Raw genomic sequence first — 114266 nt, forward strand, 5'->3', positions numbered from 1 at the left:
TCCGGTGCCGGTCGCGCCGAGGAGGACGACATCCTTCTCACCTGCGCGGATGCGCCGCTCCAGCTCCTCGATGGCGGCCGGCTGGTCACCATTGGGCTGGAAGGGGCTGACGACCTCGAAGGGCGCCACAGTACGTTCGATGTCTGATACGGGCCGCATGGAACCACCGTACGGCCCAGCACTGACAAACAGCCGGGATCAGTGCGGACGACGGCCGTGGGCGGGCTCGCGGGCCGGTTCGTAGCGGGACGGCTGGGGGGCGCCGGGCGGATCCAGTGCCACGACGACCCCGGCCAGGAACAGGAACACCACCGGGCCGATCAGGACGGGCGCCAGGATCGCGGCCGGCGAGGCGCCGCCCAGGCCGCCGGCGATCCCCGAGTCGTGCAGATGCACCCGGAGCGCGGCCATCCCCGTGTAATGCATGCCGGTGACGGCGACACCCATGATGAGACTCGCCCCCAGGCTCGCGGCGAAGCCCTTGACCGAGACCGCGGCCCACAGCGCCGCGGTGGCTGCCACCACCGCGATGCCGATCGACAGGTAGACCGTCGTGGTGTTGTAGGCGAGCTCCGCGTCCAGCTTCATACCGGCCATGCCGAGGTAGTGCATGGCGGCCACCCCGACGCCGGTGATCGCGCCGGCGGCGAACAGGACAGGTAAGCCGCGGCCGAAGAATCCGACCAGGAAGACGCCGGCGCCGACCACGGCGACGGCCACCGCGAGACTCGCGAAGGTGATCGACTTGTCGTAGTTGATCTCCACCTGGTCGACGGTGAAGCCCATCATGGCGATGAAGTGCATCGTCCAGATGCCCGAGCCGATCGAGATGGCGCCCAGGGCGAGCCAGCCGGCCCGGCGGGAGCGCTCCATCACGAGCGCCCGGACCGTGCAGCGCAGCCCGAGAGCGGCGCCCAGGCAGGCCATGATGTAGGCCACCACGGGGGTGATCCAGCCGTACGTGAATCCGTTGACCGTTCCGTACATGCCGTCCACGGCGGGCCTTTCCGGCGCATCGAGTTGGCACACGATAGGACGACCGGGGGAACATCTGACCGACTTTCAGATTCCCTTTACCGACCCGTGATCCGGGTGCACGGTGACACGGCCCAGCGGTCCGTGCGGCCCCGAGGACAGCGCCGAACGCAGCGCGGCCACGACCTGCACCGGACCCATCGTCAGCGCCTCCCAAGGCACCCGGACGACCCGCAGGCCGCACGCGTCCAGCGGGCCGCGGCCGGCCGCCGGGCCGATCTCCAGCGCCACCCCTTCGCGCGCCCAGTAGGCGGCCGGTGACGCCAGGAACACACCGTCCAGGCGGAGTTCGGGCCGCCACAGCGGCGGCCGGAGCCCCGAGAGCGCGACGAGCGAGCGCAACTGCCCGGCGTCCGGGCGGCGTACCCGCCCGGGGAGCGAAAGCTCCCGCAGCGCCTCGGCGATCCCGGGCTTGCGGGACAGCGACGCGGCGCGCAGCTCACGCGCCAGCGCGGCCGGGTCGATCCCGCGGTCCCACACCAGCTCGCGGAGCACGGCCCGCATCCAGTCCGGGTCGCACGACGCCCGGACACCGTCCCCCGCTGCGCGCACCAGGGACGCGACGGGCAGCTCGTCGATCACCACGGCGCCGGGGAGGGTGCGCGCGTGGTGGACCCGGACCCAGGTGTGCGTCCTGAGCGCGCGCCCGGCCGGCACCAGCACGTCCACCACCCGCACCTCGGGGCGTACCGGGACCTCGCGCATCCCGTGCAGCGTCAGCGCCGCGACACCCGTCAGCTGCGCCTCGGCCTGCGGGTACCCGGCGTAGGCCAGGGCCGCCCGGCAGCGCTGCCACGCGGTCAGCGCACCCCGCCGCAGCACCACCACCCGCGGCAGCACCCGCTGCCAGGGACCGCCCGGACCGCAGCGCTTGCGCAGCGCCACCTCCGACACCCCGATGGCGGCCAGCTGGCCGACGGTCGCCACCCGCCGCTGGTCACGGGCGAGAATGCGCAGGGCCTGGGCAAAGTCGTTTCGCGTCATGCCGGCCCCCTCCCCCACCGGAGCCGGTCAACTACCCGCTGTGACAAGGCTGTCGAAGAGCGGCACCCGCGCGAGTGATCAGTGCGTGCCCCCGCTGACGGCCCGTTGTCAGTGGCCGGGCATACGCTGGCGGCATGACGAACACCGAGGGGCCTGACGTGGCGGACCGGCCCGCCACGGTGGCCTGGACGCGGCTGGACACCCCGATCGGCCCGCTGCTGCTCGCCGCGACCGGCCAGGGACTGGTCAGTGTCGTCTTCCGGGCCGACGAGGAGGTCACGGAGACCTTCCTGGACCGGCTGGGGCGCCGGCTGGGCGCGGACCCGGTCGAGGACTCCGGGGAGTCGGGGCGGCTCGCCCCCGCCGTCGACCAGCTGCGCGCGTACTTCGCCGGGGAGCTGCGCGAGTTCACTCTCGACCTGGACTGGTCGCTCACCGCCGGCTTCAACCGCCGCGTCCAGCGCGAGCTCGCCACCGGCGTGCCGTACGGCACGGTCGTCGGCTACCAGGACCTCGCCGACCGCGTCGGCGAGCCGGGCGCCGCCCGCGCCGTCGGCACCGCCATGGGCGCCAATCCGCTGCCGCTCGTCGTCCCTTGCCACCGCGTCGTGGAGAGCAACGGGGGCATAGGCGGCTTCGGCGGCGGCCTGGAGATCAAGCGGTACCTCCTGGCGCTGGAGGGCGTGCTCCCGGCGCCCCTGTTCTGACGCCCCTGTTCTGACAGGCCGGAACAGGTCGGAACAGGAGCGGGACGGGGTCGGGCTCGGTCAGGCGGTCAGTAGTGGCAGCCTGGGTCGGGCGCGTCGACCGAGAGCGCGTCACCCTCCGGCACCAGATACGTGACGTACAGGACGACCGGCACCGTGCCGAGATTGCGCCCGTTGTGCACCTTGCGGGCGCCGTCCGGCTCGACGAACGAGTCACCGGCGGTGCTGCGCACCACGGAGCAGTCGGCCAGCGTCCTGGTCAGCGTGCCCGACTGGACGACGGCGATCAGCGGCCCCTGGTGGTAGTGCCAGCCGGTCTCACCGCCGGGCGCGATGGTGATCGTGCGCACCACGACGTCCGTCCGCCCCTGGGTCCTGACCTTCAGACCCTCGGCGGAGGTGCCCTTGGCCAGGACCGTCGCCGTCACCCCGCTGCTCGGTGTCGCCAGGGCGCCGGACGGCACCAGCCCCAGCGCCACCACACATCCCGCCACGGCGGCCGCTCTGCGGATCCGGCTCCAGCGCCTGCTGCTGTCCATGTGCGGGGTCCCTCCGGAACGGTTCAGGAAGCGTCGAAACGAGCCGCCTCAACATAGTCCGGCCGCGGGTCCAGAGCGGCGGCCAACCGGAAGTGTCGCAGCGCTTCATCCGGACGGTTGGCACGCTGCAGCGTCCGGGCGAGCGCGAAGTGCGCGAAGGCGTTGTCGGGTTCCCGTTCCAGCACTATCTGGAACTCCAGCTCGGCCGGGCGCAGTTGGGCGGCGGCGAAGAAGGCGCGGGCCCGCAGCAGGCGCGCGGCGGTGTTCTCCGGGTGGGCGGCGATGACCGAGTCCAACAGCTTCACCGCTCCGCGCGGGTCGCGGGCTTCCAGCAACTGCTCCGCGGCGCGGAAATCGATGACGTGGGTCTCGGGGGTCTGCTCGGGCACGGCCGCCTCCCTTCCATGGCTCGGGTGACGACTGATCGTCGGCACAGACATACCCAACGCCGCCCCCCGCAATCACATTCCGGGCGGGCCCGGCCCCCCGGCACCTACCGCGCGACGCGGTCGCGCAGCTCCTGCCAGACCCGTTTGACCTGCGGTTCGAGCGCGTCCAGCGGGCCGTCGTTGTCGATGACGATGTCGGCGACAGCGAGCCGCTGCTCGCGGGTGGCCTGGGCCGACATCCGGGACCGGGCCTCGCTCTCGGCCATGCCGCGCAGCCGTACCAGGCGGTCGAGTTGGGTGTCGGGGGACGCGTCCACCACCACGACCAGGTCGTAGAGATCGGCGAGCGCGTTCTCGGTGAGCAGCGGGACGTCATGGATCACGATGTCGTCCTGGCCCGCGGCGGCCTCCAACTCGGCCGACCGGCGGCCCACGAGCGGATGCACGATCGTGTTCAGGGCCTGCAGCCTGGCGGGGTCGGCGAAGACGATCGAGCCCAGCTTGGGGCGGTCGAGCGCGCCGTCCGGAGTCAGCACCTCCGTGCCGAACTCGGCCACCACGGCGGCCAGTCCCGGCGATCCGGGCTCCACGACCTCCCGGGCGATCTTGTCGGCGTCCACGACGACGGCCCCGTACGACGCGAGCAGCCGCGACACTTCGCTCTTACCGGCGCCGATTCCGCCGGTCAGGCCCACCTTCACCATGCCCACCTTCACCATGGCGTCAGCCTAACCGGCGGCTCGTCAGCGCGACCCGCGATCCCCTGGCGGCTTCCGCCGTCAGCTTCCGTCGTCCTCCCGGTCCGCGAGGAACCGTTCGAACTCGGCGCCGAGGTCGTCGGCCGACGGCAGGTCGACCGGCTCGGCGATGAGGTTCTCCCGCGTCATCGAACCGGCCACCGCGTCGTACTGGCTCTCCAGCCCGCGGACGACCGAGACCAGCTCGCCGTCTCCCTCGGCGACCTGGCGGTCGATCTCGCCGCGGACGGTGTGCGCCTCGGCGCGCAGCGCGTGCGCCACCTCGGGCAGCACCAGGCCGGTGGCCGCGGTGATCGCTTCGAGTACGGCGAGGGCCGCGTCCGGGTACGGGGAACGCGACAGGTAGTGCGGCACGTGGGCGGCGACGCCCAGGACGTCACGGCCGGCCTCCGCGAGCCGCAGCTCGATGAGGGATTCGGCGCTGCCGGGCACCGTCGCTTCGTCGAACCAGCTGCGGTGGCCGGGCATCAGGTCCACCCGGTTGCCGTGCGGGGTCAGACCGACCGGGCGGGTGTGCGGAACACCCATCGGAATGCCGTGGAAGTTGATGGCCAGCCGCACGCCGAGCCGTTCGACGATCTGCAGCACGGCCGCGGCGAAGCGCTCCCACTCCACGTCCGGCTCGGAGCCGGTCAGCAGCAGGAAGGGCGTCTCCGTGGTGTCACGGACCAGATAGAGGGCGATCTCGGGCGCCTCGTACCCCGACCAGTGGTCACGCTCGAAGAGCATCAGGGGCCGGCGCGCGCGGTAGTCGACCAGCCGGTCCGCGTCGAAGCGGGCCACCAGCTGGTTGTCGAGGCGGTCCAGCAGCTGCTCCGAGATCTGCTCGCCGGTGTCCCCCGCGTCGATGTACCCCTCCAGGTGGTACAGCAGCACAGGGCCGGTCTCGCCGACCGCCTCGTCCACGGCCTCGGCACCGCCCGGCACAAATTCGTACAGTCCCTGCGGATCCAGCACTGTGATCGTTCCTCCTCGTTCTTCCTCCTCGGAAACGTGCGAGGAGCTGGGAGCATTCCCGCATCCGGGCCCGCTTCACCCCCCGACAACGCGGAAGGCCCGCTCCCCTCTCGGGGAACGGGCCTTCCGACCGTACGGCTACCTGCAGGTCAGAGCGTCAGCTCTGGCCGCCGGCCAGCTTCTCGCGGAGCGCGGCCAGTGCCTCGTCCGACGCCAGGGCGCCGGAGTTGTCGTCCGACTCCGAGGAGTAGGAACCGCCGCCACCGACACCGGCGGAGCTGGCGGCGCCGGCGGGAGCCGCAGCACCCTCGGCCTCCGCCTTCTCGTCGGCCTCGCGGGACTTGATGACCTGGGCCTGGTGCTGCTCGAAGCGGGTCTGGGCCGTGGCGTACTGGCCTTCCCACTCCTCGCGCTGCTTCTCGAAGCCCTCGAGCCAGTCGTTGGTCTCGGGGTCGAAGCCCTCGGGGTAGATGTAGTTGCCCGCGTCGTCGTACGAGGCAGCCATACCGTAGAGGGTCGGGTCGAACTCGACCGAGGCCGGGTCGGCACCGAAGGACTCGTTGGCCTGCTTCAGCGAGAGGCTGATGCGGCGGCGCTCGAGGTCGATGTCGATGACCTTGACGAAGATCTCGTCGTTGACCTGGACGACCTGCTCCGGGATCTCCACGTGGCGCTCGGCCAGCTCGGAGATGTGGACCAGGCCCTCGATGCCCTCGTCGACGCGCACGAACGCACCGAACGGAACGAGCTTGGTGACCTTACCGGGAACGACCTGGCCGATCTGGTGCGTCCGGGCGAACTGCTGCCACGGGTCTTCCTGGGTCGCCTTCAGCGACAGGGAGACACGCTCGCGGTCCATGTCCACGTCGAGAACCTCGACGGTGACTTCCTGGCCGACCTCGACAACCTCGGACGGGTGGTCGATGTGCTTCCAGGACAGCTCGGAGACGTGCACGAGACCGTCGACGCCGCCGAGGTCCACGAACGCACCGAAGTTGACGATCGAGGAAACGACGCCGGAGCGGACCTGGCCCTTCTGCAGGGTCGTGAGGAAGGTCTGACGGACCTCGCTCTGGGTCTGCTCGAGCCAGGCACGGCGGGACAGGACCACGTTGTTGCGGTTCTTGTCCAGCTCGATGATCTTGGCCTCGAGCTCCTTGCCCACGTACGGCTGGAGGTCGCGGACGCGACGCATCTCGACGAGCGAGGCGGGCAGGAAGCCGCGGAGGCCGATGTCGAGGATGAGACCACCCTTGACGACCTCGATGACGGTACCGGTGACGATCCCGTCTTCTTCCTTGATCTTCTCGATGGTGCCCCAGGCACGCTCGTACTGAGCGCGCTTCTTCGAGAGGATCAGGCGGCCTTCCTTGTCCTCCTTCTGGAGAACCAGGGCTTCGATCTCGTCGCCGACCTTGACGACCTCATTGGGGTCGACGTCGTGCTTGATCGAAAGCTCGCGGGACGGGATGACGCCCTCGGTCTTGTAACCGATGTCGAGCAGGACCTCGTCCCGGTCGACCTTTACGATCACGCCTTCGACGATGTCGCCGTCGTTGAAGTACTTGATCGTCGCATCGATAGCTGCGAGGAAGTCTTCCTCGGAACCGATGTCGTTGACCGCCACCTGCGGGGTGGTGCGCGTTGCCTCGGTGCTGCTCGTCATATGGGGAAGGGCTCCGGTACGGACAGAAGTTGTAGGTACTGCTACGCCAGGACCCGTGATCGCACCGCCGAAGCCGGACAGCCTCAAGACAGACCTTCCAAATGATTCGGAGAGTCGCCTCGAGGACCGAGGGGAAACAACCAGTGCGAGCGCAACCTGCTACGTCTGAGGTGCGCAGGCCCGCAGCGCAACTTGTAGCATACGGGGGCAGCCGGACACGGTCAATGCGCGAAGGGCCCACCTGGGGCAGAACAACCCATACCCGGTGCAAGTGCCCCCATCAGCAGGTCCAACCAGAGAGTACGACGACAACCGCGATGAGCCAAGGACCCGAACCAGAAGCCACCCGGCGTACCGCGGGCGTCACGGAAAGCAGCCGGGCCAACCGGGGCTGGTGGGACCGGAACGCCGACGAGTACCAGGTCGAGCACGGAGCCTTCCTCGGCGACGGGAACTTCGTCTGGGGGCCGGAGGGGCTGGACGAGGCCGACGCCGGACTGCTCGGCCCGGCCGCGGAGCTCGCCGGCCTGGCGGTGCTGGAGATCGGCGCCGGCGCGGCGCAGTGCTCGCGCTGGCTGGCGGCGCGCGGGGCGCGGCCGGTCGCCCTCGACCTCTCCCACCGGCAGCTGCAGCACGCGCGCCGGATCGACGAGGAGTCGGCGGACGGCGGCTTCCCGCTCGTCCAGGCCGACGCCGGGACGCTGCCGTTCACGGACGGCTCCTTCGACCTGGCGTGCTCGGCGTACGGCGCACTCCCCTTCGTCGCCGACCCCGAACGCGTGCAGCGCGAGGTGCACCGGGTGCTGCGGCCGGGCGGGCGCTGGGTCTTCTCCGTCACCCACCCGATCCGCTGGGCCTTCCCCGACGAGCCGGGCGTCGAGGGGCTGACCGCGGTCTCCTCCTACTTCGACCGCACCCCGTACGTCGAGCAGGACGAGCGCGGGCTCGCCGAGTACGTCGAGCACCACCGAACCCTCGGCGACCGGGTGCGGGAGATCGCCGCTGCCGGCTTCCAGCTGGTCGACCTCGTCGAGCCGCAGTGGCCGGAGTGGAACACCCAGGAGTGGGGCGGCTGGTCGCCGCTGCGCGGCGCCGTCCTGCCGGGGACCGCGATCTTCGTGTGTGTAAAGGCGTAAAGACGTAAAGAGGTGACAGGCACACTGGGCGGGTGATCCGCGCCAGTTCCCTCGACCTGCCCGTACAGACCGTCGTGCCCGCACTGCTGCGGGCGCTCGACGAGCGGGGGTGCGCCGTGCTCGCCGCGCCGCCCGGAACGGGGAAGACCACCCTCGTACCGCTCGCGCTGGCCGGGCTGCTCCCGGCGTACGAGCGGCCGCCGCACCGGGTGCTGGTGGCCGAGCCCCGCCGGATGGCGGCGCGGGCCGCCGCCCGCCGGATGGCGTGGCTGCTCGGCGAGAGCGTCGGCGCGCGGATCGGCTTCACGGTGCGCGGCGAGCGGAAGGTCTCGGCGGAGACGGTCGTCGAGGTGGTGACCACCGGAGTGCTGCTGCAGCGCCTGCAGCGCGATCCGGAGCTGGCCGGCGTCGACACCGTCGTCCTGGACGAATGCCATGAGCGGCATCTGGACGCGGACACCTCGATGGCCTTCCTGCTGGACGTACGGGCCGCTCTGCGCCCGGAGCTGCGGGTCGTCGCGGCCTCCGCCACCACGGACACCGCGGCCTGGGCCGCGCTGGTCGGAGGCGAGGACGGCGCCGCGCCGGTGGTCGAGGCGCAGGGGATCCTGCATCCGGTCGCGGTGGAGTGGGCACCGCCGGCCCGACCGGTGCGCCCGCCGCACGGGATGCGGGTCGATCCGGCGCTGCTGGAGCATGTGGCGGCGGTGGTACGGCGGGCCCTGCGGGAGAAGGACGGGGACGTGCTGTGCTTCCTGCCGGGCGTCGGGGAGATCGCGCGGGTCGCCGGAATGCTGAACGGGGCGGGCGACGGGTCCGACGTCGAGGTGCTGCAGCTGCACGGGCGGGCGCCGGCCGCCGTGCAGGACGCGGCGCTCGCGCCGGGCACCCGCCGCCGGGTGCTGCTGGCCACGTCGGTGGCCGAGTCGAGCCTGACCGTCCCCGGGGTGCGGATCGTGGTGGACGGCGGGCTGGCGCGCGAGCCGCGGGTGGACCACGCGCGCGGTCTCGACGCTTTGACGACGGTGCGGGTCTCGCACGCGGCGGCCCGCCAGCGCGCCGGGCGCGCCGGGCGCGAGGGGCCGGGCACCGTGTACCGCTGCTGGTCGGAGGCGGACAACGCCGGGCACCCGCGCTGGCCCGCACCCGAGATCTCCGTCGCCGACCTCACCGCCTTCGCCCTGCAGGCGGCCTGCTGGGGCGACCCGGACGCCACCGGCCTCGCACTGCTCGACGCCCCTCCGGCGGGCGCGATGGGTGCGGCCCGCGACGTGCTTCTCGCGGTCGGCGCGGTGTCCGCCGAGGGCCGCGCCACCGACCGGGGCAAGCGGCTCAGCAGGCTGGGCGTGCACCCGCGGCTCGCACGGGCGCTCCTCGACGGGTCGCGCGCGGTGGGGGCGCGCCGCGCGGCCGAGGTCGTGGCGCTGCTCAGCGAGGAGCCGCCGCGCGACTACGGCGACGACCTGGCCGCCGCCTGGCGGCAGGCCCGTCGCGGCGGCGACGGCTACGCGGCGCGCTGGCGGGCGGAGGCCGGCCGGCTGGAGTCGTCGCTGCGCCAGGCCGGGACGAGCGGCGGGACGGACGGGCCGCGCGGTTCCGGTGCCGCCGCCCCCGATGGTGACGACGCGGCCGCCGGGCTGGTGGCCGCGCTCGCCTTTCCCGAGCGGGTGGCGCGGGCGCGCGGCGCCGGTACGTATCTGATGGCGTCCGGAACCGCGGCGGAGCTGGGCAACGGCTCCCGGCTCGGGACGCCCGGCTGGCTGGCCGTCGCCGTCGCGGACCGGCCGGTGGCGGCGGTCTCGGCGCGGGTGCGGCTGGCCGCGGTAATCGACGAGGCCACGGCCCGCACCGCGGCGGCTCCGCTGCTGGCGTCGGGCGAGGAGGTGCGCTGGTCGGACGGCGACGTGGTGGCGCGCAGCGTGGAGCGGCTGGGCGCGGTGGAGCTCACGGCGCGACCGCTGCGGTCACCCGACCGGGCGCTGCTGCGGGCCGCCGTCGCCGAGGGGCTGCGGCGGGAGGGCACCGGGCTGCTGCGCTGGTCGCGCGACGCGCAGGACGCCCGCCGGCGGCTGGCGTTCCTGCACCGGGAGTTGGGCGAGCCGTGGCCGGATGTCTCGGAGTCGGCGCTGCTGGACAGGATGGACGACTGGCTCGGCCCCGAGCTGTCCGCGGCCCGTCGGCGCGCGGATCTGGAACGTACCGACGCCGGCGGCCCGCTCAACCGGCTGCTGCCCTGGTCCACCGGTGACGCCGCCCGGTTCGGCGAACTCGCCCCGGAGCGGATCGAGGTGCCCAGCGGTTCACGGATCCGGGTGGAGTACGAGGGCGACCAGCCGGTGCTCGCGGCCAAGCTGCAGGAGCTGTTCGGCTGGCAGGAAACACCGCGCATCGCGGGCGGTCGGGTGCCGGTCCTCGTCCATCTGCTCTCCCCCGCGGGCCGGCCCGCGGCCGTCACCGCTGACCTCGCCTCGTTCTGGCGGGGCGGCTACCGCTCGGTCCGCGCCGAGCTGCGCGGCCGGTACCCCAAGCACCCGTGGCCGGAGGATCCGGCGGCCGCCGCGCCCACCCGCCGGACGAACCAGCGGCGCTGACACCTCCAGGGGAGCGCGACGGCGTCAGGTTCAGGCGACGGCCGGGTGCGGGTCGGGATCCGGTTCGCGCAGCGCGTCGTGCGGGGCCGGATCGGCCGGGCGGCGACCGCGCGCCTCCAGGTACAGGGCCAGCGCGAGCAGGGCCACGCCCAGGATCAGGAAGCCCCAGGGGAGGTAGCTGGTCAGCAGCAGGATGAGCTGGCGCTGGGACTTCACCAGTTTGACGGTCGAGTCGATGTAGTCCTCGCGCATCTTCACATCACCGGCGAAAACGGTCACCGGCTTCGTGTCGGGCGCCTGCGGGAACCGCAGCTCCTCGCGGTGGACCTCCTCGCCGTTGACCGGGGCGCCGGTGGTGGGGTCGACCCAGAACTTCCGCACGGTGGTGTACCAGCGCTCCACCGAGCCGCCGAGGGAGGCCTCGGTGACGCCGCCGGGCATCTTCTTCGGCAGCGGGACCTTCGTCCAGGGCACCGTCTGCTCGAAGTAGTAGACGGTCAGGCCGCGGAAGTTCTGCGTCGCCTTGTAGTGGATGGGCGCGGACGTCCGGGACTGCGCGTCGAAGTAGAAGTAGTCGCGCTTCTCGGTGAGGAACGGGAACTTGAACTCCACGCCCTCCCGGTGCACGGAGTCGCCGTCGACGCTCTCGCTCGCGGTGCGGACCGGGTCCTGGGTGTGGGCGTCGAAGATGTAGCGCTCGGGGATCTCCGAGACCATCTTGCCGTCCGGGCCGGCCACGAAGGACAGCGCGTCCCAGACCACGACGTCGCGGCCGGTGTCCGCCTTGACCTTCTTGGACTCCTCGACGTTGCCCTTGAGCGTCTGGACGATGCTGAGCTTGGGGACGATCTGCGGCTTGAGCGAGAGGTAGTCGACGAGGAGGGTGGCGTTCTTCGCCTCCAGGACCACGGACTGGTACTCGTTGGCCGGGACCTTGGCCAGCCGCGGGAAGGCGTACCAGCGCATCAGGGGCGACAGGGTCGCGAAGAAGACGGCGAAGGCGAGCAGCACCAGGCTGGACTTGCGGCGCATCGGGACGCTTCCCCTCCTTTGTGGCTACGGGTGGCTGGGGATCGTGGTCAGCAGCGGCTTGGGCGAGGTCTTGCCGGTGGGCGATCCGACGAGGGTCAGCCCGAACACGCACACGAGAGCAACGGCGAGTCCGATGGCTGCGGCGATCAGAGCGCGCATGGCCGGACCTCCCTTGTGGACGACGACGTCGGCTGGGCCGGGGCACCGTAGCAATCGGGGGATCAGATGAGAACAGGTTCTACCGATCGAATGCGGCCACCGCGCGAACGAGCCCGGCCCCGCCGTGAAGGGCGGGGCCGGGCTCGGGTCGTACGGGGCCGACAGGCCTCGGGTCAGTTGGCGGCAGGTGCCGCCGCGCCGGTCGACGGGGCCGCGCTCGGGCCGGCGGCCGCGGTCGTGGCGTCCGTCGCGGTCGGCGTCGGCGTCGGGGACGTGGTCGGCGTGGGTGTGGGGCACGAGCCATCGGTCGGCGTCGGCGTGGGCGTCGGCGTCGGGGTGTCGGTCGGGGTGGGCGACGGCGAGGCGGAACCGGTCGGCGTGGGCGTCGGCGTCGGCGTCGGGCAACCTGGGGTGGGGCTCCCGCTGTCCGTCGGGGTGGGCGACGGCGAGGCGGTGCCGGTGGGGGTTCCGGTGGGCGTCCCGGGACCGGTGGTCGGCGGGGTCGGCCGGCCGGTGGCGGTCGGCGCCGGCGAGACGGAGCCGGTGGCCGTCGCGGACGGGCTGGTGCTCGGCTTCGGCACGGTGGTGGCCGGCGTCGAACTCCTCGGGGCGGTGCCCGCGCCCGGCGTGCGGCCGCTGTCCGGGACAGCGACGGCACCCTGGTCCTTGAAGTGCTGGTACCAGGCCCGGACCGTGTGCAGATAGTCCTGCGAGTGGTTGTAGCCGAGGATCGCGCGGTCGATGTCCGTGGAGACCGACAGGTCACGGTCGTCCGCGCACAGGTAATGGCCGGCGGCGAGGGCCGCGTCGTAGATGTTGTTCGGGTCCTTCACGCCGTCCGCGTTGCCGTCGGCTCCCCAACTGGCCCAGGTGGACGGGATGAACTGCATCGGGCCGACCGCACGGTCGTGGACGGTGTCCCCGTCGTAGGCGCCGCTGTCGGTGTCCGATATGTTCGCGAAACCGGTGCCGTCCAGCACCGGGCCCAGGATCGGCTTGTACGTGGTGCCCTTCGCGTCGACGGCGCCGCCGTCGGCCTGACCGGATTCGACCTGTCCGATCGCGGCGAGCAGCTCCCAGGGCAGCTTGCAGCCCGGGTCGGAGGTCGCGACGGACAGCTGCGCCTTGCGGTAGGCGTCGAGCACCGTGCCGGGCAGACCTGTGCCGCCGGTGTCGATGCCCGTGCCGCCGCCCGGGGGTGTGGTGGCCGAAGTCCCGCCCACGGCCAGACCGCTGGAGGTTCCCTCGGGCGGCAGGGCGCTGTAGAACGGCGACCCGCCGTCGATCTGCGGGCCGGGTGGCGGCTTGGGGACGGCGTTGCGGGCGCGCTCCGCCTGGACGAAGCCGGGTGCCTGCGAGGCGCTGAGCGCCGCGACCGCCAGTGCCGCGACCGCCGTGCCCGCCGCGCCCCTGCGGATCGCGCGTATCCGTCGTCCGTATCGCGACGCCATGTCCGCAGTCCCTCCCACGTGCGAGATGGGCGCGTTACCGCGCCGCAACCCCACGGACCCTACGGGAACTTCCGGCGCGCATCCACCGTGCGGTACTCCGCATACTGGTCGGAAGGGATCACTTCACGAGGGGGTTTGATGCCGTTCACCCTGAGCCACGCGGCAGCGGTACTGCCGGGGCTGAGCCGGAACGGGACCGCCCGCGGGCCGCTGGTCGCGGCGGCGCTCGTCGCGGGTTCCTTCGCCCCCGACATGCCGTACTTCGCCGCATCGGTGGTGCCCGGTGTCTTCCGGTTCGGGGTGGTGACGCACTCGCCGGCGGCGGTCCCGACCCTCGATCCGCTGATCGCCGCGGGGCTGGTGGGCGGCTGGCTGTTGCTGCGCGATCCGCTGCTGGCGCTGCTGCCGGAGCGGTCGCAGGGGCGGGCCGGGGCGCTGTTCGGCGGCAGCGGCCGGCGGGCGTGGTCGCCGCGCGCGGCGGGCTGGTTCTGGGTCTCGGCGACGATCGGCGCGGCCACCCATGTCGGGTGGGACACCTTCACGCACTACGGGCGGTGGGGGGTGCGGATGCTGCCGGTGCTGAACACCGTGGTGCACGGGCAGCAGCTCTACCAGTGGCTGCAGTACGGCAGTTCCGCGGTGGCGCTGGTGGTGCTGGCGGCGTTCACCGCCCGCGCGCTGCGCGCCGTCCCGAACGGGCCGCCGCCGGCCCGGCTGCCGCGGCTGACGGTCCGCGGGCGGACGGTCGGTGTCGTGCTGCTGGGCGGTTGCGCGGTGGCGGGCTCGGTCGTCCGCTGCCTGCGGGAGTACGACGTCAGGGCCCCGACGTCGATCGGCGACGTGGTGCCCACGGCGGCCTTCGGCGCGGGGGCCGGGCTGGCGGGCGGCGCGCTGCTGTACGCGGCCGCCGCCCGCCTTCGCCGTGGGCGGCGCCGTCAGTGGGCCGCGGACTCCCAGTCCTTGCCGACGCCCACCGAGACATCGAGCGGGGCCCGCAGCGGGTAGGCGCCGGCCATCTCGCGGCGCACCAGCTTCTCGACGCGCTCGCGCTCGCCCGGCGCTACCTCCACCACGATTTCGTCGTGCACCTGCAGGAGCATCCGCGAGGCCAGCTTCTCCTCGGTGAGCGCCTCGCCGACCCGGAGCATCGCGAGCTTGACGATGTCGGCGGCCGAGCCCTGGATCGGCGCGTTCAGCGCCATTCGCTCGGCCATCTCGCGGCGCTGCCGGTTGTCGCTGTTGAGGTCGGGCAGGTAGCGGCGGCGGCCCAGCAGCGTCTCGGTGTAGCCGGTGCCGCGGGCCTCCTCCACCACGCGCTGCAGATAGTCCCGCACTCCGCCGAACCGCTCGAAGTAGGTGTCCATCAGCGCGCCCGCCTCACCCGGGGAGATCCCCAGCTGCTGCGACAGGCCGAACGCGGACAGCCCGTAGGCCAGGCCGTACGACATGGCCTTGATCTTGCGGCGCATCTCGGCGTCCACCGCGTCCTTGGGGACGCTGAAGACGTGCGAGCCGACGGTGGTGTGCAGGTCCTCGCCGGTGTTGAACGCGTCGATCAGGCCCGCGTCCTCCGACAGGTGGGCCATCACCCGCAGTTCGATCTGGCTGTAGTCCGCCGTCAGCAGCGACTCGAAGCCCTCGCCGACGACGAAGCCCCGCCGGATCTCGCGGCCCTCGTCGGTACGGACCGGCACATTCTGCAGATTGGGGTCGGTGGACGACAGCCGGCCGGTGGCGGCCACGGTCTGGCTGAACGTGGTGTGGATCCGTCCGTCGGGCGCGATCGTCTTGATCAAACCCTCGACCGTCACCCGCAGCTTGGCCTGCTCGCGGTGGCGCAGCATGATCACCGGCAGCTCGTGGTCCGTCTGCGCGGCCAGCCACGCCAAAGCGTCGGCGTCCGTGGTGAAACCGGTCTTGGTCTTCTTGGTCTTCGGCAGGCCCAGCTCCCCGAAGAGCACCTCCTGGAGCTGCTTGGGCGAGCCGAGGTTGAACTCGTGGCCCACCGCGGCGTGCGCCTCGGCCACCGCGTGCTGCACGGCGTCGGCGAAGCGCTGTTCCAGGGCCTCCAGGTGCGCGCGGTCGGCCGCGATCCCCGACCGCTCCATCTGGGCGAGCAGCGCCGACGTCGGCAGCTCCACGTCCCGCAGCAGTCCCGTCGCGCCGTCCTGCTCCAGCCGGCCGGTGAACGCGGTGCCGAGGTCCAGGACCGTACGCGCCTGCGCCATCAGCGCGTCCAGCGCCGCGGAGTCCTCCTGCTCCTCGCCGAAGGCCAGCTGCCCGCTCTCGGCGCCGGCCGGTGCCAGCTCGCGGCCCAGGTACTCCACCGACAGTGCGTCCAGGGCGAAGGAACGGCGGCCCGGCTTGATCAGATAGGCGGCCAGCGCGGTGTCCGTGGTGACACCGGCGACGGTCCAGCCGTGCTCGGCGAAGACCCGCATCACGTTCTTCGCGTTGTGCAGCACCTTGGGACGGGCGGCGTCCGCGATCCAGGCCGCGAACACCTTCTCGTCCGCCTCGGCCAGTTGCGCGGGGTCGAACCACAGAGCGGGGCCCTCGGCCCCGGCCAGCGCGACCTGGGTGACGGTGCCGCTGCCCAGCGCCCACGTGTCGACGGTGGCCATGCCGAGCGGCTCGCCGCCGTGCCCGTCCAGCCACGCGCGCAGGCCGCCCTCTTCGAGCTGCGCGCCCTCCACGGCGACGCCCTCGGCGACCTGGGCCTCTTCCTCGCGCGCCCCCGGATCCACGCCGAACAGCCGGTCCCGGAAGTTCTGGTTACGGAACTCCAGGGTGTCCAGCACGATGTGCAGCGCATCGCGGTCGTACGCCGCGCGCTCCAGCTCCGCCGGGCCGCACGGCAGCTCGACGTCGCGCACCATCTCGGTCAGCCGGCGGTTGAGCTTGACCGCGTCCAGGTGCGCGCGCAGGTTCTCCCCCGCCTTGCCCTTGACCTCGTCCGCCCGCTCCATCAGCGCCGCGAACGACCCGAACTGGGTGATCCACTTGGTGGCGGTCTTCTCCCCCACCCCGGGGATCCCGGGCAGGTTGTCCGACGGGTCGCCGCGCAGCGCCGCGAAGTCCGGGTACTGCGACGGCGACAGGCCGTACTTCTCCTCGACCTTCGCGGGGGTGAACCGGGTCAGCTCCGAGACGCCCTTGGTCGGGTACAGCACCGTCGTGTGCTCGCTGACGAGCTGGAACGCGTCCCGGTCACCGGTCACGATGAGGACGTCGAACCCCGCGGCCTCCGCCTGCGTGGCCAGCGTGGCGATGATGTCGTCCGCCTCGTACTTATCCACCGCGAACCGCTTGACGCCCATCGCGTCCAGCAGCTCGCCGATCAGCTCCACCTGGCTGCGGAACTCGTCGGGGGTCTTCGAACGGGTCGCCTTGTACTCGGGGAACTCGTCGAACCGCCACGTCTTGCGCGACACGTCGAAGGCGACGCCCAGATGCGTCGGCTTCTCGTCACGCAACGTGTTCGCCAGCATCGACGTGAAGCCGTACACGGCGTTCGTCGGCTGGCCGGTGGCGGTGTTGAAGTTCTCCACCGGCAGGGCGTAGAACGCCCGGTACGCCAGGGAATGCCCGTCGAGCAGGAGCAGCCGCGGCCGTTCTCCCGCCGCGGATGCCGTGCCGGTCGCTTCGCTCGTCTTCGATGCCTTTGCTGCCACGTCCTCGATACTCCCACGACCCACTGACAACCCCCGCCAACCCCCGCCAACGCCCGCCGGTGGGGCAGGACGCGCCGGAGCGGCCGTCCCTCGCGCGTGGCAGGATCGGACACATGGCAGCGAAACCCCCCGCGGGCGACCCCGTACAGGACGCACCCGACGTCACAGCACCGCAGCACGCCGCCGCGGGGCTGCCCGCGGTCGGGCACAGCCTGCGCATGGCCCAGCAGCAGATGGGCGTGCGCCGCACCGCGCTCACCCTGCTCAAGGTCAACCAGAAGGACGGCTTCGACTGCCCCGGCTGCGCCTGGCCCGAGCCCGAGCACCGCCACAAGGCCGAGTTCTGCGAGAACGGTGCCAAGGCTGTCGCCGAGGAGGCGACGCTGCGCCGGGTCACGCCCGACTTCTTCGCCGCGCACCCGGTCTCCGACCTGGCCCGGCGCAGCGGCTACTGGCTGGGCCAGCAGGGCCGGCTCACCCAGCCGATGTACCTGGCGGAAGGCGCCGACCACTACGTGCCGGTGCCCTGGGAGCGGGCCTTCGACATCGTCGCCCAGGAGCTGCGCTCGCTCGCGTCGCCCGACGAGGCCGTCTTCTACACCTCCGGGCGCACCAGCAACGAAGCCGCGTTCCTGTACCAGCTCTTCGCGCGCCGGCTGGGCACCAACAACCTGCCGGACTGCTCGAACATGTGCCACGAGTCCTCGGGCTCCGCGCTCACCGAGACCATCGGTGTCGGCAAGGGCAGCGTGCTCCTGGAGGACCTCTACCGCGCCGACCTCATCATCGTCGCCGGGCAGAACCCGGGCACCAACCATCCCCGGATGCTGTCGGCCCTGGAGAAGGCCAAGCAGCAGGGCGCGAAGATCGTCACCGTCAACCCGCTGCCCGAAGCGGGCCTGGAGCGGTTCAAGAACCCGCAGAACGCCCGCGGCCTCGCCGGCTCCGGCACCGCGCTGACCGATCTGTTCCTGCAGATCCGGCTCGGCGGGGACCAGGCGCTCTTCCGCGCCCTGAACCGGCTGCTGGTCGAAGCCGGCGCCGTCGACCGCCCCTTCATCGACGAGCACACGCACGGCTACGAGGAGTTCGCCGCGGCCGCGCGCACCACCGACTGGGACGAGGTGCTGCGCGCCACCGGCCTGGAGCGCACGGAGATCGACCGGCTGCTCGCCATGGTCCTGGACGCCAAGAGCGTCGTCGTGTGCTGGGCGATGGGCCTGACCCAGCACAAGCACGCCGTCCCCACCATCAAGGAAGTCGTCAACTTCCTGCTGCTGCGTGGCAACATCGGCCGCCCCGGCGCCGGCGTGTGCCCGGTGCGGGGCCACAGCAACGTGCAGGGCGACCGCACGATGGGCATCTTCGAACGCCCCGCCCCCGCCTTCCTCGACGCGCTGGAGAAGGAGTTCGGCTTCGCGCCGCCGCGCGACCACGGCCTCGACGTCGTACGCGCCATCCGCGCGCTGCGCGACGGCACGGCGAAGGTCTTCTTCGCCATGGGCGGCAACTTCGTGGCCGCCTCCCCCGACACCGAGGTCACCGAGGCCGCGATGCGCAACGCGGCGCTGACCGTGCACGTGTCGACGAAACTCAACCGCTCGCACGTCATCACCGGATCGCGCGCCCTGATCCTGCCCACCCTGGGACGCACCGAGAAGGACACCCAGGGAAGCGGCGACCAGTTCGTCACCGTCGAGGACTCCATGGGCATGGTGCACGCCTCGCACGGCGCCCTGCGGCCCGCCTCCCCACACCTGCTGTCGGAGACCGCGATCGTCTGCCGGCTCGCCCTCGCCACCTTCGGCGACGACACCGCCGTCCCGTGGGCCGCGCTCGAAGCCGACTACGACCTGGTGCGCGACCGGATCTCCCGCGTCGTGCCCGGCTTCGACGACTTCAACACCAAGGTCCGCCACCCCGGCGGCTTCACCCTGCCGCACGCCCCGCGCGACAGCCGCACCTTCCCCACCGCCAACGGCAAGGCCAACTTCACCACGTCGCCCGTCGAGTACCCGGCCGTCCCCGAGGGCCGACTGCTGCTGCAGACCCTGCGGTCGCACGACCAGTACAACACCACCATCTACGGCCTCGACGACCGCTACCGGGGCATCAAGGGCGGCCGCCGCGTCGTCATGGTCAACCCCGCGGACGCCGCGGCCCTCGGCCTGCCCGACGGCTCCTACGCCGACCTCGTCAGCGAGTGGACCGACGGCAGCGAACGCCGCGCCGACGGCTTCCGGGTGGTGCACTACCCGACCCCGCGCGGCTGCGCGGCCGCCTACTACCCGGAGACGAACGTCCTGGTGCCCCTCGACCACACCGCGGACACCAGCAACACCCCGGCGTCGAAGTCGGTGGTCGTCCGCCTGGAGCGGACAGCCCCGGTGCACGGTTCGTGACTACCGTCAGGTAGAAAGCTGACCAGTACACCGATTCACTGATCCACCGACACCACCGACACCACCGAACGATGACGATCGGAGCCGGCCGCATGGGCGAGCAGACGAGCACGCAGTTCCCGCAGGAGATCCTGGCGCAGTGGTCCGGCCTCGGCCTCGACCTGCCCGCCCTGTTCTCGGCCGGCCACCTCGGTGAGCGCATGAGCATCCAGATCACCGAGGCGTCCCCCGACCGGGTCGTCGGCACCATGCCCGTCGAGGGCAACACCCAGCCCTACGGCCTGCTGCACGGCGGCGCCTCCGCCGTGCTGGCCGAGACGCTGGCCTCCGTCGGCGCGATGCTGCACGGCGGCCCCGGCAAGCTCGCCGTCGGCGTGGACCTGAACGCCACCCACCACCGCGGCATCCGCTCCGGCCTCGTCACCGGCGTCGCCACCCCCGTCCACCGCGGCCGGTCCTCGGCCACCTACGAGGTCGTCATCACCGAGGAGAACGGCAAGCGGGTCTGTACCGCCCGCCTCACCTGCATGCTGCGCCCCGCCAGCCCCAGCACCACCACGGCCTGACCCACCGGCCGGGCCCGCACCGTTGTCGCGCCGGCCCGGAGGCCCTAGCTTTTTGACAGGGGGGCGGCCATGGCGGCAGCAGGGATCCGGCACGCGCGGCGCCCCTCCGCGCCCGGCCGCGACCGGGCCGGGGCGCGATGAGCGGCATCGGCCCGGTGGAGGGCCCCACCACCGGTACACCCACAGTCAACTCGCCGCGCCCGCACGGCCATTGGCTGAACCGCTGGGAAATACGCCGGGCCGCGCTGTCCGACCGGGGACGCCGTACGGTCCTGGCCGCCACCGCGGCCCTCGCCGCCGTCACGGTCATCGGCCTCGGCCACGCGATGCGCACCCCCGAGCCGGTGCCGGACCCGGGCCCGTGGCCCTCGCAAGTCACCTACATCGCCTACGAGGCCGGACGTCCGCCGCCCATGTCCCTGGTCGTCTCCGGGGTGTTCGGTTTCGTGGTGACCGTGCGGGACGGAACTCCGGTGACGATTCTCGCCGTTACTCCCTCATTCGAGGGAGTCGGTACCGAAATCGACCCCGCGCCGCCCTTCACGGTGAAGCAGGGAACAACCCGGCACATCACGATAAAGATGGTGGTTCGCAAATGCGCAGGGCTACCGCTCGACGCCGATCTGCCGGTCCTGGACGTAACACTGCGTAACACGCGCGCAAAACAGAATCAGAGCTTCATCTTCGGCGGCGGCTATCCCCGCGACCTCTCCGTCTTTCTGCACCGAATCTGCCGCCCGACCCCCACCAGCGGCTCTTCCATCCCGTAGCGGAAGTGCGGGTTCTCGCTATCCGGACATCGCCATAAAACATGCGGACAGGGGGACAAAACTACGCAAACGCCTCACTGAACCTCAACAAAAGCTCAAGAGTTTCCATCCGGCATAACAAGACAGTCACACTCTTCCCGCACCGCTGCCCGAGTTCCCCACACAGGCCTAGAGTCACGGCCAGTCACCGCGCCACCGGATTTGTCAGTTCGGGTTCCAGCGCACGACTCGGCCTCTCACCAGAGCAGGCCGCGCCAGGGGAAAGGACTGATCGTGCGACACCGTTCCTTGCTGATACTGACCTCCGTGCTCACCACTGGGGCCCTCACACTTACCGCCTGCGGGTCCCGCAGCGACGACGGCAAGAAGGACGACGGCGCGACCACCACCGTCGTCATCGGAGTCGACGCCCCGCTCACCGGCGCGAACTCGGCGACCGGCCTCGGCATCCAGTACGGCGTGCAGATCGCGGTCGACGACGCGAACGCCAAGAAGCTCGTACCCGGCGTGACCTTCAAGATCAAGGCCCTCGACGACAAGGCACTGCCCGCCTCCGGCCAGCAGAACGCCACCGCGCTCGTCTCCGACAAGGACGTCATCGGCGTCGTCGGCCCCCTGAACTCCGGCGTCGCCCAGTCGATGCAGCAGGTGTTCAACACGGAGAACATGGTCGAGATCTCGCCGTCCAACACCAACCCCACCCTGACCCAGGGCAAGGAGTGGGCGACCGGCAACAAGGTCCGCCCCTTCAAGACCTACTTCCGTACCGCCACCACGGACGCCCTGCAGGGCGGCTTCGCCGCCGACTACGCCTTCAACACGCTGCACAAGCAGAAGGCGTACATCGTCGACGACAAGCAGACCTACGGCGCCGGCCTCGCCGGCATCTTCAAGGGCAAGTTCGGCACCCTCGGCGGCAAGATCGCGGGCGCGGACCACGTCAACACCGGTGACACCGACTACTCCACCCTCGTCACCAAGATCAAGAACTCCGGCGCCGACATGGTCTACTACGGCGGCCAGTACGACGAGTCCGAGCTGGTCACCAAGCAGCTCAAGGCCGCCGGCGTCAACATCCCCCTGATGGGCGGTGACGGAATGTTCTCCGACACCTACATCAAGACCGCCGGCGCAGCCGCCGAAGGCGACCTCTCCACCTCCGTCGGTGTCCCGGTCACCACCCTCCAGGGCGCCAAGGACTTCATCGCCACGTACAAGTCCAAGGGCTACCCGGGCGACTACGGCACCTACGGCGGCTACTCCTACGACGCCGCGACCGCCATCATCAAGGGCGTCAAGGCCGTCATGGACGCCAACGGCGGCAAGCTCGGAAGCATCAAGGACGCCCGCGGCAAGGTCGTCGAAGCCGTTCAGAAGACCGACTTCGAAGGCATCGCCGGACACGTCTCCTTCGACCAGTACGGCGACACCACCAACAAGCAGCTCACCGTGTACCAGGTCAAGAGCGGCAAGTGGGAGGCCGTGAAGAGCGGCACCTACACCGGCTGACCTCTCTCCCGCAGCACCCCGGGCCGCGCGGCTGGTCACCACCGACCGCGCGGCCCGCGCATACCCCGGTATACCCCTGACCGTCCCCCTGCTCCCCTCAGCGACATGGAGGCCATGCGGTGAACACCCTGCCGCAACAGCTGGCCAACGGGCTGTTCCTCGGCTCGATGTACGGGCTCATCGCCATCGGCTACACGATGGTGTACGGCATCGTCCAGCTCATCAACTTCGCCCACGGCGAGATCTTCATGACCGGCGGGTTCGGCGCCCTCACGGTCTACACAAGTCTCCCCGACGGCACGTCCATCTGGGTCGCGCTGCCGCTGATGCTGATCGGCGGCTCCCTCGTCGCCGTCCTCATCGCCATCGGCGCGGAACGCTTCGCCTACCGACCGCTGCGAGGAGCCCCACGGCTCGCACCACTGATCACCGCCATCGGGCTCTCCCTCGCCCTCCAGCAGGCGGTCTTCAACTGGTACCCCAAGGCCGACAACGCCCTCACCTTCCCCCAACTGCCCGGCGGCCCCTTCCACGTCGGCTCCGTCAGCATCCAGAGCGGTGACATCTTCCTCGTCGTCGTCGCCGTGATCTGCATGGCCGGCCTCGCCGCCTTCGTCCGCACCAGCCGCACCGGCCGCGCCATGCAGGCCACCGCGCAGGACCCGGACACCGCACAGCTCATGGGCATCGACACCAACCGCATCATCGTCATAGCCTTCGCGATCGGCGCCTTCTTCGCCGCCGTCGCCGCCGTCGCCTCCGGCCTCAAGTACGGCCAGGTCAAGTACGACATGGGCTTCCAAGCCGGCCTCAAGGCCTTCACCGCGGCCGTCCTCGGCGGCATCGGCAACATCTACGGAGCCATGCTCGGCGGACTCGTACTCGGCATCGCCGAATCCTGCGCCTCCGCCTACATCTCCAACATCCCCGGAATGGAACAGCTCGGCGGCGGCAGCTGGGCCAACGTCTGGGCCTTCGTCCTCCTCATCGTCGTGCTGCTCGTCCGTCCCCAGGGCCTGCTCGGCGAACGCGTCGCGGACAGGGCGTGATCGCATGACCGACCTCTCCCTCGCCTCCGTGGACACCCTCCCGGCCGCGAAATACCGGACCGCACCGCTCATCCCGCTGCCCCTCGGCGCGGCACGGGCCGTCACCCTGGCCGGCGCCGCCATCAGCGCCGTCTCCACCTTCCTGTCCTGGACCTACACCACCGCCTTCCCCGGCGACCTCACCGTCACCGGCTACCCCGGCGGACTCCAGGTACTGACGCTGGCCGGCGCCCTGCTCACCATCCTCTTCGCGCTCGCCGCGTTCGGGACCAAAGGCCTGGGCTGGCTGAACCCCAGCCGCTCGCAGAACTCCGTTCTGCTCCTCGCCCTCGGCACCTTCGGCACCACCTGGTACACGGTGATCGCCATCACCTACGAGCTCGGCGGCCTCGCCAACCTCGACCCCGGCGCCGTCATCGCCGCCGTCGGCACCCTCGTGCTCGTCATCGGCGCCCTCGCCCTGCCCCTCGACCGGCAGCCCGCACTGCCCGCCGACGGCGAGTTCTACGAACTGGGCCGATTCGCCAACAACGAAACCGCCCGCCGCGGCTACCGGGCCCTGCGCGACCTGCGCCTCGCCCACAGCGACCGCCCCGTCAACGACCCGCGCACACTCCCCGGCTGGGTCCAACGCCTCATCATCACCATCGCCGCGGCCCTCGGCCTCGGACTGCTCACCTTCGCCATCGGCACCCAGTACTCCGAGATCTTCATCGGCCTCCTCATCCTCATCGCCTTCGGCGTATGGGGCCTGGGCGCCTCCGGACTCGTCCGGCAGTTCTCGCAGCTCACCGCCGAACACCGCAGCTTCGCCTCCGCGATGGGCTTCACCGCCGCCCTGGCCTACCCGTTCGTCCAGAACGACGAGCACTACGCCAACCTCGGCGTCAACATCCTCATCTTCGGCACCGTCGCCCTCGGCCTGAACATCGTCGTCGGCCTCACCGGGCTCCTCGACCTCGGCTACGTCGCCTTCCTCGGCGTCGGCGCCTACGCCGCGGCACTCGTCTCCGGCTCCCAGTTCTCCATCTGGTCCGGCGTCCAGTTCCCGTTCTGGGCCGCAGCCCTCACCGGCATGGCCGCCTCACTCATCTTCGGCGTCCTCATCGGCGCACCGACCCTGCGACTGCGCGGCGACTACCTGGCCATCGTCACCCTCGGCTTCGGTGAAATCTTCCGCCTCGCCGTCAACAGCCTCGACGGCGTCTCAGGACCGAAGATCACCAACGGCCCCAACGGCATCGCCCAGATCCCCGACCTGGAGCTGTTCGGCTACAACCTCGGCGACGCACACGACATCGGCGGCTTCACCCTCGGCAGGTACGCCAACTACTACCTGCTGATGCTCCTGATCACCGTCATCGTCGTCCTGGTCTTCACCCGCTCCGCCAACTCCCGCATCGGCCGCGCCTGGGTCGCCATCCGCGAGGACGAGACCGCCGCCACCGCCATGGGCATCAACGGCTTCCGCGTCAAGCTCATCGCCTTCGCACTCGGCGCCTCACTCGCCGGACTCGCCGGAACGGTCAGCGCACACGTCACCTACAACGTCGTGCCCAGCCCCTACCAGTTCGCCGGCGCCGCACCCCCCAACTCCGCCTTCCTCCTCGCCGCCGTCGTCCTCGGCGGCATGGGTACCGTCAGCGGCCCGATCCTCGGTGCCTCGCTGCTCTACCTGATCCCCGAGAAGCTCGGATTCCTGCAGAACTACGAACTGTTCGCGTTCGGCATCGCTCTCATCCTCCTCATGCGATTCCGCCCCGAAGGCCTCATCCCCAACCGGCGCCGCCAGCTCGAATTCCACGCGGACGACGAACTGGTCCTCCCCGGCAAGGCAGGGGCGTGAAAGACACCATGACCACGACCACCAAAGCCCCCGCCGGGACCCCGCTCCTCGAAGCCAGCGGCGTCATCATGCGCTTCGGCGGCCTCACCGCCGTCCGAGACGTCGACCTCACCGTCAACACCGGCGAGATCGTCGGCCTCATCGGCCCCAACGGCGCCGGCAAGACCACCTTCTTCAACTGCCTCACCGGTCTCTACGTGCCCACCGAAGGTACCGTGAAGTACCAGGGCAACGTCCTGCCGCCCAAGCCCCACCTCGTCACCAAAGCCGGCATCGCCCGCACCTTCCAGAACATCCGGCTCTTCGCCAACATGACCGTCCTGGAGAACGTGCTCGTCGGCCGCCACACCCGCACCAGGGAAGGCCTGCTCTCCGCCCTCATCCGCGGACCCGGCTACCACCGCGCCGAAGCGAAATCCCGCGCACGCGCCATGGAACTCCTCGAGTTCACCGGGCTCGCCCACAAAGCGGAACACCTCGCCCGCAACCTGCCCTACGGCGAACAGCGCAAGCTCGAAATCGCCCGCGCCCTCGCCAGCGAACCCGGCCTGCTGCTCCTCGACGAACCCACCGCGGGCATGAACCCCCAGGAGACCCGGGCCACCGAAGAACTCGTCTTCGCCGTCCGTGACCAGGGCATCTCCGTACTCGTCATCGAGCACGACATGCGCTTCATCTTCAACCTCTGCGACCGCGTCTCCGTCCTCGTCCAGGGCGAGAAACTCGTCGAAGGCACCAGCGAGGTCGTCCAGCGCGACGACCGCGTCATCGCCGCCTACCTCGGCGAACCCTTCGAAGGCGCACCCGAGGACGAAGCCGGCGCCGCGATCGAAGCCGCCGAAGCGCGCAACATCAGCAAGACGGAGGACGACCAATGACCGCACTTCTCGAAGTCGAGGACCTGCGCGTCGCCTACGGCAAGATCGAGGCCGTCAAGGGCATCTCGTTCAGCGTCGAGGCCGGCCAGATCGTCACCCTGATCGGCACCAACGGCGCGGGCAAGACCACCACCCTCCGGACCCTGTCCGGACTCATCAAGCCCGCCGCCGGCCGCATCATCTTCGACGGCCAACCGCTGGCCCGCGTCCCCGCGCACAAGATCGTCTCCCTCGGGCTCGCACACTCCCCCGAAGGCCGGCACATCTTCCCGCGCCTCACCATCGAGCAGAACCTGCAACTCGGCGCGTTCCTCCGCAAGGACACCGCCGGCATCACCAAGGACATCCAGCGCGCCTACGAACTCTTCCCCATCCTCGGGGAACGACAGAAACAGGCCGCCGGCACCCTCTCCGGTGGTGAACAGCAGATGCTCGCCATGGGCCGGGCCCTGATGTGCCAGCCCAAACTGCTCATGCTCGACGAGCCCTCCATGGGCCTCTCCCCGATCATGATGCAGAAGATCATGCACACCATCGTCGAGCTCAAGTCCCAGGGCACGACGATCCTGCTCGTCGAACAGAACGCCCAGGCCGCGCTCTCGCTCGCCGACCAGGGCCACGTCATGGAGATCGGCAAGATCGTCCTGTCGGGCACCGGCTCCAACCTCCTGCACGACGAATCCGTGCGGAAGGCGTACCTCGGCGAGGACTGACACCCTCATGACGAAGGGCCCGCACCGTATCGACGGTGCGGGCCCTTCGTTCATGTACGACGACTACTTCTCCGGAACCTCGTCGATCACGGCCTGCGCCACCTGCTGCATCGACATCCGCCGATCCATCGACGTCTTCTGGATCCAGCGGAACGCCGCCGGCTCCGACAAGCCGTACTTCGTCTGCAGCACGCTCTTCGCCCGGTCCACCAGCTTCCGGGTCTCCAACCGCAACGACAGATCCGCGACCTCGAGCTCCAGCGCCCGCAACTCCTGGAACCGGCTCACCGCCATCTCTATGGCCGGCACCAGATCGCTCTTGCTGAACGGCTTCACGAGATACGCCATCGCCCCGGCATCCCGGGCCCGCTCCACGAGCTCCCGCTGGGAGAACGCGGTCAGCATCAGTACCGGCGCGATCTTCTCCTTCGCGATCAGCTCGGCGGCGGAGATCCCGTCCAGGATGGGCATCTTCACATCCAGGATCACCAGATCCGGCCGGTGCTCCTCCGCGAGCTTGACGGCGGTCTCGCCGTCACCGCAGTCGCCGACGACGGAGTAGCCCTCTTCCTCCAGCATCTCCTTGAGATCGAGCCGGATCAGTGCCTCGTCCTCGGCGATGACGACTCGCGTCGTCATCGGCGGTACGTGCGACTGCTCGTCTATGGGCTCGGCGGCGCTCAACGGGACTCCTCGATCACGGCGGGGTAATGCCCCATGAGCCTACCTAGCTCCGGTATGTTTGAGCCACGGAGGGTTTCCGCTATCCTCTGTTTCGAAGGGGCCCCGGTAGCCCAATTGGCATGAGGCAATGGATTCAAAACCCATACAGTGTCGGTTCGAGTCCGACCCGGGGCACTACACCTTGGATTCCAAGGTTGACCGATGGTTGGCGATCTTCACTTAGTCGGGTGAACAGGGCTTCGATCGGCGAAGTTTTGCGGCGTACGGACCAGCATCGGGTGTATGTACGATCTGGAAGTACGAGGTCGCGCGCTCGGACTCGTGGCGACAGGCCAGAGCCTGAACAGTGTCAGCAAGATCACAGGGGTTTCCCGGTCCGCCCTTCGCGACTGGCGGATCAACATCGAGCCGGTCAGAACCCGCGCGTGTGTTCGCTGCGAGTCCCCGGTGCGTTCCCCCAAGCCGGCTTCTGCGTACGCGTACTTACTGGGCCTTTACCTCGGCGACGGATGCCTCAGCGCCCAGCCGCGCGGCGTCTACGCCCTCCGAATCGCCTGCGCGGACGCATGGCCCGGTCTCATCGAATCCTGCGAAGCGGCGATCCGCGCGATTCACCCCGCCAACGCCGTCTGCCGCGTGCGCAAGCAGGGTTGCACGATGGCGACGTCCACCAGCAAGCACTGGCCGTGCCTCTTCCCGCAGCATGCCCCGGGCAAGAAGCATGAGAGGGCCATCGCCTTGGACACCTGGCAGCAGGAGATCGTCGACGCAAACCCCTGGGAGTTCATCCGGGGGCTCATCCACTCCGACGGGTGTCGGATCACCAACTGGACCACCCGGATCGTCGGCGGTGAGCCGAAGCGCTACGAGTACCCGCGGTAGTTCTTCACCAACAAGTCGGACGACATTCGCGCCCTGTTCAGCGACACCCTCGACGCCGTCGGCGTCGAGTGGAAGATCACCCGCCGGGGCAAGGACCCCTACAACGTCTCCGTCGCACGCCGCGACTCCGTGGCGTTGATGGACCTGCATGTGGGGCCCACGTACTGAGCCCCACGGAGTGGTCCGGCTACTTCGGGGAGTCGTCCTCGCCGATGTGGTGTACGCGCACGAGGTTCGTGGTGCCGGGGACGCCGGGCGGGGAGCCGGCGGTGATGACGACGACGTCGCCCTTGCGGCACTTGCCGATGCGGAGCAGCTGTTCGTCGACCTGGTCGACCATTTCGTCGGTGGTCTGGACCATGGGGCCGAGGAGGGTTTCGACGCCCCAGGTGAGGTTGAGCTGGGAGCGGGTGGCGGGTTCGGGGGTGAAGGCGAGGAGGGGGATCGGGGAGCGGTAGCGGGAGAGGCGGCGGACGGTGTCGCCCGATTGAGTGAAGGCGACGAGGTATTTGGCGCCGAGGAAGTCACCCATTTCGGCGGCGGCCCGGGCGACGGCGCCGCCCTGGGTGCGGGGCTTGTTGCGTTCGGTGAGCGGGGGGAGGCCGGAGGAGAGGATCTCTTCTTCGGAGGCGCAGATGATGCGGCCCATGACCTTGACGGTCTCGACGGGGTGTTTACCGACGCTGGTTTCGCCGGAGAGCATGACGGCGTCGGTGCCGTCCATGATGGCGTTGGCGACGTCGGAGGCTTCGGCGCGGGTGGGGCGGGAGGCGTCGATCATGGAGTCGAGCATCTGGGTGGCGACGATGACCGGCTTGGCGTTGCGCTTGGCGAGTTTGATGGCGCGCTTTTGGACCATGGGGACGGCTTCGAGGGGCATTTCGACGCCGAGGTCGCCGCGGGCGACCATGATGCCGTCGAAGGCGTCGACGATCTCTTCGAGGTTGTCGACGGCCTGCGGCTTTTCGATCTTGGCGATGACGGGGACGCGGCGTCCCTCTTCCTTCATGATGCGGTGGACGTCGATGACGTCCTGGGCGCTGCGGACGAAGGAGAGGGCGATGATGTCGGCGCCGATGCGCAGGGCCCAGCGGAGGTCTTCGATGTCTTTTTCGGAGAGGGCGGGGACGGAGACCGCGACGCCGGGGAGGTTGAGTCCCTTGTTGTCGGAGACCATGCCGCCTTCGATGACGATGGTGTGGACGCGGGAGCCCTGGACTTCGGTGACTTCGAGGGTGACGCGGCCGTCGTCGACGAGGATGCGTTCGCCTTTGGTGACGTCGGCGGCGAGTCCTTTGTAGGTGGTGCCGCAGGTTTGCCGGTCGCCTTCGATGTCTTCGACGGTGATGGTGAATTCGTCGCCGCGTTCAAGGAGTACGGGGCCTTCGGTGAAGCGGCCGAGGCGGATCTTCGGGCCCTGAAGGTCGGCGAGGATGCCGATGCTGCGTCCGGTCTCTTCCGAGGCTTTGCGTACGTGGTGGTAGCGGTCCTCGTGGTCGGGGTAGGAGCCGTGGCTCAGGTTGAGGCGGGCGACGTCCATTCCGGCTTCGACGAGTGCCTTGATCTGGTCGTAGCTGTCGGTGGCGGGGCCCAGGGTGCAGACAATTTTTGCTCGGCGCATGTTTCGAGCCTATGACTTACTGATGGGTAGGCAGATGGGTGGAGGCGACTGTCCAACGTCGGCTGGATTAACGGTTGTTGACAAGTGTCGAACGTGCATGGGAGTGCTCATGTGAGCAGCGTGCTGGGTGCCGGTGGGGGCCGGGTGGAGGGCGGCCGGGTCGGCCGGGCGGGGCCGGGTCACCGAGCGGGGGTGGGGTCAGCCGAGCGACGGCGGGGTCATGGTGAATTGTGCGGTGACTTGTGCGTGGACGTTCTGCCGTTCGGGTTCGAGGTCGAGAGACTGAACGGCCGTGTCGGCCATGCCCTGGCCGCCGGCGGCGCGGGTGCTCATGCCGACGAGGGCCTGGCGGGGGTAGGGGGTCGCCTGGTGGACGCCTTCGTCGGCGAGTTGGATGAGGGCGGTGAGGGTGGCGCCGAGGGCTTCGGCGTATTCGCGGGCGCGCTGGACGGCGTCGCGGACGGCTTCCTGGCGGGCTTCGCGGTAGACGGGTGACTGGGGGCGCAGTGTCCACCAGGGGCCGTCGACGGAGGTGAGTTCGAGGTCGGCGAGGCGGGTGGTGAGTTCGCCGAGGGCGGTGAAGTCGGTGAGGGTGGCGCCGATGCGGACGCTGCCGTGGTAGGCGCGGATCTTCTCGCCGCGGTCGCGGCCTTTTTCGCGTAGTTCCGGGGTGAGGCCGAAGGTGCCGGTTTCCAGGCTTTCGACGGCTTCGCCGTAGCTTTTGATGAGGTCGAGGGCCTGGTTGTTGCGGCGGGTGAGGTCGTCGAGGGTGTGTCGGCGGTCGGCGCCGCGGGCTCTGACGGTGATGGCGATGCGGGCGAGTTCGGGTTCGACCTCGAGGGTGGCTTCGCCGCGGACGGCGACGTGCGGGGCGTTGGGGGTTGGGTAGGTCCTGTCCGTTTCTGGGGTCATGTGCCCCACTGTCGCAGGCGGTGGATTTTCCGGCGGGACATCTGATGGAAACGTGTGGGGGGTGTTGCGGGGTGGGGTTCCTGCGCCAGAATCTACGCGCGTTACACCACGAGAACAGACCGGGAGCCGACATGCCGCTCAACCGAAGGACCTTCCTCAACCGTTCCGCCGCCACGGGTGCGGGGGTGGCGCTCGCGGGCGCCGCTGGGGCCGTTGCCGGCGCCGGGCCGGCGCAGGCGCACGACGAGGGGCGGGGGCACGGGCACGGCCCGAAGACGTACTCGCTGCGGGTGCTGGGCACGACGGATCTGCACGGCCATGTCTTCAACTGGGACTACTTCACGGACAAGGAGTACGACGACAGCACGCACAACGACGTGGGTCTGGCGAAGATCTCCACGCTGGTGGAGCAGGCGCGTGCCGAGAAGGGGTGCGATCGCACGCTGCTGATCGACGCGGGCGACATCATCCAGGGCACGCAGCTGTCGTACTACTACGCGCGGGTGGATCCGATCACCGGTACCGCGGGCAAGCGCGCGCCGGTGCATCCGATGGCGCTGGCGATGAACCACATGCGGTACGACGCGGCGGCGCTGGGCAACCATGAGTTCAACTACGGGATTCCGGTGTTGCGGAAGTTCCAGGAGCAGTGTGATTTCCCGCTGCTGGCGGCGAACGCGGTGGACGCGAAGACGTTGAAGCCGGCGTTCCCGCCGTACACGATCAAGCGGATAAGGGTGCAGGGCGGGCCGGACATCAAGGTCGGGATCCTGGGGCTGACGAATCCGGGGATCGCGATCTGGGACAAGGCCAATGTGCAGGGGAAGATGGCGTTCCCGGGTCTGGTGGAGCAGGCGAAGATCTATGTGCCGAAGCTGCGGGCGCTCGGTTGTGACGTGGTGATCTGTACGGATCACTCGGGTCTTGACGGCAGTACGTCGTACGGGGACGCACTGCCGTATCCGGAGAACGCGTCGTCGCTGGTGGCGGAGCAGGTGCCGGGGATCGACGCGATTCTGGTGGGGCACACGCACAAGGAGGTCGCGTCGCGCACGGTCGTCAACACGGTGTCGGGTAAGAACGTGGTGTTGTCGGAGCCGTTGATGTGGGGAATGCGGTTGAGTGTCTTCGACATCGGGTTGGAGTTCTCGCGGGGTCGCTGGTCGGTGACGTCGGTGGTGGCGGAGGTCCGCAACGCGAACGCGGTGGCGGAGGACCCGCATGTGGTGAAGCTGGTGAAGGCGGAGCACGACAAGGTCGTGGCGTATGTGAACCAGGTGGTCGGCACGTGCACGGTCGCGATGGCGGCGACGGAGGCTCCGTACAAGGACACGCCGATCATCGACTTCATCAACGCGGTGCAGAGCCAGACGGTGAAGGCGGCGTTGGCGGGTACGCAGTACGCGGCGTTGCCGGTGCTGTCGCAGGCGGCGTGTTTCTCCCGGACGGCGGCGATTCCGGCGGGCCAGGTGTCGTTGCGGGACGTGGCGGGGTTGTACGTGTACGAGAACACGTTGGACGCGCGGGTGCTCACGGGCGCGCAGGTGAAGGATTATCTGGAGTTCTCGGCGAAGTATTTCGTGCAGACCGCGGCGGGTTCTGTGGTGGACGTGTCGAAGCTGACGAACGCGGACAGCACTCCGGATTACAACTACGACGTGGTGGGCGGGGTGTCGTACGAGATCGACATCGCGAAGCCGGTGGGTTCGCGGATCGTGAATCTGACGTTCCAGGGCGCGCCGCTGGATCCGGCGGCGAGGTTCGTGCTGGCGGTGAACAACTACCGGGCGAATGGTGGCGGCAATTTCCCGCATGTGGCGGCGACGCCGTCGGTGTGGGCGAATTCGGACGAGATCCGGAACACGATCATCGCGTGGGTGAAGACGAACGGTTCGATCGATCCGTCCGCCTTCGGGGGTGACAGCTGGAAGCTCACCCGCGACGGAGTGCCGCTGTTCTAGTCGGCACGTTGGATGCGGCCGTCCCGTCGAGGCCGAAGGTGGTGAACGCGGTTCTGGCCGGCAGGGGGTAGGGCTCCTTGCCGGTCAGTGCGTTGAGGATGACGGCGGAGCGCCAGGCGACGAGTCCGAGGTCGGGGGCGCCGACGCCGTGGGTGTGGCGGTTGGCGTTCTGGATGTGGATGGCGCCGCTGATGGAGGGGTCGAGGGCGAGCCGGTGGTGGGCGTCGATGCGGGGCCGGCCGGCGGTGTCGCGGCGCAGGTAGGGGTGGAGTGGGGCGAGCAGTTGGTCGATGGAGCGTTCGCGGTAGCCGGTGGCGAGGACGACGGCGCTGGTGTGGAGGCGGCTGCGGGTGCCTTGTTGTTCGTGTTCGAGGTGGAGTTCGATGCCGGTGCTGCCGAGGCGGCCGGCGGTGCGAACGGTGACGCCGGGGGTGAGGGTGGCGTCGGGCCAGCCGCCGTCGAGGGTGCGGCGGTAGAGCTCGTCGTGGATGGCGTTGATGGTGTCGTGGTCGATGCCTTTGTGGAGTTGCCACTGCTGGGGGACGAGCTGGTCGCGGACGGGTTCGGCGAGGCCGTGGAAGTAGTGGGTGTAGTCGGGGGTGAATTGCTCGAGGCCGAGTTTGCTGTATTCCATGGGTGCGAAGGCGGGGGTGCGGGCGATCCAGGTGAGGTGTTCGCGGCCGGTGGGGCGGGCGCGGAGCAGGTCGAGGAAGACTTCGGCGCCGGATTGTCCTGAGCCGACGACGGTGATGTGTTCGGCTGCCAGTAGTCGGGTGCGTTGGTTGACGTAGTCGCTGGAGTGGATGACGGGGACGGTGGGGGCTTCGGCGAGGGGTCGCAGGGGTTCGGGGATGTGGGGGCTGGTGCCGATGCCGATGACGAGGTTGCGGGCGTGGGTGCGGCCGAGGGCTTCGGCTTCGCCGTTGCGGTCGAGGTGGGTGTGGTCGATTTCGAACAGGGCGCGGCCGGGGTTCCAGCGGACGGTGTCGACCTGTTGGCCGAAGTGGGTGGTGGTGAGGGTGTCGGCGACCCAGCGGCAGTAGGCGTCGTATTCGGCGCGGTGGATGTGGAAGCGCTCGGCGAAGTAGAAGGGGAAGAGGCGGGCGCGGGTTTTGAGGTAGGCGAGGAATGACCAGCGGCTGGTGGGGTCGGCGAGGGTGACGAGGTCGGCGAGGAAGGGGACTTGGAGGGTGGCGCCGTCGATGAGCAGGCCGGGGTGCCATTGGAAGGAGGGCCGCTGGTCGTAGAAGGCGGCGGTGAGGTGGGGGATGCCGTCGGCGAGGGCGGCGAGGGAGAGGTTGAAGGGTCCGATGCCGATGCCGAGGAGGTCGAGGGGCTCTTCGGGGGTGGCGGGTTCGCTGGGGTCGGGGGTGGTGGGCGTTGTCGTCATCGGGCCGTGGTGCCTTCCGTGGTGAGGTGCAGGAGCGCTTGGAGGTCGGCGGGCCGGGTGTGCGGGTTGAGCAGGGTGGCTTTGAGCCACAGGTGTCCGTCGGCGTGGGCGCGGCCGAGTACGGCGTGGCCGTCGTGCAGGAGGCGGCGGCGGATGGCGGCGACGTGGGTGTCGTCGGCGTGGGTGGGGCGGAACAGGACGGTGCTGATCTCGGGGCGGCCGCGCAGGGTGAGGGCGGGGTGGGCGTCGATGAGGTCGGCGAGGTGGTGGGCGTGGTCGATGACGGTGTCGATGAGGGCGCCGAGTCCTTCGCGGCCCAGTGCGCGCAGGGTGACGGCGATTTTGAACACGTCGGGGCGGCGGGTGGTGCGCAGGGAGCGGCCGAGGAGGTCGGGGAGGCCTGCTTCGGTGTCGTCGTGGGCGTTGAGGTAGTCGGTCTGGTGGTTGAGGGGTCGCAGTGCGGTGGTGTCGCGTACGGCGAGCAGTCCGGCGGCGACGGGTTGCCAGCCGAGTTTGTGCAGGTCGAGGGTGACGGAGTCGGCGAAGGTGAGGCCGTCGAGGCGGTGTGCTTCGCGGTCGCTGAAGAGGAGTGGTCCGCCGTAGGCGGCGTCGATGTGGAGTTCGGCGCCGTGGGCGGCGGTGTGGTGGGCGATCTCGGGGAGGGGGTCGATGGCGCCGGTGTCGGTGGTTCCGGCGGTTGCCACGACGAGTACGGGGCCGGGGTCGCAGAGTTCGCCGAGGGCGGTGTGGAGGCCGGCGGGGTCGAGGGTGCCGGTGGGGGTGGGCAGGACGTGGGCCGGTGGCAGTCCGAGGAGCCAGATGGCGCGTTGGATGCTGTGGTGGGCGTTGGCTCCGCAGACCACTCTCAGGGCCGGGGCGCCGGGGTGGCGTTCGCGGGCCAGGAGCAGGGCGAGGTGGTTGGACTCGGTGCCGCCGGTGGTGATGAGGGCGTCGGGGGCGCGGTGGCCGGGGTAGACGAGGGCGGCGAGGGCGGCGGTGGTTTCGGCTTCGAGGGCGCCGGCGGCGGGGGCCTGGTCCCAGGAGTCGAGGGATGGGTTGAGGGCGCCGGCGGCGAGGTCCGCGGCGACGGCGACGGCCAGTGGCGGGCAGTGCAGATGGCCGGCGCAGCGGGGGTGGGCGGGGTCGGCGGAGCCTGCTGCGAGGGCGTGGACGAGGGTGCGCAGGGCGTGTTCGGCGCCGGTTCCGGTGTGGGGGATGACGGGTTCGGTTGCGTCGCGTACGTGTCGGGCGACGGTGTCGGGGCCGCCGGCGGGGAGGGGTCCGCCGCGGGCGGTGGCGCCGGTGGTGAGTGCGTCGAGGACGGTGTCCAGCAGGGGGCGCAGGTGGCCGGGTCCTGTGATCCCTCCGGCGAGCTGGGGTGGCATGGGGTGGCCCCTTCGCGGTCGCTGCCTGTCGGGCGGGCGGTTCCGCCCGGTGTGCTCAACGAGAGCTACCGGTCAGGGGTATTGCGGGGCGGGTGCGGAGGATGGGATTCCGGCTGTTCGGGGGTGGTAGGGGCAGTCCGGATCATGGCCCGGCGCAGGGTGCCCGCGCGGCCGGCGGGCACCCTGGCGGACAGGTGTTAGTGGCCGGCCGGTGCGGGGTAGGTGGCCCGGATCTTCAACGCCCTTTGGAGGTCGTGGAGTTGGTCGGCGAGCTGGCGGCGCAGGGCGGGGACGGGGTTGGCGTCGCGCAGGCATTCCCCGCCGAGCCGCAGGGTGGCGGTATCGGTGGCCGTGGTGGGGAACGCGTACCGGCCGGCGGCCGTGGCGAGCGCGGGGCCGCGGCGGGCGGCGAGGGCGGTGGCGGCGGGGAAGTAGTGGGGAACGTACCCGTGCAGCAGGTGGTGCTGTTCCGGCTGCCAGAAGCCCTGGGCGGTGGCGGTGAACAGATAGGCCGAGAGGGCGTCGTTGTCGAACATCAGGGTCCAGGCGGCGTGTTTGGCCTGGGGGTCGGGCAGGGCGGCGCGGCAGCGGGCGGCGCCCTCCTCGCCGGAGGCGCTGGGGTCGTGGGCGAGTTCCGCGGCGATGTCGTCGGGGGTGGCGGCGCCGAGGACGGTGAGGCGCAGCAGTAGTTGCCAGCGCAGTTCGGGGTCGAGGGCTGGTCCGCCGGCGATCCGGCCGTCGGTGAGCCAGGAGCGCAGGGCGGCGGTGTTGGATTGGGTGGCGGCGCAGTCGATGAGGGTGCGGGCGGCGCTGAGGTGCAGGGCGGTGTCGTGGCCGTGGAGGAAGGTCCGGCAGACACCGGCGAGGAGGTTGAGGTCGGTGGTGCGCTGTGCGGGGTCGCGGTAGCGGTCGATGAGCTGGCCGCGGGTGAAGGTCAGGACGCCCTGGACGATGGCGGGGTCGGTTTCGGCGGGCAGGTGCCGCAGGACGAGGCCGAGGTAGTCGGCGGGCGGCAGTTCGCCGTCGCGCACCAGGTCGCGGGCGGCGTTCCAGACGACGGCGCGGGAGAGCGGGTCGGGCAGGCCGCCGAGGCATTCGGTGATGGTGCTCCACGACTGGTCGTCGAAGCGGATCTTGGTGTAGCTGAGGTCGCCGTCGTTGAGCAGGACCAGGTCGGGGCGGACGGGCCGGCCTTCGGGCAGCAGCGGGACGCGGGTGGTGGCGAGGTCGGCTTCGAGGCGTTCGCGCAGTACGAGGCGGCCGGGATCGGTCACGGCGCGGTCGTACAGGCCGACGGTGATGCGGTGCGGGCGGCTGCCGGTGCGGGCGATGTACGGCGCGGTGGTGTCGTCGAAGTTCGGCTGCAGGGTGTCGACGCCGGTGGTGCGCAGCCACTGTGCGGCCCATTTGCGGACGTCGCGGTCGGTGGCGCCGGCGAGGGAGTCGATGAAGTCGTCGAGGGTGGCGTTGCCGTAGCGGTGCCGGGCGATGTGGTCGTTGACGCCCGCGAGGAAGTCCTTGGTGCCGAGCCAGGCGACGAGTTGCCGCAGCGCGGAGGCGCCTTTCGCGTAGGAGATGCCGTCGAAGTTCAGCAGCGCGGAGGCGGTGTCGGGGACGGCTTCGGGGGCGACGGGGTGGGTGGAGGGGCGCTGGTCGGCGTCGTAGCCGAAGGCCTTGCGGGCGATGGCGAAGTCGGTCCAGGTGGTGGTGAAGCCGGTGGCTTCGGCGAGTACCTGGTAGCCGAGGTACTCGGCGAAGGACTCGTTGAGCCAGATGTCGTCCCACCAGCGCAGGGTGACGAGGTCGCCGAACCACATGTGGGCCATTTCGTGGGCGATGACGACGGCCCGGAACTGGCGTTCGGTGTGGGTGACGGCGGAGCGGTAGACGAACTCGTCGCGGAAGGTGACCAGGCCGGGATTCTCCATGGCGCCGAAGTTGAGTTCGGGGACGAACGCCTGGTCGTAGGAGTCGAAGACGTACGGCTCGTCGAAGATCTCGTGGTAGCGGTCGAAGCAGCGGCGGGTGGTGTCGAGGATCTCGGCCGCGTTGCTCTCCAGGTGCGGTCCCAGGCTCTTGCGGGTGTGCAGGCCGAAGGGCAGTCCGGCGTGTTCGGTGCGGATGCTGTGCCAGGGTCCGGCGGCCACCGCGAGGAGGTAGGTGCTGATGGGCGGGGTGGCGGCGATCTGCCAGCGGCCCTCTCCCGTGCGCTGGGCTATGCCGTTGCCGAGGACGGTCCAGGCGGTCGGGGCGGTGACCGTGACCTCGAAGACGGCCTTGAGGTCGGGCTGGTCGAAGGTGGCGGTGAGCGCGGGGCTGTGGTCGAGGCCGAGCTGGGTGTACGTGTAGACCTCGCCGTCGGCGGGGTCGGTGAAGCGGTGCATGCCTTCGCCGGTGCGGGAGTAGAGCATGTCCGCGTCGATCCGCAGTTCGTTGTCGGTGAGCAGATCGGTGAGCGGGAGCCGACCGTCGTCCAGGGTGCCGGGGTCGAGCGGGCGGCCGTTGAGTTCGACGCTGTGCAGCGCGGCGGGCCTGATGTCGACGAACGTGGTGGCGCCGGCTTCGCGCGCGGTGAAGCGGATCACGACGGTGGAGCGGAAGGTCGCGTCGCCGCGGGTCAGGTCCAGGTGGATCGCGTAATGGTGAACGTCGAGCAGGCGGGCGCGGGTCTCGGCCTCGGCGCGAGTCAGGGCTGGCATGCCGGACATGCTGCCGTACGGGGTGCCCGCAGGTCACGGCCCGGGGTGATCTGCGGCTTGCCGGGTGATGCGGCGGGGGTCGAGGTGGTCGGTGGACCAGCCGCCGGGGACGGTGCGGTACTGCTGTTCGCGGAAGCGTACGGGGGCGGCGCCGACCCGGCGGGTGAAGAGCCGGCTGAAGTAGGCGGGGTCCTCGTAGCCGACGCGGCGGGCGACGGCGGCGACCGGCAGGTCGGTGGCGGCGAGGAGTTCCTTGGCGCGGCCGAGCCGGATGCCGAGCAGGTAGTCCTTGGGGCTGCAGTCGGCGCTGCGGCGCACCGCGGCGCGCAGTTCGGCCAGGGTCATGCCGTGCCGGGTGGCGTGTTCCGCGATGGTCAGCGGCAGGAACGCGTCGCGGGCGAGGGCGTCGAGCACCCGGTCGCCGTCGCCGGTGGTGTCGGCGCGGGCGCGGCGCAGGGCGACGAGGAGTTCGTGGACGGCGGCGGAGCTCTCGACTTCGAGGAGCGGGTTTCCGGGGCGGGCCGCGCGGGCGATGCGGGCGATGACGGCGCGTGGTCCTGTGGTGTCGCTGAGCGGGACGATGGGCCGGTCGGGCTCGATGTAGCCGAGTTCGGTGTAGGTGGCGGCGGCCGGGCCGGTGAAGTCGACGAAGCTCTCGTCCCAGCCGCTGCCGGGGTGCGGCGCGTAGTGGTGTTCGGCGTCGGGGGTCAGCCACAGCAGGGTGGGCGCGGTGATCTCCACGGCTTCGCCGCCGCGGTGCCGGAACCAGCCGGTGCCGGCGCTGATGACGACGGCGACGTGGTGGTCGATGGTGCGTGGCCCGACGGTGGGCAGCGCTCCGTGCTGCATGCCGACGCCGAGGCACACCAGGCCGAGCCGGTGGTGGACCGGGTTCGGTGAGAAGTAGCGCATCCATGTATGGAACATCGAGGACTGATCTTGGCTCATGGAGTGCGGTGGTGGCCAGGGGGCCGGGGCCACGCCCCCGGCCCCCTGGCGGTTCGGGGAGCCGGAGGGGCTAGGGGGTCGCAGGGCCGAGGTCCGTGACGGTGAAGGTGTCGAGGGAGAATTCGGCGGTGTCGCTGTCGCCGGCCTTGCGCAGCCCCACCCAGGCGTCGCCGTCGGCGGGGGCGGTGAACTCGTAGCTGTGGGTGGCGGGTACGGCGGCGGCGGGCAGTACGGTTCGGGACAGTTCGGTGGTTTCCGGGCGGTCGGTGGCGGTGATCCAGGCGTACTGGCCGGCTTCCTCGTTCTCGTAGCGGAACGTGACGCGGTAGCGGTGGCCGGGGGTGAAGCGGGCGGTGTGCGGGACGGTCCGGTAGATCAGGCCGTCGTTCTCGCCGCGGGACTTGAGGGACTGGGTGCCGTCGATGATGTCGTCGATGACCTTGCCGTTCCAGCCGGCCTGGGTGAACGGGGAGTGCCGCTGCGCGATGTGGGTGCGCGGGTCGGTGACGTCGCCGGAGTCGCCCTTGACGAAGGCTCCCCAGCCCTGCGGGACGTTCTCGAAGTCCTCGTGGACGAGGGCGCCGGGGCTGCGGGTGGGGAGGGCTGGGACGACGCGGACGTTGTCGAAGGTGATACGGGCCGTTCCGGCGTCGGCGCACAGGGCGAGGGTGACCGGGCCGCCGCCCTCGGGGACGGTGAACCAGGTGAACATCCGCTGCATGCGGGAGCCGTGCTTGCGGTCGGCGGCGACGTAGTTGCCCGCGGTGGAGGTGTCGGTCCAGTTGACGGCGGTGACGCCGTCGGCGGTACGGACCTCCAGGGCGGCCCGGCGCCGCTCCCCCGCGCTGGCGCCGACCTCGACCTGGACGGAGGCGGCGTAGCTGCCGGGCCGCAGCCGCGACAGGCGCTGGCCGACGAAGGCGGCGGAGCCGGCGCCGATGACGAGTTCGTAGTCGCCGATCGGGTTGCGGACGACGCTCGCCGGTCCGTTGACGTGCCAGTCGTCGAGCCGGCCGGAGTTGAAGCCGGGGTCGTGGATCGGGGTGCCCTCGCCCCAGCCGGGGGCGGCCTGGCGGGGCGCCCCCGGTCGCGGTAGACGACGTAGGGCTGTCCGGGCTCGGCGGTCACGGTGACGGTGCCGGACCGGACCGGCAGGTCGCGTTCGAAGCGGCGGCCCTGGTCGGTGAGGCGGTAGAGGCTGACGGTGCGGGCCGCCGCCCAGCCGGCCGGGAGCCGCCAGGTCGAGGCGCCGGCCGCGGGGTTGTAGTGGTAGAGCTTCGGCGGGTTCTTGGCCTGCTTCGGCTCCCAGGGCAGCAGGTAGCTGCCGCCGCGGTAGACGGTCCGGCCGTCGGTGGTGATGGTCTTCGTGCCGTCGGTGTCGGCCACGGTGGTGCGGGTGGGTCCCGAGAAGGTGATCTCGTGGTCGGTCCAGGTGCTGATCGGGTACGCCTGCAGGTACTTGGCGGGCAGGTTCTCCGTCCAGATGGTGCGGTAGAAGGCGTTCCAGTCGGTCTTGCCGACCCAGCCCTCGAACGTGCCGAGCTTGGCGGTGCCCAGCAGCGGCCACTTGTCGGCGAAGACGTCCTTCTGGTGGTGCCGCACCATGCGGATGAGCTGGGAGTTGACACCGCGCGAGGTGTCGCCGCCGTAGTCGGTCTCGTTCGCCCAGTGGGACCACAGCGAGGAGCGTTCCAGGCCGTGGCCCCATTCGCTGGTGACGGTCCAGCCCTGGGCGCGCAGATGGCGCTGGAGCCGGTCGGAGGTCCATCCCGATTCGCGGAACACGTCGAGGTAGATGGTGTTCAGTGCCGGGTCGGTCTCGTCGCGCAGCTGCTGGAAGCGGGCGGCGATGTCGCCGCTGATCAGGTCGCGGCGGGCGTCGATGCGGTAGGACTGGTCGAGCCAGTCCCACTGCTTGTTGGTCTTGTCGACGAGCTTGTCGGAGAAGGCGTGGGCGACCGGGTAGGACTCGGTGGCGTTGACGTGGACGGCGAAGTCGCTGTTCCAGCGGGCGCCGCGGGAGACGAGGGTGTTGAGGTCGGCGAGGCCGCCCGCGCGCTGGTTGTAGTTGCCGCCGTAGTCGGGGTGCGCGGAGTCGTGGCCCTCGGACTGGTACCCCTTGAGGAGGGTGAACTGCCGCAGCCCGTCGGTGGCCAGCGAGATCCGCTTGACGTTGTCGAGGGTGGCCAGGAACGGGTTGGTGGCCTGGCTGGCGAAGTTGAACGGGATGTGCGGGACGACCCGCAGGTGCTGGGTGTCGGCGCCGAGCGGGGTGACGGCGATGTCCCGCAGTGCGATCGCCGCGTCCTGCCAGTCGGTCTTCCCGTCGCCGTTGCGGTCGCGGGTGACGATGACCTTGGCGTACGGCAGCGGCTCGGTGTCGGCGGTGGCGGCGCCGGCGGCCCGGTACGTCCACTGGCCGGGCGCCAGGCCGGATTCGATCCAGCCGTCGCCGGCCAGGGTCTGCCGCCAGAAGCGGCCGTTCTCCCAGGTGGTGCCCTGCGCGCCGACCGGCTTGTCGTAGACGGTGTTGCTCTCGATCGCGGCGCCGAGCGCGTCGGTGGCGACGACCGCGTAGGCGCAGCCGGTCGGCGCCGCCTCGGCGGGTGTGCCGGCGGTGACGCGGACGAGGGTGTCGCCGCTGGTGGCTTTGTCGAGCTGCAGCTTCGCGGCGAGCAGGGTGGCACCCGGCTGGTCGCTGCGGACGCTCAGCAGCCGCAGTCCGGGGATCTGCAGGGTGCCCACGCGCAGGCTTTCGGTGTCGGCGACGGCGGTGACCCGGAATTCGGTGGTCCACCCGTCGACGGTGATCTGCGCCTCGATGCGGGTCCCGCCGTCGAAGGCGAGGGTGTAGGCGATGCGGTCGGCACGGACCGTGCTGGTGACCTGCGGGGTGTGGGCGGCGCCGTCGATGAGGAGGGTGCTCGCGGGAGTGGGCGCGCCGTGGATGACGGCGCCGGTGCCGCGGTCGGTGTAGGAGACGACGCCGGGGAAGGCGGTGTGCACGCGGACGTCCAGGTACGCCGAGCGGAGCACCGCTTCGCCCGCGGCGGCCGTCGCGGCGGCGGCACTGCCCTGTCCGGGGACGAGCGCCGCGGCGAGTCCCGCGGCGGCGGTGGAGAGCACCACCGCGCGGCGGCTGGGACCGGCTTCCATGCTGGTGTCGGGGGCGGACATCGCACTCCTCACTACGGCATCGCCACGGCATGGCCGTGCCGCTGGGCGCACTGCCGGTTGCCGTGGGCCGCACTGCCGGCGACTGCCGGCTGTACAGCTGCTTTACGGGTCGATCGCCCTACACCTTGCGCCGGGAGTGCCCGGCGCGCCCATGGACAAAGGTGCGCCGCTGTTGGACTCCTGCGCCGGGCGGGTTCACGCGCTGATCGCCGTGCGTTCTCCTCGACAGGTGCCGCCGCGTCCCTCGAAAGGAGGGTCCAGCCGATCTTTGTGCCCGCTCGCGGAGGTACCACCAGTGGTTTTCGCGTCTACCCGGGTGCGGACGCGTAATCTCGGAACGTCACGAGTCCGCACCATGACCGGCGGGGGGAGGTGGCTGTGGCCGAGATCGAGCACGGGTTCCCGCACCTCGCCACGATCCAGACCTCGCTCACCGCGCTGTACAAGCGGCTCTCCGCCGACACGGTGGAGCAGTTCCCGGCGAGCGTGCGCCCGGAGTCGGTGGAGTTCCCGCCGGACGAGGACCCGTATCTGGGGGCGCAGCGGGTGGCGCGCGTCATGCTGCACCACTTCCGGCTGCCGGATGCCCGGATGGTGGTGGGGTTCCGCGACATGGTGCACGCGGGCAGCGTCGAGCTGGCGGCGGGCCCGGAGTACTTCGTCGAGCTGCACTCGCGGTTCAAGACGGACCGCCGTGATGTGGGCGCGGCGCTGGCGCACGAGGTGATGCACGTCTATCTGCACCGTCTCGGTCTGGAGCTGCCCGGCACCCGTGACAACGAGATCCTCACCGACACCGCGACCGCGTTCCTCGGGGCGGGGTGGCTGCTGCTGGACTCGTACCGGGAGGAGCCGGCGATCCGGGAGGACCGGCTGATGATGTCCGCGTACAAGCTGGGCTATCTCACGCCGGAAGAGTACGGCTATGTGCTTGCGAAGCGGGCGCTGGTCTTCGGCGACGACATCGAGCCGTGGTTCACCAGCCCGCTGGCGCGTGACGCCTACCGGACCGGACTGGAGCTCGCCGAACGGGAGCGGCGGCAGCCGCCGTTGCTCGCCGCCGGCTGGGCGGCCCGGCGGCGGTACGCCAAGGACCGTCGCTCGGGCACCGCGCACGCCGCGTCGCCGCTGGGCGGGTACTCCTTCGAGACGGCGAAGCCGCCGCGGGTCTCCTTCCCGTGCCCCACCTGCCATCAGCGCATCCGGGTCCCGGTGCGCGGCCGCCTCACCGCCCGTTGCACGCTCTGCCGGACGGTCCTGGAGTGCGACACCTAGGCCGGGCAGCCAGGCCGTGGGGCCGGGCCCTGCCGGGTGGGGGAAAACGGCTGCGGCGCCTGCCCCCCGTGGTCGGGGTGGGGCAGGCGCCGCATTGTTCCGTACGCCGTCGGACGGGACAGCAGGGGCCGGTCAGACGGTGACCGGGCGGTCCGTGGGTCGGATCGGGGCCGGCAGGGTGCTGGCGCCGGTCAGGAAGCGGTCCACCGCGCTGGCGGCCGAGCGGCCCTCGGCGATGGCCCACACGATGAGCGACTGGCCGCGGCCCGCGTCACCGGCGACGAAGACGCCATTGACGTTGGTCGCGTACGCCTGGTCGCGGGCGATGTTGCCGCGCGCGTCCAGTTCCAGGCCGAGCTGGTCGATCAGACCGTTCTTCTGGTCGGTGCCGGTGAAGCCCATGGCGAGCGTGACGAGCTGGGCCGGGATGGCACGCTCGGTGCCCGGCTGCGGCACGAACTTCCCGTCCTGGAACTCCACCTCGACCAGGTGCAGCGACTGGACGTTGCCGTCCTCGTCGCCCTCGAACTTCGCGGTGTTGACGGCGTAGACCCGCTCGCCGCCCTCCTCGTGCGCCGAGGTGACCTTGTACGTCATCGGCATCGTCGGCCAGGGCTGGTTGTTCGGGCGGTCCTCGGACGGCCGCGGCATGATCTCCAGCTGGGTGACCGAGGCCGCGCCCTGGCGGTGGGCAGTGCCGACGCAGTCGGCGCCGGTGTCGCCGCCGCCGATGACGACCACGTGCTTGCCCTCGGCGGTGATCGGCGGAGCGACGAAGTCGCCCTCCTGCACCTTGTTGGCGAGCGGCAGGTACTCCATCGCCTGGTGGATGCCACCGAGCTCGCGGCCGGGCACCGGCAGGTCGCGGGCCTGGGTGGCGCCGGCGGCGATGACGACCGCGTCATAGCGCTTCTTGAGCTTGTCGCCCGGCAGGTCGGTGCCGATCTGGACACCGGTGCGGAACTTGGTGCCCTCGGCGCGCATCTGCTCGATACGGCGGTTGATGTGCCGCTTTTCCATCTTGAACTCGGGGATGCCGTAGCGCAGCAGGCCGCCGATGCGGTCGGCGCGCTCGTACACCGCGACCGTGTGGCCGGCGCGGGTCAGCTGCTGGGCGGCGGCGAGACCGGCCGGGCCCGAGCCGATGACGGCGACGGTCTTGCCGGACAGCCGCTCCGGCGGCTGCGGGGTCACGTCACCGCTGTCCCACGCCTTGTCGATGATGGTGACTTCGACGTTCTTGATGGTGACCGCGTCCTGGTTGATGCCCAGCACGCAGGCGGACTCGCAGGGCGCGGGGCACAGCCGGCCGGTGAACTCCGGGAAGTTGTTGGTCGCGTGCAGCCGCTCGCTGGCCGCGGTCCAGTCCTCGCGGTAGGCGTAGTCGTTCCACTCGGGGATGAGGTTTCCCAGCGGACAGCCGTTGTGGCAGAACGGGATACCGCAGTCCATGCAGCGGCCGGCCTGCTTGCTGATGATCGGCAACAGCCCGCCGGGGATGTAGACCTCGTTCCAGTCCTGCTTGCGCTCCTCGACGGGACGCCGGTCGCACAGCTGGCGGGGCGTGGTGAGGAAGCCCTTGGGGTCAGCCATTAGCCGCCTCCATCATCTTCGCGGTGGTCTCGGACTCGGAGAGCCCGGCCTGCTCGGCGGCGTTCTTGGCGGCGAGCACTGCCTTGTAGTCCCTCGGCATGACCTTGCCGAAGCGGGTGAGGGTGGTTCCCCAGTCGCCGAGCAGCTTCTCGGCGACGGTGGAGCCGGTCTCCTCCTGGTGGCGGCGCACGACGTCGTGCAGCCACGTGATGTCCTCGGCGTCGAGCGCCTCGACGTTGACCATGCCGGTGTTGACGTTGTCCGGGTCGAGGTCCAGGACGTACGCGATGCCACCGGACATGCCGGCCGCGAAGTTGCGGCCCGTCTCGCCCAGGACGACGGCCCGGCCGCCGGTCATGTACTCGCAGCCGTGGTCGCCCACGCCCTCCGAAACGACGGTGGCGCCGGAGTTGCGGACGCAGAACCGTTCGCCGGTCCGGCCGCGCAGGAACAGCTCGCCGCCGGTCGCACCGTAGGCGATGGTGTTGCCCGCGATGGTGGAGAACTCGGCGAGGTGGTCGGCGCCGCGGTCCGGGCGGACGATGACGCGGCCGCCGGACAGGCCCTTGCCGACGTAGTCGTTGGCGTCGCCCTCCAGGCGGAGCGTGATGCCCCTGGGGAGGAAGGCGCCGAACGACTGGCCGGCGGAGCCGGTCAGGGTGATGTCGATGGTGTCCTCGGGCAGGCCCGCGCCGCCGTACTTCTTCGTCACCTCGTGGCCGAGCATGGTGCCGACCGTGCGGTTGACGTTGCGGATCGGGAGCTGGACGCGGACCGGGGCGCCGGTGGCCAGCGCCTCCTCCGCGAGCTGGATCAGCGTGTTGTCGAGCGCCTTCTCCAGACCGTGGTCCTGGACCGCGACCTGGTGGCGGACGGCGCCTTCGGGCAGCACCGGCACGTGGAGCAGCGGGGCCAGGTCCAGGCCCTGTGCCTTCCAGTGGTTGACGGCGCGGCCGGCGTCGATGAGCTCGGCGTGGCCGACGGCCTCCTCGATGGTGCGGAAGCCCAGCTCGGCGAGGATCTCGCGGACCTCTTCGGCGATGAACTCGAAGAAGTTGACGATGTACTCGGCCTTGCCGCTGAAGCGCTCGCGCAGCACCGGGTTCTGGGTGGCGACGCCGACCGGGCAGGTGTCCAGGTGGCAGACGCGCATCATGATGCAGCCCGAGACGACCAGTGGGGCGGTCGCGAAGCCGAACTCCTCGGCGCCCAGCAGGGCGGCGATGACGACGTCACGGCCGGTTTTGAGCTGGCCGTCGGTCTGCACGACGATGCGGTCGCGCAGGCCGTTGAGCAGCAGCGTCTGCTGGGTCTCGGCCAGGCCGAGCTCCCAGGGGCCGCCCGCGTGCTTGAGCGAGGTGAGCGGCGAGGCGCCCGTTCCGCCGTCGTGGCCGGAGATCAGGACGACGTCGGCGTGTGCCTTGGAGACACCGGCGGCGACGGTGCCGACGCCGACCTCGGAGACCAGCTTGACGTGAATGCGCGCCTTCGGGTTGGCGTTCTTCAGGTCGTGGATGAGCTGGGCGAGGTCCTCGATCGAGTAGATGTCGTGGTGCGGCGGCGGCGAGATCAGGCCGACGCCGGGCGTGCTGTGCCGGGTCTTGGCGACCCAGGGGTAGACCTTGTGGCCGGGCAGCTGGCCGCCCTCGCCGGGCTTGGCGCCCTGCGCCATCTTGATCTGGATGTCATCGGAGTTGACCAGGTATTCGCTGGTCACACCGAAGCGGCCGGAGGCGACCTGCTTGATGGCGCTGCGCCGGGCCGGGTCGTAGAGCCGTTCGGCGTCCTCGCCGCCCTCACCGGTGTTGGACTTGCCGCCCAGCTGGTTCATGGCGATGGCGAGGGTCTCGTGCGCCTCCATGGAGATGGAGCCGTACGACATGGCGCCGGTGGAGAAGCGCTTGACGATCGCGGAGACCGGCTCGACCTCGTCGATGGAGATCGGGGTGCGCTCGCCCTCCTTGAACGCGAACAGTCCGCGCAGCGTCATCAGGCGCTCCGACTGCTCGTCGACGCGGCTGGTGTACTGCTTGAAGATGTCGTAGCGGCGGGTGCGCGTGGAGTGCTGCAGCCGGAAGACCGTGTCGGGGTCGAACAGGTGCGGCTCGCCCTCGCGGCGCCACTGGTACTCGCCGCCGATGTCCAGGCGGCGGTGCGCGGCGGCGATGCCGGAGGCCGGGTAGGCCTTGGCGTGCCGGGCCGCGACCTCCTGGGCGACCACGTCGAGGCCGGAGCCGCCGAGCTTGGTGTCGGTGCCGTGGAAGTAGGTGTCCACGAACTCCGCGTCCAGGCCGATGGCCTCGAAGACCTGCGCGCCGCGGTAGGAGGCGACGGTGGAGATGCCCATCTTGGACATGACCTTCAGGACGCCCTTGCCGAGCGCCTTGATGAGGTTGCGGATCGCGTCCTCGGCCTCGATGCCCTGCAGGAAGGTGTCCGCCCGTGCCAGGTCCTCGACGGACTCCATGGCGAGGTACGGGTTGACGGCCGCGGCGCCGTAGCCGATGAGGAGCGCGACGTGGTGCACCTCGCGCACATCGCCGGCCTCGACGATCAGGCCGACCTGGGTGCGCTGCTTGGTGCGGATCAGGTGGTGGTGGACGGCCGAGGTGAGCAGCAGCGACGGGATCGGCGCGTGCTCGGCGTCGGAGTGCCGGTCGGACAGCACGATGAGGCGTGCGCCGTCCTCCATGGCGGTGTCGACCTCGGCGCAGATCTCGGACAGGCGCGCCGCGAGGGCGTCGCCGCCGCCCGTGACCCGGTACAGGCCGGACAGGGTCGCGGCGCTGAGGCCGGGCAGGTCGCCGTCGGCGTTGATGTGGATGAGCTTGGCCAGCTCGTCGTTGTCTATCACCGGGAAGGGCAGCACGACGTTGCGACAGGAGGCCGGCGACGGCTCCAGCAGGTTGCCGCCGGGGCCGACGGTGGAGATCAGCGAGGTGACGAGCTCCTCGCGGATGGCGTCCAGCGGCGGGTTGGTGACCTGCGCGAACAGCTGCGTGAAGTAGTCGAAGAGCAGCCGGGGGCGCTCGGACAGCGCCGCGATCGGCGAGTCGGTGCCCATGGAGCCGAGCGGCTCGCCGCCGCTCTTGGCCATCGGGGCGAGGATGACGCGCAGTTCTTCCTCGGTGTAGCCGAAGGTCTGCTGGCGGCGGGTGACCGAGGCGTGGGTGTGCACGATGTGCTCACGCTCGGGCAGGTCCTCCAGGGCGATCAGCCCGGCGTCGAGCCACTCCGCGTACGGGTGCTCGGCGGCCAGCGCCGTCTTGATCTCGTCGTCCTCGATGATGCGGTGCTCGGCGGTGTCGACGAGGAACATCTTGCCGGGCTGCAGCCGTCCCTTGCGGACGATCTTGCTCGGGGCGATGTCCAGCACGCCGGACTCCGAGGCGAGCACGACGAGGCCGTCGTCGGTGACCCAGTAGCGGCCGGGGCGCAGACCGTTGCGGTCCAGGACCGCGCCGACCTGGGTGCCGTCGGTGAAGGTGACACAGGCCGGGCCGTCCCAGGGCTCCATGATCGTGGAGTGGTACTGGTAGAACGCCCGGCGGGCCGGCTCCATCGAGGTGTGGTTCTCCCACGCCTCGGGGATCATCATCAGCACGCTGTGCGGCAGCGACCGGCCGCCGAGGTGCAGCAGCTCCAGCACCTCGTCGAAGGACGCGGTGTCCGAGGCGCCGGGGGTGCAGACCGGGAAGACCCGTTCCAGGCTGCCGTCGAACAGGTCGCTGTCGAGCTGGGACTCGCGGGCCCGCATCCAGTTGCGGTTGCCCTTGACGGTGTTGATCTCACCGTTGTGCGCCACGAACCGGTACGGGTGGGCCAGCGGCCAGCTCGGGAAGGTGTTGGTGGAGAAGCGGGAGTGCACCAGGGCGATCGCGGTGGCGGTCCGCCGGTCCGAGAGGTCCGGGAAGAACGGCTCCAGCTGCCCGGTGGTGAGCATGCCCTTGTAGATGATCGTGCGCGCGGACAGCGACGGGAAGTAGACGTCGGCCTCGCGCTCGGCGCGCTTGCGCAGCACGAAGGCGGGCCGGTCAAGCGCCAGGCCGGACCTGGTGCCGGTGGCGTCCGCCACGAACAGCTGGGCGAAGTGCGGCATCGTCGAGCGGGCGGTGGCACCGAGCAGCTCCGGCGCGACGGGGACCTCGCGCCAGCCGAGGACGCTGAGGCCCTCTTCCGCAGCGATCCGCTCGATCGCGTCGACGGCCTTGGTGCGGTCCTCGGTCTCGACGGGCAGGAATCCGATGCCTACGGCGTAGTGGCCGGCCTCGGGGAGAGCGAACCCGGCGGCTTCGCGCAGAAACGCGTCCGGGACCTGGAGGAGGATGCCCGCGCCGTCACCCGAGTCGGGTTCGGAACCGGTGGCACCTCGGTGCTCCAGATTGCGCAGAACGGTCAGTGCCTGCTCGACCAGCGCGTGGCTGGCCTCGCCCGTCAGGGTGGCCACGAAACCGACGCCACAGGCGTCGTGCTCGTTGCGGGGGTCGTACATTCCCTGCGGGGCGGGTCGCCCGTCCATGAACGCGGAACGCATCGGCTCTCCCGTCGTCGTCATTGGCATATATGCAGTGCCTGTCATAGGCATGCGCAATAGGGACGACGTTGGCCCTCTGCGATTTCGTGCAGGTTACATGATGGCTGAGTGTTCGAGAAGCGGATACTCAGTTCCATCATGTGGACAAGGTGCGGTGTATGCAGGGAGTACGCAGTACCCACGGACCATGTCGTTACAGAGCTGCCCGGGGCGGATCCCGCCCGGCGCCACGGTCTGATGCCCGGTGGTGCGGGACCTGAAACGAGGGGGAAACAACAGGAGGCTTGTGGCCTCGATCACTCGGCTCAGCCGACGGCGGTACCGATGAATGAACCCAGTACGAAGGTAACCCCCGCGGCCGCTCCACCCAACAGCAGCTGCCGGATCCCGCTGAACCACCACGAGCGGGCCGTCACCCGCGCCACCGCCGCGCCGCAGGCGAACAGACCCATCAGCGCCAGGACCAGCGCGGGCCACAGCGCCGTGGCGCCCAGCAGGTAGGGCAGCACCGGCAGCAGCGCGCCGAGCGCGAACGACACGAACGAGGAGCCGGCCGCCACCACCGGCGACGGCAGGTCGGACGGGTCGATGCCCAGCTCCTCGCGGGCGTGTATCTCCAGCGCCTGCTCGGGATCGGCCGACATCTGCCGGGCGACCTCCATGGCCAGCTCGGGCTCCACACCGCGCGAGACGTACAGCGCGGCCAGTTCCCGCAGCTCGTCCTTGGGGTGCCGGCTCAGCTCCAGCCGTTCGATGTCCAGCTCCGCCTCGACCAGCTCGCGCTGCGAGGCCACCGAGGTGTACTCCCCCGCCGCCATCGAGAACGCGCCGGCCGCCAGCCCCGCCAGCCCGGTGACCACAATCACCTTCGTGTCGACGTCGCCGCCGGCCACACCGGTCATCAGCGCGAGGTTCGAGACCAGTCCGTCCATCGCGCCGAACACCGCGGGCCGCAGCCAGCCACCGCTGACGTCGCGGTGTGTGTGATGCGCGACGTGGTACGGCGCGGGCTTCTCGTCGGTCTCGACGGCCGTCGACATGATGGCGGAACTCCCCTCCGACCGGAGCACTCGCCCCGGTTCCCTCCCTGCGAACAACCCGAAGGTACGCGCGAATTCCTCCGCATTCCAGCTAGGAAAGCCTGTCCTACCTGCGAAAACACCGCGGCCGCCGAGCTCGGGAGAGCCGGCGGCCGCGGGAGGAGAGGGAAGGTTCAGGACGATTTGGACGCCTCGGCGTCGTTGCTCTCGGAGTCCTTGAGCCCGGAGTCGTCGGCGTCGGAAGCCGCGCCCTCCGAGGCCTCGGTCCCGGTGTCCTTGGCGTCCCCGTCCGCGGGGTCCTTGGCCAGGCTCACCTCGGCGCCCGCGGCCGCCGGCTCCACGACCGTCTCGACGCCCGGGTGCCGGCGCGCCGACAGCACCATGTAGACCACCGCACCGATGAAGACGATGATCGAGGTCCAGTCGTTCAGGCGCAGGCCCAGGATGTGGTGCGCGTCGTCGACGCGCATGTACTCGATCCAGAAGCGGCCCACACAGTACGACGCGACGTACAGCGCGAAGGCCCGGCCGTGCCCGAGGCCGTACTTGCGGTCGGCCCAGATCACCAGCAGCGCGACACCGACGCACCACAGCGACTCGTACAGGAACGTCGGGTGGTAGGTGCCGCCCGGGTGGCTGTCGGTGGCGCTGATCTTCAGCGCCCACGGCAGGTCGGTGGCGCGCCCGTACAGCTCCTGGTTGAACCAGTTGCCCCAGCGGCCGCAGGCCTGCGCCAGCGCGATGCCCGGTGCGAGGGCGTCCGCCCAGGCGGGCAGCGGGATGCCCCGGCGGCGGCAGCCGATCCAGGCGCCGACCGCGCCGAGCGCGATCGCGCCCCAGATACCGAGGCCGCCCTCCCAGATCTTGAACGCGTTGACCCAGTCCTTGCCGTCACCGAAGTACAGCTCGTAGTCGGTGATGACGTGGTAGAGCCGGCCGCCGACGAGTCCGAAGGGCACCGCCCACACGGCGATGTCCGCGACGGTCCCCTTCTGGCCGCCGCGGGCCACCCACCGCTTGTTTCCGAGCCAGACGGCTACGAAGACGCCGATGATGATGCAGAACGCATAGCCGCGGAGCGGGATGGGTCCGAGGTACACCACACCGCTGGACGGACTGGGAATGTAAGCGAGGATCTCCATAGCAGGGCCGACGCTACCGTGCCGGGCGGGTGGAGTGGCAACCAGCCCGGCTACGGACGCGTAACGGCCCTGCCGTCATGATGCGGTCGGGGCGGGGAGTCAGGGCGTGGCGGTCGGTGTGACGGTGCCCGCCTTCTTGCCCTTGTTGGCCGCCGCGACCTGCTGCTTGAGCTTGTCCGGGGTCAGCGGGTCGGTCTGGTTGCCGTAGACGCTCTTGCCGTTGAGCAGGACGGTCGGGGTGGAGCTGAAACCGGAGCCGCCGAAGGCTGCGGCCGACTTCTTGATCCAGCTGTCGTACGTGCCGTTGTTCACACACGCGGTGAAGGCGTCGGTCTTCAGCCCCGGCACCTTGTCGGCGAGCTGCAGCAGATACGCCTTGTCCCCGAACTTGTCCTCCCGTTCGTCCGGCTGGTTCTCGTAGAGGACGTCATGGAACGCCCGGAACTTGCCCGCATCCTGCGCGCAGACGGCGGCGTTCCCCGCGTTCAGCGAGCCGGTGCCGCCCATGTTGCCGTCGATGATCGTCACCAGGTGGTAGTCGACCTTCAGCGCTCCGCTGTCCTCCAGGGAGTGCACGGAGTCGCGGAAGGTCTTCTCGAACATGCCGCAGCCGGGGCAGCGGAAGTCCTCGTAGACCGTCAGCGTGGACGGCGCGTCGGTCGCGCCGGTGGGGATCACGAGCTTGTCGTTGCCGGTCGCGCCCTGCGGGGACGCCACCGGTTTCGCCGGTTCGCTCTTGTGGTTGGCCACCACCCCGGCAATCACCCCGGCGATCGCCAGGACCACGACGACGGCGCCGCCGACGATCAGTGTCCTCTTGCGTTTGTCGCGCGCCTTGTCCTTCTCGCGCTGTTCGTACATCGCCTCACGGGCGGTGCGCTTTCCCTCACGGTTCTTCTGGCTCACACCCCTGGACAACGAACCGGGGAGGCGTCGCTGCGCCTCCCCGGTCCCGATTCGCCCTAATGAGGTACTAGAACGATCAGTCGTACCGGCGCCACCGGAGCTACCGGACCGCCCCGGTGCGGGTGCGGACGCCTGCCGCCAGCTCGCCGGCCAGCTCCCGCACCCCGGCCAGGCCCGTTTCCAGGTCCGGCGCGTCGAGCAGTCGCTTGACGAACGCGGAGCCGACGATGACGCCGTCCGCGAAGGCGGCGACCTCGGCGGCCTGCTCGGGGTTGGAGACGCCCAGGCCGACGCAGACCGGCAGGTCCGTGGTGGCGCGGGTGCGCTGTACGAGGTCGGCCGCCTGCTCGCCGACGCTCACCCGGGTGCCGGTGACGCCCATCAGCGACGCCGCGTAGACGAAGCCGGTGCCCACCGCGGTGATCTTGGCGAGCCGCTCGTCGCGGCTGCTCGGCGCGACCACGAAGACGGTGGCCAGACCGTGCAGCGTCGCGGCCTTGCGCCACACCTCGGACTCCTCGACCGGCAGGTCGGGCAGGATGCAGCCGGCACCGCCCGCCTCGGCGAGATCGGCGGCGAACCGCTCGGCGCCGTACCGGTCGACCGGGTTCCAGTACGTCATGACCAGCACCGGCGCACCGGTGGCGGCGTGCGCCTCGCGGACGGTGCGCAGCACGTCCTTGATCCGGACGCCGCCGCGCAGCGCGATGTCGTCGGCGGTCTGGATGACCGGCCCGTCGAGTACCGGGTCGCTGTGCGGCAGGCCGATCTCGACGACGTCGCAGCCTCCTTCCAGCATCGCCTTGACGGCTTCGATGCCGCCGTCGATCGAGGGGAATCCGGCCGGGAGGTAGCCGACCAGCGCGGCCCGGTTCTCGGCCTTGGCCGCGGCCAGGGCCGCGTTCAACAGCGCGATGTTGCCGCTCACTTGGCTTCCCCCTGCTCGTTCTCGTTCTCGTTCTCGTACAGACCGAAGTAGCGGGCGGCGGTGTCCATGTCCTTGTCGCCGCGTCCGGAGAGGTTCACCAGGAGCAGGGCGTCCGGGCCCAGTTCGCGGCCGATCTCCAGCGCCCCGGCGAGCGCGTGCGCGCTCTCGATCGCGGGGATGATGCCCTCGGTCCGCGAGAGCAGGCGCAGCGCCTGCATCGCGTCGTCGTCGGTGACGGCGCGGTACTCGGCGCGGCCGGTGTCCTTGAGATAGGAGTGCTCCGGGCCGACGCCCGGGTAGTCCAGTCCCGCCGAGATCGAGTACGGCTCGGTGATCTGCCCCTCGTCGTCCTGCAGGACGTAGGAGCGTGAGCCGTGCAGGATGCCGGGCTCGCCCTGGCTGAGGGTGGCGGCGTGCTCGCCGGTCTCCACCCCGTGCCCTGCGGGCTCGCAGCCGACGAGGCGGACGCCCGCGTCGGGGAGGAAGGCGTGGAAGAGCCCGATGGCGTTGGATCCGCCGCCGACGCAGGCGACGGCGACGTCCGGGAGCCGTCCGGTGCGCTCCAGGATCTGCCGACGGGCCTCGACGCCGATGACCCGGTGGAAGTCGCGGACCAGCGCCGGGAAGGGGTGCGGTCCCGCCACCGTGCCGAAGAGGTAGTGGGTGCGGTCGACGTTGGCGACCCAGTCGCGGAACGCCTCGTTGATGGCGTCCTTGAGCGTGCGGCTGCCGGACTTCACGGAGACGACGTCGGCGCCGAGCATCCGCATCCGCGCGACGTTCAGCGCCTGGCGCTTGGTGTCGACCTCGCCCATGTAGATGGTGCATTCGAGGCCGAAGAGCGCGCAGGCGGTCGCGGTGGCGACGCCGTGCTGGCCGGCGCCGGTCTCGGCGATGACGCGGGTCTTGCCCATCCGCTTGGTGAGCAGCGCCTGGCCCAGCACGTTGTTGATCTTGTGCGAGCCGGTGTGGTTGAGGTCCTCGCGCTTGAGGAACACCCGGGCGCCGCCCGCGTGCTCGGCGAACCGCACGACCTCGGTGAGCGCACTCGGCCGGCCGGTGTAGTTGACCATCAGGTCGTTCAGCTCGGCGGCGAAGGCCGGATCGGCCTTGGCCTTCTCGTACTCCGCGGCTACCTCGTCCACGGCGGCGACCAGCGCCTCCGGGATGAACTTGCCGCCGAACGCGCCGAAGTAGCCTTCGGCGCTCGGGACCAGACCCTCGGGGTCGGGAATGAAGAATTCTGACATGGCAGACACAGGAGTCCCCTGACAGTGAAATGCGGTGGCTGATGGAAGTGTCGCGGCTCAGCCGCGACGCCATCGCATTCCGTTGACCTGTCCGGGCTCGCCGCCGATCACATAACGCACCCGACGGCCCAATACGCGACGCGCCGGCGCCCGGCAGCCGCGGGGGCGGCAGCCGGGGGCGAGGCGGGTCGCGATCGACATGGGGGTTACTTCCGTCCGAACCGCAGGGCGGGGTGGGCGCCGGCGGCCACGAGGTCGGCTACGGCCGCCCGCGGGTCCTTGCCGGTCACCAGGGACTCGCCGACCAGCACCGCGTCGGCGCCGTCGTTGGCGTAGGCGATGAGGTCGTGCGGGCCGCGGACGCCGGACTCGGCGATCTTCACGATCTCGTCCGGGATCTCGGGCGCGATGCGCGCGAAGTTGCCCCGGTCGACCTCGAGGGTCTTGAGGTTGCGGGCGTTGACGCCGATGATCCGGGCGCCGGCGTCCACCGCCCGGGCGACCTCCTCCTCGTCGTGCACCTCGACGATCGGGGTGAGCCCGATCGAGGTGGCACGCTCGATGAGCGAGACCAGCGCGTCCTGCTCCAGCGCGGCGACGATCAGCAGGGCGAGGTCGGCGCCGTAGGCGCGGGCTTCCCACAGCTGGTACGCGGTGACGATGAAGTCCTTGCGGAGCACCGGGATGTCGACCTTGGCGCGGACCGCTTCCAGGTCGGCGAGCGAGCCGCCGAACTTGCGCTGTTCGGTGAGGACGCTGATGACCGCGGCGCCGCCCGCCTCGTAGTCGGCGGCGAGCCCGGCCGGGTCGGCGATGGCGGCCAGCGCGCCCTTGGAGGGGCTGGAGCGCTTGACCTCGCAGATGACCTTGACGCTGTCGCCGCGCAGCGCGGCGACTCCGTCCATCGCTTCGCGTGCCTTGGCGGCCCGCTCCTTGAGCTCGTCGATGGAGACCTGAGCCTGCCGGTCGGCGAGGTCGGCGCGGACTCCGTCGATGATCTCGTCGAGCACACTCACGCGAGCGGTCCCCTTCCGGGCTGGGTGGTGGAGCACGGTCCGTACACCGAAACGATCAAGCCAGTAAATGCTCTCTTCGGCTCACTGATGGTATCCGGCCGAGGGCGGAGGGCGCGCATCCGGTCGATCGCGGTCCCACTACCTGGACAAATGCGGCGACCGGGGGTAGCCGCCCGCTCCCGTGGCACGGTTTCACGAGCTGCCCGGGAGACCGCCCGAACGGGCGTGGCCGGATCCGGCCACAGCCCGGCGTGTCGGCGCCACCGCGCACTGCTCCGTCCGGAGGCCGCGGGGGTCGGGAGCGTCCCCGGGAGGTGGAGACAACCGCCGGGAGCGTCCCCGGGGAGGCCCAGACGTCCACCGGGAGGTCCAGACATCCGCCGGGAGGTCCTACGGGGCGAGCGCCGATCCGAACGGCAGGTTCCGGGCGACGCTGAAGAACAGCACCACCGCGCCGATCGCCCACCAGTACGCGGGCCGCAGCCGGATCTCGAAGGCGCGGCCGCGCAGCGTCCGCGACAGCCACACCACCCAGACCACGGCGAAGAGCACGTAGCCGGCCACCGCCAGCGCGTTCAGGCCGAGGGCCGCGCCGAGGTCGCCGTGCGCGATCGCGTGGGCGCTGCGCAGCCCGCCGCAGCCGGGGCAGTAGATGCCGGTGTACTTCAGCAGCGGGCAGACCGGGTAGTGGCCGGGGGTGTTCGGGTCGACCGATCCGACGTACGCGAAGGCGGAGACGACACCCGCCAGCACGCCCAGCGGCACGGCGGCGCGGCGCAGCCGGCCGGCGGGCGGCGCGGGCTCCGGAGCGGACCACGGCCCGGGGTGCGGCGCGGGGTGCGGCACCGCGTTCGGCGCGGCGATTGCGGTCTGCGGCGGCGCGGCGGTCGGCTTGTCGGTCACGTGCCTGATTGTGCCCCGGGACGTACGAAGGCGCAGCCCCGGATCAGCGGGGCCGCGCCTGCGTCGTGCCGTGGTGCGGGAGGTCAGCCGTGGACGGGCTTGCGGGGCTGGCCCAGGCCCATCGCGCGCATCACGAGGCCGACGACGCCACCGAGCAGAACCACGACCAGGCCCGCCCAGAAACCGAGCGGCTTGGCCATCACCATGAAGGCACCCGAGACGCAGAATCCGATGAACGCGATTATGACGCCGGTCCAGGCGGCAGGGGTGTGGCCGTGGTTGGTGCCCGCCATGAGTGCTCCCATGTGTTCTCGGTCGGGGAAGTTGTCCGCGTCCATTCTTGCGCGCTCCCGGAGTGCCTCGTGCACGGGGGTACGGCGCGCCAGGCCCGGATCCCGCGCAGCCGCCCCACCCGGGGCGGGTCACGGGCGGGCCCGGGGTGGGCCCGTATCCGCTCCGGTCAGCTCCCGGTCGGGTCCTCGCCGCGGTCGAGGGCCTTCCACAGCTCCTCGGGGCGCTCGGGGTCCGGGGCGGCGCTCCGGCCCTTCCTGGCGGGCAGACCGGTGGCCCCGTCGCGGTCGTAGCGGTTGGACATCCCCGGCCAGTGGCGGCCGCGCAGCACGGCGAGTACTCCGGCCCCGAGCAGCAACGCTCCGCCGGCGGCGGCGACCCATGGCCATGTGGTGGAACTCTCATCGACGACGGTCGTACTGGCCAGCGTCGTGGCGGCCGTGGCGGCCGCGCGCAGGGCGGAGCCGCCGCCGTCGGTGAGGGAGGCGGTCACGATGCCCGCGCCGCACAGCACGAGCAGCCCGGAGACCACGGCGCGGGCGATCCCGCGGACGGCGAACACGGCGACGAGCGCGGCGAGGCCGACGAGCGCGAGCGCGCCGGGCACGCCGGTGATCTCGCTGCCGGAGACCTTGAGCGGCACCGAGCCCTCGGCGTACCTGGCGGTCCCGTGGGCCCAGGTCTTGCCCGCCGCCAGCAGGACGACGGCGGCGCCGGCGACGCCGAGCAGCAGCGCGAGGGCCAGGCTGCGGCGGCCCGTGGCGCGGGTGCGCGCGGGCGGTCCGGTCACCAGGGGGTCGGCGGGCGCAGCGGTGGTCATGTCGGTGGTCGCGGATTCTTCGGCGGGGCGGGGCTGGGGCACGGCAGTCACGTAGACCACTATCGCGCGTCGGCTCGCGAGCGCCACAAGCGGGGGGACCGATCAGGGACAGACCACCACGAGTCGTTTTCATGCATCGACCAGGCCATGAATGAGCAACTTTTGGCCCATGCGATCACTGCCGAAAGCAAAGCGGAGGTAGAGACTCCGTCAGTCATCTTGTTGACGTGCGCTCGTCACAATACGTTCGCGGCCGATCCCCTCTGCGATCACCTCGCTCCAGTGGATCAACTCCCCCCGCACAGCCCCCGGTTTACAGCCACAGGAGGCAGTACGTTGCGCACAACCCTCTCTCCGGCAGCGCTTCGGCGCGCCGGACTCTCCCTCACCGCCGTCGCGGGACTGGCGCTGGCGGGCTTCGCCATCGCCCCGTCCGCCGACGCGCAGCCGGTCGCGCGGACCGCCGCGGCCAAGAACGTCGCGCTCAACGCGGATCAGGCCGTCCACACCGCGCGGGCCTGCGCGCTGCCCAAGGCGGGCGAAATGGCGTGCAAGGCGCTCCGCGTCACCAGCGGCACGGTGCACACCACCAACGTCCGTGGCACGACGATCACTCCCAACGCGGCCGCCGCCACCCCCACAGGTTACGGCCCGAGTGATCTCCAGAAGGCGTACGGGCTGACCACCGCGTCCGCGAACAACGGCGCCGGCCGGACGATCGCAATCGTCGACGCCTACGACGACCCGAACGCCGAGGCGGACCTCGCGGTCTACCGCGCGCACTACGGACTGCCGGCCTGCACCACCGCCAACGGCTGCTTCAAGAAGGTCAGCCAGGCCGGCAGCACCACCGCACTGCCCCGCGCCGACTCCGGCTGGGGTGAGGAGATATCGCTCGACGTCGACATGGCCAGCGCGATCTGCCCCAAGTGCAACATCCTGCTCGTCGAGGCCAAGAGCGCCTCGATGACGAACCTCGGCACCGCGGTGAACCGTGCGGTCACCATGGGCGCGAAGTACGTCTCGAACAGCTACGGCGGCGGTGAGTCCTCCTCGGACTCCAGCTACGACAGCAGCTACTTCAACCACCCGGGTGTGGCGATCACGGTCAGCGCCGGTGACTCCGCCTACGGCGCCGAGTACCCCGCCGCCTCCAAGTACGTGACCTCGGTCGGCGGCACGGCCCTCAAGGCCGACTCCAGCACCCGCGGCTGGACCGAGACCGTCTGGTCCACCAACAGCACCGAGGGCACCGGCTCCGGCTGCTCCGCCTATGACGCCAAGCAGTCCTGGCAGAAGGACACCGGCTGCGCCAAGCGCACCATCTCCGACGTCTCCGCGGTCGCCGACCCGGCCACCGGTGTCGCGATCTACGACTCCTACGGGATCACCGCCGGGTACTACACCTTCGGTGGCACCAGCGCCTCGTCGCCGATCATCGCGGGCGTGTACGCCATCGCCGGCACCCCGTCGTCCGGTTCGTACCCGACCTCGTTCCCGTACGCCCACACCTCGGCGCTCAACGACGTGACCAGCGGCTCCAACGGCAGCTGCTCGGTCTCGTACCTGTGCACCGCGGGCGCCGGCTACGACGGCCCGACGGGCCTCGGTACCCCGAACGGCACCTCGGCCTTCACGGGCTGACGGCCCCGTGAAGCAGGGCGGGGCGGCCCACCGGGCCGCCCCGCCTTTTCACGTGCTCACGTGTCGGGACCGGGACTTCACGCGTCCGCCGTCGGTCACGCCCGCGCGTTCGCGTCCGCGTGCATCCGGCTCGCGGTCGCCACCGCGCGCAGCACCGCCGCCGCCTTGTTGCGGCACTCGGTGTCCTCGGCGACCGGGTCGGAGTCGGCGACGACGCCGGCGCCCGCCTGGACGTACGCCGTGCCGTCGCGCAGCAGCGCGGTACGGATGGCGATCGCGGTGTCGGAGTCCCCGGCGAAGTCCAGATAGCCGACGCAGCCGCCGTACAGGCCGCGCCGGACCGGCTCCAGCTCGTCGATGATCTGCATCGCGCGCGGCTTGGGGGCGCCCGAGAGCGTGCCGGCCGGGAAGCAGGCCGTCAGGACGTCGAAGGCGGTGCGGCCCTGGGCCACCCGGCCGGTGACGGTCGAGACGATGTGCATGACGTGGCTGTAGCGCTCGACGGACATGAAGTCCACGACCTCGACGCTGCCCGGCTCGCAGACCCGCCCCAGGTCGTTGCGGCCCAGGTCCACCAGCATCAGGTGCTCGGCGCGCTCCTTGGGGTCCGCCATCAGCTCCTCGCCGAGCGCCGCGTCCTCCTGCGGGGTCGCGCCGCGCGGCCGGGTGCCCGCGATCGGGTGCACCAACGCCCGGCCGTCCTCGACCTTGACCAGCGCCTCGGGGCTGGAGCCCACGACGTCGAAGCCGTCGAAGCGGAACAGGTACATGTACGGACTGGGGTTGGTCGCTCGCAGCACCCGGTACACATCCAGCGCGCTCGCCGGGCACGGGGTCTCGAACCGCTGCGAGGGCACCACCTGGAACGCCTCGCCCGCCCGGATCCGCTCCTTGATGTCCTCGACGGCCGCCTGGTAGGCCGCCCCGCCCCAGCGCCCGGTGAACTCCGGCAACTCGGAGGCGGGCAGCTCGACGGCCGCCGAAGCGGCCGGCCGGGCCAGGTCGGCGGCCATCGCGTCCAGCCGGGCGACGGCGTCGGCGTACGCCTCGTCGATGCCGGTGTCCAGATCGTTGTGGTTGATCGCGTTCGCGATCAGCAGCACGCTGCCGTCCCAGTGGTCCAGCACCGCCAGGTCCGAGGTGAGCAGCATCGTCAGCTCGGGCAGCCGCAGTTCGTCCTCGCCGTGCTCGCCGATCTTCTCCAGGCGGCGCACGATGTCGTAGCCGAGGTAGCCGACCATCCCGCCGGTGAACGGCGGCAGCCCGCCGCCCGCGTGCAGGTCGCGCGGGGTGTGCAGCGCCTCCACCGTGATCCGCAGCGCCTCCAGCGGGTCGCCGCCGGTCGGCACGCCCACCGGCGGGGTCCCCAGCCAGTGCGCCTGCCCGTCGCGCTCGGTCAGCGTCGCGGCGCTGCGCACCCCGACGAACGAGTACCGCGACCATGAGCGGCCGTTCTCCGCCGACTCCAGCAGGAACGTGCCCGGACGCTCGCCCGCGAGCTTGCGGTACAGCCCGACCGGGGTGTCACCGTCCGCCAACAGCCTCCGGCTGACGGGGATCACCCGGCGGTCCTCCGCGAGCTTGCGGAACGTTTCGAGGTCGGGCGCGACAGTAGCGGTGGTCATAGCGGCAGCGTAATGGGCCTGGGGCCCGCCCGGAGGCCGGGCGGCCGCTCAGCCCCGCAGATCGGGCCGGACGTAGGCGGGCTCGACATCGGCGAGAACCACGGCCCGCAGATCCGCCGGAACGTCGCCGAGAGCCACGATCTGCATCGGATCGGCCATCGCGATGTCGGCCGCGGCGGCCACCATCGCGTCCGCGGCCGCGGTGTCCGCCCCCGGCACGCCGTCGACCTCGTAGACCACCAGGACCTTCTCCCGGGCGTCCGCGACCCGGTAGCGCGTGACGTACAGCCGGCGCACCGCGGCCATCACCTCGATCTGCGGCAGTGCGGCGGCCAGCAGCCTGGGCTGCGGGTCCGCGCTTGCCTTGACCTTGATGTACGCGCCGGCGGGGAACGGCAGCCCCGCCGCGATGACGACATCGCGCTCGTCCGCGGCCACCAGGACCGGCGAGGCGGCGCGCGGATTGATGATCAGCCCGGCCGCCGGCGGCAGTTGGGCGAGCAGTTCCGGAACGGTGATCTGGAACAGCCGGTAGCCCTCGGGCAGATCGCGCCGGATCTCCTCGGGGTCGGTGTACGCGACCGCGCACAGCGACCCGGAGACGTCCGTGTAGAGCGGTTCCTCGCCGTGCTCACCCGTCCGCACCCCGATCAGCACGATGCTGTCGGCCAGCCGGTAGATCAGCGGCGAGACCTCGGTCGACTGCTGGTCGGTGTCCGGTTGCTGGTTGGCGTCCGGTTGCAGGTCGGTGTGCGGTTGCTGGTTCGGGTCCGGTTGCTGGCTCATAGCTCGATTTCCGCGTTGACGGCGGGCAGGTCCGCGGGCAGCGGTGCCTCGATGCCCATCAGGTTCAGCTGGTCGCCCAGGCACATCCGGACTCCCCCGGAGCCGTCGGAGCGCCTCGCGTAGGTGCCGAGCCGGACGGTGGCGGGGAAGGCGAAGGTCTCCCGGAGGCGGTCCACGTGGAAGGGCTGTTCCAAGGTGAGCAGCCAGTCCCCGAAGTGCGGGTCGACGATGTGCCAGTCCTGGTTGATCCGGTTTCCCCAGGACAGCTCGGCGGCGACCACCGGATCGAGGTGCGCGTGCGGGTTCTCCCGCGTGCCGGCGGCCGCGATCGGCGCCCGGGCGTCGTCCGGCGTTCCGGCGCTCATCGGCTCGGCGCCGTGAGCTGGGAGCCGTAGACCGAACCCCGGGTGATACCGCCGACGATGGTGGTGCCGCCCGCGGCGGTGGCCGCGGTCTGGTTGTTGGTCAGGATCGGCGACCCGGACGGCAGGTCGAAGTTGTGCAGCGGGATGTTCTGCCCGGGGCCGACGGTGGCGATGCCGTTCGGCGCGACCGGAAGCACGTTGCCGCTGCGGTCGATGACCGTGATGGCGCCGGAGTCGATGTGCGCCATCACGTCGGGGACGAAGTACTGCGGCAGACCGCCGCCTCCGAACTGCGGGTTGGCGTTCGCGTAGGCGCCGGCCGCCGGCACGTCGGAGTTGAAGTGCAGGGTGACGCCCTCGGTCCGGTACTCGTGGTGGATGTACGCGTTGAGGTCGGAGGGACCCACCTGGACGCCCTTGCTGATCTCGGCGGAGTCGCCGCCCAGCGAGGCCATCGTCCCCTCGGGCATCGCGAATCCGGTGATGCGCGGGTGCAGCGCCTCGGCGTTGCTGCCGGCCGGGATGACGGTGTCGTGCCACACGTCGATACCCGGATAGCCGCCCGATCCCTGCCAGGCGCGCGCTCCCTGGGACGGCAGCTCCGAGGCGGCCTGCGTACCGCCGCGCCAGCCCTGGAGCCCCTCGGACAGGCTGGACCGGAAGGAGCCGAAGAGCCCCACCCCGTCACCGAAACCGGCCCCGAAGCCGGTCAGCGCGCCGGAGGCCCCGTACCGCAGTTCGGTGGCCATCGACGTCAGCTTGCCCAGGGCGGTGAACGGCAGGGCGCGCAGCAGTCCTGGGATGGCCGAGCGGCCCTTCCACAGGGCCATCGCGCCGGTGCCGAGGCCCTTGATCGCACCCCATCCGGCGCCCAGGAGATGGCTGCCCACACCGAGCAGCCCCTCGGCGGTGAAGGCTCCCTTCAGGGCGCCCAGCGAGGTGAGGCCCTTCGTCATGGGAATACAACTCAGCGCCGCCAGCGCCACATCCCATAGGGACGCTTTCCCCTGGGTGTACTTGACGAGGGTGTCCGCGAGCACCAGCAGCGCCGCCGCGAAGACGATCCACGCGATCGGGCCGCCGATGATGAGCGCGATGATGCCGCCGACCGCGACCACGATCTTCGCGACGACGATGAGGCCGTTCCACGCCTTGGCGGCGAGGTCCCCGAGCTTGTGCCAGAACGAGTCCGGCGGGATGCCCGCGTCGGCGGCCTCGTGCAGCGACCTGCTCGCGGTGTCCGCGGCGGTGTTGCGCAGCTCCGCCGCCTGTCCCGCGAGCCGCTTGGCGGCGTCCAGTTGCGCCTGGGGACCGCTGAGTTGCGACTGCAGGGTGGTGACCTGGCCCTGCGCTGCGGTGTGCTTGCGGGCCAGCTCCTTGACCTGGTCGGGGTCGGGCGGGGTGACCGCCCTGTCCAGCGTCGTGAGCGAGCCGTTGGCGGTGACGAGTTGGGCGTGCAGGCTCTTCACCTGGTCGTAGACCTGGCGGCCCTGGGAGAGCGCCCGGTCCGCCTGGCTCTGCGCCGAGTCGAGCGAGGTCGCGTAGGTGTCCAGCGCGTCGGCGGCCAGATGGTGGGAGTGCGCGACCTTGTCGAGCTGGCCGGGGAACTTGCCGATCGCTTCCTTGAAGACATCTCCGGCGGCGCCCACCCACGTCATCGTCGCGTGGTCCCCGGCGAGGGCCCGCACGTTCCGCGACGCGGACTCCGCGTCGTCGGCGATCCGGCGGGTGGTGGTGGCGAGTTGCCGGACGCGGAAGACGTCCCCCGGTGTCGGGTCCTCATGGAGGTCGAGGATGTACCAGTCGGCCGGGCGGCTCACGATTCGGTCTCCACGAGGTCGGCGGCGCGGAACAGGCAGAAGGTGGAGCTGATGGCGTCGAAGACGTCGAGCAGCGCCGGCGCCACCTCCACGGCGGGGCTGCTGCACGAGACGATCGCGACGCGGTTCACGTCCGGCAGCGGCACGAAGGTCTGCATCGTGACGACCCGCATCGGTCGGCCCGACTCGTCCTCGATCTCCTCGACCCCGTGGCTGCGGGCGGCGCGCCCGGCGTTCGGGAGTTCGAGGGTGGAGAGCTCGGTCCAGGTGTCGCCCTCGGCCTTGGCCGTCTTCGCGCTGAGCGGCGCGAGCAGCGGGGAGAGCCGGTCCTGGGCATCGCTGCTGGCGTCGACCGGCCCGGCGACGAAGGAGACGGTGACGCACGCGGGCAGCAGGCCGTCCGCGACCGATTCCGCCATCACCGCGCAGTAGACCGCGCCCGCGTTCCAGGCGGCCGCCGCCTGGTTGCGCAGCAGCCGGACGATGTCGGAGCGGCGCTCTCGCAGCTCGGGCAGATCGGTCAGACGCCGGCTGACGAGGTCGGCCGCCGAGGCGGCACGGGTCGCGGGGCGGACGTCGACCTCGAACCAGCTGCCGGGGACGCGCAGGGTGTATCCGACGCCCGTGTCGAACGCGGGACCGCTCATTGCGGGGCCTTGGTGCCGTCGCGCAGCTGCTTGGCGAGGTCCTCGTCAACCTTGGTGTAGGCCTTCACGGCCTCGGTGACCATGGACGCCAGGACGCCGGCCGTGTTCTCGACATGGCCGCGCCCGTCGCGCCAGCGCTTCTCGAAGTGGTGCATCGCGTCGCGGACCCGGCCGTCACCGTAGTCGGAGTCGAAGGAGTCGATCACTGAGTGGCTGGATTCGAGCCCCTGTTTGATCCGGGTGAGCTGGCCGGTGAACGCGTCCAGTGCCCCCAGGTCGTATCCCAGGTCCGTCATCGAACCCCTCCCATCGATCTGCGGACCGACAGCTTGCCACAGCGGTAACGACGGGTTTCGGCCAGGTCGGAGGGTTCACCGGTGCCCTGGGAACGGATCCGCGGATCAGCGGGTCACCGGGTCAGCGGTCAGGGCGTCAGCGGGTCAGCGGATTACCGGCCGAGCGGCAGCGGGCCGGCGTCGAAGCAGGTGCGGTCGCCGGTGTGGCAGGCGGCGCCGGTCTGGTCGACCTTGACGAGCAGGGTGTCGCCGTCGCAGTCGAGAGCGACGGACTTGACGTGCTGGACGTGTCCGGAGGTGTCGCCCTTGACCCAGTACTCGCCACGGCTGCGGCTCCAGTACGTGCAGCGGCCGGTGGTGAGGGTGCGGTGCAGCGCCTCGTCGTCCATCCAGCCGAGCATGAGCACCTCGCCGGTGTCGTACTGCTGCGCGATGGCGGGGACGAGCCCGTCGGCGGTGCGCTTGAGCCGGGCGGCTACGGCCGGGTCGAGCGGGGAGGACGGGGACGCGGGAGACGGTGCGGCGGTGTCGGGCATGCCTCCATTGTGCCGCCGGTCCTTCCGGCGTTTTGCGCACCCCAAAAGGTACGTTCGGCGATAAAGGTGGCAGCTCCAGCGACCTTGATTCCCTAGTCGCTCGCTGTTGTCACCCGTATGGGGCATCCTTCGTGCATGGGTTTTCCTCCGCCTCCGCCAAACGGTCCCCCGCCACCTGGGCAAGGTGGCGGCTTCGGTCCGCCGCAGAACTTTGGTCCGCCGACACCACCTCCTCCGCCGGGTGACGGCGGCTACGGCTATCCGCAAGGCGGCCAGGGCGGTTACGGGTATCCGCAAGGCGGCCAAGGGGGCCAGGGCGCCCAGGGTGGCGGCTACGGCCCGCCCGGCCCGCCCGGACCCCCGATGCCTCCGGGCGGCGGCTACGGCTATCCGCAGGGCGGCGGTCCCTATCCGCCGCCGGGTGGCGGTAACAACAACGGCCGGAACGTGGCGATAGCCATCGGCGCGGTGGTCGTCGTCGGGGCGATCATCGGCGGCATCGTGCTGGCCACCAGCGGTGGTGACGACAAGAAGCCGGACGCGCTCAGCTCCAGCTCCTCCTCGTCCAGCTCCGCTTCGCCGACGCCCACGATCACTCTGCCGACCGACCTGCCGACCCTCGACATTCCCACCGACCTGCCGACCACCGGCTCCACCAGCAGCAGCCCGACCCCGGACCTGGTGCCGTACGTGGTGCTGAGCCCCGGCAAGTGCTTCGACCACCCGGGCCTGGACAGCAGCGTGTCCGTCGTCACGACCCGCTCGTGCAGTTCCCCGCACGACGGCGAGGTCGTCGCGAACGAGACCCTGACCGGCAGTTTCACCACCGAGAGCGAACTCCAGACCAAGGTGCTGAAGCTGTGCGAGCCGGACGCCAAGAAGCGTCTCGCCCGTATCCCGGCCGACGGGAAGACCTATTACTACTACGCGCTCTACCCCTCGCTCATGACGTACCAGATCCAGAAGCGGGACACGATCTCCTGCTCGCTGACCCTCAGCAACAAGGTCGACGGCAAGAAGCTCACCAAGGCGCTGCCGTAGCCGTCCGGCGAGGGGTGGACCTAACCTGACGTCATGTCGACTCATGCTCAGCGTGAACGTCTGCTCCTCGCCGATCTGATGGAGAACGCCGGGGCGGCTGCCCCGACGCTCTGTGAAGACTGGACCGTGCGCGATCTGGCCGCGCATGTCGTCGTCCGCGAACGCCGCAGCGACGCGGCGGCGGGGATCGTGATCCCGCAGCTCGCCGACCGGATGGAGCGCGTCCGCAAGGAGTTCGCGCTGAAGCCGTTCGAGGAGCTGCTGCAGCTCATCCGCACCGGGCCCCCGCGGATGTCGCCGTTCGCCCTCAAGCAGATCGACGAGGCCGCCAACACCGTCGAGTTCTTCGTCCATGCCGAGGACGTCCGCCGCGCCCAGCCCGAGTGGACCCCCCGCGAGCTGGACAGCGTCTTCTCCGACAACCTCTGGAAGCGCCTGGAGCGCATGGCCCGGGTCTCGGGCCGCAGGTCCCCGGTCGGGCTGGTCCTGCGCCGCCCCGACGGCCAGACAGCCGTCGCCCACAAGGGCACCCCGGTCGTGACGGTCACCGGCGAACCGGGCGAACTGACGATCTTCGCCTTCGGCCGCCAGGACGCGGCACGGGTCGAGATCGAGGGCGACAAGGCCGCGGTGGCCAAGGTCTACGACACCAAGCTCGGCCTCTAGAGCCGCACAGGCTCTAGGGCCCGTCCGGCCGGACAGACGCCGGCGGCCCGCCCGGGCGGCCCCGTGTGGCGTCCAGCAGGATGCGGCGCAGTTCCCGGGCGGCGCGGGGTGGGGAGACGTCGCCTCGGTGGGCGACGGAGATCGTGCGGTGCAGGCCCGGGGCGGCGAACGGGGTGACGCGCAGGCCCGAGCGCTCGGCGACCATGCTGGGGACCACGGCGAGGCCGAGGCCGGCCCGGACGAAGCCGAGGACCGCGTCCATCTCGCCGCCCTCGACCGAGAAGGACGGCTCGAAGCCGGCCGCGCGGCAGGCCGCGAGGGTGTACTCCCGCAGGTCGTAGCCGCGGCGGAACATCACCAGCGGACGGCCGCGCAGATCCTCGATCCGCAGGTGCTTGCGGCGCACCGGTGCGGGATCGGTGGGGGCCGAGACCGCGACCAGTTCCTCGCGCAGGAGTTCCTCGGTGGCCAGGGCTGGGGCCTGGACGGGCAGCGGGGTGATGATCAGGGCGAGGTCGAGCTCGCCTGCGGCCAGCACCCGCACGAGGTCCTGCGAGCCGTCCTCGTGGACCACCAGGTCGACGCCGGGGTACCGCCGGTGGAAGTCCCGCAGCACATCGGGCACCAGGCTGGCGCACAGGCTCGGCGGCGCCCCCAGCCGGACCCGGCCGCGCCGGAGCTGGGCCACCTCCTGGACCTCGCGGCGGGCGGTCTCGGCGTCGGCCAGGATGCGGCGGGCCAGCGGCAGCAGGGCCTCCCCCGCGTCGGTGAGGGTGATGTGGCCCCGGGCGCGGTGGAACAGCTCGGCGCCCAGCTCCCGTTCCAGCGCCCGGATCTGCTGCGACAGCGAGGGCTGGGCGACATGGACGCTCTCGGCGGCGCGGGTGAAGTGCCGCAGGTCCGCGACGGCGGCGAAGTACTGGAGCTGGTGCAGCTGCATCGTCCCAGCCTAGATCCCGACATAGGCATTGCCTATCGAAAGCAGCTGAATCATGTCTTGGACGAATGCCGACGACCGGCCTAGCGTCCTGTCCATGGCACTGGCGACACGTACGGAACGGCGACCATCCCCCGCGGCGACCCTGTGGCGTTCGACCGTCGGCAAGAAGGCGGTCATGGCCGTCACCGGTGTGGCGATGCTGCTGTTCCTCGTCGGGCACATGCTCGGCAACCTCAAGATCTTCTTCGGCGCCCCGGAGTTCAACGCCTACGCGGCCTGGCTGCGCACCATCGGCGAGCCGGTGCTGCACTACGGCTGGTTCCTGTGGCTGATGCGGCTGGGCCTGGTGGCGGCCGTCGTGCTGCACGGCGTCGCCGCGTACCAGCTCAGCCGGCGGGACCGGGCCGCCCGGCCCGCCAAATACGCCCACCGGCGGCAGCGCGCCAGCTACGCCACCCGCACCATGCGCTGGGGCGGGGTGATCCTCGCGCTGTTCATCGTCTGGCACATCCTCGACCTGACGACGCTGACGGTGAATCCGCGCGGCCAGGCGCACCACCCCTACGAGAACATCGTCGCGGACTTCCGCAACTGGTACGCCGACGTCTTCTACATCGTGGCGATGCTCGCCCTCGGCCTGCACATCCGGCACGGCTTCTGGAGCGCCGCCCAGACCCTCGGCGCCAACAACGCCCGGCGCGACCGCGTGCTCAAAGCCCTGGCCGACATCCTGGCGCTCGTCCTGACCTGCGGATTCATCGCCGTGCCCGTCGCCGTCATGACTGGAGTCGTGAGCTGACATGACCGACTACTCCCGCTACGCCACCGGCGAACCCATCGCCGACACCAAGGCCCCCGGAGGCCCGATCGCCGAGCGCTGGGACCGCCGCCGCTTCGAGGCCAAGTTGGTGAACCCGGCCAACCGCCGCCGGCACACCGTCATCGTGGTCGGCACCGGGCTGGCCGGCGGTGCGGCAGGCGCCACGCTGGCCGAACAGGGCTACCACGTCGTGCAGTTCTGCTACCAGGACTCGCCCCGCCGGGCGCACTCCATCGCCGCGCAGGGCGGCATCAACGCCGCCAAGAACTACCGCAACGACGGCGACTCGGTGCACCGGCTGTTCTACGACACCGTCAAGGGCGGCGACTTCCGCGCCCGCGAGTCCAACGTGCACCGCCTCGCACAGGTGTCGGTCGAGATCATCGACCAGTGCGTCGCCCAGGGGGTCCCGTTCGCCCGCGAGTACGGCGGGCTGCTCGACACCCGCTCCTTCGGCGGCGTCCAGGTGTCCCGCACCTTCTACGCCCGCGGCCAGACCGGCCAGCAGCTGCTGCTCGGCGCGTACCAGGCGCTCACCCGGCAGATCGCGGCCGGCACGGTCGAGATGCACGCGCGCACCGAGATGCTGGACCTGATCGTGATCGACGGCCGGGCGCGCGGCATCGTCGCCCGCGACCTGGTCACCGGCCGCATCGACACCTACTTCGCGGACGCGGTCGTGCTCGCCTCCGGCGGCTACGGCAATGTCTTCCATCTGTCGACCAACGCCAAGAACTCCAACGCCACCGCGATCTGGCGGGCCCACCGGCGCGGCGCGTACTTCGCCAACCCCTGCTTCACCCAGATCCACCCCACCTGCATCCCGCGCTCCGGCGACCACCAGTCGAAGCTGACGCTGATGAGCGAATCGCTGCGCAACGACGGCCGGATCTGGGTCCCGACGGTGCGGGGCGACGAACGCCCGCCGAACGCGATCCCCGAAGGCGAGCGGGACTACTACCTGGAGCGGCTCTACCCGGCGTTCGGCAATCTCGTGCCCCGCGACATCGCCTCGCGCGCCGCCAAGAACGTCTGCGACGAGGGGCGCGGCGTCGGGCCCGGCGGGCAGGGCGTCTATCTGGACTTCGCCGACGCCATCGCCCGGACGGGCCGCGCGGCGGTGGAGGAGAAGTACGGCAACCTCTTCGAGATGTACGCGCGGATCACCGCCGAGGACCCGTACGCGGCGCCGATGCGCATCTATCCCGCGATCCACTACACGATGGGCGGCCTGTGGGTCGACTACGACCTGCAGACCACGGTGCCCGGCCTCTTCGCCATCGGCGAGGCCAACTTCTCCGACCACGGCGCCAACCGGCTCGGCGCCAGCGCCCTCATGCAGGGCCTGGCCGACGGCTACTTCGTCCTGCCCGCCACCCTCAACGACTATCTGGCCCGGCACCCGCACGACACCGTGGACCCCGGGCATCCGGCGGTCGCCGAGGCCGTCGCCGACACCGAGGACCGGCTCAACCTGCTGCTCGCCGTCGACGGCGACCGCACCCCCGAGTCCTTCCACCGCGAACTGGGCGAGCTGCTCTGGGACGAGTGCGGCATGGCGCGTACCGAGGCCGGACTGCGCAAGGCCCTCGACCGCATCCCGCAGCTGCGCGACGAGTTCTGGCGCCGCGTCAGGGTCCCGGGCTCCGGCGCCGACCTCAACCAGTCGCTGGAGCAGGCCAACCGCATCGCCGACCACCTGGAACTCGCCGAGCTGATGTGCCTGGACGCCCTGCACCGCGCCGAGTCGTGCGGCGGCCACTTCCGCGAGGAGAGCCAGACCCCGGACGGCGAGGCGGCCCGCGACGACGAGATGTTCGCGTACGCCGCCGCCTGGGAGTTCACCGGCACCGGCCGCGCCCCCGTCCTGCACCGCGAAGACCTCGTCTTCGAGCACGTCCACCCCACCCAGCGGAGCTACGCGTGAACCTGACCCTGCGCATCTGGCGGCAGACCGGCCCCGACGAGCCGGGCCGGATGACCACCTACGACGTCACCGGCATCTCCCCCGACATGTCGTTCCTGGAGATGCTGGACCATCTCAACGAGGAACTGATCCTCGCCGGCGACGAGCCCGTGGCGTTCGACCACGACTGCCGCGAGGGCATCTGCGGCGCCTGCGGCATGGTCATCAACGGCCGGGCGCACGGCCCCGAGCGGACCACCACCTGCCAGCTCCACATGCGGCACTTCACCGACGGCGACACCATCGACGTCGAGCCGTGGCGCGCCGCCGCCTTCCCGGTGGTGAAGGACCTCGTCGTCGACCGGTCCGCCTTCGACCGCATCATCGGCTCCGGCGGCTACATCACCGCGCCCACCGGAAGCGCCCCGGAGGCGCACGCCACCGCGGTGCCCAAGCCGGTCGCCGACACCGCGTTCGAGCACGCCGAGTGCATCGGCTGCGGCGCCTGCGTGGCGGCCTGCCCCAACGGCTCGGCGATGCTCTTCACCTCGGCCAAGGTCGTCCACCTCAACGTGCTGCCGCAGGGCGCGCCCGAGCGCGAGTCCCGGGTGCTGGACATGGTCGGGGCCATGGACGCCGAGGGCTTCGGCGGCTGCACCAACACCGGTGAATGCGCGACCGCCTGCCCGAAGGGCATCCCGCTGCCGTCCATCGCGGCGATGAACCGCGAGTACCTGCGGGCGCTCAGCAAAGGGCGCTGAGCGCCGGCGGCCTCAGCGAACGGGGTGCCCGGCCTCGCGCAGCGCGTTCTTGACGTCCCCGATGCGCAGGTCCCCGAAGTGGAAGACGGAGGCCGCCAGCACCGCGTCGGCGCCGACGGCCACCGCGGGGGCGAAGTCGGAGAGCTTGCCGGCTCCGCCGGAGGCGATGACGGGGACGGTGACGTGCTTGCGGACGGCCTCGATCATGGCGAGGTCGTAGCCGTCCTTGGTGCCGTCGGCGTCCATCGAGTTCAGGAGGATCTCGCCCGCGCCCAGTTCGGCGGCGCGGTGCGCCCACTCGACGGCGTCGATGCCGGTGCCGCGCCGGCCGCCGTGCGTGGTGACCTCGAAGCCGCCGGAGTCGTTCCGGCGGGCGTCCACGGACAGCACGAGCACCTGCCGGCCGAAGCGTTCGGCGATCTCCCGAATGAGGTCGGGGCGGGCGATGGCGGCGGTGTTGACGCCGACCTTGTCCGCGCCGGCGCGCAGCAGCTTGTCGACATCGTCGGTGGTGCGGACCCCGCCGCCGACGGTGAGCGGGATGAAGACCTGCTCGGCGGTGCGGCGCACCACGTCGTAGGTGGTCTCGCGGTCGCCCGATGAGGCGGTGATGTCGAGGAACGTCAGCTCGTCGGCGCCCTCGGCGTCATAGAGCTTGGCCATCTCGACGGGGTCGCCCGCGTCGCGCAGGTTCTGGAAGTTGACGCCCTTGACGACCCGGCCGTTGTCCACGTCCAGGCAGGGGATGACTCGGACCGCGAGGGTCATTCAGGGGCTCCTCGGTACGCTTCGACCTCGACCTCGACCAGCACCCGGGAGTCGACGAAGCCGTTGACGACGACCATCGTCGCGGCCGGCCGCACCGCGCCGAACAGCTCCTTGTGGGCGCGGCCGACATCCTCCGCGTCCCGGGCGTGGCTGAGGTACATCCGGGTGCGGATGACGCTGTCGGCCCCGAGGCCGAACGGCTCCAGCGCGGCGATCGCGTTGCCGAAGGCGAGCAGCGTCTGTTCGTACGGGCTGCCCTCGCCCCGCACCACGCCGCCGACCAGCGGCATGGTGCCCGCGACGATGACCCGGTCCCCTGCCGCGACGGCACGGGCGAAGCCCATGGCCTCTTCCCAGGGGCTGTGGTCGGACTGCACGCGGCGTACTGCGGGGGATTCGGTCATCGTGAAACGGCCTCCAACGCCTCTTCCAAGGTGAACGCCTTGGCGTAAAGGGCCTTGCCCACGATGGCGCCTTCGACACCTTCGGGTACCAACGTGGCGATCGCGCGCAGATCGTCGAGCGACGAGACACCACCGGACGCGACGACGGGCTTGTCCGTGGCGGCGCACACGTTCTTCAGCAGTTCAAGGTTGGGTCCCTGGAGGGTGCCGTCCTTGGCGATGTCGGTGACGACGTACCGGGCGCACCCTTCGGAGTCCAGCCGGGCCAGCGTCTCGTAGAGGTCGCCGCCGTCGCGGGTCCAGCCGCGGCCGCGCAAGGTGGTGCCGCGGACGTCCAGGCCGACCGCGATCCGGTCGCCGTACTCGGCGATGACCTTGGCGACCCACTCGGGCGTCTCCAGGGCGGCGGTGCCGAGGTTGACGCGGGTGCAGCCGGTGGCCAGCGCCGCCGCGAGGGACGCGTCGTCGCGGATGCCGCCGGAGAGCTCGACCTTGATGTCCATGGAGCCGGCGACCTCGGCGATCCGGGCCCGGTTGTCACCGGTGCCGAAGGCGGCGTCCAAGTCCACCAGATGCAGCCACTCGGCGCCCGCCTGCTGCCAGGCGAGGGCGGCGGCCAGCGGGTCGCCGTAGGACGTCTCGGAGCCGGACTCGCCATGGACGAGGCGGACGGCCTGGCCGTCACGGACGTCGACGGCGGGAAGGAGTTCGAGGCGGTTCGTAGCCATAGGAAGTGACGTCCTAGAGGTTCTAGAGGTTGTCGAGCCAGTTGGTCAGCAGCTGGGCACCGGCGTCGCCGGACTTCTCGGGGTGGAACTGGGTGGCCCACAGCGGGCCGTTCTCCACGGCGGCGACGAACGGCTCGCCGTGCGTGGCCCAGGTGACCTTCGGGGAGCGGATATGGGGGTTGGTGACCTCCAGCTCCCACTCCCGCACCGCGTACGAGTGCACGAAGTAGAAGCGGGCGTCGGCGTCGAGGCCCGCGAACTGCCGGGTGTCCTCGGGCGCCTTGACCGTGTTCCAGCCCATGTGCGGGACGATCGGGGCGCGCAGCGGCTCGACCGTGCCGGGCCACTCGTCGCAGCCCTCGGTCTCCGTGCCGTGCTCCACGCCGCGGGCGAAGAGGATCTGCATACCGACGCAGATCCCCATCACGGGCCGGCCGCCGGACAGCCGCCGGCCGATGATCCACTCACCGCGTACCGACTTCAGCCCGGCCATGCAGGCGGCGAACGCCCCGACGCCGGGCACCAGCAGCCCGTCGGCGTTCATGGCCCGGTCGAAGTCGCTGGTGATCTCGACATCGGCGCCGACGTGCGCGAGCGCCCGCTCGGCCGAACGGACGTTGCCGAAGCCGTAGTCGAGGACAACCACGCTCTTGCTCATGGCGCCCCCTACAGCGACATCAGGCCGGCACCGAACGCCATGAGCGCGCCGATGCCGAGCAGGACGATGACGCCCGTCGGAAGCTTCTGCTTCCAGAAGGAGTAGACGCCGCCGGCCAGGAAGAGGCCGAGGACGATGTAGACGGTCGATGCGGTGTTCACAGTGCGCCCTTGGTCGAGGGGAGGATGCCGGCCGCGCGCGGGTCACGCTCCGAGGCGTACCGCAGGGCGCGGGCCAGCGCCTTGAACTGGCACTCCACGATGTGGTGCGCGTTGCGGCCGTACGGGACGTGGACGTGCAGGGCGATCTGGGCCTGCGCGACGAACGACTCCAGGATGTGCCGGGTCATCGTCGTGTCGTACGAGCCGATCATGGGAGCCATGTTCTCGGGCTCGGTGTGCACCAGGTACGGACGGCCCGACAGGTCCACCGTGACCTGGGCGAGGGACTCGTCCAGCGGCACCGTGCAGTTGCCGAAGCGGTAGATCCCGACCTTGTCGCCGAGCGCCTGCCGGAAGGCTGCGCCGAGCGCGAGGGCGGTGTCCTCGATGGTGTGGTGGGTGTCGATGTGCAGGTCGCCCTCGGTCTTGACCGACAGGTCGAAGAGTCCGTGGCGGCCGAGCTGGTCGAGCATGTGGTCGTAGAAGCCGACACCGGTGGAGACGGAGACGTCGCCCCTGCCGTCCAGGTCGATCTCGACGACGACGGATGTTTCCTTGGTGGTGCGTTCCACACGGCCCACGCGGGTCATACGGTCTCCTTCTGCATTGCGCGAACCGCGTCCAGGAACGCGTCGTTCTCCGCCGGGGTGCCCGCGGTGACCCGCAGCCATCCCGGTACACCGTTGTCGCGGACGAGGACGCCGCGGTCGAGGATCGCCTGCCAGGCGGCGTGGCTGTCCGCGAAGCGACCGAACTGGACGAAGTTCGAGTCGGAGTCCGTGACCTCGCAGCCCATGGCGCGCAACTCGGTGACCAGGCGGTCCCGCTCGGTCTTGAGCTGCTCGACGTACCCCAGCAGCGTATCGGTGTGCTCCAGTGCGGCGAGCGCGGTGGCCTGGGTGACGGCCGACAGGTGGTACGGCAGGCGCACCAGCTGGACGGCGTCGACGACGGCCGGGTCCGCGGCGAGATAGCCCAGCCGCAGCCCCGCCGCGCCGAACGCCTTCGACATGGTGCGGCTGACCACCAGGTTCGGCCGGCCCTCGATGAGCGGGAGCAGCGACGGCCGGTGCGAGAACTCGACGTACGCCTCGTCGACGACGACCAGCGACGGCCGGGCGGCCTGCGCGGCCTCGTACAGCGCCAGTACGGTGTCGGCTTCGACCGCCGTGCCGGTGGGGTTGTTCGGCGAGCAGATGAAGACCACGTCGGGCCGGCGCGCCGCGATCTCCGCCACGGCGGCGCCGATGTCGATGGTGAAGTCCTCCCGGCGCGGCCCGGAGATCCACTCCGTGCCGGTGCCGCGGGAGATCAGCGCGTGCATCGAGTACGAGGGCTCGAAGCCGATCGCGGTGCGCCCGGGACCGCCGAAGGTCTGCAGCAGCTGCTGGATGACCTCGTTCGAGCCGTTGGCCGCCCACACCTGCTCCTTGGACACCTCGTGCCCGCCGGTGCGGCTGAGGTACGCGGCCAGCTCGGTGCGCAGCTCCACCGCGTCCCGGTCCGGATAGCGGTTCAGCTCCCTGGCGGCCTCGGTGACCCGCTCACCGATCCGCCGCACGAGTGCCTCGGGCAGCGGGTACGGGTTCTCGTTGGTGTTCAGCCGCACCGGGACGTCGAGCTGCGGTGCACCGTACGGGGTCTGGCCGCGCAGCTCGTCACGGATGGGCAGGTCGTCGATGCTGATGCCGGAGCCGGAGCCGGAGCCGGTGCCGGTGCGGGTCACTGGGGCACCTGCCAGTCGAACCGCGCGCGCAGCGCGGCGCCGTGCGCGGGCAGGTCCTCGGCGTCCGCGAGCGTCACCACGTGGTGGGTGACCTCGGCGAGGGCGTCGCGGCTGTAGTCCACGACGTGGATGCCGCGCAGGAACGACTGCACGGACAGGCCCGAGGAGTGGCAGGCGCAGCCGCCGGTGGGCAGCACGTGGTTCGAGCCCGCGCAGTAGTCGCCGAGCGAGACGGGGGCGTACGCGCCGACGAAGATCGCGCCCGCGTTGCGGACCCGGGCGGCGACGGCCGCGGCGTCCGCGGTCTGGATCTCCAGGTGCTCCGCACCGTAGGCGTCGACGACGGCGAGGCCCTGGTCGATCGTGTCGACCAGCACCACGGCCGACTGCCGGCCGGCCAGCGCGGCCAGGATGCGCTCGCTGTGCTTGGTGACGGCGACCTGCTCCGCCAGCTCCTTCTCGACCCGCTCGGCCAGCTCCACCGAGGTGGTGACCAGCACGGCCGCCGCCAGGGTGTCGTGCTCGGCCTGGCTGATCAGGTCCGCGGCGACGTGCACCGGGTCGGCGGTGTCGTCGGCGAGGACGGCGATCTCGGTCGGCCCGGCCTCGGCGTCGATACCGATCCGGCCTTTGAGCAGCCGCTTGGCGGAGGCCACGTAGATGTTGCCTGGGCCGGTGACCAGGTTGACCGGACGGCACTCCTCGGTGCCGTACGCGAACATCGCGATGGCCTGGGCGCCGCCGGCGGCGTAGACCTCGTCCACTCCGAGCAGCGCGCAGGCGGCGAGGATCGTCGGGTTGGGCAGGCCAGCGAAGTCCTTCTGCGGGGGCGACGAGACGGCGATGCCCTCGACGCCGGCCTCCTGCGCCGGGACCACGTTCATGACGACGGACGACGCGTAGGCGGCCAGTCCGCCCGGCACGTACAGGCCGACGCGCTCGACCGGCACCCAGCGCTCGGTGACCGTGCCACCGGGCACGACCTGCACCGTCGTGTCGGTGCGGCGCTGCTCGCGGTGGACGATCCTGGCCCGCCGGATCGACTCCTCCAGGGCGGCGCGGATCTTCGGATCCAGCTCCTCGAGGGCGGTGACCAGCGCCGCGGCGGGCACCCGGACGCGCTCCAGGGTGACGCCGTCGAACTTCCGCGCGTAGTCGATCAGCGCCGCGGTCCCACGATGGCGTACGTCCTCGCAGATGGGCCGCACCTGGTCCAGGGCGGCTTCCACGTCGAACTCGGCACGGGGCAGCAGGTCGCGGTCGATGCCGTCCTCAGGGAAGGCGGCACCACGCAGATCGATTCGGGAGATCACCCTGTCAAGTGTAGAGAACGCTGTTCTCGGCCGTTCTCCGGTTCCACTCCCTGATACGTCCCCTCCCGGTGATCGCTCCCGATACCGTTCCTGTGTCGCGCGGTGCGGCAGGAGTCGGGAGGGGACGCGGTGACCGAGTCGTCGAGGATCGCGGCGCCGGAGAACTGGACCGAGGCCGAGAAGGATCTGTGGACCGCCTTCCGGCGTGGCGCGCTGCACGATCTGCGGACCGGGATTCCCGAGCGGGACGACCCGGCCACCGACCGGGTCTGGGGCCCGGAGCGGACGGTACGCGCCGAGGCGATCGCCACGCTCCTGCTGGACGGGCCACCCGCCGAGCCCGGCCGGGTCGCGTGCGTCAAGCTCTCCGGCGCCCGGATCAGCGGCCAGCTGAACCTGTCCGGCGGCCAGGTCACCCCGTACGTGGAGATGCACGACTGCCACTTCGACCAGCAGATCCTGCTGCCCGAGTGCCAGTTCACGACGCTGCGCCTGGTGCACTGCTCGATCCCGCGCCTGGAGGCGGCCCGCCTCACCACCACCGGTGATCTGCACCTGCCGCAGTGCGCCATCGAGGGCGGCATACGGCTCACGGACGCGCACATCGGCACTGACCTGCTGCTCAACCAGCTCACCGTGGGCCGCGACCGGCACGGGCGGGCGATCGCCGCCGACGGGCTCAGCGTCGCCCAGGACGTCGAGGCGGAGCTGATGGACGTGACCGGTGAGATCAGCCTGCGCAGCGCCCGGATCGGCGGCCGGCTGAGCCTGCGCGGCAGCCTGCTGCACAACCCCTACGGCCGCTACGCGCTGAACGCCGCGCGGGTCACCGTCGAGCACACCCTCTATCTCAGCGCCGGCTGGATGGCGACCGGCGGGGACAGCGGCGGTACCCCGCCCGCCGGGGTGCGGACCCGCAACTTCAGCTGCACCGGCGCGGTCCGGCTGGACGACGGCCGGTTCGGCAACGCGGTGATCATCAGCCGGGCACGCTTCCGGCTCACCGGCTCCCAGCAGCTGTCGCTGCGACGGATCCAGACGCCGGAACTGCGCTTCACGCTGGGCCAGCCGCCGACCGGCACCGTCTCGCTGGCCGGCGCCCGGGTGGGCAATCTCACCGACACCCGGCAGAGCTGGCCGGAGTCCGGCGGCCTGGATCTGGCGGGCTTCAGCTACACCACGCTCAGCCCGGCGGGGGTCTTCCCGCTGCGCGACCGCATCGCCTGGCTGGCCGCGGCCACCCCCGAGTACAGCCCCGAGCCGTACGAGCACCTCGCCGCGGCCCTGCGGGCGGGCGGTGAGGACTCCGACGCCCGCGAGGTGCTGCTCGCCAAGCAGCGGCGCCGCCGCGAGGCGCTGCCGCTGGCCGGCACGCTCTGGGGGTATCTGCAGGACATCACCGTCGGCTACGGGTACCGGCCGGGTCGGGCCGCCGTGTGGATGGCGGTGCTGTGGGCGATCGGCGCCGCGTTCTTCAACCTGCACGCCCCGCCGGCGCTCAAACCCGACGAGGCCCCGCACTGGAGCGCTCCGCTGTACGCCCTGGACCTGCTGCTGCCCGTCATCGACCTCGGCCAGGACAGCGCCTGGAAACCGTCCGGCGGCGCGCAGTGGGCGGCCACCGTCCTGGTCCTGCTGGGCTGGATCCTGGCCACCACCGTCGCCGCGGGCGCCTCCCGGCTGCTGCGCAGGGGGTAGGGCGCGACAGGACGCGGACCGTACGGAGCCGCTCGGTGAAGCTTGCGCGGCGAAAGCACCCCGCCCGGCGACCGGAGCAGCACGTACGCTGTCCGATTGTGACCGCTCGCCTTCCGCTCTTCCCGCTGAACTCGGCCCTTTTCCCGGGTCTGGTTCTGCCCCTGCACATCTTCGAGGAGCGGTACCGCGCGCTCGTGGGCGATCTGCTCGCGCTGCCCGAGGACGCCCCGCGCCGCTTCGCCGTGGTCGCCATCAAGGACGGGACCGAGGTGGCACCGACCGGTCCTGACGGGGTCGACACCACCGCGGGGGCCGGCCTCGGCCCCGATCCGGCCAAGTCGCTGTTCCAGGTCGGGTGCATCGCGGAGGCCGCCACCATCGGCGAGCGCGAGGACGGCGGCTTCGAGGTGGTCGCCACCGGCACCACCCGCTTCCGGCTGCTGTCGGTCGACGCGTCGGGCCCGTATCTGACCGCCGAGGTGGAGGAGTTGCCGGAGGAGCCGGGCGAGGGGGCGGGCACGTTGGCCGCCGGAGTCGCCAGGGCCTTCCGCACCTATCAGAAGCGCCTCGCCGGAGCCCAGGACCGCACGCTCGTCGCGGTGCAGGAACTGCCCGACGACCCGTCCGTGCTGTCGTATCTGGTGGCCGCCGCGACGATCTTCGAGACCCCCGCCAAGCAGCTGCTGCTGGAGGCGCCGGACACCGCGGCCCGGCTGGCGGCCGAGCTGCCGCTGCTGCGCCGGGAGGCCGCCGTGATCGGCAAGCTCCCGTCGCTGCCGGCCGTCGACCTGACCCGGCAGCCGGCCAGCCTCAACTGACCGCGGGACCATCCGGACCACCGATCGGAGACGGCACGTCATGGCGCGGAAGTCCAAGGCGACCACCGGCGGTACCCCCGCCACCGTCGCGCTGGAGCAGGACGGCGCGGCCTTCACCGTCCACGCCTATGCCCACGACCCGGCGGCCGCCTCGTACGGCGGCGAGGCCGCCGAGGCGCTGGGCACGGCTCCCGAGCGGGTCTTCAAGACGCTGGTCGCCGACGTCGACGGCGCACTGACCGTCGCCGTGGTCCCGGTCGCCGGCTCGCTGGACCTCAAGGCGCTCGCGTCCGCGGTCGGCGGCAAGCGCGCCGCGATGGCCGACCCCTCGGCGGCCGAACGCACCACGGGGTACGTGCTCGGCGGTATCTCCCCGCTGGGCCAGCGCAAGCGGCTGCCCACGGTCGTGGACGCCTCCGCCCTGACCCACACCACGGTGTTCGTCTCGGCGGGCAAGCGGGGCCTGGAGGTCGAACTCGCCCCGCAGGACCTGGTCCGGCTCAGCGCCGCGATCACCGCGCCGGTCGCGCGGATCCATGCCGTCTGATCGGGCCCGTCGGATCCGGCCCGTCTGATCCGGCCCGTCCGATCCGGCCGATTTAACGGAACCCCGCGCTCCCCCTGGACGATCGCGCCCGAGGCGCGCACGGTGTCCCCGACGGAGCACCCGCGACGAGGGGAGCCGGCACCATGTCACGACGTACCCGCATGCGGAAATGGCGGATCAGGAAGCGCCGCGCCAACCACGGCCGGCGCCCGGCGTAGCTCGCGGGCGCCCGCCCCGGGGTCCCGCGCTCAGGACCTCTTCTGCCAGGGATCCTGCTCGCCGGATCCCTGGTCGGACGGGTTCCCCCCGGTCGGCGGCGCCTGGAACGGTCCCTGGCCCGGAGCCGGGTGCGGAGCCGGGTGCGGTGCCGGATACGACGTGTCCCACGACTGCGGCTGCTCCGGCTCTCGCGGCCCGAAGGCCGATGTCAGACAGATGTGCGCGAGCATGGCCCCGGCCGGCCAGGCGACGAGCGCGCCCTTGGCGCGCAGCCGCAGCGGGCCGTTGAAGACGACCTTCGGGCCGACCTCCTTGGCGTGCGCGATCAGGTCGCTCGTCGGGCCGAGCCAGACCCCGAGCCGCCAGGCGAGCACCGAGCCGAGCAGTCCGCCGACCGCCAGGCCGAGCACGACCCCGATGCCGCCGCGCCGCCAACGCCAGAAGACCGCGGCGGCCGTCAGCACGCCCATCGCGATGGCCAGCAGCACGAAGGTGCCGTCCGCGCCGACCGCTTCCTCGCCCTCGCTGTCCTTGAGGTAGATGGCCTTGCCGTCGGAGACCATCGGGATGAGGGGCGCGAGCCACAGCCAGAGCAGCCCGAGGACGACCCCGGTCACCGCCACCAGGAGGGCCACCAGCGCGCCCTGCCGCAGTTCGGCGGTGAAGACCGCACGTCCGTCCTTCGATGCGTCGCCGGAGAGCTCCGCGCCCGGGTACTGCGGCAGGGGCGGCGGCTGGTCGTGCGGCGTCAGGGGTGCGGTCACCTGTCCATCGTGCCAGGTCGTGCCCGCCGGTCACCCACCGCCACCCTTCCCGGGGCGCGCTCCGGGCCTTTCGCTCACTGCGTCAGCGGCAGGCCGCACGGCGGTACGCCCAGGTGGCGGCGGCCAGCGACACCACGCCGACGGCCGCGCACACCGACAGATCCGCGCCCACCATGACCCAGTCCGGATGTGGGTCGAAGGTGCGGGCGAAGGCCTCCACGCCGTACGTGGACGGCAGCAGATCCCGGACCAGACCGATCGGCGCGGGCATGTTCCCGGCCGGCAGCACGCCCAGCAGCAGCGCCGCCGACATGCCCAACTGCCCGAAGAGGGTGGCCAGTTCCTGCTTGGACGCCAGCAGTCCCAGCGCCGCGCCGAGTCCGGCCAGCGCGGCTCCGGCGAGTGGGATGACCGCCGCCAGCACCCACAGGTTCACCAGCGGCAGCTGGAAGAGCACGCATCCGGTGACCGCCGTGGCGATCGTGCCCGGCACCGTGAACGAGGCGTACGCGCCCGCCGCGCCCAGCACCACCGCGGCGGGCGGCACCGGCAGCGTCGCGTAGTGGTCGAGGCCGCCCGAGGCCCGCAGCCGGCCGAAGTACTGGGCGAGCAGGTTGAGCGCGACGAAGGCCACCACCAGCACGCTGGACCCGGCGACCACCGCGCGCGCCGCCTCGGCGTCGCCGCCGTCGACGACTCCGCGCAGCATCACCATGATGCCGACCGACTGGAACGTCGCCACGAAGAGCAGCGGGATCCGCGCCACCCGGGCGCGCGACAGCTGCGCCCGGTACACGGCGCCCATGGCCGGCAGCAGCCGGGCGCGTGGTGCGAGCGGGGCGGCGGGCGCGTCCTCGCGGACGGCGGGGACCGGGTCGGGCGTGGCGCCGGTCGTGCCCGGGACCACGGGCGCGGCCGCGCTCACCGTGCGCCCCGGGGCGTACGGCGGGTCGGGAGCCCGCCACAGGCAGACGTCATGCCTTGACCAGTCCCTTCTGACGGCCGCCGAGGGCCAGGTACACGTCTTCGAGGCTCGGAGTGGCGAGCGTGAAGTCGTCGAGCGCGGCGAAGGCCTGGCCGCCGGTGATCTCGGCGATCACGGCGCGGGCCCGCGCCTGCGGAAGCCGGAGCGTCCAGCGGCGGCCGGAGATCTGGGCGTCGGGGCGCAGCGCGGCCACCTCGGGCAGCCGCAGCGGCGGCTCGTCGCGCCAGACGAGGTCGAGCCTGACCTCGTCCTCGACGAGCACCTTGAGACCGGCCGGGGTGTCGCAGGCGATGACCCGCCCGTTGTCGATCACCGCGACCCGGTCGAGTACGGTCTCGGCCTCGATGACGTTGTGGGTGACCAGCACGACCGTGGCCCCGTGCTCGGCGCGGCGGCGGTCGACCGCGGCCCACACCGCCCGCCGGGCGACCGGGTCCATGCCGGTGGTCGGTTCGTCGAGGACCAGCACCGGCCGCTCCCCCACCAGCGTCGCGGCGAAGCACGCGAGCCGCCGCTGCCCGCCGGACAGCCGCTTGATGGCCCGTCCCGCCAGCTCGGTGAGGCCCAGCTCCGCCAGTACCGCGTCGCGCTCGGCCCGCGCGGTGCGCGCGTCCAGGCCGCGCAGCCGGCCGGTGGTCTCGGCGGCCAGCGACACGGTCAGCTCGTCCAGGGCGGTGGATTCCTGCCCGAGGTAGCCGATCAGCCGGGAGGCGCGTTCGGGGTGGCGTACGAGGTCGTGTCCGAGCATGTCGATGGCGCCGGAGTCCGGCCGCAGCAGTCCGGTGAGCTGGCGGACGAGGGTGGACTTCCCCGCGCCGTTGGGTCCGAGCAGGCCGAAGATCTCGCCGCGCCGGATGTCGAGGTCGATGCCGTCGCTCGCGCGGACAGCAGGGGTCGCGGCGCCTCGCCGGCCACGCCCGGCCGGGTAGGTCTTGACCAGCCCGCGTACGGCGATCACCGCATCGCGGGCGGTGGCGGCTGTGCTGGGCGCCGCCTGCTCCGTGCCCGTACTCACGAGGATCGAGAGTACGCGTCGCGGCGCCCGGTCCGCGCCTCGGGTCCGGTTCTGCCCTCAATTGCCGGGCGGACCCCGATGTGCGGTCTAGTCGCCCGCTGGGGCGTGTTCGGCGACGGTGCGGGCGTCGACCTCGCGCCAGAAGCCTGCCCGGATGGCGTATCGGTCGTGCTCGTCGATCTGGTCGTCCTTGTGCGCGAGCAGTCCGAAGCGGGCGGCGTAGCGCAGCAGCTCACCGTCGATGCGGTGCGGCACGCGCGGGTAGTGCGTGGACAGTGCCTGCAGGTGGGCGGCGTCGGTGAGGCGGGCGATCCAGCGGCGGGCGAAGACCTGGCCGACCTCGAAGGGGTCGCCGCTGACGGCGGTGATGTCGGCCTCGCGGTCCGCCCAGCGCTGCTCGGCGCTGGTGAGCTGGGCGAGCGTCGGCAGGCCGCTGGTGTCCGGTACGTCAGGACCGTTGCCGGGGCCGCGGTCCGACCAGGTCTTGTCGGAGGACCAGCGGAGCGTGGCGTTGGGGACGGGGTGCGGGACCGGGGGCTGCTGGACGCGGCCGAGCCCCAGGAGGTCCTTGGGGGTGGGCACCCCCTTGGCGGCGGCAGCGGCGGCCGCGTCGGGGTGCTCGGTGTCGGCGGGCACCGGGCCCGAGCCGTTCTTCACCGGATGCGCGCCCGGGTGCGCGCCGGGGTGCGCGTCCGGGTGGCCGCCGGCGGCGCCGGCGGAGGCCGAGGGCTCGGGCAGTGGCGCGGACAGGATCGCCTGGATCTCGGGGCGCGGTGTGGGCGGCGCGCAGACGCCGGCGACCTCGCGGGCCCGGATCGCCCGGGTGATCCACTCGCGGTCCAGCACCCGGCGCTCGTCGGCCTCGGCGACCAGGTCCTCGGACTGGTTGTAGTCCCCGTCGGCGGCCTGCACGGCCCACAGGTGGACGGCGACGCCGTGTTCCTTCGCGGACATCATGCCGGGCAGCAGATCGCCATCGCCGGTCACCAGCACCACGTCGGAGCAGGCCCGGTTGCGCGCGAGCTCGGAGAGCTCGGCGTGCATGGCGGCGTCGACGCCCTTCTGCGCCCAGCGGCCGTCGGTCCGGGTCAGCGCGCCCAGCCGGACGGTGACGCGCGGCATGACGCGCAGCCGCCGGTGTTCCGGCTGCGGTACGCGGTCGGGGGCGCCGTCGAACCAGTAGATCCGCAGCAACGGCTGCCCCGTCTCCAGCTCCGCGCGTTCGCGGAGGCCCGCGACCACGGCGGCGTGGTCGACGGTGATACGCGACCGGGAAGGTTCACCGGCCAGAAGACTCGCCGCGGCGCCCAGGAGATATCCGGCGTCCACCAGGACAACGCAGCGGTCCATGTTGCACCTCTTCCGGTCGTCCCCCGGCACGGATTTTCCCCGAGTCTGCCCCAATATCGGGACGTTATAAGCCGGAACTCGATCATCGGCGTGGCGGTTTCCGAAATTAAGGGGGTCCTCCTCCACCACCTGCCCGAAATGCGCGCTTCGTACTCGCGTGCAAGCCTGATAGCGGTTCAACGTCCGAGATCCCCTATAGGAGGGACGATCGTGGGTAAGAACAAGAATCGCGAGCGCAAGGCCCAGGAGCAGGAACGCAGTCAGGCAGCGGAGGCCCAGGAGCAGGCGAAGAGCAGCGCCGCCCAGGAGCAGGTACTTCCGACGTCGGGGCAGGTCTCCCGCCGGCAGCAGAAGAGGTTCGGCCACAACTGACCTCAGGCCGGCCGTGCGCGGCCGGCCCGGGAGCGGTGGTACCTCACGGGTACCACCGCTCCCGTCGCCCTTCAGGGAACGCACGATCGAATTCCGTGGACTCCGGCATATTCGATGCCGGTATGCGCCACGTACCGTGTTATCCGGCCCCGGGTATTTGCGGACGGGTAATTCCCCCGTGCCGCCGTCGGCCACAGTGTGCCGTCCCGCCCCCGCCGCCCGCAGGCCCCCCGCGTAGGCTCGCCCGTTGAAAGATCTCCGGCACGAGCCCTGGAGGGGCGGCAGCGATGCCCATCGCACACACCACCGACGAGCAGCGCGGCGCGAAGATCCTCGACGTCTTCGGGACCGCTTTCGGCGAGCTGCTGGCCGCCGACCCGGCCGCGTTCCGGGTCAAGTTCCGCAAGATGGCCGCCTCCGCGTTCGCCTTCTACCGGGGCACGGCCTGCCTGTTCTACTCCGATCTGGAGGAGGGCAAGGACAGCGGGCCGTATGTGAACCGGCGCACCGGCCGGGTGTGGATCCACGGCGACCTGCACGCCGAGAACTTCGGCACCTACATGGACGCCAACGGCCGGCTGGTCTTCAACGTCAACGACTTCGACGAGGCGTACGTCGGCCCGTTCACCTGGGACCTGCAGCGCTTCGCCGCCTCCGTCGCCCTGATCGGCTACACCAAGGCGCTCGGTGACGACACGATCACCGACCTGGTACGCACCTACGCCGCCGCCTACCGCGCCCGCATCCGCGAGCTGGCCAAGGATGAGGGCCTGCCGCCGCTCACCCTGGACACCGCGCAGGGCCCGCTGCTCGGCGCGCTGCGGCACGCCCGCTCGCAGACCCGGTTCGGGCTGCTCGACTCCATGACCGAGGTCCGCGACTGGGACCGCCGCTTCCTGCCCGGCGGCGGCGCCATCGAGCTGGACGGCGCGACGCGCGAGAAGGTGCTCGCCGCTTTCGACGCGTATCTGGAGACCCTCCCCGAGGCCAGCCTGGTCCGCCCCGACAGCCACCGCGTCAAGGACGTCGTCGGCCGCCGCGGCATCGGCATCGGCAGCGCCGGACTGCCCTCGTACAACCTGCTGCTGGAGGGCACCACCGACGCGCTGGAGAACGACGTCGTCATCTATATGAAGCAGGGGCAGACCCCGGCCGTCTCCCGGCACATCACCGACCCGGCGGTGCGCGGCTACTTCCGGCACGAGGGCCACCGCACCGTGATTTCCCAGCGCGCCCTGCAGGCGCACGCCGACCCGTGGCTGGGCTGGACCGAGCTGGACGGTGTCGGCCAGCTGGTCGCCGAGGTCTCCCCGTACGCGGTGGACCTGGACTGGTCGGACCTCGACGACCCGGCGCAGATCGAGGCCGTCGTCGCCGACCTCGGCCGGGCGACGGCCGCCATGCACGCCGCCGCGGACGACGAGAGCGGCCACTCGCTGGTGCCGTTCTCCACCGAGGACGCCATCGACGAGGCCATCGCCCAGGACGAGGAGGGCTTCGCCACGATGCTGGTGGACTTCGCCCACGCCTACGGCGCCCGGGCCCGCGCCGACCACCAGATCTTCGTCGACCTCTTCCGCAACGGACGGATCCCGGGACTTTAGTCACCGGATCGGGGGCCTTTAGGTCCCACCTACTTGTCGGCATGGCACACTCTCCGCCATGAAGGGCATACGACCACCGCTGAGAGCGCTGCGTGCTGCGCTCTTCGCGGCGTTGTGCGTCACTCTCTCCTCCACCTCACACGTCCTGATGTCGCACACGCCCCTGCCGCTGTCCACGGTGGCGGGGGCCTACGGCGCCGTCTTCGCGCTGGCCTACGCGCTCGGCGGGCGGGAGCGCGGCTTCTGGCCCATCGCCGGGGTGCTGGTCCCGCTGGAACTGGCGGTGGACACGCTCTTCACCTCCGGGCAGCACACCTGCTACGGCCCCGGCGGCGGTCCGGTCACCGGCTCCTGGCGCTCCCTGAACGAAGCGCTGCTGTGCAACGGGGGCCAGGTCGGCTCCCCGCTGGCGGCCGTCCCCGGAGCGCCCGCCGCCACCGACCCGACGACCGGCCCGTGGCTGCTGCTCGCGACACACATCACCGTGGGTCTGCTCGCCTCCTGGTGGCTGCGGCGCGGCGAGGCCGGTCTGCAGCGCGTCCTGCGCGCGATGGCCGCCGCCGCGTTCCGCCCGCTGCTCATCGCCGTGGCCGCGTTCGCCGCCCCGGCCGCCCGGCCGCGGCTGCGCCGCTCCCGGTCCGGCCAGGACAGCCCCTCGCGGGCGCTGCCGCTGCTGCACTCCCTCGTACGGCGTGGTCCGCCGTCGCTGGTCGCACTCTGACCACCGGCTCGCCCACCCCATACGTACTGATTCGGAGACACCATCACCATGAGCAGCAGAAACAGCCAGGCCAACAAGCAGGCAGCCCGCGAGCGGCTGCGCGCCGAGCGCGAGAGGCACGCGAAGAAGGCCAAGCTCAAGCGCCAGTTGCTGGTCGGCGGCGCGGTCATCGCGGCGATCGCGATAGCCGGCGGCGTCGCCGTCGCCGTCAATGAGATGAACAAGCCCGGCGAGTGGGCGGCCGCGGCGAAGAAGACCCTGGTCAAGCCCGCCAACACCTCGGGCACCGACGGCACCACGGTCGTCATCGGCGACCCTGCCGCCAAGCACAACCTGGACGCCTACGAGGACATGCGCTGCCCGGTCTGCGCCTCCTTCGAGCAGGAGTCCGGCGCGGCCGTCCTCAAGGGCGCCACGGACAAGAAGTACAAGATCACGTACACCATGGGCACGTTCCTCGACGGCAACGGCGGCACCGGTTCCAAGAACGCGCTCAGCGCGCTGGGCGCGGCGCTGAACGTCTCCACCGACGCGTTCACCCAGTACCACACCCTGCTGTACTCCAAGGATGTCCACCCGGACGAGACCAAGGACGAGTTCGGCAGCGACGACAAGCTGATCGAGCTGGCCCAGAAGGTCCCGGCCCTCAAGGGCAACAAGACCTTCGAGGACGCCGTGAAGAACGGCACCTACGACAAGTGGGCGCTCACCATGAGCGACAAGTTCAACAAGGCCAAGGACGTCACCGGCACCCCGACGATCAAGCTGGACGGCAAGGCCATCGAGGTCATCAACCAGCCCTCCGCCACCGTCGTGGCCGCCATCGACAAGGCGATCAGCGGGAAGTGAACCGCCGAACAGGGACCGGCCGGCAGGATGCGGCCGGTCCCTGTCGCGTCCGGCGAGCGGACAGCCCGAACCGCTGAGCAGCGACCGGTTTCGGCCAACTGCCGTACCCCCGGGCCGATTCCCGCCCTGATGCGTACATGGAGATCCTCTATAGCCTCCGCTGCAGCGGTTACCAGCCGCCACTGCCGTCGTGAAGTTGAGGAGAACCATGCGTTCCTCTGTCCGACTCGCCGCCCGACTCACCGGTCGCGTCCCACGTCGCCTGCTCGGCGCCGCAGCGATCGCGGGAGCTCTCGCGTTCACCCCGGTGGCCGCCTCGGCGGGCACCGTCAGCGCCCACCGGGCCCCCGCGAAGACGCCGGCCGCCCAGCAGTGTGCGGAGGGCACTGCTGGGAACGCCGCAGCCCGCGAGATGCCCGGCGCGACCGCCCACGAGCCCAACGCCCTCACCCCGGCGCAGGCCAAGTCGATGGACCGCGACCTGAAGAACAGGACCGCCTCGCTGCGCCGGTCCGGCGTCAACTCCCTCAAGGCGAAGGCGATCTCGATCCCGGTCTACTTCCACGTCATCCACGACGGGGCCACCGGCAAGCTCACCGCAAGCCAGATAGCCGGCCAGATCGATGTCCTGAACAAGGCGTACGCCGGCCAGGGCGACGGCAACACCGCCACCCCGTTCACGTTCACGCTGCTCAAGACGGACTACACGGACAACGCGGCCTGGTACAACGTCGCCCCCGACACGGCCGAGGAGAAGGCCATGAAGTCCAAGCTCCGCAAGGGCGGGGTGAGCAGCCTCAACCTCTACAGCGCCAACCTCGGCGGCGGGCTGCTCGGTTGGGCGACGTTCCCCGAGTGGTACCCGGGCAACCCGAAGGGTGACGGCGTCGTCATCCTCGACCAGTCCATCCCCGGTGGCACCGTCACCAACTACAACGAGGGCGACACCGCCACCCACGAGGTCGGCCACTGGCTCGGCCTCTACCACACCTTCCAGGACGGCTGCACGGAGCCGGGCGACTACGTCGCCGACACCCCGCAGGAAGGCGAGCCGGCGTTCGAGTGCCCGGTGGGCAGCGACACCTGCGCCGCCGAGGGCCTGGACCCGATCAAGAACTTCATGGACTACACCTACGACTCCTGCATGACACAGTTCACGCCGGGTCAGGTCCAGCGCATGAAGGACTCCTGGCTGGCCTACCGCGCCAGCTGACGCCTCAGGCTTCGGCGTCGAGGTCCGCGAGGAAGCTCAGGGCGACAGCCCACGTCTGCTCCGCGGCCTCGGCGTCGTAGTCGTCCAGTTCGGGGTCCGTGTAAAGATGACCGGCGCCCCGGTACCGATGCACCTCGACATCCGCGCCGGCCTTCCGCATCTGCAGGTACCACGCGTTGAGCCAGTCCTCCGACTCGAACGGATCCGGCTCCGCGACATGCAGCTGCACCGGCAGCTGCTCCGTGGCCGCGTCGTCGGCGATGTCCGACGTGCCGTGCAGGAGCAGCAGCCCGCGGGCCTTCTCGTCGCCCAGCGCGAGGTTCTGGGCGATGGAGCCGCCGAGCGAGAAGCCCGCGTAGACCAGCCCCTGGTCGGAGTGCGGAGCCGCGGCGGCGACCGCCCGCTGGAGGAGTTCCTCGCGGCCGATCTCATCCTTGATCTTCATGCCCTCCTCGACGGTGTCGGTGGTCCGACCGTCGTAGAGGTCCGGGACGTGCACCTCGTGCCCGGCGGCACGCAGTCGCTCGGCGGCCGCTCGCACGGCGGGCCGCAGCCCGTAGGCCGAGTGGAACATCACGATTTTCACGGGGCTGCCTTCACTCGCTGTCGGGTACGCGTCCATGGTGCCAGTACCGTCGGGGGACAAAGCACCCAGAGGGAGCCCGCGTGGACATGGAGAACCTGCTGCGGCCGGTGATCGTCATCGGTACGTCGGTTGTGGTGACCCTGGTGGTCGGCTGGGCCGTGGACAGAACGCTCCGCAAGATCGACACACGGCACCCGGAGACCCCGCTGTGGGGCCTGCTGCGCCGCTGCCGGATCCCGTTCCAGCTGGTGCTGTGCACGGCGCTGCTGCGCGCCTCGTACCCGGCGGCGCATCTCGCCAAGGGCCACCGGGAGGCGGTCGGCCAGATCCTGAGCCTGGTGCTGATCGGCGCGTGCGCCTGGCTGGTGGTACGGGTCGCGTCGGCGGTGGTGGACGCCTCGTACGACCGCTACGCCTCGACCTCGCACAACACGGCCAGGGTCCGGCGGGTCCGCACCCAGGTGACGCTGATCCAGCGGGTGGTGACCGCGGTCGTGATCGTGGTGGCGATCGCCGCGATGCTGTTCACGTTCCCGGAGATGCGCACGATCGGCGCCTCGATGCTCGCCTCGGCCGGGATCATCGGCATCGTGGCCGGTGTCGCGGCCCAGTCCACCCTGGGCAACATCTTCGCCGGGCTGCAGATCGCCTTCGGCGACATGGTGCGGATCGGCGACACCGTGGTCGTGGACGGCGAGTGGGGCACCGTCGAGGAGATCACCCTCACGTATCTGACGGTGCGGACCTGGGACGAGCGCCGGATCACGATGCCCGTGTCGTATTTCACCAGCAAGCCGTTTGAGAACTGGTCGCGCGGCGACCCGATGATGACCGGAACCATCCTCTTCCACCTGGACCACTCGACACCCGTCGGCCTGTTGCGCGAGCAGCTGCACCTGGTGCTCAAGGAGTGCGAGCAGTGGGACCGGCGGGCCTGGGGCCTGGTCGTCATCGACACCACGCCGACCACGATCATGGTGCGGGCGCTGGTCACCGCCAAGGACGCGGACGACATCTTCACCGTCCGCTGCATCGTCCGCGAACAGCTGCTGGAGTGGGTGCGGCGCGAGCACCCCTACGCGCTGCCGCGGCTCAACACCGCGCCCGCACCGGGACTGGACGCGGAGCCGCCCCGTCCGCCTGCCGCCCCGCCCACCTCCGACGACATCGGCCCCGGACCCGGCGCTCGGTAACCCGGGGTCCCGGCGCGCACGCAGCTCCTGGGAGTGGACACCTCGGGGTGCCGCAGGCGGGCCGTCAGCCCAGGGAGCGCCGCATGGCGCGGTGCGCGATGCCCGCGTCGGGGAATTCCGGCCCGTACGCGATGTAGCCCAGCCGCTCGTAGAAGGCGATCGCGTGCACCTGGGCCTCCAGGTAGACACCCGCGAGCCCGAGCCGGCGGGCCTCGTCCTCCAGCGCGGTGACCAGCCGGGCTCCGACGCCGGCGCCGCGGGCGGGCTTGAGCACGGCGAGCCGGCCGAGCACCGCGGTGTCGGGGTCGCCGCCGTTCTTGGCGGCCGCGTCGGCGCCCAGCAGCAGCCGTCCGGTACCGGCGTCCTCGGCCAGCACGTGCACGGCGCGGTCGTCCTTGCCGTCCCACTCCAGCTCGGCCGGGACGTTCTGCTCGACGACGAAGACCTCGTGACGGATGGCGTGCACGGCCGCCATGCCGTCGGCGTCCTGCGCCGCGACAACCCGGACGTGCATCAGACGCTGTCCTCCCGGACGACGTCCAGGGCGTGCTGCAGGTCGTCGGCGTACGCGCTCTCGAACTCGACCCACTGGCCGTCCGACGGGTGCTCGAAGCCGAGCTTGACGGCGTGCAGCCACTGCCGGCTCAGGCCGAGGCGCTTGGAGAGCGTCGGGTCGGCGCCGTACGTGAGGTCGCCGACGCAGGGGTGGCGGTGGGCGGACATGTGCACCCGGATCTGGTGGGTGCGGCCGGTCTCCAGCTTGATGTCGAGCAGGCTGGCGTGCCGGAACGCCTCGATGAGGTCGTAGTGCGTGACGCTGGGCTTGCCCTCGTGGATCACGGCCCACTTGTAGTCGTGGGTGGGGTGCCGGCCGATCGGGGCGTCGATGGTGCCGCTCATCGGGTCCGGGTGGCCCTGCACCAGCGCGTGGTAGCGCTTGTCGACCACGCGCTCGCGGAACTGCTGCTTGAGCAGCGTGTAGGCGCGCTCGGACTTGGCGACGACCATCAGCCCCGAGGTGCCCACGTCGAGACGGTGCACGATGCCCTGGCGCTCGGCGGCACCGGAGGTGGAGATGCGGTAGCCGGCGGCGGCGAGACCGCCGATGACGGTCGTGCCGGTCCAGCCGGGGCTGGGGTGCGCGGCCACACCGACCGGCTTGGAGATCACCACGATGTCGTCGTCGTCATGGACGATCACCATGCCCTCGACGGCCTCGGCCACGATCTGCACGGGCGCGGGCGGCGCCGGCATCTCGACCTCCAGCCAGGCTCCGCCGTGCACCCGGTCGGACTTCATCGCGGGGCTGCCGTCGATGGAGACCTTCCCGGAAGCAGCCAACTCCGCCGCCTTGGTGCGCGAAAAGCCGAACATACGCGCGATGGCGGCGTCGACGCGCTCGCCTTCTAGGCCGTCGGGTACGGGCAGGGTCCGGGTCTCGGGAAGGGTACTCACCTGGTCGAGTATGACGGACAACGGTGGCAGCTCCGTCCGGGCGGCTCAGTCCCGGCCCGGTCCCGGTCTAGTCCCGGTGCAGGGTGCCGTCCGGATCGAGGCCGCGGAAGGACAGCAGCACGATCAGGATGCCGCCGCAGACGATCGCGGAGTCGGCGAGGTTGAAGACCGCGAAGTGGGCGGGTGCGATGAAGTCCACCACATGCCCCTCCAGGAACCCCGGCGAGCGGAAGACCCGGTCCGTGAGGTTGCCGAACGCCCCGCCGAGCAGCAGACCCAGCGCGATCGCCCAGGGCAGGCTGTAGAGCCTGCGCGCCAGCCGGGCGATGACCACGATCACCCCGGCCGCGATGATCGTGAAGATGATCGTCATGCCCTGGCCGAAGCCGAAGGCCGCGCCGCCGTTGCGGATCGCCTCGAGCCGCAGCCAGCTGCCGAGCAGGTCGATCGGGGTGTCCCGGTGTTCGAGGCTGGTCACCACCCAGAGCTTGGACAGCAGGTCCAGGGCGTACGCCAGCGCCGCGACCGCGAGCAGGATGACGATGCGCCGCTTGCCCCTGGGTGCGGTGAGCGGCGCCTCCTCAGGAGCCCCGGGCGCTGCCGCTTCGTCCCGTTCCTCGATGCCGTGCTCCGCTTCCGTCACGTGAATCCCTCAGCGCTTGTGCAGCTTGTGCCGGCCAGGCCGGATCCTGGCTGTTCACGAGGGTACGGCACGCCCGCGCGCGAGGGTCTCCCACCACCGAATACCGAAAAGTGGGGAGGTCAGCGGCGCTCCTGCCGCTGCTTGCAGTCGATGCACAGCGTGGCCCGCGGGAACGCCTGCATCCGCGCCTTGCCGATCGGGTTGCCGCAGGACTCGCAGCGACCGTAGGTGCCCTCGTCGAGCCGCTCCAGGGCGTGCTCGGACTGGGCGAGCATCTCGCGGGCCGTCGCGGCCAGCGACATCTCGTGTTCCCTGGTGATGTTCTTGGTGCCGGTGTCGGCGTCGTCGTCACCCGCGCCGCCCCCGGAGTCACGCAGCAGCCCCGCCACCGACTCCTCCGAGGACGTGATCTCGGCCCGCAGCCGTTCGGCCTCCGCGAGCAGCTCGCCGCGGGCTTCCAGGACCTCCGACGCGGACCAGGGGTCCTCCCCCGGCCGGACCGGGAGCACCCCGGGCTCGTCGGCCGCCCGGGATGCGGGAACCGCGGACGCGACCGTACCGGCCACCGTCTTCTTCGCAACCACTTTCTTGGCTCCCGTCTTCTTCGCTACCGCGGTCTTCTTCGCCACGACCTTCTTCACGGCCTTCTTGGCGACAGCGGCCGCCTTCTTCGCCGGTGTCGTCTTCTTGGCGGCGGTCTTCTTCACGACCATGGCCGCGACCCCTTCACATTTTGTGATGTTGCTCGCGAATCGTGCCGGAACGGTAAAACGGCTCCGGACCCGCGGCAACGGGGCACGCCGCTTGATCCCCCTGTCGCGCCCGGTGGGCCGACAGGTCTGCATGCTGTGTGCCCAGGTGTTCCACCAGGTATTCCGGTATTCACCGGTAGTGACGCCGTACGGCGGGACTTCGGTTGTCCTCGTCAGGCCATTCGGGTCAGCCGGACGCCCCGCCGACCCGCGAAACCGGGCCGACACGGCGGCCCCCGTCCCCTTACACTGGCCGAAGCGAAAAGCGTGGAAAGGGACGAGTAGCGCCGCACGCAGCCAAGAGCGACCCGGGGACGGTGGAAGCCCGGGGGTGTGCGCGACGCGAAGATCACCCCGGAGCCGCCGGAAGAAAGCCGCAGGGCGAGTAGAACCGGCATCGCGTCCCCAATCAAGGGGGTCCAGGAGGCGCCGCCTCCCGGGCCAAGAAGGGTGGTACCGCGGGAGCCCAGGCTCTCGTCCCTTCGTCGGAACACGGAACACGTGACAGTCCGCCGGAGGCACCACCGATGACGCCGCAGTACCGCCAGGTACCCGCCCAGGTCGACCTGCCCGCTCTCGAGCACGAGGTGCTCGGCTTCTGGAGCGAGAACAAGATCTTCGCCCGCTCCCTCGAACAGTCCGAGGGGCTGCCCGAGTGGGTCTTCTACGAGGGCCCGCCGACCGCCAACGGCATGCCGGGCGCGCACCACATCGAGGCCCGCGTCTTCAAGGACGTCTTCCCCCGCTTCAAGACCATGCGGGGCCACCACGTGACCCGCAAGGCCGGCTGGGACTGCCACGGCCTGCCCGTCGAGCTGGCCGTCGAGAAGGAACTCGGGTTCACCAGCAAGCAGGACATCGAGGACTACGGCATCGCCGAGTTCAACGCGAAGTGCCGCGAGTCGGTAACCCGCCACACCGACGCGTTCACCGAGCTGACGACCCGCATGGGCTACTGGGTCGACCTGGAGGACGCCTACCGCACGATGGACCCGGAGTACGTGGAGTCCGTGTGGTGGTCGCTGAAGCAGATCTTCGACAAGGACCTGCTGGTCCAGGATTACCGCGTCGCCCCCTGGTGCCCCAAGGACCAGACGGGCCTGTCCGACCACGAACTGGCGCAGGGGTACGAGACGATCGTCGACCCCTCCGTCTTCGTCCGCTTCCCGCTGACCTCCGGCCCGCTCGCGGGCGACGCCGCCCTCCTCGTCTGGACGACCACCCCCTGGACCCTGGTGTCCAACACCGCCGTCGCCACGCACCCCGCCGTCACCTACGTGGTGGCGACCGACGGCAACGAGAAGCTGGTCGTCGCCGAGCCGCTGCTGGAGAAGGCCCTCGGTGAGGGCTGGACCGCCACCGGTGTCAGCTTCACCGGCGCCGAGATGGAGCGCTGGACCTACGAGCGGCCCTTCGACTTCGTCGAGATCCCGGACGCGCACTACATCGTCAACGCCGAGTACGTCACCACCGAGGACGGCACCGGTCTGGTCCACCAGTCCCCCGCCTTCGGTGAGGACGACCTCAAGGTCTGCCGCGCCTACGGCCTCCCCGTGGTGAACCCGGTCCGCCCCGACGGCACCTTCGAGCCGGAGGTCCCGCTCGTCGGCGGCGAGTTCTTCAAGAAGGCGGACGAGAAGCTCGTCGCGGAGCTCCAGGCGACCAACCGCCTCTTCCGCCACGTCCCGTACGAGCACAGCTACCCGCACTGCTGGCGCTGCCACACCGCGCTGCTCTACTACGCGCAGCCGTCCTGGTACATCCGCACCACCGCCGTCAAGGAGGCGATGCTGCGCGAGAACGAGAAGACCAACTGGTACCCGGACTCGGTCAAGCAGGGCCGCTTCGGCGACTGGCTGAACAACAACGTCGACTGGGCCCTCTCCCGCAACCGCTACTGGGGCACCCCGCTCCCGATCTGGCGCTGCGAGGAGAACCACCTCACCTGCGTGGGCAGCCTCGCCGACCTCTCCGACCTCACGGGCACCGACCAGAGCAACCTGGACCCGCACCGCCCCTACATCGACGACGTCACGTTCACCTGCACCACCGAGGGCTGCGCCCTCACCGCCACCCGCGTCCCCGAGGTCATCGACGCCTGGTACGACTCCGGATCGATGCCCTTCGCGCAGTGGGGCTACCCGCACCGCAACAAGGAGATCTTCGAGAAGAGCTACCCCGCGCAGTTCATCTCCGAGGCGATCGACCAGACCCGCGGCTGGTTCTACACGCTGATGGCCGTCGGCACCCTGGTCTTCGACCGGTCCTCCTACGAGAACGTGGTCTGCCTGGGCCACATCCTCGCCGAGGACGGCCGCAAGATGTCCAAGCACCTGGGCAACACCCTGGAGCCCATCGCGCTCATGGACCAGCACGGCGCCGACGCCGTCCGCTGGTTCATGGCGGCCGGCGGCTCGCCCTGGTCCGCCCGCCGGGTCGGCCACGGCACGATCCAGGAGGTGGTCCGCAAGACCCTCCTCACCTACTGGAACACCGTCGCCTTCCAGGCCCTGTACGCCCGCACCGCCGGCTGGACCCCCGGCGCGAGCGACCCTGCCCCGGCCGGCCGCCCGCTGCTGGACCGCTGGCTCCTGGGCGAGCTGCACACGCTGACCCGTGACGTCACCGCGTCCCTGGAGTCGTACGACACCCAGCGCGCGGGCAAGCTGCTCTCCTCCTTCGTCGACGACCTCTCCAACTGGTACGTCCGCCGCTCGCGCCGCCGCTTCTGGCAGGGCGACGCCGCAGCCCTGCGCACCCTGCACGACGTGGTCGAGACGGTCACCCGCCTGATGGCCCCGCTGACGCCGTTCATCGCCGAGCGGGTCTGGCAGGACCTCGTCGTCCCGGTCACCCCGGGCGCCCCGGACTCCGTCCACCTCGCCTCGTGGCCGACCGCCGACGAGTCCGCGATCAACCCGACCCTCTCCGAGCAGATGCTGCTCGTCCGCCGCCTGGTGGAACTGGGCCGCGCGACCCGCGCCGAATCCGGGGTCAAGACCCGCCAGCCGCTCTCCCGCGCCCTGGTGGCCGCCTCGGGCTTCGAGTCCCTCGACCCAGCCCTGCACACGCAGATCACCGAGGAACTCAACGTGATCTCCCTCGCCTCGCTCTCCGAGGTCGGCGGATCCCTGGTCGACACGACGGCCAAGGCGAACTTCCGGGCCCTCGGCAAGCGCTTCGGCAAGGGCGTCCAGGACGTCGCAAAGGCCGTCGCGGCGGCCGACGCGGCCGCGCTCTCCGCGGCCCTGCGCGACGGCACCGCCTCCGTCGAGCTCAACGGCGAGCAGATCCCGCTCTCCCCGGACGAGGTGATCATCACCGAGACCCCGCGCGAGGGCTGGTCCGTGGCCTCCGACTCCGGCGCCACCGTCGCCCTGGACCTGGAGATCACCCCGGAACTCCGCCTGGCGGGCCTGGCCCGCGACGCGATCCGCCTGATCCAGGAGGCTCGCAAGAACTCGGGCCTGGACGTGGCGGACCGCATCGCCGTCCGCTGGCAGTCAGCAGACGAAGACCTGACCACAGCCCTCACAGAACACGCCACCCTGATCGCGGACGAGGTCCTGGCCACAGACTTCGCCCAGGGCACCCCCGAAGCGACCTACGGCGAAGCATTCACGGACCCCCAACTGGGCCTGACCTTCCACCTGCGCAAGCAGTAAGAACACAGAAGGCCGCCGCCCACCAAACCAGGTGGGCGGCGGCCTTCGCCGTATGCAGGACCAGCCCAGGCGGACCAGCAAGCTTCGGAGCAGGCTCGAACGCGAGGGGCCGGGACCGCAGGCGTGGGGGTCCGAAATGCTGCCGAGCTATTTGTGGGCCGCTGGGGGCACCCCCGGCCGAAATTTGGGGGAGCGTAAATAGTCGATTTCGGACCCCCACGCCGGAGGGCCCGGCCCCGACCCACCACGCACCACGCACCACGCACCACGCACAAACCAAGCAAAAACGGGCCGGGCCCCAAGGGAGCAAACTCCCCAGGGGCCCGGCCCGATGCTCGCCGCAGGCGCTGACGCGCCGAGCGGCAAGCGACTAGTTGTCGTCCTCGTCGATCAGGAACCCACGCATCGGCGTAGGCGCCTGCTGCAGCGGCTGCGGGCTCTGCGGCCGCACCGGAGCCATCGGCTGCGTCATCGCAGGAGACATCTGCTGCTGGCCGCCGTACGTCGGGTTCGGACCGCTGTGGCCCATGCCCTGGTTCCCGTACGACTGGCCCTGGCCGCTGTTGTGGCCCATCGCGGCGCCGGCCGGAGCCATGCCACCGCCCATGGACCCACCCATCGTCCCGCCGCCCATGGACGGGGCGGGAAGCGACGCGGCGGCCGGAGCACGCGGCGGAGCCAGCGAGTCGTCCGCCTGGGTCTCCAGCTGACGCAGCTGGCTCTCCAGGTAGGACTTCAGACGCGTCCGGTACTCGCGCTCGAAGCCGCGCAGGTCCTCGACCTTGCGCTCCAGCGTGGCGCGGGCGGACTCCAGCGAGCCCATCGCGACGCGGTGCTTTTCCTGGGCGTCCCGCTCCAGGGCGTCAGCCTTGGCACGGGCGTCCCGCTCCAGACCCTCGGCCCGGCTGCGCGCCTCGCCGACGATCTTGTTGGCCTCGGAACGGGCCTCGGCGATCGCCTGGTCGGCGGTCTGCTGCGCCAGCGAGAGCACCCGGGCCGCGCTGTCGCCGCCGGGCGACTGCTGCTGCATGGGGTGGCCCTGCTGCTGCATCGGATGCTGCTGCTGCATGGGGTGCTGCTGCTGCATCGGGTGCTGCTGGCCCATCGAGTTCTGGCCCATGGAGTTCTGGCCCATCGGACCCTGACCCATCGGGCCCTGGCCCATCGGACCCTGACCCATCGGGCCCTGTCCCATCGGACCGGGACCGTGCTGCTGGGCGCTCGGCCCGGCGGGCAGCTGCAGTGCGCCGGACTGCTGCTGGGGCTGCCCCATCTGCTGGGGCGGACCCATCTGCTGCGGCGGCACGGGCTGCGGACCGGATATGGCCGCGGGGACCGGACGGTCCTGGGCTTCCGGCTTGCGCATGCCCTGCTGCTGGTTCTGGGCGGCGGCTCGGGTGGCCGCGGCCAGTTTGGCCCGCAGGTCCTCGTTTTCTCGTAGGAGCCTGGTCAGCTCTCCCTCGACCTCATCGAGGAAGGCGTCGACCTCGTCCTCGTCATAACCTTCTCGGAGGCGGACGGTCGTGAACTGCTTGTTCCGCACGTCCTCGGGGGTCAGCGGCATCTCTTCACCTCAACGTGATCGTCGACATATCGGGAGTCCGCATCGTTCATCACAGACTCCCGACAACGCGGAGCAGGATGAGCACGATGATCATCAATACGAAGAAGGACAGGTCGAGCGCCACGCCCCCGAGACGCAGCGGCGGAATGAACCGCCGCAGAAGCTTGAGTGGCGGATCGGTGACAGTGTAGGTGGCCTCAAGGACCACCACCATCGGCTTCCCAGGTTGCCACGAGCGCGCGAACTGGAAGACGTAATCCATCACCAACCGGAAGATCAGCACGATCAGGAAGCACATCAGCACGATGTAGAGCACCTGTAGTGCGTAGCTCATCGCGCTTCCCTCTCCCCTGCTCGCCTTCGGCCTGGTGGCCGGATTTCTCGGTTTGTGGTGCTCAGCTCTGGTTGAAGAACCCGCCCTCGGCGATGCGGGCCTTGTCCTCCGCCGTGACATCGACGTTAGCAGGCGACAGCAGGAACACCTTCTGCGTCACCCGCTCGATGCTGCCGTGCAGGCCGAAGACCAGGCCGGCGGCGAAGTCGACAAGGCGCTTTGCGTCCGTGTCGTCCATCTCCGTCAGATTCATGATCACCGGTGTGCCCTCGCGGAAGTGTTCCCCGATGGTACGGGCTTCGTTGTACGTGCGGGGGTGAAGTGTGGTGATCCGGTAGGGCTCACGCTCGGACACGACCTTGGGCATGATCACCGCTGCGTTCTTCTCCATGCTGTGACGTTCGGGTGTGATGGACGCCACTGGGGCGATCCGCGGTTCGCGGGGTGCGGGCGCATGGACGAGTCGTGCCGGTTCGTCCTGTTGTGGCTGGTGCTGGGCGAGCTGGTTGTGCTGATTGTGCTGGTTGCGTGGCCTGTGGTTGCGCTCAGGCTCCGGCTCGGGTTCGAACTCGTCATCGGGATCGAATCCCGGGCCGTCGTACCCGTCGTCCTCCACGAGGCCGAGGTAGACCGCCATCTTGCGCATCGCGCCGGCCATGCTCTGCGTCCTCTCAGCGGGGAAAGACCATATTTATTGCTGTGGTCCGACTTGTTTGGTGACGTTACCGGAGCCCGGGACGGAGTCCGAGTACCGCAGTACCGACGCGTACATGTGTCGCTCCCGCCGCCACCGCCTGCTCCAGGTCGGCGCTCATCCCTGCCGAGACCATGGTGGCAGCCGGATGGGCCGCGCGCAGGCCGGATGAGATTTCCACCAACCGATCGAAGGCCTCGCGTGGTCGGCCCTGGTAGGGGCCCTCCAGCGGGGCGACGGTCATCAGCCCGTCGAGCCGGAGCCCCGGCGCCGCGGCGATCGCGTCGGCGAGGCCGCCGACGTCGTCGGGCGCGACTCCGCCCCTGCTGCCCTGGGTCCCTGACTCGGCGTCAAGGGCCACCTGGACCAGGCAGCCCACCTCGCGGCCGGCGGCGACCGCCGCAGTGGACAGCGCGCCGACCAGCCGGAGCCGGTCGACGGAGTGCACGACATCGGCGTAACCGGCCACGGAACGGACTTTATTGGTCTGCAACTGGCCCACGAAGTGCCAGGTCAGCGGCAGATCAGCACACGCGGCCGCCTTCGGGGCGGCGTCCTGGTCACGGTTCTCCGCGACCTGCTGAACGCCGAGTTCCGAGAGAAGACGCACATCGCTCGCGGGGTACGTCTTGGTGACCACGACGAGCGTCACGTCCTTGCGGTCGCGACCCGCCGCGTCGCACGCGGCGGTGATGCGCTCCTCGACCCGGGCCAGATTCGCGGCCAGTTGAGCCTTGCGATCCGTCACTGCCTCGCTCACGTTCCTTCATTCAAACCGATGGTACGAACATGGGATATCTCACCCATAGACGTCCCGAACCGGGCGAGTTGGGCGGATACACAGCGAACGGCGCTCATCGCGCCCCCCTCATAAAGAGGGACGAAATGCGCGCCGTTCACCACAGGGCCGAATACGGCCACTTCACAAACAATGGGACAAGAAGGTCACGTCACCCAGGGAACTGAGGGAAGGTCACTTCAGGAAATCGGGTACGTCCAGTTCCTCGGCCGCGGAGTCCTGGTACGGACGGGCCGGCGGCACGTGCGGCGGGGCGACGGGTGTCGCCGGTACTTCACTGGAGGGGCTGACCGGCTCCGGCTCCTCGGCGCGGACCGGCACGCTGCCGAGACCGCTGTAGGAGGTCGGGCGCGGGGCCTCGGCCTGGCTGCCCACCCGGGTGGGGCCGGTGGCGGGAGTCTCCTCGCGGCCGCCGTACGCGCCGAGCACCTTGTCGCGGCTGCCCTTGGGCGGCGGCTGGCCGCCGTCGAAGCCGGCCGCGATGACGGTGACCCGGACCTCGTCGCCGAGCGCGTCGTCGATGACCGCGCCGAAGATGATGTTGGCCTCGGGGTGCGCGGCCTCGCTCACCAGCTGGGCCGACTCGTTGATCTCGAACAGGCCGAGGTCGGAGCCGCCGGAGATGGAGAGCAGGACGCCGCGAGCGCCGTCGATGGACGCTTCGAGCAGCGGCGAGGAGATGGCCATCTCCGCGGCCGCGACCGCGCGGTCGTCGCCGCGGGCCGAACCGATGCCCATCAGGGCGGAACCCGCTTCGGACATCACGGACTTCACGTCGGCGAAGTCCAGGTTGATGAGACCCGGAGTGGTGATCAGATCGGTGATCCCCTGCACGCCGGAGAGCAGGACCTGGTCCGCGGACCGGAACGCGTCGAGCACGCTGACCTGGCGGTCCGAGATGGACAGCAGCCGGTCGTTGGGGATGACGATGAGAGTGTCGACATTGTCGCGGAGACCGGCGATGCCGTCCTCGGCCTGGTTGGCGCGGCGGCGGCCCTCGAAGGTGAAGGGCCGGGTGACCACACCGATCGTCAGGGCGCCCAGCGAGCGGGCGATGTTGGCGACCACGGGTGCGCCACCGGTTCCGGTGCCGCCGCCCTCACCCGCGGTGACGAAGACCATGTCGGCGCCCTTGAGCACCTCTTCGATCTCTTCGCGGTGGTCCTCGGCGGCCTTGCGGCCGACATCGGGGTTCGCGCCGGCGCCGAGGCCGCGGGTGAGTTCGCGGCCGACGTCGAGCTTGACGTCGGCGTCGCTCATCAGGAGGGCCTGCGCATCGGTGTTGATCGCGATGAACTCGACGCCCTTGAGACCGACCTCGATCATCCGGTTGATGGCATTGACGCCACCGCCGCCGATTCCGACGACCTTGATGACTGCGAGGTAGTTCTGCGGTGCTGCCACGTCGAAGGCCTCTCGCCTCGAGTTACGTATGCCTGTGGGACGGTCGGTACGTTCGCCGGTGCTGCCCCGAACCCTAACGCTGAGGTTTAGGGTTACCAGTATGCCTGTCCCATGCGTTCCTTGGGACAGGACACTAAGTCGACAAGCGGTGTGCGTTCAACGAACACGCCGAACCTCCCGTTTTTCTTTTGACCCTATGTGATCACGGCCCGGTCGGGCGAACCAGGGGGCGAACCGGGATACTCGGCGTCAACTTCCCGATGCCGCCGGGGCGCTGGGAGCGCTTACATCGAATCTGTTCGCGTTTTTCGCGGCCTTCATCAGAGCGATGAGCACCTCCGCCTTCTGCGCACCGTCTTCCGCGCTCCCCCACACCACCGTCCGGCCGCCGGACAGTTCGACCGTGACGCTGTCATAGGACCGCATCCGGATGACGCGGGCATCCTTGCGGACGGAATCGGGGAGGCTCGCGGAGACTTCGACGGCCGCCCGCAGCAGGCTCTTTGTTCCGAAGTGGAGAAGACTCGGAGACTGGTCCGGAGTCAATTCCACGAGAGGCGCACCGGCGGGCACGGTGACGACGGTGGCGAAACGTACGCCTTCCGCGTCCACTTCGATGAACTTTCCGCCGCTCTTGAGAACCGCGGAAGGCGTTCTCTCGGTCACTTTCAGGCCGATGGTGTGCGGCCAGTCCCGTTCGACGGTCACCGCGGCGATCCGCGGCAGGGCGGCCAGCAGCCTGCGTTCGACGGCGCCGGTGTCGATGGAGGCGAGCGGGCCCTGGAGCGGTACGGCCGCGGCGGTGCGTACCTCGTCGGGGTTGAGCACCTTGGTGCCGCTGACCGTGACGCGCTCCGCCCGCAGCCAGGACGAGCCGTAGACCAGCCATGTCCCGGCGGCGGCCAGCACGGTGACGAGGACGAGCAGGATCAGCACGGCGCGGCGCGCGCGCTTGCGGCGGGCGGGCGTGCGACGCGCGGGGGCGGTCGGCTCCGCCTTCTCGCCGCGCTCGGCGGTCGTCGGTCCGGCCATGCGTTCGCCCCTTCCTGCGCCCTGGCCACCCCCGGATCGTGACCGGGGGCGCCCCTGGGCGGGCTTGACTCCAAGCCCGCCGGGGGCTCCTATCCTGCCCGGCGGGCGGCGATCGCCTCGTACACCATGCCGACCAGCAGGTCGTCGGCGTCGGGGCGGCCGAACTCGGCGGCGTGGCGGGACATCTCGTACAGCCGGTGCGGATCGGTGAGCACCGGCAGGACGTTGCCGATGACCCAGTCCGGGGTCACCTCGGCGTCGTCGACCAGCAGTCCGCCACCCGCCTTGACCAGCGGCTGGGCGTTGAGGCGCTGTTCACCGTTGCCGATCGGCAGCGGGACGTAGGCGGCCGGGAGGCCGACCGCGGACAGCTCGGCGACCGTCATCGCGCCGGCCCGGCAGAGCATCATGTCGGCGGCCGCGTAGGCGAGATCCATCCGGTCGATGTACGGAACCGGGCGGTAGGGCGGCATTCCGGGCATATTGTCGGCGACCGGCAGTTCGTTCTTCGGGCCGACGGCGTGCAGGATCTGGACGCCGGACTGCTGCAGTCGCGGGGCAACCGTGGTGATCACCTCGTTCAGCCGGCGGGCGCCCTGGGAGCCACCGGAGACGAGCAGAGTCGGAAGATTCTGGTCGAGTCCGAAATAGGCCCGTGCCTCGGCGCGCATAGCGGCCCGGTCGAGGGTGGCGATCGTGCGGCGCAGCGGGATGCCGATGTAACGGGCGTTGCGCAGCTTGCTGTCCGGGCTGCTGACGGCCACGCCGTGGGCGTAGCGGGAGCCGATCTTGTTGGCGAGACCGGGGCGCGCGTTGGCCTCGTGGACGACGATCGGCACACCGAGGCGCTTGGCGGCGAGATAGCCGGGCAGCGCGACGTAGCCGCCGAAGCCGACGACCACATCGGCCTTGGTGCGTTCCAGGATCTGCTCCGCGGCCTTGATGGTGCCGCGCAGCCGTCCGGGGACGGTGATCAGTTCGGGCGTGGGGCGGCGTGGCAGCGGAACGGCCGGGATCAGCGCCAGTTCATAACCGCGCTCCGGGACGAGCCTGGTTTCCAGGCCCTTCTCCGTGCCGAGCGCTGTGATTCCTACGGTCGGGTCCTGCCTGCGCAGGGCATCGGCGAGCGCGAGCGCAGGCTCGATGTGGCCGGCGGTCCCCCCACCGGCGAGTACGACATGCACCGAAATTCACCGCTTCCCGGACGGCCGTCCTTTGACGAACCGTCTCATCGTCCGTGACATCACCCCGGGTCCGCGCACGGCAAGTGCCGCTCGCGCCCCGGGCTCACTCCTTGCGAAGGAGATGAGCAACCCGATCGCGAACATCGTCGGCAGGAGGGCCGAACCTCCGTAGGAGAACAGCGGAAGCGGGACTCCGGCGATCGGCAGGAGGCCGAGCACCGCACCAATGTTGATCACGGCCTGGGCCGTGATCCAGGTTGTCACGCCACCCGCTGCGAACCTGACGAAGGGGTCCTCCGTACGACCGGCCACGCGGATACCCGCATAGCCTAGGGCCGCGAAGAGGGCGAGAACCGACAGCGTCCCCGCGAGACCCAGTTCCTCCCCGGTGACGGCGAAGATGAAGTCGGTGTGGGGCTCGGGCAGTTCGCCCCATTTTTCCATACTCGCACCCAGTCCGGAACCGAACCAGCCGCCGGAGGCGAGCGCGTAGATCCCGTGCACGGCCTGCCAGCACTGGTCGTTGGTGCCCGGATCGCTCGCCGCGATACAGCCGAGCCGGGACATCCGGTTGGGGCTGGTCTTGATGGCCAGGAAGGCGAGGAAGGCGGCGCCGGAAAGCACTCCCACGAACAACCTGGTAGGTGCACCGGCCAGCCACAGCAGGCCGAAGAGAATGGCCGTGAGGATGATCGTGGTGCCCATGTCGCCACCCAGCATGATCAGGCCGAGCACCATGAATGTCACGGGCACCAGGGGCACCAGCAGATGCTTCCACTGGATGAGCAGGTTCTTGTCGCTCTTGCGGGCCAGCAGGTCGGCGCCCCACAGGACGAGCGCGAGCTTGCCGAATTCGCTCGGCTGCAGCTGGAAAGGCCCGCCGAGGGAGATCCAGTTGGTATTGCCGTTGACCGTTTCCCCTATTCCCGGCACCTGGACCAGGCACATCAGGAAAACGGCGCCGAGCAGCAGCGGATACGCCAGCGCGCGGTGCAGCTTGACGGGCATACGTGCCGCGGAGATCAGCAGCACGGTGCCGATGGCGGCGGCGAGCAACTGCTTGCGGAAGTAGTACGTGGACGGGTAGCCGTACCGCAGCGCCTGGATCATCGACGCGGAGTAGACCATCACCAGCCCGAGAACGGTGATGAGCAGGCTTCCGCCGAGGATCAGGTAATACGCCGTGAGCGGCCGGTCCCAGGCCGCCTGGAGGCGGTCGTGGAGCCTGCGAGGGCCCCCCAGGGGGCCGGACCGCCGGGCCCTGGGCTCCTTGCGTGCCGGAGCGGGTCCGGCGGGCCTGGCGGGGCCCGCCGCGACGCGCTTGGCGGGCAGCACGCGGGCCGCCCCTTCCCGGGAACGGCGTTCGACGCCGCGAGCGGCGGAACGGTCTGCCGTCATGCGTCCCCTCCAGTGGTGCACTGCGCCGGGGTTTACGACACTGGGTGGCGGCGCGGGGACGCCCGGCTAGTTGTCGTGTCCCGCGCTCTGGGGTGCCAGGGCCCGCACGGCCTCGGCGAATGCCTCGCCACGCTTGCCGTAGTTGGTGAACATGTCCATCGAGGCGCAGGCCGGTGCCAGCAGGACCGTGTCACCCGGTCGGGAGAGCTCCCTCGCCGCCTCCACCGCCGCGGCCATCGCCCCAGTGTCGGTCCGGTCCAGGTCGGTGACCGGTACCTCGGGGGCGTGTCGCGCGAGCGCTTCGCGGATCAGCGCGCGGTCGGCGCCGATCAGGACCGCGCCGCGCAGCCGCGGGGCGGACCGGCGGACCAACTCGTCGAACGTGGCGCCCTTGGCGAGGCCGCCGGCGATCCACACGATGGACTCGTAGGCGGCCAGCGAGGCCTCGGCGGCATGGGTGTTGGTGGCCTTGGAGTCGTCCACGTAGGCGACCTCGTCGACGGTCTCCACGAGGGCGATGCGGTGGGCGTCGGGCCGGAAGGCGCGGAGCCCGTCGCGTACCGCGGCCGGTTCGACGCCGAAGGCGCGGGCCAGCGCCGCGGCGGCCAGCGCGTTGGCGATGTTGTGCGGGGCGGGCGGCTGGACGTCGGAGACTTCCGCGAGCTCCTGGGCGTTCTTGTGCCGTCCTTCGACGAAGGCGCGGTCGAGCAGGATGCCGTCCACCACGCCGAACTGGGACGGCCCGGGGCTGCCGAGGGTGAAGCCGATCGCGCGGGCGCCCTCCTCGACATCGGCCTCGCGGACCAGTGCCTCGGTCGCCGGGTCCGCGGCGTTGTAGACGCAGGCGACCCGGTTTCCCTCGTAGATACGGCCCTTGTCGGCGGCGTACGCCGCCATGGATCCGTGCCAGTCCAGGTGGTCGGGCGCGAGGTTGAGGACGACCGCGGAGTGCGCTCTGACGCTGGGCGCCCAGTGCAGCTGGTAGCTGGAGAGCTCGACGGCCAGGACGTCGTACTTCTCCTCGCCGAGCACGGCGTCCAGGACCGAGACGCCGATGTTGCCGACCGCGGCGGTCCGCAGGCCGGCGGCCTTCAGGATGGAGGCGAGCATCTGGACGGTGGTGGTCTTGCCGTTGGTGCCGGTGACCGCGAGCCAGGGCGCCGCATTCTCGTCGCGCAGGCGCCAGGCCAGCTCCACATCGCCCCACACCTCGACACCGGCCGCCGCGGCGGCCGCGAAGAGCGGGCTCGTGGGCTTCCAGCCCGGCGTGGTGACGACGAGCCCGGTGCCCTCGGGGAGCGTGTCGCCGTCGCCGAGGCGCACGGTGACGCCCAGCTTCCGCAGCAGCTCGGCCTCGCCCTGCTCGCGCGCGCCGTCACCGCTGTTCACGACGGTGACGACGGCGCCCAGGGCGTGCAGTACCCGTGCGGCCGGGACGCCGGAGACGCCCAGACCCGCGACGGTGACGTGGACTCCCGCCAGTTCGGTTGCGACCGGGTGCGGCGCTGTCACGAGGCGGCCACCCAGCCGGCGTAGAACAGCCCGAGGCCGATGGCCATGCACATGCCCTGGATGATCCAGAAGCGGACCACGACCAGGACTTCGCTCCAGCCCTTGAGTTCGAAGTGGTGCTGGAGTGGCGCCATGCGGAAGACCCGCTTGCCGGTGAGCCGGAAGGAGCCGACCTGGATGACCACGGAGAGCGTGATGAGGACGAAGAGGCCGCCGAGGATCGCGAGCAGCATCTCGGTGCGCGAGCAGATCGCCAGACCGGCGAGCGCGCCGCCGAGGGCCAGCGAGCCGGTGTCCCCCATGAAGATCTTGGCCGGTGAGGTGTTCCACCACAGGAAGCCGAAGCAGGCGCCCATCAGGGCCGCGGCGACGACCGCCAGGTCGAGTGGGTCTCTGACCTCGTAACAGGCGCCGTTGGCGCTGAGCGGGGCTCCGCACCACTGGCCGTACTGCCAGACTCCGATGACGGTGTAGGCGGCGAAGACCATCACGGACGCGCCGGTGGCCAGGCCGTCGAGGCCGTCGGTGAGGTTCACGCCGTTGGACATCGCCAGGATCATGAACAGCGCCCAGATGACGAAGATCACCGGGCCGATGGTCCAGCCGAAGTCCTGGGTGAAGGACAGCTTGGTGGAGGCCGGGGTCTGACCGCGCGAGTCCGAGAAGTTCAGCGCCAGGACGGCGAACGCGATACCGACGATGAGCTGGCCGCCCAGCTTCGCCTTGGCCCGCAGGCCCAGACTCCGCTGCTTGACGATCTTGATGTAGTCGTCCAGGAAGCCGACCAGTCCGAGACCGGCGGTCAGGAACAGCACCAGCAGACCGGACATGCTCGGCCGCTCGCTGGTGATGACCTTGGTCGCGGCATAGGCGACCAGGGTCGCCAGGATGAACGAGATGCCGCCCATCGTCGGAGTGCCGCGCTTGCTGTGGTGCGCCTTCGGACCGTCGTCACGGATCATCTGCCCGTAGCCCTTGCGGGCCAGCAGACGGATCAGCAACGGGGTGCCGATCAGGGACAGGAAGAGACCGAGCACACCGGATACGAGAATCTGCTTCATCGCGCGGCGACCTCACCTTCGGTGCCGTCGAGCAGCGCCAGTGCCACGCGCTCCAGACCGACCGACCTAGATGCCTTCACCAGCACGACGTCCCCCGGGCGCAATGCGCTGCGCAGCAGGTCGATCGCCGTCTCCGCGTCGGACACGTGCACCGACTCCTCACCCCACGAACCCTCGTTCTTGGCGCCCATATCCAACCAGGCGGCTTCCAGGCCGCCCACGGCCACGAGCTTGCTGACGTTGAGCCGGACGACCAGTCGCCCGACCGCGTCGTGCTCGGTGAGGGACTCCCCACCGAGTTCGGCCATCTCGCCGAGCACCGCCCACGTACGACGCCCGCGCCCCATGGCGGCGAGCGCGCGCAGAGCGGCTCTCATGGAGTCGGGGTTCGCGTTGTAGGCGTCGTTGACGACCGTCACGCCGTCGGGCCGCTCGGTGACCTCCATACGCCAGTGCGAAAGGGTTCCCGCGGCGGAGAGCGCGGTGGCGATCTCCTCGACGGGCATGCCCAGTTCGCGGGCGACGGCGGCCGCGGCGAGCGCGTTCGACACGTGGTGCTCACCGTACAGGCGCAAGGTCACTTCGGCGCACCCGGTGGGTGTGCGGAGTGTGAAGAGCGCCTGACCTCGGTCGTTGAGCCGGACATTCTCCCCGCGGACCTCGGCGTCCGCCGCTTCGCCGAAGAGCACGACGCGGGCCGCGGTGCGCGAGGCCATCGCGCGCACCAGTGGATCGTCGGCGTTGAGGACTGCCACGCCGCCCTGTTCGGCGGCGGGCAGCGACTCGACGAGTTCGCCCTTCGCGAGGGCGGTGCGGTCGCGGCCGCCGAACTCACCGATGTGCGCGGCGCCGACGTTCAGAACGGCACCGATCTGCGGCGGGGTCAGCTCCGTCAGATACCGGATGTGGCCGATGCCGCGGGCGCCCATCTCCAGCACGAGGTGCCGGGTGGACTCGTCGGCGCGCAGCGCGGTGAGCGGCAGCCCGATCTCGTTGTTCAACGAGCCGGGTGTCCACACCGTGGGCGCGTGCCGTTCCAGCAACTGGGCCATCAGGTCCTTGGTGCTGGTCTTGCCGGCCGAACCGGTGAGGGCGACGGTGGTCACGCCGAGCCGTGCGGTGACGGTCCGGGCGAGGGCGCCGAGCGCGGCCACCACATCGTCGACGACGATCGCGGGCACGCCGACGGGGCGGGAGGCGAGTACCGCCACCGCTCCGTCCTTCACGGCGCCCGCCGCGTAGTCGTGGCCGTCCACGCGCTCGCCCACGAACGCGGCGAACAGCGCGCCGGGGACCACCTCGCGGGAGTCGATGACCACGGGGCCCGTCACGCGCGTCCCTGGTTCCGGTATGTCGTGCATGCTCCCGCCGACCGCGTCAGCGACCTCGGCGAGGGTGAGTGGGATCACAGCTGTTCCTGGTCCTTCTCGATGGCGGCGCGCAGTACTTCCCGGTCGTCGAAGGGGCGTACCACTCCGGCGATGTCCTGGCCCTGTTCATGGCCCTTGCCGGCGACCAGCACGATGTCGCCGGGCTCGGCACGGGCTACCGCGATGGCGATGGCGGCGGCCCGGTCGGGCTCGACGATGACGTGCCCGCGTTCGTGGGCGGGTACTTCGGCTGCTCCGTTCAGCATCGCGGCGAGGATCGCGAGGGGGTCCTCGGAGCGCGGGTTGTCGGACGTCAGTACGGCGGTGTCCGCGAGCCTCGCGCAGGCGGCGCCCATCGGGCCGCGCTTGTGCTGGTCGCGGTCTCCGCCGCAGCCGAGTACGGCGTGGATGCGGCCCTCGGTGGTCTTGCGCAGGGCGCGCAGCACGGACTCGACGGCGTCGGTCTTGTGGGCGTAGTCCACGACCGCGAGATACGGCTGGCCCGCGTCGACGCCCTCCAGCCGGCCGGGCACACCGGGGACGGCGGCGACGCCGTCCGCGGCGATCTGCGGGTCGATTCCGGCGATGACCAGCGCGGTGATCGCGGCGAGGGTGTTGGCGACGTTGAACGGGCCGGGCAGCGGGGCGGCGGCCCGCGCCGTCTCGCCCTTGGGCCCGGTGACGGTGAAGGTGCTGCCCAGCGGGCCGGTCTCGACGTCGGTGGCGCGCCAGTCGGCGTCCAGGTCCCCCTCGGCGGAGAACGTGGTGATGGGGACCTGGGCCTCGGCGACGAGCCGCCGGCCGTAGGCGTCGTCCAGGTTGACCACCCCGACCCGGCTGCGCTGCGGTGTGAACAGCCGCGCCTTCGCCTGGAAGTAGTCCTCCATGTCCGAGTGGAATTCCATGTGCTCGGGACTGAGGTTGTTGAAGACCGCCACGTCGAAGACGGCCCCGTCCACCCGGCCGAGGACCAGTGCGTGGCTGGAGACCTCCATGACGACCGACCGGACGCCGCGCTCGCGCATGACGGCGAAGAGCGCCTGGAGGTCGGTGGCCTCGGGGGTGGTGCGCTCGCTCTTGATCCGCTCGTCGCCGATCCGCGACTCGACGGTGCCGATCAGACCAGTGGCCTTTCCGTGGACCGCCCGCAGGCCGCCCTCCACCAGATACGCGGTGGTGGTCTTGCCGGACGTTCCGGTGATGCCGATCTGCAGCAGATCCTGGCCGGGTTCGTCGTAGATCCCGGCGGCCAGCGCGCCCATCCGGGAGCGCGGGTCGTCCACGGTCAGTACCGGCAGACCGGTGGCCGCCGCGCGCTCCGTGCCCGCCGGGTCGGTGAGGATCGCGACGGCGCCCAGGTCCGCGGCCTGGGCCGCGAAGTCGGCGCCGTGGAAGCGGGCGCCCGGCAGCGCCGCGTAGACGTCGCCGGGGCGGACCGCACGCGAGTCATGGGTGATGCCAGTGGCGGGGGCGCCGTCCGTCGGCAGCGCCGCGCCCAGCCACGCGGCCAGCTCCGCCAGTGCTTTGGGTCGGACTGCGGACGGGCGGGGAGCACCCGGCTGCTTTACGGGGGACTGATCAGCTTTTGGCACGGCGGTGAGGTTACCGGGCCGGGCCCGCTCGGGGCCAAAAGACCCCCGGTCCCGGCCGGGGCGGTCGCCGTCGGATGTGATCGTTGTCACCTCTTCGATGGGTCGAACTCGACGGGCAGGTGCGGTGCCTCCACGCCGGAGGGCGCGGCCTGCAGGGATTTGAGGGCGAATTCCATGACCTGCTTGAAGACCGGCCCGCAGATCTGCCCGCCGAAGTAACTGCCGCTGGTCGGGTTCTGGATCACGCAGGAGACCGTGACCCGCGGGTTGTCCGCGGGTGCGAAGCCCAGGAACGAGGCGGTGTAGCCCTTGTACCGGCCGGTGACCGGGTCCACCCGGTTGGCCGTGCCGGTCTTGCCCGCGACCCGGTATCCGGCGATGCGGGCCTTGCTGCCGGTGCCCTGTTCGTCACCGACCACCGACTCCAGCATGGTGGCCAGCGTCTTGGCGGTCTTTTCGCTGACCACCCGGGATGTCTTGGGTGCCTCCGCCGGTACGAAGCGGCCGTCGGGGCCGGTGATGCCGCGGATCAGGCTGGGCTCCACGCGGACGCCGCCGTTGGCGACCGTCGAGTAGACCGAGGTGGCCTGCAGGGCGTTGAGCGACAGGCCCTGGCCGAACGGGATCGTGTACTGCTGGGAGGCGTTCCAGTTCTGCGGCTTGGCCAGGATGCCGCGGGTCTCGCCGGGGAAGCCGAGGCCGGTGGGATCGCCGATGCCGAACTTCTTCAGATACGAGTAGAGCACCTGGTTGGCCTGCGCCTGGGTCTGCCCGAGCTGGCCGGTGGCCAGGATCGTGCCGATGTTGCTGGACTTGGCGAGCACCCCGTTGAGGGTCAGCGACCAGGTGCCGTGGTCCACGTCGTCGTGGAAGATCCGGTCCGCGCGCGGCAGGGTGCCGGGAACGGTGACGTGGGTCTGCGGGGTCGCGACGCCCTGGTCCAGGACCGCGGCCATCGACATCAGCTTGCTGACACTGCCGGGCTCGTAGGCGTCCTGGACGGCCGCGTTGCCCAGGGCGTTCGCGTTGGCGTGGGTGAGGTCGTTGGGGTCGTAGCCGGGGGCGTTGGCCATCGCGAGGATCTCGCCGGTGCGGGTGTCCTGGACGATGACGTAGCCGCGGTCCGCCTTGGACTTCTGGACCTGGGCGGTGATGGCGCTCTGCGCCGCCCACTGGATGTCGCGGTCGATGGTCAGCTGCACGTCGGAGCCGGGCACGGCGGGGTGCTCCTGGACGCCGGCGGTCGGGACCTGGCGGCCGCTGGACTGGGCGTAGCGGATCCTGCCGGCCTCGCCGGCGAGCTCCTGGTTGAGCATCGCCTCGAGTCCGCCGCCGCCGACGCCCTCGCCGTTGACGAAGCCGATGACGCCGGCCGCGAGGTCGCCGCCCGGGTAGACCCGCTTGGTGTGCGGGTCGCTGAAGATGCCGGCCAGTACATTGCCGCCGCCCTTGTTCTTGGCGGCCTTGTCGTTCAGCGCCCGCTTGAGGTCCTTGATCTGGTTCCAGACCTGCGGGGACTGCTGCTTGGCGATGACCTGGTAGCGGGAGTTCGGTGTGGCGAGCTTCTTGGCGATGGTCCTGGCGTCGCCGCCGACGATCGGCGCGAGGAGCTCGGCCGCCTGCGCGGGCGCGTCCGCGGTCTTCGTCTGGGCGGAGGTGAACAGGAACGGGTCCGCGGTGATGTCGTACGCGTCGACGGTCGTCGCCAGGTCGGTGCCCGACCGGTCGGTGACGGTCCCCCGGTCGGCGGCGACGGTGTGCGAGACCCAGCGGTTGACGGCGGCCTTGGCCGCGTACGCGGGCGCGTCGACGGCCTGCACCTGCAGCAGCCGGACGACGAACGCGAGCATCACCAGCGTCAGCGCGACGCTGACGAGCCGCAGCCGGGGCCTGGGGCGGCCCAGCCGCAGCGGGGCCGAGGGACGCGGCCGGCGGGCGGCGGGGCGCCGGACCTCGGCGGCGGCGGGACGCCCCGGCCGTCTGGTGCCCTGCGCCCGCTGCGAGCCCTGGCCGGCCGCTGCGGCCTTCCGCGGCCCTGCGGGGCCCGGCAGCCGCCCGCGCTGCGGGCGCCTCGGCTCACTCATGCGCGCCGTC

100 protein-coding genes, 1 tRNA gene and 2 pseudogenes (1 of these 103 cut by a window edge) are annotated in these 114266 nt (G+C 70.8%); 32 read left to right on the forward strand and 71 right to left on the reverse strand.

Annotated elements, in window-relative coordinates:
• The 3 genes from uvrB to AC07DC_RS26225 all read right to left on the reverse strand — a co-directional run.
• Positions 1-159, reverse strand: partial view of an excinuclease ABC subunit UvrB gene (uvrB, locus tag AC07DC_RS26215; protein ID WP_478916940.1) — the beginning only. It extends 1938 nt beyond the left edge of the window; only the first 159 of its 2097 coding nucleotides appear in the window; the start codon lies at positions 157-159; its stop codon lies off the left edge, out of view.
• 39 nt (positions 160-198) lie between these two features.
• Complete coding sequence (locus AC07DC_RS26220; protein WP_478917119.1) at positions 199-987, reverse strand: MHYT domain-containing protein; 789 nt, start codon at positions 985-987, stop codon at positions 199-201.
• 75 nt (positions 988-1062) lie between these two features.
• Entirely contained in the window at positions 1063-2019 is a 957-nt protein-coding gene (locus tag AC07DC_RS26225; RefSeq protein ID WP_478916941.1) for a hypothetical protein, read from the reverse strand.
• 134 nt (positions 2020-2153) lie between these two features.
• Here AC07DC_RS26225 and AC07DC_RS26230 point away from each other — a divergent pair, with 134 nt between their 5' ends.
• Positions 2154-2726 (forward strand): methylated-DNA--[protein]-cysteine S-methyltransferase, encoded by a 573-nt coding sequence (locus AC07DC_RS26230; protein WP_478916942.1) that lies wholly within the window; start codon positions 2154-2156, stop codon positions 2724-2726.
• 68 nt (positions 2727-2794) lie between these two features.
• Here the strand turns inward: AC07DC_RS26230 and AC07DC_RS26235 are convergent, their stop codons facing one another.
• From AC07DC_RS26235 to rpsA, 5 genes are all read right to left on the reverse strand, one after another.
• Positions 2795-3265 carry a cupin domain-containing protein gene (locus tag AC07DC_RS26235; protein ID WP_478916943.1) on the reverse strand — a complete coding sequence of 157 codons (471 nt, stop codon included), beginning with the start codon at positions 3263-3265 and terminating at the stop codon, positions 2795-2797.
• 23 nt (positions 3266-3288) lie between these two features.
• Entirely contained in the window at positions 3289-3654 is a 366-nt protein-coding gene (locus AC07DC_RS26240) for a tetratricopeptide repeat protein (protein WP_478916944.1), read from the reverse strand.
• A 104-nt stretch (positions 3655-3758) separates the two neighbouring features.
• Positions 3759-4358, reverse strand: a complete 600-nt coding sequence (gene coaE / locus AC07DC_RS26245; protein ID WP_478917120.1) for a dephospho-CoA kinase — start codon at positions 4356-4358, stop codon at positions 3759-3761.
• A 75-nt stretch (positions 4359-4433) separates the two neighbouring features.
• Entirely contained in the window at positions 4434-5369 is a 936-nt protein-coding gene (locus AC07DC_RS26250; RefSeq protein WP_478916945.1) for a PAC2 family protein, read from the reverse strand.
• Positions 5370-5526: 157 nt separating this feature from the next.
• Positions 5527-7035 (reverse strand): 30S ribosomal protein S1, encoded by a 1509-nt coding sequence (gene rpsA, locus AC07DC_RS26255; RefSeq protein WP_478916946.1) that lies wholly within the window; start codon positions 7033-7035, stop codon positions 5527-5529.
• 317 nt (positions 7036-7352) lie between these two features.
• Between rpsA and AC07DC_RS26260 the strand changes: the two genes are divergently transcribed.
• Positions 7353-8171, forward strand: a complete 819-nt coding sequence (locus tag AC07DC_RS26260; RefSeq protein ID WP_478916947.1) for a class I SAM-dependent methyltransferase — start codon at positions 7353-7355, stop codon at positions 8169-8171.
• A gap of 32 nt (positions 8172-8203) precedes the next feature.
• Positions 8204-10762 carry an ATP-dependent helicase HrpB gene (gene hrpB, locus AC07DC_RS26265; RefSeq protein WP_478916949.1) on the forward strand — a complete coding sequence of 853 codons (2559 nt, stop codon included), beginning with the start codon at positions 8204-8206 and terminating at the stop codon, positions 10760-10762.
• A gap of 30 nt (positions 10763-10792) precedes the next feature.
• Here the strand turns inward: hrpB and pgfA are convergent, their stop codons facing one another.
• The 3 genes from pgfA to AC07DC_RS26280 all read right to left on the reverse strand — a co-directional run bounded on the left by pgfA (position 10793) and on the right by AC07DC_RS26280 (position 13404).
• Positions 10793-11794 (reverse strand): cell envelope lipid trafficking protein PgfA, encoded by a 1002-nt coding sequence (gene pgfA, locus AC07DC_RS26270; protein WP_478916950.1) that lies wholly within the window; start codon positions 11792-11794, stop codon positions 10793-10795.
• Positions 11795-11818: 24 nt separating this feature from the next.
• Positions 11819-11953, reverse strand: a complete 135-nt coding sequence (locus tag AC07DC_RS26275) for an SPW_0924 family protein (RefSeq protein WP_478916951.1) — start codon at positions 11951-11953, stop codon at positions 11819-11821.
• A gap of 173 nt (positions 11954-12126) precedes the next feature.
• Entirely contained in the window at positions 12127-13404 is a 1278-nt protein-coding gene (locus AC07DC_RS26280; RefSeq protein ID WP_478916952.1) for a lytic transglycosylase domain-containing protein, read from the reverse strand.
• A gap of 138 nt (positions 13405-13542) precedes the next feature.
• On the opposite strand from AC07DC_RS26280, the gene AC07DC_RS26285 reads away from it, so the two are divergent.
• Entirely contained in the window at positions 13543-14409 is an 867-nt protein-coding gene (locus tag AC07DC_RS26285) for a DUF4184 family protein (RefSeq protein WP_478916954.1), read from the forward strand.
• Here the strand turns inward: AC07DC_RS26285 and polA are convergent.
• Positions 14340-17078 carry a DNA polymerase I gene (gene polA / locus AC07DC_RS26290; RefSeq protein ID WP_478916955.1) on the reverse strand — a complete coding sequence of 913 codons (2739 nt, stop codon included), beginning with the start codon at positions 17076-17078 and terminating at the stop codon, positions 14340-14342. The two genes, AC07DC_RS26285 and polA, sit on opposite strands and share 70 nt — an antisense overlap.
• A gap of 113 nt (positions 17079-17191) precedes the next feature.
• Here polA and AC07DC_RS26295 point away from each other — a divergent pair, with 113 nt between their 5' ends.
• The 8 genes from AC07DC_RS26295 (at position 17192) to AC07DC_RS26330 (ending at position 26811) form a co-directional block, all read left to right on the forward strand.
• Positions 17192-19480 carry an FdhF/YdeP family oxidoreductase gene (locus tag AC07DC_RS26295; RefSeq protein ID WP_478916956.1) on the forward strand — a complete coding sequence of 763 codons (2289 nt, stop codon included), beginning with the start codon at positions 17192-17194 and terminating at the stop codon, positions 19478-19480.
• Positions 19481-19572: 92 nt separating this feature from the next.
• Positions 19573-20046: a PaaI family thioesterase gene (locus tag AC07DC_RS26300; RefSeq protein ID WP_478917121.1), complete on the forward strand. Its 474-nt coding sequence runs from the start codon at positions 19573-19575 to the stop codon at positions 20044-20046.
• A gap of 137 nt (positions 20047-20183) precedes the next feature.
• Positions 20184-20816: a hypothetical protein gene (locus tag AC07DC_RS26305; RefSeq protein WP_478916957.1), complete on the forward strand. Its 633-nt coding sequence runs from the start codon at positions 20184-20186 to the stop codon at positions 20814-20816.
• Positions 20817-21104: 288 nt separating this feature from the next.
• Positions 21105-22325: a branched-chain amino acid ABC transporter substrate-binding protein gene (locus AC07DC_RS26310; protein WP_478917122.1), complete on the forward strand. Its 1221-nt coding sequence runs from the start codon at positions 21105-21107 to the stop codon at positions 22323-22325.
• Positions 22326-22444: 119 nt separating this feature from the next.
• Entirely contained in the window at positions 22445-23374 is a 930-nt protein-coding gene (locus AC07DC_RS26315; protein WP_478916958.1) for a branched-chain amino acid ABC transporter permease, read from the forward strand.
• Positions 23375-23378: 4 nt separating this feature from the next.
• Positions 23379-25220, forward strand: a complete 1842-nt coding sequence (locus tag AC07DC_RS26320) for a branched-chain amino acid ABC transporter permease (protein ID WP_478916959.1) — start codon at positions 23379-23381, stop codon at positions 25218-25220.
• A gap of 8 nt (positions 25221-25228) precedes the next feature.
• Positions 25229-26098 (forward strand): ABC transporter ATP-binding protein, encoded by an 870-nt coding sequence (locus AC07DC_RS26325; RefSeq protein ID WP_478916960.1) that lies wholly within the window; start codon positions 25229-25231, stop codon positions 26096-26098.
• Positions 26095-26811 (forward strand): ABC transporter ATP-binding protein, encoded by a 717-nt coding sequence (locus AC07DC_RS26330; RefSeq protein ID WP_478916961.1) that lies wholly within the window; start codon positions 26095-26097, stop codon positions 26809-26811. The genes AC07DC_RS26325 and AC07DC_RS26330 overlap by 4 nt, the downstream gene beginning before the upstream one ends.
• Positions 26812-26874: 63 nt before the next feature.
• Here AC07DC_RS26330 and AC07DC_RS26335 read toward each other — a convergent pair whose 3' ends face one another.
• The gene (locus AC07DC_RS26335; RefSeq protein ID WP_478917123.1) at positions 26875-27450 is read right to left on the reverse strand and encodes an ANTAR domain-containing response regulator; all 576 of its coding nucleotides are present in this window, start codon (positions 27448-27450) and stop codon (positions 26875-26877) included.
• Between the two features lie 144 nt (positions 27451-27594).
• On the opposite strand from AC07DC_RS26335, the gene AC07DC_RS26340 reads away from it, so the two are divergent.
• Positions 27595-27669 (forward strand) — tRNA-Leu (locus tag AC07DC_RS26340).
• A 108-nt stretch (positions 27670-27777) separates the two neighbouring features.
• Positions 27778-28545, forward strand: a pseudogene (locus AC07DC_RS26345) (transcriptional regulator).
• Positions 28546-28564: 19 nt separating this feature from the next.
• Here AC07DC_RS26345 and pyk read toward each other — a convergent pair.
• Both pyk and AC07DC_RS26355 read right to left on the reverse strand, forming a co-directional pair.
• Positions 28565-29998: a pyruvate kinase gene (pyk, locus tag AC07DC_RS26350; RefSeq protein ID WP_478916962.1), complete on the reverse strand. Its 1434-nt coding sequence runs from the start codon at positions 29996-29998 to the stop codon at positions 28565-28567.
• 198 nt (positions 29999-30196) lie between these two features.
• On the reverse strand, positions 30197-30910 hold the full coding sequence (locus AC07DC_RS26355; RefSeq protein WP_478916963.1) for an SIMPL domain-containing protein: 714 nt from the start codon (positions 30908-30910) through the stop codon (positions 30197-30199).
• 131 nt (positions 30911-31041) lie between these two features.
• Here AC07DC_RS26355 and AC07DC_RS26360 point away from each other — a divergent pair, with 131 nt between their 5' ends.
• Positions 31042-32871 carry a bifunctional metallophosphatase/5'-nucleotidase gene (locus AC07DC_RS26360; protein ID WP_478916964.1) on the forward strand — a complete coding sequence of 610 codons (1830 nt, stop codon included), beginning with the start codon at positions 31042-31044 and terminating at the stop codon, positions 32869-32871.
• On the opposite strand, the gene AC07DC_RS26365 is transcribed toward AC07DC_RS26360, so the two are convergent.
• The 6 genes and pseudogenes from AC07DC_RS26365 to AC07DC_RS26390 all read right to left on the reverse strand — a co-directional run.
• Positions 32843-34261, reverse strand: coding sequence for a lysine N(6)-hydroxylase/L-ornithine N(5)-oxygenase family protein (locus AC07DC_RS26365; protein ID WP_478916965.1), 1419 nt, complete (start codon positions 34259-34261; stop codon positions 32843-32845). The genes AC07DC_RS26360 and AC07DC_RS26365 overlap by 29 nt on opposite strands.
• A complete protein-coding gene (locus AC07DC_RS26370; RefSeq protein ID WP_478916966.1) occupies positions 34258-35646 on the reverse strand; it encodes a pyridoxal phosphate-dependent decarboxylase family protein in 1389 nt (462 codons plus the stop codon). Before AC07DC_RS26370 ends, AC07DC_RS26365 begins: the two co-directional genes overlap by 4 nt.
• Before the next feature lie 197 nt (positions 35647-35843).
• Complete coding sequence (pepN, locus tag AC07DC_RS26375; RefSeq protein WP_478916967.1) at positions 35844-38345, reverse strand: aminopeptidase N; 2502 nt, start codon at positions 38343-38345, stop codon at positions 35844-35846.
• Between the two features lie 33 nt (positions 38346-38378).
• Positions 38379-39272 carry a helix-turn-helix domain-containing protein gene (locus AC07DC_RS26380; protein ID WP_478917124.1) on the reverse strand — a complete coding sequence of 298 codons (894 nt, stop codon included), beginning with the start codon at positions 39270-39272 and terminating at the stop codon, positions 38379-38381.
• A gap of 91 nt (positions 39273-39363) precedes the next feature.
• Positions 39364-40602 (reverse strand): hypothetical protein, encoded by a 1239-nt coding sequence (locus AC07DC_RS26385; protein WP_478917125.1) that lies wholly within the window; start codon positions 40600-40602, stop codon positions 39364-39366.
• Positions 40521-42470 (reverse strand): annotated as a pseudogene (locus tag AC07DC_RS26390) (endo-alpha-N-acetylgalactosaminidase family protein); the annotation flags it as partial. The gene AC07DC_RS26385 and the pseudogene AC07DC_RS26390, both read right to left, overlap by 82 nt.
• Positions 42471-42848: 378 nt before the next feature.
• Here AC07DC_RS26390 and AC07DC_RS26395 point away from each other — a divergent pair.
• Positions 42849-43745 (forward strand): hypothetical protein, encoded by an 897-nt coding sequence (locus AC07DC_RS26395; protein ID WP_478916968.1) that lies wholly within the window; start codon positions 42849-42851, stop codon positions 43743-43745.
• 132 nt (positions 43746-43877) lie between these two features.
• Here AC07DC_RS26395 and AC07DC_RS26400 read toward each other — a convergent pair whose 3' ends face one another.
• The 12 genes from AC07DC_RS26400 to AC07DC_RS26455 form a co-directional block, all read right to left on the reverse strand.
• The gene (locus AC07DC_RS26400; protein ID WP_478916969.1) at positions 43878-45338 is read right to left on the reverse strand and encodes a glutamate synthase subunit beta; all 1461 of its coding nucleotides are present in this window, start codon (positions 45336-45338) and stop codon (positions 43878-43880) included.
• Positions 45331-49872: a glutamate synthase large subunit gene (gene gltB / locus AC07DC_RS26405; RefSeq protein ID WP_478916970.1), complete on the reverse strand. Its 4542-nt coding sequence runs from the start codon at positions 49870-49872 to the stop codon at positions 45331-45333. Before gltB ends, AC07DC_RS26400 begins: the two co-directional genes overlap by 8 nt.
• 305 nt (positions 49873-50177) lie before the next feature.
• On the reverse strand, positions 50178-50912 hold the full coding sequence (locus AC07DC_RS26410; protein ID WP_478916971.1) for a VIT1/CCC1 transporter family protein: 735 nt from the start codon (positions 50910-50912) through the stop codon (positions 50178-50180).
• 173 nt (positions 50913-51085) lie between these two features.
• Complete coding sequence (gene lgt, locus AC07DC_RS26415; RefSeq protein ID WP_478916972.1) at positions 51086-52054, reverse strand: prolipoprotein diacylglyceryl transferase; 969 nt, start codon at positions 52052-52054, stop codon at positions 51086-51088.
• Between the two features lie 99 nt (positions 52055-52153).
• On the reverse strand, positions 52154-52960 hold the full coding sequence (locus tag AC07DC_RS26420) for a DsbA family protein (RefSeq protein WP_478916973.1): 807 nt from the start codon (positions 52958-52960) through the stop codon (positions 52154-52156).
• A 100-nt stretch (positions 52961-53060) separates the two neighbouring features.
• The gene (gene trpA / locus AC07DC_RS26425; protein WP_478916974.1) at positions 53061-53888 is read right to left on the reverse strand and encodes a tryptophan synthase subunit alpha; all 828 of its coding nucleotides are present in this window, start codon (positions 53886-53888) and stop codon (positions 53061-53063) included.
• Positions 53885-55138, reverse strand: coding sequence for a tryptophan synthase subunit beta (gene trpB, locus AC07DC_RS26430; protein WP_478916975.1), 1254 nt, complete (start codon positions 55136-55138; stop codon positions 53885-53887). The genes trpA and trpB overlap by 4 nt, the downstream gene beginning before the upstream one ends.
• Before the next feature lie 57 nt (positions 55139-55195).
• A complete protein-coding gene (trpM, locus tag AC07DC_RS26435; RefSeq protein ID WP_374117216.1) occupies positions 55196-55339 on the reverse strand; it encodes a tryptophan biosynthesis modulator TrpM in 144 nt (47 codons plus the stop codon).
• Between the two features lie 5 nt (positions 55340-55344).
• Complete coding sequence (trpC, locus tag AC07DC_RS26440; RefSeq protein WP_138358678.1) at positions 55345-56154, reverse strand: indole-3-glycerol phosphate synthase TrpC; 810 nt, start codon at positions 56152-56154, stop codon at positions 55345-55347.
• Between the two features lie 390 nt (positions 56155-56544).
• Positions 56545-57000, reverse strand: coding sequence for a DUF2752 domain-containing protein (locus AC07DC_RS26445; protein ID WP_478917126.1), 456 nt, complete (start codon positions 56998-57000; stop codon positions 56545-56547).
• A 140-nt stretch (positions 57001-57140) separates the two neighbouring features.
• Positions 57141-57350 (reverse strand): HGxxPAAW family protein, encoded by a 210-nt coding sequence (locus AC07DC_RS26450; protein ID WP_478917127.1) that lies wholly within the window; start codon positions 57348-57350, stop codon positions 57141-57143.
• A 167-nt stretch (positions 57351-57517) separates the two neighbouring features.
• The gene (locus AC07DC_RS26455) at positions 57518-58168 is read right to left on the reverse strand and encodes a TIGR02234 family membrane protein (RefSeq protein WP_478917128.1); all 651 of its coding nucleotides are present in this window, start codon (positions 58166-58168) and stop codon (positions 57518-57520) included.
• A gap of 336 nt (positions 58169-58504) precedes the next feature.
• On the opposite strand from AC07DC_RS26455, the gene AC07DC_RS26460 reads away from it, so the two are divergent.
• Positions 58505-59812 (forward strand): S53 family peptidase, encoded by a 1308-nt coding sequence (locus tag AC07DC_RS26460; protein WP_478916976.1) that lies wholly within the window; start codon positions 58505-58507, stop codon positions 59810-59812.
• A gap of 95 nt (positions 59813-59907) precedes the next feature.
• On the opposite strand, the gene AC07DC_RS26465 is transcribed toward AC07DC_RS26460, so the two are convergent.
• From AC07DC_RS26465 to hisI, 7 genes are all read right to left on the reverse strand, one after another.
• Entirely contained in the window at positions 59908-61437 is a 1530-nt protein-coding gene (locus tag AC07DC_RS26465; RefSeq protein ID WP_478916977.1) for an anthranilate synthase component I, read from the reverse strand.
• A gap of 48 nt (positions 61438-61485) precedes the next feature.
• Positions 61486-62223: an enhanced serine sensitivity protein SseB C-terminal domain-containing protein gene (locus tag AC07DC_RS26470; RefSeq protein ID WP_478916978.1), complete on the reverse strand. Its 738-nt coding sequence runs from the start codon at positions 62221-62223 to the stop codon at positions 61486-61488.
• Complete coding sequence (locus tag AC07DC_RS26475) at positions 62220-62588, reverse strand: hypothetical protein (protein ID WP_478916979.1); 369 nt, start codon at positions 62586-62588, stop codon at positions 62220-62222. The genes AC07DC_RS26470 and AC07DC_RS26475 overlap by 4 nt, the downstream gene beginning before the upstream one ends.
• Positions 62585-64408: a putative T7SS-secreted protein gene (locus tag AC07DC_RS26480; RefSeq protein WP_478916980.1), complete on the reverse strand. Its 1824-nt coding sequence runs from the start codon at positions 64406-64408 to the stop codon at positions 62585-62587. Before AC07DC_RS26480 ends, AC07DC_RS26475 begins: the two co-directional genes overlap by 4 nt.
• Positions 64405-65055 (reverse strand): hypothetical protein, encoded by a 651-nt coding sequence (locus tag AC07DC_RS26485; protein WP_478916981.1) that lies wholly within the window; start codon positions 65053-65055, stop codon positions 64405-64407. The genes AC07DC_RS26480 and AC07DC_RS26485 overlap by 4 nt, the downstream gene beginning before the upstream one ends.
• Positions 65052-65351, reverse strand: a complete 300-nt coding sequence (locus tag AC07DC_RS26490) for a hypothetical protein (protein WP_478916982.1) — start codon at positions 65349-65351, stop codon at positions 65052-65054. The genes AC07DC_RS26485 and AC07DC_RS26490 overlap by 4 nt, the downstream gene beginning before the upstream one ends.
• Before the next feature lie 152 nt (positions 65352-65503).
• Positions 65504-65887 (reverse strand): phosphoribosyl-AMP cyclohydrolase, encoded by a 384-nt coding sequence (gene hisI, locus AC07DC_RS26495; protein WP_478916983.1) that lies wholly within the window; start codon positions 65885-65887, stop codon positions 65504-65506.
• 363 nt (positions 65888-66250) lie between these two features.
• Here hisI and AC07DC_RS26500 point away from each other — a divergent pair, with 363 nt between their 5' ends.
• Both AC07DC_RS26500 and AC07DC_RS26505 read left to right on the forward strand, forming a co-directional pair.
• Positions 66251-66928 carry a hypothetical protein gene (locus AC07DC_RS26500; protein ID WP_478916984.1) on the forward strand — a complete coding sequence of 226 codons (678 nt, stop codon included), beginning with the start codon at positions 66251-66253 and terminating at the stop codon, positions 66926-66928.
• A gap of 33 nt (positions 66929-66961) precedes the next feature.
• Positions 66962-67594: a TIGR03085 family metal-binding protein gene (locus AC07DC_RS26505; protein ID WP_478916985.1), complete on the forward strand. Its 633-nt coding sequence runs from the start codon at positions 66962-66964 to the stop codon at positions 67592-67594.
• Positions 67595-67607: 13 nt separating this feature from the next.
• Here AC07DC_RS26505 and AC07DC_RS26510 read toward each other — a convergent pair whose 3' ends face one another.
• Positions 67608-68534 (reverse strand): LysR family transcriptional regulator, encoded by a 927-nt coding sequence (locus AC07DC_RS26510; protein ID WP_478916986.1) that lies wholly within the window; start codon positions 68532-68534, stop codon positions 67608-67610.
• Positions 68535-68628: 94 nt separating this feature from the next.
• Between AC07DC_RS26510 and AC07DC_RS26515 the strand changes: the two genes are divergently transcribed.
• The 3 genes from AC07DC_RS26515 to AC07DC_RS26525 are packed head-to-tail and all read left to right on the forward strand — an operon-like array spanning position 68629 to position 72021.
• Positions 68629-69333, forward strand: a complete 705-nt coding sequence (locus tag AC07DC_RS26515) for a succinate dehydrogenase cytochrome b subunit (protein ID WP_478916987.1) — start codon at positions 68629-68631, stop codon at positions 69331-69333.
• Between the two features lies 1 nt (position 69334).
• On the forward strand, positions 69335-71281 hold the full coding sequence (locus AC07DC_RS26520) for a fumarate reductase/succinate dehydrogenase flavoprotein subunit (RefSeq protein ID WP_478916988.1): 1947 nt from the start codon (positions 69335-69337) through the stop codon (positions 71279-71281).
• On the forward strand, positions 71278-72021 hold the full coding sequence (locus tag AC07DC_RS26525; RefSeq protein ID WP_478916989.1) for a succinate dehydrogenase/fumarate reductase iron-sulfur subunit: 744 nt from the start codon (positions 71278-71280) through the stop codon (positions 72019-72021). The genes AC07DC_RS26520 and AC07DC_RS26525 overlap by 4 nt, the downstream gene beginning before the upstream one ends.
• 12 nt (positions 72022-72033) lie before the next feature.
• Here the strand turns inward: AC07DC_RS26525 and hisF are convergent, their stop codons facing one another.
• Genes hisF through hisD form a run of 8 tightly spaced genes read right to left on the reverse strand, consistent with a single transcriptional unit; the run spans position 72034 to position 77779 of the window.
• The gene (hisF, locus tag AC07DC_RS26530; protein WP_478916990.1) at positions 72034-72789 is read right to left on the reverse strand and encodes an imidazole glycerol phosphate synthase subunit HisF; all 756 of its coding nucleotides are present in this window, start codon (positions 72787-72789) and stop codon (positions 72034-72036) included.
• Positions 72786-73193 (reverse strand): Rid family hydrolase, encoded by a 408-nt coding sequence (locus AC07DC_RS26535; RefSeq protein ID WP_478916991.1) that lies wholly within the window; start codon positions 73191-73193, stop codon positions 72786-72788. Before AC07DC_RS26535 ends, hisF begins: the two co-directional genes overlap by 4 nt.
• On the reverse strand, positions 73190-73921 hold the full coding sequence (gene priA, locus AC07DC_RS26540) for a bifunctional 1-(5-phosphoribosyl)-5-((5-phosphoribosylamino)methylideneamino)imidazole-4-carboxamide isomerase/phosphoribosylanthranilate isomerase PriA (RefSeq protein ID WP_466418561.1): 732 nt from the start codon (positions 73919-73921) through the stop codon (positions 73190-73192). Before priA ends, AC07DC_RS26535 begins: the two co-directional genes overlap by 4 nt.
• 22 nt (positions 73922-73943) lie before the next feature.
• Entirely contained in the window at positions 73944-74579 is a 636-nt protein-coding gene (hisH, locus tag AC07DC_RS26545; protein WP_478916992.1) for an imidazole glycerol phosphate synthase subunit HisH, read from the reverse strand.
• Between the two features lie 8 nt (positions 74580-74587).
• On the reverse strand, positions 74588-74740 hold the full coding sequence (locus AC07DC_RS26550) for a hypothetical protein (RefSeq protein ID WP_187144832.1): 153 nt from the start codon (positions 74738-74740) through the stop codon (positions 74588-74590).
• Positions 74737-75330, reverse strand: coding sequence for an imidazoleglycerol-phosphate dehydratase HisB (hisB, locus tag AC07DC_RS26555; protein ID WP_138356934.1), 594 nt, complete (start codon positions 75328-75330; stop codon positions 74737-74739). Before hisB ends, AC07DC_RS26550 begins: the two co-directional genes overlap by 4 nt.
• Positions 75327-76466 (reverse strand): histidinol-phosphate transaminase, encoded by a 1140-nt coding sequence (locus AC07DC_RS26560; RefSeq protein WP_478916993.1) that lies wholly within the window; start codon positions 76464-76466, stop codon positions 75327-75329. Before AC07DC_RS26560 ends, hisB begins: the two co-directional genes overlap by 4 nt.
• A complete protein-coding gene (gene hisD, locus AC07DC_RS26565) occupies positions 76463-77779 on the reverse strand; it encodes a histidinol dehydrogenase (protein ID WP_478916994.1) in 1317 nt (438 codons plus the stop codon). Before hisD ends, AC07DC_RS26560 begins: the two co-directional genes overlap by 4 nt.
• Before the next feature lie 129 nt (positions 77780-77908).
• Between hisD and AC07DC_RS26570 the strand changes: the two genes are divergently transcribed.
• From AC07DC_RS26570 to ybaK, 3 genes are all read left to right on the forward strand, one after another.
• Positions 77909-79477 carry an oxidoreductase gene (locus AC07DC_RS26570; RefSeq protein WP_478916995.1) on the forward strand — a complete coding sequence of 523 codons (1569 nt, stop codon included), beginning with the start codon at positions 77909-77911 and terminating at the stop codon, positions 79475-79477.
• A gap of 95 nt (positions 79478-79572) precedes the next feature.
• Positions 79573-80295 (forward strand): LON peptidase substrate-binding domain-containing protein, encoded by a 723-nt coding sequence (locus AC07DC_RS26575; RefSeq protein WP_478917129.1) that lies wholly within the window; start codon positions 79573-79575, stop codon positions 80293-80295.
• A 40-nt stretch (positions 80296-80335) separates the two neighbouring features.
• Complete coding sequence (gene ybaK, locus AC07DC_RS26580) at positions 80336-80842, forward strand: Cys-tRNA(Pro) deacylase (protein ID WP_478916996.1); 507 nt, start codon at positions 80336-80338, stop codon at positions 80840-80842.
• A 248-nt stretch (positions 80843-81090) separates the two neighbouring features.
• Here ybaK and AC07DC_RS26585 read toward each other — a convergent pair whose 3' ends face one another.
• The 4 genes from AC07DC_RS26585 to AC07DC_RS26600 form a co-directional block, all read right to left on the reverse strand.
• On the reverse strand, positions 81091-81825 hold the full coding sequence (locus AC07DC_RS26585) for an ABC transporter permease (protein ID WP_478916997.1): 735 nt from the start codon (positions 81823-81825) through the stop codon (positions 81091-81093).
• 82 nt (positions 81826-81907) lie between these two features.
• Positions 81908-82630, reverse strand: a complete 723-nt coding sequence (locus AC07DC_RS26590; protein WP_478917130.1) for an ABC transporter permease — start codon at positions 82628-82630, stop codon at positions 81908-81910.
• A 169-nt stretch (positions 82631-82799) separates the two neighbouring features.
• Positions 82800-83825 (reverse strand): ABC transporter ATP-binding protein, encoded by a 1026-nt coding sequence (locus tag AC07DC_RS26595; protein WP_478916998.1) that lies wholly within the window; start codon positions 83823-83825, stop codon positions 82800-82802.
• Between the two features lie 87 nt (positions 83826-83912).
• Positions 83913-85175, reverse strand: a complete 1263-nt coding sequence (locus AC07DC_RS26600; RefSeq protein ID WP_478916999.1) for an NYN domain-containing protein — start codon at positions 85173-85175, stop codon at positions 83913-83915.
• A gap of 210 nt (positions 85176-85385) precedes the next feature.
• Here AC07DC_RS26600 and AC07DC_RS26605 point away from each other — a divergent pair, with 210 nt between their 5' ends.
• The 5 genes from AC07DC_RS26605 (at position 85386) to AC07DC_RS26625 (ending at position 89934) form a co-directional block, all read left to right on the forward strand.
• Complete coding sequence (locus AC07DC_RS26605) at positions 85386-85547, forward strand: hypothetical protein (protein WP_478917000.1); 162 nt, start codon at positions 85386-85388, stop codon at positions 85545-85547.
• Between the two features lie 287 nt (positions 85548-85834).
• Positions 85835-87151, forward strand: a complete 1317-nt coding sequence (locus tag AC07DC_RS26610; protein ID WP_478917001.1) for a DUF2252 domain-containing protein — start codon at positions 85835-85837, stop codon at positions 87149-87151.
• A gap of 58 nt (positions 87152-87209) precedes the next feature.
• Positions 87210-87872: a hypothetical protein gene (locus AC07DC_RS26615; RefSeq protein ID WP_478917002.1), complete on the forward strand. Its 663-nt coding sequence runs from the start codon at positions 87210-87212 to the stop codon at positions 87870-87872.
• Between the two features lie 48 nt (positions 87873-87920).
• Positions 87921-88721 (forward strand): thioredoxin domain-containing protein, encoded by an 801-nt coding sequence (locus AC07DC_RS26620; protein ID WP_478917003.1) that lies wholly within the window; start codon positions 87921-87923, stop codon positions 88719-88721.
• A gap of 208 nt (positions 88722-88929) precedes the next feature.
• The gene (locus tag AC07DC_RS26625; RefSeq protein WP_478917004.1) at positions 88930-89934 is read left to right on the forward strand and encodes a zinc metalloprotease; all 1005 of its coding nucleotides are present in this window, start codon (positions 88930-88932) and stop codon (positions 89932-89934) included.
• 4 nt (positions 89935-89938) lie between these two features.
• Here the strand turns inward: AC07DC_RS26625 and AC07DC_RS26630 are convergent, their stop codons facing one another.
• Entirely contained in the window at positions 89939-90556 is a 618-nt protein-coding gene (locus AC07DC_RS26630) for a dienelactone hydrolase family protein (protein WP_478917005.1), read from the reverse strand.
• 50 nt (positions 90557-90606) lie between these two features.
• Between AC07DC_RS26630 and AC07DC_RS26635 the strand changes: the two genes are divergently transcribed.
• On the forward strand, positions 90607-91713 hold the full coding sequence (locus AC07DC_RS26635; protein ID WP_478917131.1) for a mechanosensitive ion channel family protein: 1107 nt from the start codon (positions 90607-90609) through the stop codon (positions 91711-91713).
• A gap of 64 nt (positions 91714-91777) precedes the next feature.
• Here the strand turns inward: AC07DC_RS26635 and AC07DC_RS26640 are convergent, their stop codons facing one another.
• The 4 genes from AC07DC_RS26640 to AC07DC_RS26655 all read right to left on the reverse strand — a co-directional run bounded on the left by AC07DC_RS26640 (position 91778) and on the right by AC07DC_RS26655 (position 94524).
• On the reverse strand, positions 91778-92227 hold the full coding sequence (locus AC07DC_RS26640; protein ID WP_478917006.1) for a GNAT family N-acetyltransferase: 450 nt from the start codon (positions 92225-92227) through the stop codon (positions 91778-91780).
• Complete coding sequence (locus AC07DC_RS26645; protein ID WP_478917007.1) at positions 92227-93168, reverse strand: RluA family pseudouridine synthase; 942 nt, start codon at positions 93166-93168, stop codon at positions 92227-92229. The genes AC07DC_RS26640 and AC07DC_RS26645 overlap by 1 nt, the downstream gene beginning before the upstream one ends.
• Before the next feature lie 67 nt (positions 93169-93235).
• Positions 93236-93811, reverse strand: a complete 576-nt coding sequence (lspA, locus tag AC07DC_RS26650) for a signal peptidase II (RefSeq protein WP_478917008.1) — start codon at positions 93809-93811, stop codon at positions 93236-93238.
• Positions 93812-93930: 119 nt separating this feature from the next.
• On the reverse strand, positions 93931-94524 hold the full coding sequence (locus tag AC07DC_RS26655; RefSeq protein ID WP_478917009.1) for a TraR/DksA family transcriptional regulator: 594 nt from the start codon (positions 94522-94524) through the stop codon (positions 93931-93933).
• 566 nt (positions 94525-95090) lie between these two features.
• Between AC07DC_RS26655 and ileS the strand changes: the two genes are divergently transcribed.
• The gene (ileS, locus tag AC07DC_RS26660; RefSeq protein WP_478917010.1) at positions 95091-98228 is read left to right on the forward strand and encodes an isoleucine--tRNA ligase; all 3138 of its coding nucleotides are present in this window, start codon (positions 95091-95093) and stop codon (positions 98226-98228) included.
• A 370-nt stretch (positions 98229-98598) separates the two neighbouring features.
• Here ileS and AC07DC_RS26665 read toward each other — a convergent pair whose 3' ends face one another.
• The 13 genes from AC07DC_RS26665 to AC07DC_RS26725 all read right to left on the reverse strand — a co-directional run bounded on the left by AC07DC_RS26665 (position 98599) and on the right by AC07DC_RS26725 (position 114256).
• Positions 98599-99792, reverse strand: coding sequence for a DivIVA domain-containing protein (locus AC07DC_RS26665; protein WP_478917011.1), 1194 nt, complete (start codon positions 99790-99792; stop codon positions 98599-98601).
• 49 nt (positions 99793-99841) lie between these two features.
• Positions 99842-100126, reverse strand: a complete 285-nt coding sequence (locus AC07DC_RS26670; protein ID WP_138356950.1) for a YggT family protein — start codon at positions 100124-100126, stop codon at positions 99842-99844.
• 61 nt (positions 100127-100187) lie between these two features.
• A complete protein-coding gene (locus AC07DC_RS26675; protein ID WP_478917012.1) occupies positions 100188-100784 on the reverse strand; it encodes a cell division protein SepF in 597 nt (198 codons plus the stop codon).
• A 64-nt stretch (positions 100785-100848) separates the two neighbouring features.
• Positions 100849-101568, reverse strand: a complete 720-nt coding sequence (locus AC07DC_RS26680; RefSeq protein ID WP_478917132.1) for a YggS family pyridoxal phosphate-dependent enzyme — start codon at positions 101566-101568, stop codon at positions 100849-100851.
• Positions 101569-101793: 225 nt separating this feature from the next.
• Complete coding sequence (ftsZ, locus tag AC07DC_RS26685; protein WP_478917013.1) at positions 101794-103023, reverse strand: cell division protein FtsZ; 1230 nt, start codon at positions 103021-103023, stop codon at positions 101794-101796.
• Positions 103024-103272: 249 nt separating this feature from the next.
• On the reverse strand, positions 103273-104055 hold the full coding sequence (locus AC07DC_RS26690; protein ID WP_478917014.1) for a cell division protein FtsQ/DivIB: 783 nt from the start codon (positions 104053-104055) through the stop codon (positions 103273-103275).
• Positions 104056-104144: 89 nt separating this feature from the next.
• Positions 104145-105239 carry an undecaprenyldiphospho-muramoylpentapeptide beta-N-acetylglucosaminyltransferase gene (murG, locus tag AC07DC_RS26695; RefSeq protein ID WP_478917015.1) on the reverse strand — a complete coding sequence of 365 codons (1095 nt, stop codon included), beginning with the start codon at positions 105237-105239 and terminating at the stop codon, positions 104145-104147.
• A 6-nt stretch (positions 105240-105245) separates the two neighbouring features.
• Positions 105246-106637: a putative lipid II flippase FtsW gene (ftsW, locus tag AC07DC_RS26700; RefSeq protein ID WP_478917016.1), complete on the reverse strand. Its 1392-nt coding sequence runs from the start codon at positions 106635-106637 to the stop codon at positions 105246-105248.
• Between the two features lie 66 nt (positions 106638-106703).
• The gene (gene murD, locus AC07DC_RS26705) at positions 106704-108149 is read right to left on the reverse strand and encodes a UDP-N-acetylmuramoyl-L-alanine--D-glutamate ligase (protein ID WP_478917017.1); all 1446 of its coding nucleotides are present in this window, start codon (positions 108147-108149) and stop codon (positions 106704-106706) included.
• A complete protein-coding gene (gene mraY, locus AC07DC_RS26710) occupies positions 108146-109210 on the reverse strand; it encodes a phospho-N-acetylmuramoyl-pentapeptide-transferase (RefSeq protein ID WP_277437760.1) in 1065 nt (354 codons plus the stop codon). The genes murD and mraY overlap by 4 nt, the downstream gene beginning before the upstream one ends.
• Positions 109207-110619: a UDP-N-acetylmuramoyl-tripeptide--D-alanyl-D-alanine ligase gene (locus AC07DC_RS26715; protein WP_478917018.1), complete on the reverse strand. Its 1413-nt coding sequence runs from the start codon at positions 110617-110619 to the stop codon at positions 109207-109209. The genes mraY and AC07DC_RS26715 overlap by 4 nt, the downstream gene beginning before the upstream one ends.
• On the reverse strand, positions 110616-112262 hold the full coding sequence (locus AC07DC_RS26720; protein WP_478917019.1) for a UDP-N-acetylmuramoyl-L-alanyl-D-glutamate--2,6-diaminopimelate ligase: 1647 nt from the start codon (positions 112260-112262) through the stop codon (positions 110616-110618). Before AC07DC_RS26720 ends, AC07DC_RS26715 begins: the two co-directional genes overlap by 4 nt.
• Complete coding sequence (locus tag AC07DC_RS26725; protein ID WP_478917020.1) at positions 112259-114256, reverse strand: peptidoglycan D,D-transpeptidase FtsI family protein; 1998 nt, start codon at positions 114254-114256, stop codon at positions 112259-112261. Before AC07DC_RS26725 ends, AC07DC_RS26720 begins: the two co-directional genes overlap by 4 nt.
• Positions 114257-114266: the final 10 nt, after the last annotated feature.

This window comes from Streptomyces sp. NPDC045021 (assembly GCF_056432645.1).

What these genes read in the sequence shown, in the direction of transcription:
- AC07DC_RS26380 (WP_478917124.1), bottom strand. Translation starts at nt 39,272, where the DNA reads ATGTTCCATACATGGATGCGCTACTTCTCACCGAACCCGGTCCACCAC.
- ileS (WP_478917010.1), top strand. Translation starts at nt 95,091, where the DNA reads ATGACGCCGCAGTACCGCCAGGTACCCGCCCAGGTCGACCTGCCCGCT.
- AC07DC_RS26635 (WP_478917131.1), top strand. Translation starts at nt 90,607, where the DNA reads ATGGAGAACCTGCTGCGGCCGGTGATCGTCATCGGTACGTCGGTTGTG.
- AC07DC_RS26535 (WP_478916991.1), bottom strand. Translation starts at nt 73,193, where the DNA reads ATGACCGAATCCCCCGCAGTACGCCGCGTGCAGTCCGACCACAGCCCC.
- AC07DC_RS26455 (WP_478917128.1), bottom strand. Translation starts at nt 58,168, where the DNA reads ATGACCACCGCTGCGCCCGCCGACCCCCTGGTGACCGGACCGCCCGCG.
- AC07DC_RS26320 (WP_478916959.1), top strand. Translation starts at nt 23,379, where the DNA reads ATGACCGACCTCTCCCTCGCCTCCGTGGACACCCTCCCGGCCGCGAAA.
- AC07DC_RS26370 (WP_478916966.1), bottom strand. Translation starts at nt 35,646, where the DNA reads ATGCCACCCCAGCTCGCCGGAGGGATCACAGGACCCGGCCACCTGCGC.
- AC07DC_RS26600 (WP_478916999.1), bottom strand. Translation starts at nt 85,175, where the DNA reads ATGGACCGCTGCGTTGTCCTGGTGGACGCCGGATATCTCCTGGGCGCC.
- AC07DC_RS26450 (WP_478917127.1), bottom strand. Translation starts at nt 57,350, where the DNA reads ATGGCGGGCACCAACCACGGCCACACCCCTGCCGCCTGGACCGGCGTC.
- AC07DC_RS26510 (WP_478916986.1), bottom strand. Translation starts at nt 68,534, where the DNA reads ATGCAGCTGCACCAGCTCCAGTACTTCGCCGCCGTCGCGGACCTGCGG.
- AC07DC_RS26295 (WP_478916956.1), top strand. Translation starts at nt 17,192, where the DNA reads ATGGCAGCGAAACCCCCCGCGGGCGACCCCGTACAGGACGCACCCGAC.
- AC07DC_RS26625 (WP_478917004.1), top strand. Translation starts at nt 88,930, where the DNA reads ATGCGTTCCTCTGTCCGACTCGCCGCCCGACTCACCGGTCGCGTCCCA.
- AC07DC_RS26465 (WP_478916977.1), bottom strand. Translation starts at nt 61,437, where the DNA reads ATGACCACCGCTACTGTCGCGCCCGACCTCGAAACGTTCCGCAAGCTC.
- AC07DC_RS26355 (WP_478916963.1), bottom strand. Translation starts at nt 30,910, where the DNA reads ATGACCCCAGAAACGGACAGGACCTACCCAACCCCCAACGCCCCGCAC.
- trpB (WP_478916975.1), bottom strand. Translation starts at nt 55,138, where the DNA reads ATGTCAGAATTCTTCATTCCCGACCCCGAGGGTCTGGTCCCGAGCGCC.
- AC07DC_RS26275 (WP_478916951.1), bottom strand. Translation starts at nt 11,953, where the DNA reads ATGCGCGCTCTGATCGCCGCAGCCATCGGACTCGCCGTTGCTCTCGTG.
- AC07DC_RS26220 (WP_478917119.1), bottom strand. Translation starts at nt 987, where the DNA reads ATGTACGGAACGGTCAACGGATTCACGTACGGCTGGATCACCCCCGTG.
- AC07DC_RS26665 (WP_478917011.1), bottom strand. Translation starts at nt 99,792, where the DNA reads ATGCCGCTGACCCCCGAGGACGTGCGGAACAAGCAGTTCACGACCGTC.
- pepN (WP_478916967.1), bottom strand. Translation starts at nt 38,345, where the DNA reads ATGCCAGCCCTGACTCGCGCCGAGGCCGAGACCCGCGCCCGCCTGCTC.
- ftsW (WP_478917016.1), bottom strand. Translation starts at nt 106,637, where the DNA reads ATGACGGCAGACCGTTCCGCCGCTCGCGGCGTCGAACGCCGTTCCCGG.
- AC07DC_RS26520 (WP_478916988.1), top strand. Translation starts at nt 69,335, where the DNA reads ATGACCGACTACTCCCGCTACGCCACCGGCGAACCCATCGCCGACACC.
- AC07DC_RS26615 (WP_478917002.1), top strand. Translation starts at nt 87,210, where the DNA reads ATGAAGGGCATACGACCACCGCTGAGAGCGCTGCGTGCTGCGCTCTTC.
- AC07DC_RS26505 (WP_478916985.1), top strand. Translation starts at nt 66,962, where the DNA reads ATGTCGACTCATGCTCAGCGTGAACGTCTGCTCCTCGCCGATCTGATG.
- AC07DC_RS26470 (WP_478916978.1), bottom strand. Translation starts at nt 62,223, where the DNA reads ATGAGCCAGCAACCGGACCCGAACCAGCAACCGCACACCGACCTGCAA.
- AC07DC_RS26325 (WP_478916960.1), top strand. Translation starts at nt 25,229, where the DNA reads ATGACCACGACCACCAAAGCCCCCGCCGGGACCCCGCTCCTCGAAGCC.
- trpM (WP_374117216.1), bottom strand. Translation starts at nt 55,339, where the DNA reads ATGTCGATCGCGACCCGCCTCGCCCCCGGCTGCCGCCCCCGCGGCTGC.
- AC07DC_RS26305 (WP_478916957.1), top strand. Translation starts at nt 20,184, where the DNA reads ATGAGCGGCATCGGCCCGGTGGAGGGCCCCACCACCGGTACACCCACA.
- coaE (WP_478917120.1), bottom strand. Translation starts at nt 4,358, where the DNA reads ATGGTGAAGGTGGGCCTGACCGGCGGAATCGGCGCCGGTAAGAGCGAA.
- AC07DC_RS26365 (WP_478916965.1), bottom strand. Translation starts at nt 34,261, where the DNA reads ATGACGACAACGCCCACCACCCCCGACCCCAGCGAACCCGCCACCCCC.
- AC07DC_RS26670 (WP_138356950.1), bottom strand. Translation starts at nt 100,126, where the DNA reads ATGAGCTACGCACTACAGGTGCTCTACATCGTGCTGATGTGCTTCCTG.
- AC07DC_RS26655 (WP_478917009.1), bottom strand. Translation starts at nt 94,524, where the DNA reads ATGGTCGTGAAGAAGACCGCCGCCAAGAAGACGACACCGGCGAAGAAG.
- AC07DC_RS26225 (WP_478916941.1), bottom strand. Translation starts at nt 2,019, where the DNA reads ATGACGCGAAACGACTTTGCCCAGGCCCTGCGCATTCTCGCCCGTGAC.
- AC07DC_RS26515 (WP_478916987.1), top strand. Translation starts at nt 68,629, where the DNA reads ATGGCACTGGCGACACGTACGGAACGGCGACCATCCCCCGCGGCGACC.
- AC07DC_RS26690 (WP_478917014.1), bottom strand. Translation starts at nt 104,055, where the DNA reads ATGGCCGGACCGACGACCGCCGAGCGCGGCGAGAAGGCGGAGCCGACC.
- hisF (WP_478916990.1), bottom strand. Translation starts at nt 72,789, where the DNA reads ATGACCCTCGCGGTCCGAGTCATCCCCTGCCTGGACGTGGACAACGGC.
- hisH (WP_478916992.1), bottom strand. Translation starts at nt 74,579, where the DNA reads ATGAGCAAGAGCGTGGTTGTCCTCGACTACGGCTTCGGCAACGTCCGT.
- AC07DC_RS26485 (WP_478916981.1), bottom strand. Translation starts at nt 65,055, where the DNA reads ATGAGCGGTCCCGCGTTCGACACGGGCGTCGGATACACCCTGCGCGTC.
- mraY (WP_277437760.1), bottom strand. Translation starts at nt 109,210, where the DNA reads ATGAAGCAGATTCTCGTATCCGGTGTGCTCGGTCTCTTCCTGTCCCTG.
- pgfA (WP_478916950.1), bottom strand. Translation starts at nt 11,794, where the DNA reads ATGCGCCGCAAGTCCAGCCTGGTGCTGCTCGCCTTCGCCGTCTTCTTC.
- AC07DC_RS26725 (WP_478917020.1), bottom strand. Translation starts at nt 114,256, where the DNA reads ATGAGTGAGCCGAGGCGCCCGCAGCGCGGGCGGCTGCCGGGCCCCGCA.
- AC07DC_RS26590 (WP_478917130.1), bottom strand. Translation starts at nt 82,630, where the DNA reads ATGGGCGCCGTGTACCGGGCGCAGCTGTCGCGCGCCCGGGTGGCGCGG.
- AC07DC_RS26400 (WP_478916969.1), bottom strand. Translation starts at nt 45,338, where the DNA reads ATGGCTGACCCCAAGGGCTTCCTCACCACGCCCCGCCAGCTGTGCGAC.
- pyk (WP_478916962.1), bottom strand. Translation starts at nt 29,998, where the DNA reads ATGCGCCGAGCAAAAATTGTCTGCACCCTGGGCCCCGCCACCGACAGC.
- gltB (WP_478916970.1), bottom strand. Translation starts at nt 49,872, where the DNA reads ATGCGTTCCGCGTTCATGGACGGGCGACCCGCCCCGCAGGGAATGTAC.
- AC07DC_RS26675 (WP_478917012.1), bottom strand. Translation starts at nt 100,784, where the DNA reads ATGGCCGGCGCGATGCGCAAGATGGCGGTCTACCTCGGCCTCGTGGAG.
- AC07DC_RS26360 (WP_478916964.1), top strand. Translation starts at nt 31,042, where the DNA reads ATGCCGCTCAACCGAAGGACCTTCCTCAACCGTTCCGCCGCCACGGGT.
- AC07DC_RS26235 (WP_478916943.1), bottom strand. Translation starts at nt 3,265, where the DNA reads ATGGACAGCAGCAGGCGCTGGAGCCGGATCCGCAGAGCGGCCGCCGTG.
- rpsA (WP_478916946.1), bottom strand. Translation starts at nt 7,035, where the DNA reads ATGACGAGCAGCACCGAGGCAACGCGCACCACCCCGCAGGTGGCGGTC.
- AC07DC_RS26500 (WP_478916984.1), top strand. Translation starts at nt 66,251, where the DNA reads ATGCCTCCGGGCGGCGGCTACGGCTATCCGCAGGGCGGCGGTCCCTAT.
- hisI (WP_478916983.1), bottom strand. Translation starts at nt 65,887, where the DNA reads ATGCCCGACACCGCCGCACCGTCTCCCGCGTCCCCGTCCTCCCCGCTC.
- lgt (WP_478916972.1), bottom strand. Translation starts at nt 52,054, where the DNA reads ATGGAGATCCTCGCTTACATTCCCAGTCCGTCCAGCGGTGTGGTGTAC.
- AC07DC_RS26285 (WP_478916954.1), top strand. Translation starts at nt 13,543, where the DNA reads ATGCCGTTCACCCTGAGCCACGCGGCAGCGGTACTGCCGGGGCTGAGC.
- AC07DC_RS26410 (WP_478916971.1), bottom strand. Translation starts at nt 50,912, where the DNA reads ATGTCGACGGCCGTCGAGACCGACGAGAAGCCCGCGCCGTACCACGTC.
- AC07DC_RS26630 (WP_478917005.1), bottom strand. Translation starts at nt 90,556, where the DNA reads ATGGACGCGTACCCGACAGCGAGTGAAGGCAGCCCCGTGAAAATCGTG.
- ybaK (WP_478916996.1), top strand. Translation starts at nt 80,336, where the DNA reads ATGGCGCGGAAGTCCAAGGCGACCACCGGCGGTACCCCCGCCACCGTC.
- AC07DC_RS26620 (WP_478917003.1), top strand. Translation starts at nt 87,921, where the DNA reads ATGAGCAGCAGAAACAGCCAGGCCAACAAGCAGGCAGCCCGCGAGCGG.
- AC07DC_RS26475 (WP_478916979.1), bottom strand. Translation starts at nt 62,588, where the DNA reads ATGAGCGCCGGAACGCCGGACGACGCCCGGGCGCCGATCGCGGCCGCC.
- hisB (WP_138356934.1), bottom strand. Translation starts at nt 75,330, where the DNA reads ATGACCCGCGTGGGCCGTGTGGAACGCACCACCAAGGAAACATCCGTC.
- AC07DC_RS26335 (WP_478917123.1), bottom strand. Translation starts at nt 27,450, where the DNA reads ATGACGACGCGAGTCGTCATCGCCGAGGACGAGGCACTGATCCGGCTC.
- AC07DC_RS26330 (WP_478916961.1), top strand. Translation starts at nt 26,095, where the DNA reads ATGACCGCACTTCTCGAAGTCGAGGACCTGCGCGTCGCCTACGGCAAG.
- AC07DC_RS26640 (WP_478917006.1), bottom strand. Translation starts at nt 92,227, where the DNA reads ATGCACGTCCGGGTTGTCGCGGCGCAGGACGCCGACGGCATGGCGGCC.
- AC07DC_RS26610 (WP_478917001.1), top strand. Translation starts at nt 85,835, where the DNA reads ATGCCCATCGCACACACCACCGACGAGCAGCGCGGCGCGAAGATCCTC.
- AC07DC_RS26280 (WP_478916952.1), bottom strand. Translation starts at nt 13,404, where the DNA reads ATGGCGTCGCGATACGGACGACGGATACGCGCGATCCGCAGGGGCGCG.
- AC07DC_RS26230 (WP_478916942.1), top strand. Translation starts at nt 2,154, where the DNA reads ATGACGAACACCGAGGGGCCTGACGTGGCGGACCGGCCCGCCACGGTG.
- priA (WP_466418561.1), bottom strand. Translation starts at nt 73,921, where the DNA reads ATGGCTACGAACCGCCTCGAACTCCTTCCCGCCGTCGACGTCCGTGAC.
- AC07DC_RS26490 (WP_478916982.1), bottom strand. Translation starts at nt 65,351, where the DNA reads ATGACGGACCTGGGATACGACCTGGGGGCACTGGACGCGTTCACCGGC.
- AC07DC_RS26300 (WP_478917121.1), top strand. Translation starts at nt 19,573, where the DNA reads ATGGGCGAGCAGACGAGCACGCAGTTCCCGCAGGAGATCCTGGCGCAG.
- AC07DC_RS26260 (WP_478916947.1), top strand. Translation starts at nt 7,353, where the DNA reads ATGAGCCAAGGACCCGAACCAGAAGCCACCCGGCGTACCGCGGGCGTC.